This is a genomic window from Altererythrobacter sp. CAU 1778 (genome assembly GCF_054482795.1).
The window spans coordinates 1,047,048-1,158,385 of the sequence record NZ_JBTLRP010000001.1 but is presented as its reverse complement, the minus strand read 5'-3'; the positions used below and the strand labels follow the sequence as shown (position 1 = coordinate 1,158,385).

Annotated in this window: 111 protein-coding genes, 3 tRNA genes and 2 riboswitches (2 of these 116 cut by a window edge); of the genes, 57 read left to right on the top strand and 57 right to left on the bottom strand. The window is 64.5% G+C overall.

The genetic code is table 11. From position 1 onward, the window contains the following. On the top strand, positions 1-358 hold the final stretch of the coding sequence (locus ACXYN8_RS05430) for a class I SAM-dependent methyltransferase (protein ID WP_458888296.1). It extends 950 nt beyond the left edge of the window; the window shows 358 of its 1,308 coding nt (coding positions 951-1,308); its start codon lies beyond the left edge, outside the window; it ends in the stop codon at positions 356-358. Positions 359-371: 13 nt separating this feature from the next. Here the strand turns inward: ACXYN8_RS05430 and ACXYN8_RS05425 are convergent, their stop codons facing one another. Then, a complete protein-coding gene (locus ACXYN8_RS05425) occupies positions 372-1,688 on the bottom strand; it encodes an acyltransferase family protein (protein WP_458888295.1) in 1,317 nt (438 codons plus the stop codon). Between the two features lie 182 nt (positions 1,689-1,870). Between ACXYN8_RS05425 and ACXYN8_RS05420 the strand changes: the two genes are divergently transcribed. Both ACXYN8_RS05420 and ACXYN8_RS05415 read left to right on the top strand, forming a co-directional pair. Then, on the top strand, positions 1,871-3,106 hold the full coding sequence (locus ACXYN8_RS05420; protein WP_458888294.1) for an argininosuccinate synthase: 1,236 nt from the start codon (positions 1,871-1,873) through the stop codon (positions 3,104-3,106). Between the two features lie 871 nt (positions 3,107-3,977). Next, a complete protein-coding gene (locus ACXYN8_RS05415) occupies positions 3,978-4,541 on the top strand; it encodes a septal ring lytic transglycosylase RlpA family protein (protein WP_458888293.1) in 564 nt (187 codons plus the stop codon). Here the strand turns inward: ACXYN8_RS05415 and ACXYN8_RS05410 are convergent. The 4 genes from ACXYN8_RS05410 to ACXYN8_RS05395 form a co-directional block, all read right to left on the bottom strand. Continuing rightward, positions 4,538-5,980, bottom strand: coding sequence for a sensor histidine kinase (locus ACXYN8_RS05410; protein WP_458888292.1), 1,443 nt, complete (start codon positions 5,978-5,980; stop codon positions 4,538-4,540). The genes ACXYN8_RS05415 and ACXYN8_RS05410 overlap by 4 nt on opposite strands. Positions 5,981-5,987: 7 nt before the next feature. Continuing rightward, positions 5,988-6,665, bottom strand: coding sequence for a response regulator transcription factor (locus ACXYN8_RS05405; protein ID WP_458888291.1), 678 nt, complete (start codon positions 6,663-6,665; stop codon positions 5,988-5,990). A gap of 92 nt (positions 6,666-6,757) precedes the next feature. Further along, positions 6,758-7,060 carry a PepSY domain-containing protein gene (locus ACXYN8_RS05400; protein WP_458888290.1) on the bottom strand — a complete coding sequence of 101 codons (303 nt, stop codon included), beginning with the start codon at positions 7,058-7,060 and terminating at the stop codon, positions 6,758-6,760. An 85-nt stretch (positions 7,061-7,145) separates the two neighbouring features. Then, positions 7,146-7,865, bottom strand: a complete 720-nt coding sequence (locus ACXYN8_RS05395) for an SIMPL domain-containing protein (protein ID WP_458888289.1) — start codon at positions 7,863-7,865, stop codon at positions 7,146-7,148. Between the two features lie 102 nt (positions 7,866-7,967). Between ACXYN8_RS05395 and ACXYN8_RS05390 the strand changes: the two genes are divergently transcribed. Next, entirely contained in the window at positions 7,968-9,773 is a 1,806-nt protein-coding gene (locus ACXYN8_RS05390) for an ABC-F family ATP-binding cassette domain-containing protein (protein WP_458888288.1), read from the top strand. Next, positions 9,770-10,339 carry a uracil-DNA glycosylase family protein gene (locus tag ACXYN8_RS05385; protein ID WP_458888287.1) on the top strand — a complete coding sequence of 190 codons (570 nt, stop codon included), beginning with the start codon at positions 9,770-9,772 and terminating at the stop codon, positions 10,337-10,339. Before ACXYN8_RS05390 ends, ACXYN8_RS05385 begins: the two co-directional genes overlap by 4 nt. Here ACXYN8_RS05385 and ACXYN8_RS05380 read toward each other — a convergent pair. Next, the gene (locus ACXYN8_RS05380; protein WP_458888286.1) at positions 10,324-10,797 is read right to left on the bottom strand and encodes a DUF6456 domain-containing protein; all 474 of its coding nucleotides are present in this window, start codon (positions 10,795-10,797) and stop codon (positions 10,324-10,326) included. The genes ACXYN8_RS05385 and ACXYN8_RS05380 overlap by 16 nt on opposite strands. 98 nt (positions 10,798-10,895) lie before the next feature. Between ACXYN8_RS05380 and ACXYN8_RS05375 the strand changes: the two genes are divergently transcribed. Next, entirely contained in the window at positions 10,896-11,468 is a 573-nt protein-coding gene (locus ACXYN8_RS05375) for a helix-turn-helix domain-containing protein (RefSeq protein WP_458888285.1), read from the top strand. Further along, positions 11,465-12,646, top strand: coding sequence for a glycosyltransferase (locus ACXYN8_RS05370; protein ID WP_458888284.1), 1,182 nt, complete (start codon positions 11,465-11,467; stop codon positions 12,644-12,646). The genes ACXYN8_RS05375 and ACXYN8_RS05370 overlap by 4 nt, the downstream gene beginning before the upstream one ends. 1 nt (position 12,647) lies before the next feature. Here ACXYN8_RS05370 and secF read toward each other — a convergent pair whose 3' ends face one another. The 3 genes from secF to yajC are packed head-to-tail and all read right to left on the bottom strand — an operon-like array spanning position 12,648 to position 15,583. Further along, positions 12,648-13,625, bottom strand: coding sequence for a protein translocase subunit SecF (secF, locus tag ACXYN8_RS05365; RefSeq protein WP_458888283.1), 978 nt, complete (start codon positions 13,623-13,625; stop codon positions 12,648-12,650). A 14-nt stretch (positions 13,626-13,639) separates the two neighbouring features. Continuing rightward, positions 13,640-15,244, bottom strand: a complete 1,605-nt coding sequence (gene secD / locus ACXYN8_RS05360) for a protein translocase subunit SecD (protein WP_458888281.1) — start codon at positions 15,242-15,244, stop codon at positions 13,640-13,642. Positions 15,245-15,259: 15 nt separating this feature from the next. Further along, entirely contained in the window at positions 15,260-15,583 is a 324-nt protein-coding gene (gene yajC, locus ACXYN8_RS05355) for a preprotein translocase subunit YajC (protein WP_458888280.1), read from the bottom strand. Positions 15,584-15,770: 187 nt separating this feature from the next. Between yajC and ACXYN8_RS05350 the strand changes: the two genes are divergently transcribed. The 6 genes from ACXYN8_RS05350 to accC all read left to right on the top strand — a co-directional run bounded on the left by ACXYN8_RS05350 (position 15,771) and on the right by accC (position 19,628). Beyond that, positions 15,771-15,847 (top strand) — tRNA-Pro (locus tag ACXYN8_RS05350). A 78-nt stretch (positions 15,848-15,925) separates the two neighbouring features. Continuing rightward, the gene (locus ACXYN8_RS05345) at positions 15,926-16,339 is read left to right on the top strand and encodes a holin family protein (protein ID WP_458888279.1); all 414 of its coding nucleotides are present in this window, start codon (positions 15,926-15,928) and stop codon (positions 16,337-16,339) included. 151 nt (positions 16,340-16,490) lie between these two features. After that, positions 16,491-17,201, top strand: a complete 711-nt coding sequence (locus ACXYN8_RS05340) for an SMI1/KNR4 family protein (RefSeq protein ID WP_458888278.1) — start codon at positions 16,491-16,493, stop codon at positions 17,199-17,201. Between the two features lie 42 nt (positions 17,202-17,243). Further along, complete coding sequence (locus ACXYN8_RS05335; RefSeq protein WP_458888277.1) at positions 17,244-17,678, top strand: type II 3-dehydroquinate dehydratase; 435 nt, start codon at positions 17,244-17,246, stop codon at positions 17,676-17,678. Between the two features lie 92 nt (positions 17,679-17,770). Then, a complete protein-coding gene (gene accB, locus ACXYN8_RS05330) occupies positions 17,771-18,262 on the top strand; it encodes an acetyl-CoA carboxylase biotin carboxyl carrier protein (protein ID WP_458888276.1) in 492 nt (163 codons plus the stop codon). A 10-nt stretch (positions 18,263-18,272) separates the two neighbouring features. Continuing rightward, complete coding sequence (gene accC, locus ACXYN8_RS05325; protein WP_458888275.1) at positions 18,273-19,628, top strand: acetyl-CoA carboxylase biotin carboxylase subunit; 1,356 nt, start codon at positions 18,273-18,275, stop codon at positions 19,626-19,628. Between the two features lie 333 nt (positions 19,629-19,961). Here the strand turns inward: accC and ACXYN8_RS05320 are convergent, their stop codons facing one another. Next, positions 19,962-20,426 (bottom strand): Lrp/AsnC family transcriptional regulator, encoded by a 465-nt coding sequence (locus ACXYN8_RS05320; protein ID WP_458888274.1) that lies wholly within the window; start codon positions 20,424-20,426, stop codon positions 19,962-19,964. A gap of 233 nt (positions 20,427-20,659) precedes the next feature. On the opposite strand from ACXYN8_RS05320, the gene ACXYN8_RS05315 reads away from it, so the two are divergent. The 5 genes from ACXYN8_RS05315 (at position 20,660) to ACXYN8_RS05295 (ending at position 25,082) form a co-directional block, all read left to right on the top strand. Continuing rightward, positions 20,660-22,363 carry a sensor histidine kinase gene (locus ACXYN8_RS05315; protein ID WP_458888273.1) on the top strand — a complete coding sequence of 568 codons (1,704 nt, stop codon included), beginning with the start codon at positions 20,660-20,662 and terminating at the stop codon, positions 22,361-22,363. 43 nt (positions 22,364-22,406) lie between these two features. Beyond that, positions 22,407-23,408, top strand: a complete 1,002-nt coding sequence (locus tag ACXYN8_RS05310; RefSeq protein ID WP_458888912.1) for a polysaccharide deacetylase family protein — start codon at positions 22,407-22,409, stop codon at positions 23,406-23,408. Positions 23,409-23,507: 99 nt separating this feature from the next. Continuing rightward, positions 23,508-23,584 (top strand) — tRNA-Ile (locus ACXYN8_RS05305). A gap of 23 nt (positions 23,585-23,607) precedes the next feature. Continuing rightward, positions 23,608-23,684 (top strand) — tRNA-Pro (locus ACXYN8_RS05300). Between the two features lie 78 nt (positions 23,685-23,762). Continuing rightward, positions 23,763-25,082 carry an MATE family efflux transporter gene (locus ACXYN8_RS05295; RefSeq protein WP_458888272.1) on the top strand — a complete coding sequence of 440 codons (1,320 nt, stop codon included), beginning with the start codon at positions 23,763-23,765 and terminating at the stop codon, positions 25,080-25,082. Here the strand turns inward: ACXYN8_RS05295 and ACXYN8_RS05290 are convergent. The 3 genes from ACXYN8_RS05290 to ACXYN8_RS05280 form a co-directional block, all read right to left on the bottom strand. Beyond that, complete coding sequence (locus ACXYN8_RS05290) at positions 25,079-25,531, bottom strand: DUF421 domain-containing protein (RefSeq protein WP_458888271.1); 453 nt, start codon at positions 25,529-25,531, stop codon at positions 25,079-25,081. The two genes, ACXYN8_RS05295 and ACXYN8_RS05290, sit on opposite strands and share 4 nt — an antisense overlap. A 104-nt stretch (positions 25,532-25,635) precedes the next feature. Then, entirely contained in the window at positions 25,636-27,024 is a 1,389-nt protein-coding gene (locus tag ACXYN8_RS05285) for a M20/M25/M40 family metallo-hydrolase (protein WP_458888270.1), read from the bottom strand. Between the two features lie 58 nt (positions 27,025-27,082). Further along, positions 27,083-29,335, bottom strand: a complete 2,253-nt coding sequence (locus ACXYN8_RS05280; RefSeq protein WP_458888269.1) for a TonB-dependent receptor — start codon at positions 29,333-29,335, stop codon at positions 27,083-27,085. 200 nt (positions 29,336-29,535) lie between these two features. On the opposite strand from ACXYN8_RS05280, the gene ettA reads away from it, so the two are divergent. After that, positions 29,536-31,209 carry an energy-dependent translational throttle protein EttA gene (gene ettA, locus ACXYN8_RS05275; RefSeq protein ID WP_458888268.1) on the top strand — a complete coding sequence of 558 codons (1,674 nt, stop codon included), beginning with the start codon at positions 29,536-29,538 and terminating at the stop codon, positions 31,207-31,209. A 496-nt stretch (positions 31,210-31,705) separates the two neighbouring features. On the opposite strand, the gene ACXYN8_RS05270 is transcribed toward ettA, so the two are convergent. Next, on the bottom strand, positions 31,706-32,095 hold the full coding sequence (locus ACXYN8_RS05270) for a winged helix-turn-helix transcriptional regulator (protein WP_458888267.1): 390 nt from the start codon (positions 32,093-32,095) through the stop codon (positions 31,706-31,708). Between the two features lie 94 nt (positions 32,096-32,189). Between ACXYN8_RS05270 and ACXYN8_RS05265 the strand changes: the two genes are divergently transcribed. The 4 genes from ACXYN8_RS05265 (at position 32,190) to ACXYN8_RS05250 (ending at position 35,888) form a co-directional block, all read left to right on the top strand. Continuing rightward, positions 32,190-32,741 (top strand): FMN-dependent NADH-azoreductase, encoded by a 552-nt coding sequence (locus ACXYN8_RS05265; protein WP_458888265.1) that lies wholly within the window; start codon positions 32,190-32,192, stop codon positions 32,739-32,741. A gap of 58 nt (positions 32,742-32,799) precedes the next feature. Next, entirely contained in the window at positions 32,800-34,611 is a 1,812-nt protein-coding gene (locus tag ACXYN8_RS05260; RefSeq protein WP_458888264.1) for a sensor domain-containing diguanylate cyclase, read from the top strand. Positions 34,612-34,761: 150 nt separating this feature from the next. Then, on the top strand, positions 34,762-35,199 hold the full coding sequence (locus ACXYN8_RS05255; protein ID WP_458888263.1) for an FKBP-type peptidyl-prolyl cis-trans isomerase: 438 nt from the start codon (positions 34,762-34,764) through the stop codon (positions 35,197-35,199). A 104-nt stretch (positions 35,200-35,303) separates the two neighbouring features. Next, entirely contained in the window at positions 35,304-35,888 is a 585-nt protein-coding gene (locus ACXYN8_RS05250) for a hypothetical protein (RefSeq protein WP_458888262.1), read from the top strand. On the opposite strand, the gene ACXYN8_RS05245 is transcribed toward ACXYN8_RS05250, so the two are convergent. Continuing rightward, on the bottom strand, positions 35,889-36,473 hold the full coding sequence (locus tag ACXYN8_RS05245; protein WP_458888261.1) for a flavin-binding protein: 585 nt from the start codon (positions 36,471-36,473) through the stop codon (positions 35,889-35,891). A 248-nt stretch (positions 36,474-36,721) separates the two neighbouring features. On the opposite strand from ACXYN8_RS05245, the gene ACXYN8_RS05240 reads away from it, so the two are divergent. Then, positions 36,722-37,621: an RcnB family protein gene (locus ACXYN8_RS05240; protein ID WP_458888260.1), complete on the top strand. Its 900-nt coding sequence runs from the start codon at positions 36,722-36,724 to the stop codon at positions 37,619-37,621. Positions 37,622-37,705: 84 nt separating this feature from the next. Here ACXYN8_RS05240 and ACXYN8_RS05235 read toward each other — a convergent pair whose 3' ends face one another. Next, positions 37,706-38,269, bottom strand: coding sequence for a cytochrome b (locus ACXYN8_RS05235; protein ID WP_458888259.1), 564 nt, complete (start codon positions 38,267-38,269; stop codon positions 37,706-37,708). Positions 38,270-38,345: 76 nt separating this feature from the next. Between ACXYN8_RS05235 and ACXYN8_RS05230 the strand changes: the two genes are divergently transcribed. Further along, on the top strand, positions 38,346-39,038 hold the full coding sequence (locus ACXYN8_RS05230; protein WP_458888257.1) for a prolyl hydroxylase family protein: 693 nt from the start codon (positions 38,346-38,348) through the stop codon (positions 39,036-39,038). Between the two features lie 18 nt (positions 39,039-39,056). On the opposite strand, the gene ACXYN8_RS05225 is transcribed toward ACXYN8_RS05230, so the two are convergent. Then, positions 39,057-40,691: a lysine--tRNA ligase gene (locus ACXYN8_RS05225; RefSeq protein WP_458888256.1), complete on the bottom strand. Its 1,635-nt coding sequence runs from the start codon at positions 40,689-40,691 to the stop codon at positions 39,057-39,059. Between the two features lie 107 nt (positions 40,692-40,798). Next, positions 40,799-41,626 (bottom strand): hypothetical protein, encoded by an 828-nt coding sequence (locus tag ACXYN8_RS05220; RefSeq protein ID WP_458888255.1) that lies wholly within the window; start codon positions 41,624-41,626, stop codon positions 40,799-40,801. A gap of 1,616 nt (positions 41,627-43,242) precedes the next feature. On the opposite strand from ACXYN8_RS05220, the gene ACXYN8_RS05215 reads away from it, so the two are divergent. The 3 genes from ACXYN8_RS05215 (at position 43,243) to ACXYN8_RS05205 (ending at position 47,505) form a co-directional block, all read left to right on the top strand. Then, positions 43,243-44,109: a mechanosensitive ion channel family protein gene (locus ACXYN8_RS05215; protein WP_458888254.1), complete on the top strand. Its 867-nt coding sequence runs from the start codon at positions 43,243-43,245 to the stop codon at positions 44,107-44,109. A gap of 133 nt (positions 44,110-44,242) precedes the next feature. Further along, complete coding sequence (locus tag ACXYN8_RS05210) at positions 44,243-46,981, top strand: ATP-dependent DNA helicase (RefSeq protein ID WP_458888253.1); 2,739 nt, start codon at positions 44,243-44,245, stop codon at positions 46,979-46,981. Next, on the top strand, positions 46,978-47,505 hold the full coding sequence (locus ACXYN8_RS05205) for a SixA phosphatase family protein (protein ID WP_458888252.1): 528 nt from the start codon (positions 46,978-46,980) through the stop codon (positions 47,503-47,505). Before ACXYN8_RS05210 ends, ACXYN8_RS05205 begins: the two co-directional genes overlap by 4 nt. Positions 47,506-47,528: 23 nt before the next feature. On the opposite strand, the gene ACXYN8_RS05200 is transcribed toward ACXYN8_RS05205, so the two are convergent. From ACXYN8_RS05200 to ACXYN8_RS05170, 7 genes are all read right to left on the bottom strand, one after another. After that, positions 47,529-47,933 (bottom strand): MerR family transcriptional regulator, encoded by a 405-nt coding sequence (locus ACXYN8_RS05200; protein ID WP_458888251.1) that lies wholly within the window; start codon positions 47,931-47,933, stop codon positions 47,529-47,531. Continuing rightward, the gene (locus tag ACXYN8_RS05195) at positions 47,933-48,235 is read right to left on the bottom strand and encodes an integration host factor subunit alpha (protein ID WP_458888250.1); all 303 of its coding nucleotides are present in this window, start codon (positions 48,233-48,235) and stop codon (positions 47,933-47,935) included. Before ACXYN8_RS05195 ends, ACXYN8_RS05200 begins: the two co-directional genes overlap by 1 nt. A 105-nt stretch (positions 48,236-48,340) precedes the next feature. Continuing rightward, positions 48,341-49,309: a beta-ketoacyl-ACP synthase III gene (locus ACXYN8_RS05190; protein WP_458888249.1), complete on the bottom strand. Its 969-nt coding sequence runs from the start codon at positions 49,307-49,309 to the stop codon at positions 48,341-48,343. Beyond that, a complete protein-coding gene (gene plsX, locus ACXYN8_RS05185) occupies positions 49,306-50,385 on the bottom strand; it encodes a phosphate acyltransferase PlsX (protein WP_458888248.1) in 1,080 nt (359 codons plus the stop codon). Before plsX ends, ACXYN8_RS05190 begins: the two co-directional genes overlap by 4 nt. Positions 50,386-50,413: 28 nt before the next feature. Continuing rightward, the gene (rpmF, locus tag ACXYN8_RS05180) at positions 50,414-50,596 is read right to left on the bottom strand and encodes a 50S ribosomal protein L32 (RefSeq protein WP_458888247.1); all 183 of its coding nucleotides are present in this window, start codon (positions 50,594-50,596) and stop codon (positions 50,414-50,416) included. A gap of 166 nt (positions 50,597-50,762) precedes the next feature. After that, entirely contained in the window at positions 50,763-51,431 is a 669-nt protein-coding gene (locus tag ACXYN8_RS05175) for an MBL fold metallo-hydrolase (protein WP_458888246.1), read from the bottom strand. A 39-nt stretch (positions 51,432-51,470) separates the two neighbouring features. Next, complete coding sequence (locus ACXYN8_RS05170) at positions 51,471-52,085, bottom strand: LexA family transcriptional regulator (RefSeq protein ID WP_458888245.1); 615 nt, start codon at positions 52,083-52,085, stop codon at positions 51,471-51,473. Positions 52,086-52,271: 186 nt separating this feature from the next. Between ACXYN8_RS05170 and ACXYN8_RS05165 the strand changes: the two genes are divergently transcribed. Together ACXYN8_RS05165 and ACXYN8_RS05160 are read left to right on the top strand one after the other, a co-directional pair. Then, positions 52,272-52,463 carry a hypothetical protein gene (locus tag ACXYN8_RS05165; protein WP_458888244.1) on the top strand — a complete coding sequence of 64 codons (192 nt, stop codon included), beginning with the start codon at positions 52,272-52,274 and terminating at the stop codon, positions 52,461-52,463. After that, complete coding sequence (locus ACXYN8_RS05160) at positions 52,453-52,824, top strand: hypothetical protein (protein ID WP_458888243.1); 372 nt, start codon at positions 52,453-52,455, stop codon at positions 52,822-52,824. The genes ACXYN8_RS05165 and ACXYN8_RS05160 overlap by 11 nt, the downstream gene beginning before the upstream one ends. Positions 52,825-52,827: 3 nt before the next feature. Here the strand turns inward: ACXYN8_RS05160 and ACXYN8_RS05155 are convergent, their stop codons facing one another. From ACXYN8_RS05155 to ACXYN8_RS05130, 6 genes are all read right to left on the bottom strand, one after another. Then, entirely contained in the window at positions 52,828-53,781 is a 954-nt protein-coding gene (locus ACXYN8_RS05155) for a D-2-hydroxyacid dehydrogenase (protein ID WP_458888242.1), read from the bottom strand. Beyond that, the gene (cysS, locus tag ACXYN8_RS05150; RefSeq protein ID WP_458888241.1) at positions 53,778-55,235 is read right to left on the bottom strand and encodes a cysteine--tRNA ligase; all 1,458 of its coding nucleotides are present in this window, start codon (positions 55,233-55,235) and stop codon (positions 53,778-53,780) included. Before cysS ends, ACXYN8_RS05155 begins: the two co-directional genes overlap by 4 nt. 33 nt (positions 55,236-55,268) lie before the next feature. After that, a complete protein-coding gene (locus ACXYN8_RS05145) occupies positions 55,269-55,931 on the bottom strand; it encodes a nitroreductase (RefSeq protein ID WP_458888240.1) in 663 nt (220 codons plus the stop codon). Next, complete coding sequence (gene cobT / locus ACXYN8_RS05140) at positions 55,928-57,754, bottom strand: cobaltochelatase subunit CobT (protein ID WP_458888239.1); 1,827 nt, start codon at positions 57,752-57,754, stop codon at positions 55,928-55,930. Before cobT ends, ACXYN8_RS05145 begins: the two co-directional genes overlap by 4 nt. Before the next feature lie 3 nt (positions 57,755-57,757). Beyond that, positions 57,758-58,411, bottom strand: coding sequence for a fructose-6-phosphate aldolase (gene fsa, locus ACXYN8_RS05135; RefSeq protein WP_458888238.1), 654 nt, complete (start codon positions 58,409-58,411; stop codon positions 57,758-57,760). Between the two features lie 92 nt (positions 58,412-58,503). Next, entirely contained in the window at positions 58,504-59,241 is a 738-nt protein-coding gene (locus ACXYN8_RS05130; protein WP_458888237.1) for a DUF4197 domain-containing protein, read from the bottom strand. Positions 59,242-59,298: 57 nt separating this feature from the next. On the opposite strand from ACXYN8_RS05130, the gene ACXYN8_RS05125 reads away from it, so the two are divergent. The 8 genes from ACXYN8_RS05125 (at position 59,299) to ACXYN8_RS05090 (ending at position 71,121) form a co-directional block, all read left to right on the top strand. Further along, on the top strand, positions 59,299-61,464 hold the full coding sequence (locus ACXYN8_RS05125) for a primosomal protein N' (protein ID WP_458888236.1): 2,166 nt from the start codon (positions 59,299-59,301) through the stop codon (positions 61,462-61,464). A 92-nt stretch (positions 61,465-61,556) separates the two neighbouring features. Then, the gene (gene metF, locus ACXYN8_RS05120; protein ID WP_458888235.1) at positions 61,557-62,489 is read left to right on the top strand and encodes a methylenetetrahydrofolate reductase; all 933 of its coding nucleotides are present in this window, start codon (positions 61,557-61,559) and stop codon (positions 62,487-62,489) included. Next, positions 62,486-63,526, top strand: coding sequence for a homocysteine S-methyltransferase family protein (locus ACXYN8_RS05115; protein WP_458888234.1), 1,041 nt, complete (start codon positions 62,486-62,488; stop codon positions 63,524-63,526). The genes metF and ACXYN8_RS05115 overlap by 4 nt, the downstream gene beginning before the upstream one ends. Beyond that, complete coding sequence (metH, locus tag ACXYN8_RS05110) at positions 63,526-66,144, top strand: methionine synthase (RefSeq protein ID WP_458888233.1); 2,619 nt, start codon at positions 63,526-63,528, stop codon at positions 66,142-66,144. Before ACXYN8_RS05115 ends, metH begins: the two co-directional genes overlap by 1 nt. Further along, the gene (locus tag ACXYN8_RS05105) at positions 66,120-67,064 is read left to right on the top strand and encodes a sulfite exporter TauE/SafE family protein (protein ID WP_458888232.1); all 945 of its coding nucleotides are present in this window, start codon (positions 66,120-66,122) and stop codon (positions 67,062-67,064) included. The genes metH and ACXYN8_RS05105 overlap by 25 nt, the downstream gene beginning before the upstream one ends. 31 nt (positions 67,065-67,095) lie before the next feature. Further along, on the top strand, positions 67,096-68,871 hold the full coding sequence (gene recQ, locus ACXYN8_RS05100) for a DNA helicase RecQ (protein ID WP_458888231.1): 1,776 nt from the start codon (positions 67,096-67,098) through the stop codon (positions 68,869-68,871). A gap of 35 nt (positions 68,872-68,906) precedes the next feature. Then, complete coding sequence (locus ACXYN8_RS05095) at positions 68,907-70,469, top strand: cryptochrome/photolyase family protein (protein ID WP_458888911.1); 1,563 nt, start codon at positions 68,907-68,909, stop codon at positions 70,467-70,469. 16 nt (positions 70,470-70,485) lie between these two features. Continuing rightward, positions 70,486-71,121, top strand: a complete 636-nt coding sequence (locus ACXYN8_RS05090) for a glutathione S-transferase family protein (RefSeq protein WP_458888230.1) — start codon at positions 70,486-70,488, stop codon at positions 71,119-71,121. 5 nt (positions 71,122-71,126) lie between these two features. Here the strand turns inward: ACXYN8_RS05090 and ACXYN8_RS05085 are convergent, their stop codons facing one another. Further along, complete coding sequence (locus ACXYN8_RS05085) at positions 71,127-71,831, bottom strand: CDP-alcohol phosphatidyltransferase family protein (RefSeq protein ID WP_458888229.1); 705 nt, start codon at positions 71,829-71,831, stop codon at positions 71,127-71,129. A gap of 110 nt (positions 71,832-71,941) precedes the next feature. After that, complete coding sequence (ada, locus tag ACXYN8_RS05080) at positions 71,942-72,979, bottom strand: bifunctional DNA-binding transcriptional regulator/O6-methylguanine-DNA methyltransferase Ada (protein ID WP_458888228.1); 1,038 nt, start codon at positions 72,977-72,979, stop codon at positions 71,942-71,944. An 80-nt stretch (positions 72,980-73,059) separates the two neighbouring features. On the opposite strand from ada, the gene ACXYN8_RS05075 reads away from it, so the two are divergent. The 7 genes from ACXYN8_RS05075 (at position 73,060) to ACXYN8_RS05045 (ending at position 80,166) form a co-directional block, all read left to right on the top strand. Then, a complete protein-coding gene (locus ACXYN8_RS05075; RefSeq protein WP_458888227.1) occupies positions 73,060-74,613 on the top strand; it encodes a S1 family peptidase in 1,554 nt (517 codons plus the stop codon). A 196-nt stretch (positions 74,614-74,809) separates the two neighbouring features. Further along, the gene (locus ACXYN8_RS05070; protein ID WP_458888226.1) at positions 74,810-75,364 is read left to right on the top strand and encodes a F0F1 ATP synthase subunit delta; all 555 of its coding nucleotides are present in this window, start codon (positions 74,810-74,812) and stop codon (positions 75,362-75,364) included. Positions 75,365-75,367: 3 nt separating this feature from the next. Beyond that, entirely contained in the window at positions 75,368-76,897 is a 1,530-nt protein-coding gene (gene atpA / locus ACXYN8_RS05065; protein WP_458888225.1) for a F0F1 ATP synthase subunit alpha, read from the top strand. Positions 76,898-76,927: 30 nt separating this feature from the next. Next, positions 76,928-77,797, top strand: a complete 870-nt coding sequence (locus tag ACXYN8_RS05060; protein ID WP_458888224.1) for a F0F1 ATP synthase subunit gamma — start codon at positions 76,928-76,930, stop codon at positions 77,795-77,797. Between the two features lie 21 nt (positions 77,798-77,818). After that, positions 77,819-79,291, top strand: coding sequence for a F0F1 ATP synthase subunit beta (atpD, locus tag ACXYN8_RS05055; RefSeq protein ID WP_458888223.1), 1,473 nt, complete (start codon positions 77,819-77,821; stop codon positions 79,289-79,291). A gap of 70 nt (positions 79,292-79,361) precedes the next feature. After that, positions 79,362-79,907: a hypothetical protein gene (locus ACXYN8_RS05050; RefSeq protein WP_458888222.1), complete on the top strand. Its 546-nt coding sequence runs from the start codon at positions 79,362-79,364 to the stop codon at positions 79,905-79,907. Between the two features lies 1 nt (position 79,908). After that, a complete protein-coding gene (locus ACXYN8_RS05045; RefSeq protein ID WP_458888221.1) occupies positions 79,909-80,166 on the top strand; it encodes an ATP synthase F1 subunit epsilon in 258 nt (85 codons plus the stop codon). A 54-nt stretch (positions 80,167-80,220) separates the two neighbouring features. On the opposite strand, the gene ACXYN8_RS05040 is transcribed toward ACXYN8_RS05045, so the two are convergent. Beyond that, positions 80,221-80,502 (bottom strand): HNH endonuclease, encoded by a 282-nt coding sequence (locus tag ACXYN8_RS05040; RefSeq protein ID WP_458888220.1) that lies wholly within the window; start codon positions 80,500-80,502, stop codon positions 80,221-80,223. Beyond that, positions 80,499-81,404: a DMT family transporter gene (locus ACXYN8_RS05035; protein WP_458888219.1), complete on the bottom strand. Its 906-nt coding sequence runs from the start codon at positions 81,402-81,404 to the stop codon at positions 80,499-80,501. The genes ACXYN8_RS05040 and ACXYN8_RS05035 overlap by 4 nt, the downstream gene beginning before the upstream one ends. A gap of 178 nt (positions 81,405-81,582) precedes the next feature. Between ACXYN8_RS05035 and ACXYN8_RS05030 the strand changes: the two genes are divergently transcribed. Both ACXYN8_RS05030 and ACXYN8_RS05025 read left to right on the top strand, forming a co-directional pair. Beyond that, on the top strand, positions 81,583-82,818 hold the full coding sequence (locus ACXYN8_RS05030) for an O-antigen ligase family protein (protein WP_458888218.1): 1,236 nt from the start codon (positions 81,583-81,585) through the stop codon (positions 82,816-82,818). A 127-nt stretch (positions 82,819-82,945) separates the two neighbouring features. After that, positions 82,946-84,478: a CpaF family protein gene (locus ACXYN8_RS05025; protein ID WP_458888217.1), complete on the top strand. Its 1,533-nt coding sequence runs from the start codon at positions 82,946-82,948 to the stop codon at positions 84,476-84,478. Between the two features lie 75 nt (positions 84,479-84,553). On the opposite strand, the gene ACXYN8_RS05020 is transcribed toward ACXYN8_RS05025, so the two are convergent. Further along, entirely contained in the window at positions 84,554-84,829 is a 276-nt protein-coding gene (locus tag ACXYN8_RS05020) for a hypothetical protein (RefSeq protein WP_458888216.1), read from the bottom strand. A 69-nt stretch (positions 84,830-84,898) separates the two neighbouring features. Between ACXYN8_RS05020 and ACXYN8_RS05015 the strand changes: the two genes are divergently transcribed. From ACXYN8_RS05015 to ACXYN8_RS05005, 3 genes are all read left to right on the top strand, one after another. Next, entirely contained in the window at positions 84,899-85,813 is a 915-nt protein-coding gene (locus tag ACXYN8_RS05015; RefSeq protein WP_458888215.1) for a DMT family transporter, read from the top strand. 78 nt (positions 85,814-85,891) lie between these two features. Continuing rightward, complete coding sequence (locus ACXYN8_RS05010) at positions 85,892-86,023, top strand: entericidin A/B family lipoprotein (RefSeq protein WP_458888214.1); 132 nt, start codon at positions 85,892-85,894, stop codon at positions 86,021-86,023. 67 nt (positions 86,024-86,090) lie between these two features. Further along, the gene (locus tag ACXYN8_RS05005) at positions 86,091-86,216 is read left to right on the top strand and encodes an entericidin A/B family lipoprotein (RefSeq protein WP_458888213.1); all 126 of its coding nucleotides are present in this window, start codon (positions 86,091-86,093) and stop codon (positions 86,214-86,216) included. A gap of 41 nt (positions 86,217-86,257) precedes the next feature. Here the strand turns inward: ACXYN8_RS05005 and ACXYN8_RS05000 are convergent, their stop codons facing one another. The 14 genes from ACXYN8_RS05000 to ACXYN8_RS04935 form a co-directional block, all read right to left on the bottom strand. Then, on the bottom strand, positions 86,258-86,869 hold the full coding sequence (locus tag ACXYN8_RS05000) for a DUF938 domain-containing protein (protein ID WP_458888212.1): 612 nt from the start codon (positions 86,867-86,869) through the stop codon (positions 86,258-86,260). Then, a complete protein-coding gene (locus tag ACXYN8_RS04995; RefSeq protein WP_458888211.1) occupies positions 86,866-87,324 on the bottom strand; it encodes an ABA4-like family protein in 459 nt (152 codons plus the stop codon). Before ACXYN8_RS04995 ends, ACXYN8_RS05000 begins: the two co-directional genes overlap by 4 nt. Positions 87,325-87,334: 10 nt before the next feature. Further along, the gene (gene gcvPB, locus ACXYN8_RS04990) at positions 87,335-88,939 is read right to left on the bottom strand and encodes an aminomethyl-transferring glycine dehydrogenase subunit GcvPB (RefSeq protein ID WP_458888210.1); all 1,605 of its coding nucleotides are present in this window, start codon (positions 88,937-88,939) and stop codon (positions 87,335-87,337) included. After that, positions 88,936-90,306: an aminomethyl-transferring glycine dehydrogenase subunit GcvPA gene (gcvPA, locus tag ACXYN8_RS04985; protein ID WP_458888209.1), complete on the bottom strand. Its 1,371-nt coding sequence runs from the start codon at positions 90,304-90,306 to the stop codon at positions 88,936-88,938. Before gcvPA ends, gcvPB begins: the two co-directional genes overlap by 4 nt. Before the next feature lie 17 nt (positions 90,307-90,323). Beyond that, positions 90,324-90,695 (bottom strand): glycine cleavage system protein GcvH, encoded by a 372-nt coding sequence (gene gcvH / locus ACXYN8_RS04980; RefSeq protein ID WP_458888208.1) that lies wholly within the window; start codon positions 90,693-90,695, stop codon positions 90,324-90,326. Continuing rightward, positions 90,695-91,828, bottom strand: a complete 1,134-nt coding sequence (gcvT, locus tag ACXYN8_RS04975; protein ID WP_458888909.1) for a glycine cleavage system aminomethyltransferase GcvT — start codon at positions 91,826-91,828, stop codon at positions 90,695-90,697. The genes gcvH and gcvT overlap by 1 nt, the downstream gene beginning before the upstream one ends. 49 nt (positions 91,829-91,877) lie before the next feature. Next, positions 91,878-91,987, bottom strand: a riboswitch (glycine riboswitch). A gap of 1 nt (position 91,988) precedes the next feature. Next, a riboswitch (glycine riboswitch) is annotated at positions 91,989-92,089 on the bottom strand. A gap of 36 nt (positions 92,090-92,125) precedes the next feature. Next, on the bottom strand, positions 92,126-92,830 hold the full coding sequence (locus tag ACXYN8_RS04970) for an NAD(P)H-binding protein (protein WP_458888207.1): 705 nt from the start codon (positions 92,828-92,830) through the stop codon (positions 92,126-92,128). Continuing rightward, the gene (locus tag ACXYN8_RS04965; RefSeq protein WP_458888206.1) at positions 92,823-93,983 is read right to left on the bottom strand and encodes a deoxyguanosinetriphosphate triphosphohydrolase; all 1,161 of its coding nucleotides are present in this window, start codon (positions 93,981-93,983) and stop codon (positions 92,823-92,825) included. The genes ACXYN8_RS04970 and ACXYN8_RS04965 overlap by 8 nt, the downstream gene beginning before the upstream one ends. Before the next feature lie 80 nt (positions 93,984-94,063). Next, the gene (locus ACXYN8_RS04960) at positions 94,064-94,759 is read right to left on the bottom strand and encodes an aspartate/glutamate racemase family protein (protein WP_458888205.1); all 696 of its coding nucleotides are present in this window, start codon (positions 94,757-94,759) and stop codon (positions 94,064-94,066) included. Positions 94,760-94,816: 57 nt separating this feature from the next. Continuing rightward, positions 94,817-96,292 (bottom strand): NAD(P)(+) transhydrogenase (Re/Si-specific) subunit beta, encoded by a 1,476-nt coding sequence (locus ACXYN8_RS04955; RefSeq protein WP_458888908.1) that lies wholly within the window; start codon positions 96,290-96,292, stop codon positions 94,817-94,819. 17 nt (positions 96,293-96,309) lie between these two features. Next, entirely contained in the window at positions 96,310-96,465 is a 156-nt protein-coding gene (locus tag ACXYN8_RS04950) for a hypothetical protein (protein ID WP_458888204.1), read from the bottom strand. Further along, positions 96,465-96,749, bottom strand: a complete 285-nt coding sequence (locus ACXYN8_RS04945; RefSeq protein WP_006833497.1) for an NAD(P) transhydrogenase subunit alpha part 2 — start codon at positions 96,747-96,749, stop codon at positions 96,465-96,467. The genes ACXYN8_RS04950 and ACXYN8_RS04945 overlap by 1 nt, the downstream gene beginning before the upstream one ends. A gap of 28 nt (positions 96,750-96,777) precedes the next feature. Continuing rightward, entirely contained in the window at positions 96,778-97,902 is a 1,125-nt protein-coding gene (locus ACXYN8_RS04940; protein ID WP_458888203.1) for a Re/Si-specific NAD(P)(+) transhydrogenase subunit alpha, read from the bottom strand. A 7-nt stretch (positions 97,903-97,909) separates the two neighbouring features. Next, complete coding sequence (locus ACXYN8_RS04935; protein ID WP_458888202.1) at positions 97,910-98,032, bottom strand: hypothetical protein; 123 nt, start codon at positions 98,030-98,032, stop codon at positions 97,910-97,912. A gap of 167 nt (positions 98,033-98,199) precedes the next feature. Between ACXYN8_RS04935 and ACXYN8_RS04930 the strand changes: the two genes are divergently transcribed. Then, the gene (locus tag ACXYN8_RS04930; protein ID WP_458888201.1) at positions 98,200-99,624 is read left to right on the top strand and encodes a sigma-54-dependent transcriptional regulator; all 1,425 of its coding nucleotides are present in this window, start codon (positions 98,200-98,202) and stop codon (positions 99,622-99,624) included. A gap of 27 nt (positions 99,625-99,651) precedes the next feature. Here the strand turns inward: ACXYN8_RS04930 and folP are convergent, their stop codons facing one another. The 7 genes from folP to ACXYN8_RS04895 all read right to left on the bottom strand — a co-directional run bounded on the left by folP (position 99,652) and on the right by ACXYN8_RS04895 (position 106,893). Then, the gene (gene folP, locus ACXYN8_RS04925; RefSeq protein ID WP_458888200.1) at positions 99,652-100,764 is read right to left on the bottom strand and encodes a dihydropteroate synthase; all 1,113 of its coding nucleotides are present in this window, start codon (positions 100,762-100,764) and stop codon (positions 99,652-99,654) included. A gap of 173 nt (positions 100,765-100,937) precedes the next feature. Further along, complete coding sequence (locus tag ACXYN8_RS04920) at positions 100,938-102,524, bottom strand: amino acid permease (RefSeq protein ID WP_458888199.1); 1,587 nt, start codon at positions 102,522-102,524, stop codon at positions 100,938-100,940. 42 nt (positions 102,525-102,566) lie between these two features. Beyond that, positions 102,567-103,745 (bottom strand): glycosyltransferase family 4 protein, encoded by a 1,179-nt coding sequence (locus ACXYN8_RS04915; RefSeq protein ID WP_458888198.1) that lies wholly within the window; start codon positions 103,743-103,745, stop codon positions 102,567-102,569. Between the two features lie 4 nt (positions 103,746-103,749). Next, positions 103,750-104,154 (bottom strand): GtrA family protein, encoded by a 405-nt coding sequence (locus ACXYN8_RS04910; RefSeq protein WP_458888197.1) that lies wholly within the window; start codon positions 104,152-104,154, stop codon positions 103,750-103,752. 21 nt (positions 104,155-104,175) lie between these two features. Continuing rightward, entirely contained in the window at positions 104,176-104,850 is a 675-nt protein-coding gene (locus tag ACXYN8_RS04905; protein ID WP_458888196.1) for a ferritin-like domain-containing protein, read from the bottom strand. A gap of 68 nt (positions 104,851-104,918) precedes the next feature. Next, positions 104,919-106,055 (bottom strand): DNA methyltransferase, encoded by a 1,137-nt coding sequence (locus tag ACXYN8_RS04900; protein ID WP_458888195.1) that lies wholly within the window; start codon positions 106,053-106,055, stop codon positions 104,919-104,921. Positions 106,056-106,263: 208 nt separating this feature from the next. Next, positions 106,264-106,893 (bottom strand): ribonuclease HII, encoded by a 630-nt coding sequence (locus ACXYN8_RS04895; protein WP_458888194.1) that lies wholly within the window; start codon positions 106,891-106,893, stop codon positions 106,264-106,266. 43 nt (positions 106,894-106,936) lie between these two features. Between ACXYN8_RS04895 and ACXYN8_RS04890 the strand changes: the two genes are divergently transcribed. The 6 genes from ACXYN8_RS04890 to ACXYN8_RS04865 form a co-directional block, all read left to right on the top strand. After that, positions 106,937-108,043, top strand: coding sequence for a PQQ-dependent sugar dehydrogenase (locus ACXYN8_RS04890; RefSeq protein WP_458888193.1), 1,107 nt, complete (start codon positions 106,937-106,939; stop codon positions 108,041-108,043). A gap of 66 nt (positions 108,044-108,109) precedes the next feature. Continuing rightward, positions 108,110-108,622 (top strand): GNAT family N-acetyltransferase, encoded by a 513-nt coding sequence (locus ACXYN8_RS04885; protein ID WP_458888192.1) that lies wholly within the window; start codon positions 108,110-108,112, stop codon positions 108,620-108,622. A 28-nt stretch (positions 108,623-108,650) separates the two neighbouring features. Beyond that, positions 108,651-109,196 (top strand): DUF1285 domain-containing protein, encoded by a 546-nt coding sequence (locus ACXYN8_RS04880; RefSeq protein ID WP_458888191.1) that lies wholly within the window; start codon positions 108,651-108,653, stop codon positions 109,194-109,196. Next, positions 109,196-109,801, top strand: a complete 606-nt coding sequence (locus ACXYN8_RS04875; RefSeq protein ID WP_458888190.1) for a CoA pyrophosphatase — start codon at positions 109,196-109,198, stop codon at positions 109,799-109,801. The genes ACXYN8_RS04880 and ACXYN8_RS04875 overlap by 1 nt, the downstream gene beginning before the upstream one ends. Further along, positions 109,794-110,969, top strand: a complete 1,176-nt coding sequence (locus ACXYN8_RS04870) for a CCA tRNA nucleotidyltransferase (RefSeq protein WP_458888189.1) — start codon at positions 109,794-109,796, stop codon at positions 110,967-110,969. Before ACXYN8_RS04875 ends, ACXYN8_RS04870 begins: the two co-directional genes overlap by 8 nt. A 159-nt stretch (positions 110,970-111,128) precedes the next feature. Next, a protein-coding gene (locus ACXYN8_RS04865) for a hypothetical protein (RefSeq protein WP_458888188.1) crosses the window boundary here: on the top strand, positions 111,129-111,338 show its start. It continues 327 nt past the right edge of the window; only the first 210 of its 537 coding nucleotides appear in the window; it begins with the start codon at positions 111,129-111,131; its stop codon lies off the right edge, out of view.

Below are 111,338 nucleotides of genomic sequence, written 5' to 3'. Positions count from 1 at the left end.
GTCCGAACTCGTTACCGAGAGCGAAAAGGCCGGCTGGCAGGTGATGGACGTGGAGGCGATGCGCTTCCACTATTCCTACACGCTGGAGGAATGGTACAATCGCACGGTCATGCACCGCGACGAGATCGTGGCGATGTATGACGAGGTCTTCTACCGGATGTGGCTCTACTATTTGTGCGGCGCGGAGCAGAGCTTCCGCCATGGCACGATGGTCAACTGGCAGCTGGTCTATGTGAAGGACCGCGCCGCCATCCCGATGACGCGCGATTACATGGCGGAAGAAAGCGCAAGGCTGCGCGCCGCCGACACCGCGCCGCGGTGGCACCTCGACCCGGCGCTGCGGGAAGCGGCGGAGTGAGCCTTCGCTCGGCCTAGCTTTTAACCCAACGGTAGACCGGGCCGAACCCCACCAGCGCCGCTCCGACGAAGGGCAGCGCCACCACCCATAACCGCACGCCGGTCAGCCCCTCCGGGCTGGCAATGCTGATCGCGGCGGTCATGGCGAGCCCCAGAGAGATAAGCACGAGGCCAACCACCAGCCGCCATTCCGGCGAAGGCTTGTCGAGCGGGGCGATGGGGGAGCCGCGCTCGTATTTCGCGAACACCGCGATCAGCGGCAGCAGGGCGAGGATGTAAAGCGCGAACCACACCGGGCGCGCAATCCACCACTCTGCTGAGCCGGGAAAGGCATCGAGGCCGATGCCGCCCAGAAGCCACGCAGCGATCAGCACGGCGACGAAGCTGGTCAGGTGCCACAGGTAGATCGTCATGATCATGCCGTTCATCAGCACAACGCCGGTCCAGATCGAGATGTTTTCCAGCATCCGCCGCCCGACTTTCTCCAGCCCCAGCACAAGCCCGGTCTGCGTTATCCCAAGGCTGAGCAGCGCGAGCGTCGGCGGCATGGAGTTCGACAGGTCCGATCCCGGCACCCCGATCATCGCGATGGGATAGGGGTAGCGCATTAACAGAATGACCAGCGCTATCAGCCCGCCCGCGAACAGCAGCCAGGGCCGCACGCCCTTCGCCAGCCTCCCCTCGCCCCAAGCGAACCCAAGCTGATGGATCGCCAGCCAGACGAAGGCGAAGTTGGCCCATCCGATCAGCGGTACGCCGTAGCTCAACCGCAGGAAGTCGACCTCGATCGCAGCCAGCACCAGGACGACGATGCTCCACCAGCCGAACTTGAGCCATGCGGCGTAGGTCAGCGGGGTGACGGCAGTGATACCGAGATAGACGGCGAGGAACCACACCGGCACCAGCGCCAGGTGCGCGGCCATCGCGACGACCCCACGCTCCAGCCCCGCCTGCGTGCCGAGGAAAGTCACCGCCGCCCAGAGTAGCAGGACCGGGAAGACCGGATTGATCAGACGCTGGATGCGGCTCGCGAACCAGTCGGCATAGCGCTTCTGGTCACGCTGCTGAGCGGCCCAGCTGACGCCATTGGAATAGCCACCGACAAGAAAGAAAATCGGCATCACCTGGAAGCCCCAGGTCAGCCACTGGCTCCACGGCAGAATGCCGAGCAGATGCCCGCCTACGACCTCCCCCGCGCCGTCGATATAGGGCGCCGCTACGAGCCAGTGGCCGATAACCACCGCGAGGATGGAGAAAGCGCGGAGGAAGTCGACGTAGCGATTGCGGCTGGGCGGAGCCTGTTCCGCCAGCGTACGCGCCCTGTTCCACATTGATGACATCAAGTATTCCCCCCCAGCGACCCCCAAGCGTCCGGCAAGAACCTTATCACGCGGAAGCGCAATTCCCAGCCGCTGAAAACACCCGCTTTTGCGCGGCAAATCCTTTCGCAATTGCTACGCGCCCCTGCGCCTGTTACCCGCGCCGCCGATTGCCTCACTCACGGGAAATGCCGATGTCCGACGTCAAGAAAGTGGTGCTCGCCTATTCGGGCGGCCTCGATACCAGCGTGATCGCCAAGTGGCTGAAGGTCGAACGCGGGCTGGACGTCGTCACCTTCACCGCCGACCTCGGCCAGGGTGAGGAAATCGAACCCGCCCGCGACAAGGCCCGCGCCATGGGCATCCCCGACGAACACATCTTCATCGAGGACCTGCGCGAGGAATTCGTGCGGGATTTCGTCTTCCCGATGATGCGCGCCAATGCCCGCTACGAAGGCGACTACTTGCTCGGCACAAGCATAGCCCGCCCGCTGATCTCCAAGCGCCTGGTCGAAATCGCGCGCGAGACGGGGGCCGATGCCATCGCCCACGGCGCGACCGGCAAGGGCAACGACCAGGTGCGCTTCGAACTGTCGGCCTATGCGCTCAACCCCGACATCAAGGTCATCGCTCCGTGGCGCGAATGGGACCTCACGAGCCGCACGTCGCTCATCGCGTGGGCGGAAAAGCACCAGATCCAGGTGCCAACGGACAAGCGCGGCGAAAGCCCGTTCTCGACCGACGCGAACCTGCTCCACACCTCTTCCGAGGGCAAGGTGCTGGAAGACCCGTGGGAAGAGACGCCCGACTACGTCTATTCGCGCACCGACCACCCGGAAAACGCACCCGATGCGCCGGAATACATCACCGTCTCCTTCGACAAGGGCGACGGCGTGGCGGTGAATGGCGAAGCGATGAGCCCGGCGACCCTGCTCGCCAAGCTCAACGAATACGGACGTCGTCATGGCATCGGGCGGCTCGACCTGGTCGAGAACCGCTTCGTCGGCATGAAGTCGCGCGGGATGTACGAGACGCCGGGCGGCGAGATCTACGCGCGGGCGCACCGCGGGATCGAACAGCTTACGTTGGACGGTGGCTCCGCTCACCTCAAGGACGAGCTGATGCCCAAGTATGCGGAACTGATCTACAACGGCTTCTGGTTCGCGCCCGAACGCGAGATGCTGCAGGCCGCGATCGATCACAGCCAGCGCTTCGTCACCGGCGACGTGCGATTGAAGCTCTACAAGGGCAGCGTGCAGGTCGTCGGTCGCCGCGCCGATGTCAGCTACAACCTATATTCGCAGGACGTCGTTACGTTCGAAGACGATGCCGGAGCGTATGATCAGAAGGACGCACAGGGCTTCATCAAGCTGAACGCGCTGCGCCTCAAACTGCTCGCCAAGCGCGGCGGATGGACGGCTGAGCAATAATATTTCGCCAAATGCGGTGAAGTGTTGAGTTATCCACCCTTGTCCACTGGCATTTCGCAACAAAGTGGATAAGTCGCAGGCTGCGCCCTTGCCCGAATCGGCTATTGGCAGCATTCTCAAATCATCGAAACGGGGATTGTCCCTCCGACAAGCGAAAGCCGAAAGGCTGGAGCGGAAAGAGGGAATTCGGAACCGTAGCGACGCGACGGCGAAGAGCTGCGCGGTCGAGGATCGGACAGGACATCATCTTCGGATGGAAGAATGACCGGGCCGTTGAAACCGCGAAGGCGCAAAGTCGGATAGACCGAGAATGTCGGTCGGTCTTCGATGGGAATGCAGGGTTTCAAACCGCAAGGTGCGAAACTGGCAGAACCGCTCGAGAAGACAGGCCAAACGATATTCACGGTTTCGGAACCGCCGGGTGGGAAGGAAATGATCCTCGGATCAAATCCGAACCGCCCGACGGAACCGGATACCGACGCGAGCGCCGGGCATATGGCCCTTCCCCCGGAAGGAGCCGGAACCCAGGCGCAAAGTGTTTCTTCGTGAAGCCCACACGCCGGTGAGAGTGGGATCGGTAGCAATACCGATCCCATTTTTCGTATGCGCCATGGAATAGCGCCGGATTCCAGCAGCTTCGTGGGTCATCAGCAAGTTCCCGACCGAACAGCCTACGGCATAAACACCTGATTTCCCTGCAGTTTCTCAATCGCGAATCGAGTCGGACCCGACTTTCGCGGGAATCGGGGGCTTGGTCCCAACCAAAACATGGTTAACCCCGAATCAATCGCGGTGAGCCGTTTTCCGGGGGCGGCAGGCCCCCGCCAGCGTATGGAACCCTAAATCGCCCGCCTGTAAAAGCGCAGGCCTTATGACGGGACACCGCACATACAGCCGAACACTGCGCCGCCAGGCGAAAGTCGGTCTCTTCGCCGCCGCGGGCATGCTCGCGGGAATGCTGCCGACCTCCTCGGTCGGTGCGCAGCAATCCAACGCAGCCGTCGTTCAGAACGACGCCGATTTCGCGGAATTGTTCCAGAAGTTCGAAGAACTGCCCGAAGTCGAAGTGCCGGCGCGCGCCGTGGACATCAGCGAGATCGAACCGCCGATCGAGGCCGAGGCTGAAGAAGTAGCCGCCACCGGTCGTCCGCTCGGCAGCGGCATGGCAAGCTATTACGGGCGCAAGTTCCATGGCCGGCCGACGGCCAGCGGGGAACGCTTCGACATGAACGGCCTCACCGCCGCGCACAAGACGCTTCCCTTTGGCACCAAGCTGAAGGTCACGAATGCCTCTACGGGTCGCTCGGTTGTCGTTCGGGTCAACGACCGCGGCCCGTTCGTTCGCGGGCGGACCATCGACCTGTCACGCGCTGCGGCTGAGAAGATCGGGCTGATTGCCCGCGGCCACGCTCTGGTAAACCTCGAACAGCTTTAATTCCGGCTCGCGGTTTCTGCCTCGCTTTCGGCGCGCGGCAGGCTCAACCGGACAAGCAATCCGCCGAGATCCTCGCTCTCGGCCAGTTCGACCCTGCCGCCGTAGATCTCCGCTACGTCGCGCACGATGGCCAGGCCGAGACCCGTGCCTGGCTTCCCCGTGTCGAGACGCGCGCCACGTGCGAAAATGCGCTGGCGTTCGGTTTCCGGGATGCCGGTGCCGTCGTCTTCGATCCAGACCTCGCAAAGCTCGCTGTCCCTATCGACATCGATGGTCACGAAGACCGAACCCGCGCCGTATTTCGCGGCATTCTCGATCAGATTGCCGAGGATCTCGTCGAGATCCTGCCGCTCTATCGCGACCTGGGCGCCGCGATTGCCCGCGATGTCGAACCGCCCGTCGGGGTAAAGCCGCGATACCGCCCGCTCCACCGCAGAGGCGCTGGCATAGACATTGGCTACCGCGCCCACCGCGCGCCGCCCCACCGCCCGCGCACGCGCGAGGTGATGATCGACCTGTCGCCGCATCACCGATGCCTCGCGCAACACGGTCTTGCACAGGTCCGGCGCATCGGCGGTCGCGGCATTGGTTACCACCGTTAGTGGGGTCTTCAGCGCGTGGGCGAGATTGCCCGCATGGGTCCGCGCTTCCTCTGCCTGCCGTTCGGAATGGGCGAGCAGCGCGTTCAGTTCCTGCACCAGCGGCTGAACCTCGCTCGGCAGGGGGTCGGTCAGGCGGTTGGTCCCGGCGGTTCGCATTCGCTGGATCGCCGCGCGGATGCGGCGCAGCGGTCCGAGCCCGTACCAGGTCTGCATAACGGCCAGCAGGAACAGTCCAAGCCCCAGTACGGCAAAGCTCGCCACCAGAATCGAGCGGATCTGCGCGATCTGCGCCTCGACGTCCTGCCGCGCGCCCGCGACCACGAAGTTCCAGCGTACGTCGCTGTCCGGCAGTTCGATGGTGCGCTCGACCACTCGCAGCGGCTCGCCCGGAAACTGGTCGCTGTCGTAGAAGTGTGGTTCGGCATCGATGTGCCCGCCCGTATCGTCAAGCGTGCGGTCCCATAGAGAGCGCGACGGCAGGCTTTCCGCGCCCTCCCCCGTAATTTGCCAGTAAAGGCCACTATTGGGTTCGAGGAAACGCTGATCGCCTAGAGGACGGTTGAAATAGACGAAGTTTTCGTCACCATCGGTGCCGACCTCTGCGGAGGCGACGATTGCCGTGAGCAGATATTCGAGCTGGTCGTCGAAATTCTGCGAGACGAGGCCGGTCAGCGTGCGGTCCAGCGCGAAACCGCCGAGCAGCAACAGTGCCGAGATCCAGCCCGCCGCGATCAGCATGAACCGCCGCGACAGGCTGCCGGTGCTGGGCGAAACCGCTCCTTCGTCCGGCCGCGCGGCTACCGCCTCGCCATCCCCCGCAGTTACGGGGTCGGACATGGCAAGATCACTCGCGGGGGGCGTCGGCGGGGTCGTCGAGGCTGTAACCGAGGCCACGGATGGTGGTAATCACGTCTGCGCCGAGCTTCTTGCGAATGCGCGTAACGAAGACTTCGATCGTGTTGGAATCGCGGTCGAAATCCTGGTCGTAGATATGCTCGATCAATTCGGTGCGGCTGACGACCTTGCCCTTGTGGTGCATCAGGTAGCTCAGCAGCTTGTATTCCTGCGCGGTCAGTTTCACCGGCTCGCCCGCTAACGTCACGCGGCCGGAGCGGGTATCGAGCCGCACATCGCCTGCGGTCAGTTCGCTGCTCGCATTGCCGGTGGAACGGCGGATCAGGGCCCGCAGGCGCGCAATCAGTTCCTCGGTCTGGAACGGCTTGGCGAGATAATCGTCCGCGCCCGCATCCAGCCCTGCGACCTTGTCGCTCCAGCTGTCGCGCGCGGTAAGGACGAGTACGGGGAACTTGCGGCCTTCCTTGCGCCACATGCCCAGCACGGTCAGCCCGTCGATCTCCGGCAGGCCGAGGTCGAGGATGACCGCATCGTATTCCTCGGTCGAGCCGAGGAAATGCCCGTCCTCCCCATCGGTGGAAAGGTCGACGGCATAGCCGTTCTGTTCGAGCGTCGATTTGAGTTGCTGGCCGAGGGTCGGTTCGTCCTCGACAATCAGAATGCGCATGGATTTCCCCTGCAAGTGCCGCTTCGGGCGATGTGGTCGCTCAACATGAACGCGTCAAGCGGCCCGAAGTGCCTGAGGATTCCCAAGTGGGGTCAGCGCGAGCGCCGCAGCACCTTGCCGGAGCGCGCATCGACGTCGACGAAGACGACCTTGCCCTTCTCGATGAACTTGAGACGGTAGGCGCGCGCGGCGCTGTCGTATTCGGGGCCGAGATATTCCATGCCGCGCATCCGGGGCAGCACCTGCCGCTCGATCTGGCGGAGCGACAGCGTATTGCCCGCCTTCATCTCCTTTCGCGCTTCGTCCTGGTCGCTGCGCGACTGGGCGGCAGCAGGAGCGGCAAAGGTGCCTGCAAGCATTGCGGCACCGGCGAGAGAGGCGAGAATGCGTTTCATAATGACTGTGTGCCTAGGGCCAAGCCATTGAACAAGGGTTGAATGATGCGCACCCGCTGGTGTTCAGGTGCGCATCATCGCCATATCAACGCGTCATTTCGTAAGTCACGCTGACGGTCACGCTGGTGCCGACGAGCCCCGGTTCGACCGGCGGCGGAGCGGGCGGTGGCGCTGCGGAATCCGCCACCATGCGCGCCGCCATCGGCATCGGGCGACCGGGATAGGACGTCTCGCTTATTTCCAGCAATCGCACGCCGCTGTAGCCTGCCCAGCGCGCATAATCGCTCGCCTGCGCCTGCGCGGTCTTCAGCGCTGCCTGCCGCGCCTGGCTGCGGGCGGCGGTATCGTCATCGATGGAGAAGCTTGGTCCGCTGATATCGTTGGCTCCGGCTTCGACCAGCGCATCGAGCACCTCGCCGGTTTCGGCCACGTCGCGAAGCGTCACGCTGACGCGGTTGGAGGCGACGTAGCCGCGGAAGACCTGATCCTGCGTGCGCTGATCGTAATCGTAGCGCGGGCTGAGGTTGATGCCGGTGGTCTGGATGTCGCGCGCCGCAATGCCGAGCGATTTGATCCGCGCGACCACTGCCGCCATCTTCTGAGAGTTGGCGCGCATCGCCTCGACCGCAGTGGCCTCCGTCGTGCTTACGCCCGCGCCGATCTCCACGATATCGGGCGCCGCCTCCACGCTTTCGGTCACCGTTAGCGCGACGACCGGCCCCTGCGACTGGACTTGCACTTCGGATGCGATGGCTGGACTGGCCACGGCGGCAAGCACGGCAAAGGCGGAAATTGGGCGGATCATAGGCAAACTCCTGTGGTTTCGAACAGCTGCGCTGCTCGCAAGCTGCTTACGCGCCACTGAACCGCCTTGTTCCCCGGCCCAATCGCGCCTAGCTGGCCCCGCATGGCAGCACCTCCGATCTTGAGCTGGGTAGGCATGGGACTGCGCCAGGGCGGCGGCTGGCTGTTCGGCGACCCTGCGAATGGCGAGGGTATCGATCTGCACATCGGCCCGCGCGACCGGCTGGCGTTGATCGGGCGAAACGGCGCGGGCAAGACGACGCTGCTGAAGATGATCGACAACCGGATCGAGGCCGATCGCGGCGTTCGCAAGATCAAGCCCGGCACGCGCATCGTGCTGCTGGAGCAGGACCCGGACTTTTCGGGCCACGCCACCTTGATGGACTGGGCACTGACGGGCGAACACCCCCCTGCCCCGCACGAGATCGAGGCCATTGCCGGTCAGCTGGGCATCGACTTGTCGAAGGATGCGGAAGGGGCGAGCGGCGGTGAGCGACGCCGCGCAGCGCTGTCCCGCGCACTGGCGCAGGACCCCGACATCCTGCTGCTGGACGAGCCGACCAACCATCTCGACCTGTCCGCCATCGAGTGGCTGGAAGACTGGCTCAATCGCTTCAAGGGCGCCTTCGTGGTTATCAGCCACGACCGTACCTTCCTGAAGCGCCTGACCCGCGCGACCATCTGGCTCGACCGCGGATCGCTGCGCCGCAAGGATGTCGGCTTTGGCGGCTACGAGGCGTGGGAGGAGCAGGTCTATGCCGAGGAAGCGCGCGCGGCGGAAAAGCTCGATGCCAAGCTGAAGCTGGAAGCGCACTGGCTACAACGCGGCGTCACCGCCCGGCGCAAGCGCAATCAGGGCCGGCTGGAGAAGCTGTGGGAAATGCGCGCCCAGCGTGCCGCCATGCTGACGCCGGGCGGGACTGCAAAGCTGAAGCTCGCCAGCGACGACAACAAGACCAAGTCGGTGATTGTGGCGGAGGGCATCTCCAAGATCTACGGCGATCGCACGATCATCCGCAATTTCGACCTGCGCATCCAGCGCGGCGACCGTATCGGCCTGGTCGGCGGAAACGGTGCGGGCAAGACGACGCTGCTCAAGATGCTCACCGGCGAACTGGAACCGGACACCGGCTCCATCACCCACGCAAAGACGCTCAGCGGGGTGATGATCGACCAGCAACGCAGCCTGCTTTCGGCCGACAAGACGGTTCGGCAGGTGCTGGCCGAGGGCGGCGACTGGATCGACGTGCGCGGCGCGCGAAAGCACGTTCAGGGCTACCTCAAGGAATTCCTGTTCGATCCCGCCATCGTCGACATGAAGGTGGGCGTGCTGTCGGGCGGCGAACGCTCCCGCCTGCTGCTGGCGCGCGAGTTTGCCCGCACCTCCAACCTGCTGGTGCTTGATGAGCCGACCAACGATCTCGATCTCGAAACGCTCGACCTGCTTCAGGAAGTGATTGCCGATTACGACGGCACCGTGCTGATCGTCAGCCACGACCGCGACTTCCTCGACAAGACGGTGACCGTCACGCTCGGCCTTGATGGCAGCGGCGCGGTGGACGTGGTCGCGGGCGGGTACGAGGACTGGGAAGCGAAGCGCAAGGAACGCCGACAGCCCAAGAAGCGGGTCGAAAAGGTCGCGACAGACACGGCTGGGGCTGCCCCGCCTCCCCCCAGATCGGAAAAGATCAGCTACAAGGACCAGCGCGACTACGAACTGCTGCCGGCGCGGATTGAGGAACTGGAAGGCGCGATCGCGAAAGGGGAAACGATCCTTTCGGACCCCGACCTGTTCACCCGCGACCCGCAGAAATTCGCGACCATCTCCAAGGGGATCGAGAACGCCCGTGCCGAAAAGGACGCGGCGGAGGAACGCTGGCTCGAACTGGCGGAGATGATCGAGGGGTGAGCCTGGCGGATGAGATCGCGGGCTGCTCCGCCTGCGCCGCGCATTTGCCGCACGGTGTACGACCGGTGGTTTCCTTCTCCAGCACGGCGCGCCTGCTGATCATCGGGCAGGCGCCGGGATCGAAAGTGCACGAAAGCGGCATTCCATGGGACGATGCGAGCGGCGACCGCCTGCGCGAATGGACCGGCCTGTCAAAGACGCAGATGTACGATCCCGCCCAAGTCGCGCTGGTGCCGATGGGATTCTGCTATCCTGGAAAGGCGGAAGGCGGAGACAAGCCACCGCGCCGCGAATGCGCCCCGCTGTGGCATGACCGGGTGCTTGCGGAACTGCCCGCGGAACGCCTTACGCTGCTGGTCGGCGCCTACGCCCAGGCGCAATACCTGCCCGAAACAAAGCGCCTCTCGATGACGGAGCGGGTTCGCAGCTTCCGCGACTATCTGCCCTGCGTGATCCCCTTGCCCCACCCGGCATGGCGCTCCACACTCTGGATGCGGCGCAATCCGTGGTTTGCGGATGAAGTGCTGCCTGTCTTGCGCGCTGCCGTCGCTCAACTGATGCGATAGAACTGCGCGACCCGCTCCAGCGCCAGCTTCAGCACCAGCTTGCCGCTGCGCGTGGGCCAGCCCAGAGCCTTCTCTGCCGTTGGGAGAGATTCGCCTGCACACACCACGCGCCAGAGGATATCCTCCAGCCCCTTACCCGCTTCGGCCAATGCGGCATCGAACCGCTGTTTCGCAGCGATCTGCCGCTCGCCGGGGGTCAGTCCGGCTTCGCCGCTGCCTTTGATCCGCACCGGATCCCATCGCATCGTAACCGTGGGCGCAAGCTGCGCGCGTTCGTAATCTGCGCGCAGCCGCTCGCCCGCGGCGTGGAGCCGGTCGTCGACATGACCGCGCGCGTGCAGCCAGCTGAGCGGCGATTCGGCGAGGTTGACCGTCGCGCTCCTCGCCTGTTTCCGCACGCCCTTGCGCCGCAGCGGCCCCTCGCTCGTCAGTTCGCGTTCGACCAGGTGTCGGTTCATGGCGGGTCTCCTGTGGATGACTGGGCAGCGCGCCTTGAACCTGAGAAACCGCTGTAGGAAAGACCTAATGAACCGAAACGGTTAGAGGAGCGGCGCCAGTGATCAACCGCATACGCGATATCCGCAAGCAGAAGGGCCTCACTCTCGCCGAAGTCGCCGAGCGGTGCGAACCCGCCACTACCGCGCAGACAATCGGCCGACTCGAGACCGGAATGCGCAGCCTGTCCCTGTCGTGGATGAACCGCATCGCGGCGGCTCTGAACGTCGAAGCGGAAATGCTCGTGACGAACGAGGGTGAAGATGCCATCGCCGTTGTCGCGCGGCTGACGGTGAATGGCCCCGAAGCGCTCGACACCCCCCGTGATGCCGTTCTTCCCACCGACCTCGCCGCGGGCGGTCCACTGGTGGTCATGACGGTAGAAGCCAGCGCTGGCGAATACCGTCCGGGGGACCAGTTGTGGTTGCGCCAGCACGATCCTGACGAAGCCGGTCGGATGGTCAATCGCGACGTTCTCGTGCCCAAGAAAGGCGGCCGCTTCGCTTTCGGACGGCTGATCGACCGGCGCGGGACGATGGTCGGCATCCTCCCGCCCGTCCTTGGAGAGAAGCAGGTCGTTGTCGACAGCCCGCCGTGGATCGCTTTGGCCGAAATGCTGGTGAGGAAGCTGTGAAGCGCCTGCTTTCCATCGCGACTCTCTATCCCAATGCGCACACGCCCCGTTTCGGTACGTTCGTCGCTCGCAGTTTGGAGGCGCTGGCGGCCCGCGAGGATTGGGAGGTGACGGTCATCAATCCCATCGGCATCCCGCCCATCCCCTTCGGTCATTATCGCCCGCTGGCCGATGCCGCACGCGACGGGCGCGCGGGCGGCGTGGATGTGCGCCGTCCCATCTTCACGCTGGTCCCGCGTCTGTCGGGGCGTTTCAATCCAGGTTCCATCGCGCGCACGATCATGCCGCTGGCAAAGCAGTTGCACGCCGAACAGCCCTTCGATCTGGTCGACGCACAGTTCTTCTACCCCGATGGGCCGGTAGCGGCGTGGGTCGCGCGGGTGCTTGACCTTCCCTTCGCGGTAAAGGCCCGCGGAGCGGACATCTCCTATTGGGGCGCAAAAGCCTATGGCCGGAAGGCAATCTGCGACACGGCGACGCGCGCCGCGCAGGTCATCGCGGTCAGCGAAGCACTTGCAGACGACGTTGCAGCGCTCGGAGTAGCGCGGGACAACATTGCCGTGCATTACACCGGCCTCGATCATGGACTGTTCCACCCCCGTCCGCGGGATGAGGCGCGGCGGGTCTTGGCAGAAACGCACGCCATTCCGGCGGACGCTTCGCTTATCGCGAGCGTGGGCGCGCTGATCGACCGCAAGGGCCAGTCGCTGGTGCTTCAGGCGCTCGCCGAGGTGCCCGATACACGGCTGGTCCTGGTCGGCGAAGGCGAAGACCGTGCGAAGCTCGAAGCGCAGGCCAGGGAGCTTGGACTAGGTGCTCGGGTTCACCTGCTAGGCAATCTGCCGCAGCAGGATATTGCGAGCGTCCTCTCGGCCGCGTCGGCGATGGTGCTGCCCTCAGCCAGCGAAGGGCTAGCCAATGCCTGGGTCGAAGCGCTCGCTTGCGGGTGTCCGCTGGTGATCAGCGACGTAGGCGGGGCAAGGGAACTGGTCCGCTCGGACTCGGCGGGGCGGCTGGTAGCACGCGATCCCGCCGCGATTGCCCAAGGCATACGCGCAACGCTCGACGCGGCGCCTCTACAGGAGGAGGTCGCCGCGACGGTATCGGAATTCAGCTGGCAGGCACACGCCGAGAATCTCGACGCGCTTTACTCGGGGATCATCGGCACGAAAGCCTGAATCACGCCTGCGTGCGGGCAGCCTTGTCCTGCAGCTCCACGGCACTTTCCTGCGGCACGAAGCTGTCGGAATTGACGCCCAACCAGATCAGGATCGGCGCGGCCATGTAGACCGAGCTGTAAGTCCCGACGAAGATACCGAGCGTGATTGCAGCGGTGAAGCCGAACAGGCTTTCCGGTCCGAGCAGCAGCAGCGCGACCAGCACGACCAGCAGCGTCAGCGAGGTCATCACCGTGCGCGCGAGCGTCTCGTTGACCGACAGGTCGAGCAATTGCGCCAGGGGCATCTTGCGGCGTTTCTTCAGGTTTTCGCGGATGCGGTCGTAGATCACGATCGTATCGTTCAACGAATAGCCGATGATGGTCAGGAAGGCGGCGATGATCTTGAGGTCGAATTCGAGCTGGAACAGCGCGAACAATCCGGCGGTCAACGACACGTCGTGGAACAGCGCGAAAAGCGCACCGACGCCGAACTGCCATTCGAACCGTACCCAGATGTAGAGCGCGATGGCGATCATGGCAGCGACGAGTGCGAACAGCGCAGTTTCGCGGAACTCACCCGCGACCTTGCCGGACACGGTGTCGTTGCCGTCCTGCCTGACATTGGGATAATTCGCCTGAATGTCGGAGATCACCCGGTCGCCGATGGCCGTCGCCGCGCCCGGCGTGCTTTCCGCGTCCGCGGGGAGGCGTACGCGGATCGAGACCTGGTTGTCCTCGCCGAAGCGCTGGATGGTCGGCTCGCCGTAACCGAGCGCGCCGATCTGCTCGCGCAGCTGCGGAATCGGGGCCTCGGCGCGGCCTTCGAAGGTCACGCGCACTTCCTGCCCGCCTTCGAAATCCACGCCGTAGTTGAGGCCGTTGATGGCAACCAACGCCCAGCTTGCGATGATCAGCAGGATGCTGACCACGTAGAAGGGCACGCGCCAGCGCAGGAACTGGATGTTCGTATCGTCGGGGACGAGTTTAAGAAGTTTCATGTCTCGCTATCCCTTTAAACCTGCAGGTCGCTGGGCCGCGCCTTGCGCAGCCAGCCGGCGACCCACATGCGGGTCAGCACGACCGCGGTGAAGACCGAGGTGACGATACCGATCACCAGCACGATGGCGAAGCCGCGCACCGGGCCGGAACCGAAGTAGAAGAGCAGCGCCGCCGCGATCACGTTAGTGATGTTGGCGTCGTAAATGGCGCGGCTGGCTTCCTTGTACCCGTTCTCCACGGCCTGGAACACGCGCCGCCCGCGCTTTCGCTCCTCGCGAATACGCTCGTTAATGAGGACGTTGGCGTCGACCGCGGAACCGATCGTCAGGACGAAACCGGCGATGCCCGGCAGCGTCAGCGTGGTGTTGATCACCGCCATGATGCCGAGGATGATGAGCACGTTCAGCACCAGCGCGGCATTGGCATACATGCCGAAGCGGCCGTAGGTCAGCCCCATCAGCAACAGCACGGCGATCGCGCCGACGCCGAGGGCAATGATGCCCTTCCTGATCGAATCCGCACCGAGGTCCGGACCAACGGTCCGCTCCTCGATCACGGTCAGGTCGACCGGCAGCGCACCCGACTGCAGCGAGACGGCAAGCTGCTGCGCCTCTTCCTGCGTGAAGCCACCGGAAATCTGCGCCTGTCCGCCCAGGATCGGATCGTTGATGCGCGGCGCGGAGATCACCTCGCCGTCGAGGATGATCGCGAAAGGCTTGCCGACATTCTGCTGCGTCAGCGTGGCAAAGCGGCGTCCGCCCTCGCTGTCGAAGGTGATGTCGACGACCGGCTCGTTGCTCTGCTGATCGCGCGAGGCGACGGCATTGGTCAGGTTGTCGCCCTTCACCCCGCCAAGACGCTTAACCGCGATGGAGTTCGCACCGAAGCTCTGCGGATCGGCGACGGGAAGCACCTGGCTGCCGACCGGAGCAATGCCCTGCGCGACGTCTGCCGGGAGCGCTTCCAGATCGACCAGCTTGAATTCGAGTTTCGCGGTCTGGCCAAGCAGTTCCTTCAGCGCGCGCGGATCTTCGAGGCCCGGCACCTGCACGACGATGCGCGTGTCGCCTTGGCGAATGATCGTCGGCTCACGCGTGCCCAGCGAGTCGATGCGTTTGCGCACCACTTCGGTGGCGCTGTCCATGGCGGAGGTGACCGCTTGAGAGATACCCGCTTCGGTCGGAGCGATGACGAAGCGGCTGCCGTCGACGACTTCGATGGTCCAGTCGCGCTGCCCGGTCAGCCCGGCGCCGTTGGTCAGCGGCAGGATTTCCTCGCGCGCGGCGTCGACCTGGCTCGCATCGTCGAGCATGAAGGTCAGCCGCCCGTCGCTGGTCGAAACCTCGCCGTGGCGGATGCGCGGCTCGGCAGCGCGAAGGGCGCTGCGAACCGATTCTTCCATGTTCTCAAGCCGCGCGCGCGCAACCTGGCTCGGTTCTGCTTCGAGCAGGATGTGGCTGCCGCCCGCAAGATCGAGGCCGAGATTTACAGTCGGGCTCGGCAGGCTGGAAGGCCATGCCATATTGCTTACCGAGAAGATCGAGGGGATCGCCGCGAGCACGCCCAGCAGCGTCAGGCCCCACAGCCAGACCTTCTTCCAGCGGGGAAATTCCAGCATTTCGCGCGCTGCCTCTTAGTCGTTCGCGGCGGCGGCGCCGCCCGGGGGGATGATGTCACCGATGGTCGACTTGACAGCTTTCACCCGCACGCCCTGTGCAAGTTCAAGATCGACGTAATCGTCGTCCACCTTCACGACCTTGCCGAGCAGGCCGCCAGCTGTGACGACCTTGTCGCCTTTCTTGATGCTCCCGATCTTTTCGCGATGCTGCTTCTGCTGGCGCATTTGCGGGCGAATGATCAGGAACCAGAAAATCGCGATCATGCCCGCGATCGGCACCCACTGGACCCATCCCGGAGGGGCATCCGCCCCGGCGGCAGCGGCTAGAATATTCAGCATTGCGGTGGCTCTTTTTGTCGTTCTGAAATTGCGCGGGAAACTGGGCGCACCCTGCCCCCGCTTCAAGTGCGGCGCGCCTAGCAGCAATGCAGGGGCTAGGCAACGCGCCTTCGGTGGGGCGGCAAAGCATGATTTGCAGCGCTTGCCATGCGTCCAGCCAGCGCATATAGGCGCGCCTCCACTGGATCGGGATGTAGCGCAGCCTGGTAGCGCACCATACTGGGGGTGTGGGGGTCGCTGGTTCGAATCCAGTCATCCCGACCAGTGGAAAATCATTTTCCTACATCGATGCATATGGTTACCCGGCGCGACTCCCCAGCAGTTGCAGCAGCGGAGTATCCCATGGCGCTCATCGAATCCATGATCGGCCCGATCGCTTCCCTCATCGACAAGATCATACCGGACAAGGACGCGCGGGCCCGCGCAAAGCTCGAACTTCTCGCGCTGGAAGGCACGCATGAGCTGAAAGCGATCGAAGCGCGCCTGTCCGCCATCGTGACGGAGGCCAGGTCCGCCGATCCATGGACCAGTCGCGCGCGTCCGAGCTTCCTCTACGTCATGTACGCGATCATCCTGTTCGCCATCCCCATGGGCGTGCTTTCCGCTTTCGATCCGGCAGCGGCCGGCAATATCGGCAAAGGCATGACCGGCTACCTGCGCGGCTTGCCGGACGAACTCTACGCCCTCTTCGGGACCGGCTATCTCGGCTACACCGCCGCTCGGCAATGGGGCAAGGCGAAGGGCATCAAAGGCTGAGTCGGCTTGCAGCGGGCGGTGCTTTGATGCAGCATCGCCCGTCATGGACACCTCCCGCCGTGCGCTGATTCTTGGCAGCATCCTGGCAGGCGGTGTGTTCGCCCTCGGGGTCGGTCCGCCGATGTGCTCGATGGCAACGCGGAGAGGTTCGATGGATAGCAAAAGCCCACCACCGAAGCGCCCCGCAGGAACGCCCGCCCCGCTTGTCGAGGAAGACATCGCGCCAGTGCTCAAACGACTGGAGTCTTGGTACGAGGTCCACCTCGACCCGGCGCTCTACCAGTTCAATCCGCCAGCCACCGAAGCGGCACTGGACAAACTCGAACAGGTGGTCGGCATCACCCTGCCCCGCGCCTATCGCCAGCTCTATCTGTGGCACGATGGCGAGACCGACGACCGCCACGGTCATATCTACGGCCTGCCGATCATCCCGCTCGAATGGGTGGAGGCGGAATGGAAGATGTGGCGCCGGGTGGAGGCGGATTTCGGCAATCGCTACGAAATCCCTGGCGGAAGCTGGCCGGAAGGCGCGGTCGATCCGGCCTATGTCAACGCAAAGTGGTTGCCCCTGACAATCGACTTCTCCGGCAATTCGATCGGCCTGGACTTCGATCCATGGCCCAAGGGCACAGTCGGGCAGGTCATCCTGTTCGGTCGTGACGAGGATGTGAAAGCCGTGCTCGCGCCATCGCTGGGCCAATTCCTCGAATGGATCGCGGACCTGCTGGAATCGGGCAATTTCCGCTTCGACGCCAGCACTGGGGAGCCGATTCTCCGCCTCTTCCGTCTGAAAGACCCTGCGGTGGATCACTTCCACGAAGGCGCGCGCAAATTGCTTGGCGCGCCCGGCCCCTACCTTTGATCGCCATTTGCGCCGCCAAGCCGCTCGGCTAAGGGCACCGGCATGAGCAATCTCGTTTACGTCCTCAACGGCCCCAATCTCAACCTGCTCGGCCTGCGCGAGCCGGAGATCTACGGCTCCGACACGCTCGACGACATTGCCGGAATGCTGGAAGACCGTGCGCGCGAACTCGGGCTCGAAATCGATATGCGCCAGACCAATCACGAAGGGATGCTGGTCGACTGGCTGCACGAGGCGAACGCGATGAATGCGCGCGCCGTGTTGCTGAACGCGGCGGCCTACACCCACACCTCCATCGCCCTGCTCGACGCGATAAAGGCCATTGGCGTGCCGGTGATCGAAGTTCATCTCTCCGATCCCTCCACGCGGGAGGAATTTCGCCACCATTCGTGGGTTGGAATGGGCGCGGTGGACGAGGTGAAGGGCATGGGCGCGCGCGGCTATGTCGTCGCGCTGGAAAAGGCCGCGGCTCTCTAAAACTGCTGCTGACGGGCTTGCCACGCGGGGCCGAGCCGCGCATAGCGACCGCATTTCGCATCCGCGACACGATAACGATACCAAGGGTTCTTATGGCCGAACGCAAAGGCAACGCCGGTGGCAGCACCGGCATGAATATCGACAGCGCGCTGGTGCGCGAACTGGCGGAACTGCTCGGGGAAACCGGGCTCACCGAAATCGAGGTCGAGGACGGCGATCGCAAGATCAAGGTCTCGCGCGGGGGAACCGTGATGGCCGCCGCGCCGATGGCCGCGCCCGTCGCTCACGCCGCTCCCGCAGCCGCGGCGCCGGCACAGGCCGCGCCCCAGGCGGAAGCGCCGGCAGCGCCGCTGGACGCGATCAAGTCGCCCATGGTCGGCACGGTCTATCTCGCGCCCGAACCGGGCGCGAAGGACTTCGTTTCGATCGGCGACAGCGTGAAGGAAGGCGACACGCTGGTCATCATCGAGGCAATGAAGGTGATGAACCCTATTTCCGCGCCCAAGTCCGGCACGGTGAAGTCCATCCTCGTCGACAATGCCCAGCCGGTCGAATTCGACCAGCCGCTCGTCGTCATCGACTGAGGAAAGTACCATGGGCATCAGACGGATACTGATCGCCAATCGCGGCGAAATCGCTCTGCGCATCCATCGCGCGGCACATGAAATGGGTATCGAGACGGTAGCGGTGCACTCCACTGCCGACGCCGATGCCATGCACGTACGGCTGGCGGACCACGCGGTCTGCATCGGCCCGCCCGCGGCGAGCGAGAGCTACCTCAACCAGGCCGCGATCATCTCCGCCGCCGAGGTTGCCGATTGCGACGCGATCCACCCCGGCTACGGCTTCCTCTCCGAAAACGCGCGCTTTGCGGAAATTGTCGAGGCGCACGGCATCAAGTGGATCGGCCCCAAGCCCGAACACATCCGCACCATGGGCGATAAGGTTGCTGCCAAGCAGACTGCCGGCGAGCTTGGCTTGCCGCTGGTGCCGGGCAGCGACGGCGCAGTGTCCGAAGTGACCGAAGCGCAGAAGATCGCTGCCGAAATCGGCTACCCCGTCATCATCAAGGCGGCTTCGGGCGGCGGCGGTCGCGGCATGAAAGTGTGCGAGAGCGAGGACAAGCTCGAAACGCTGATGCAGCAGGCCGGCAGCGAAGCGAAGGCTGCCTTCGGCGACGCCACCGTCTATATCGAGAAATACCTCGGCAATCCGCGCCACATCGAATTCCAGGTGTTCGGCGATGGCGAAGGCAATGCGATCCACCTCGGCGAGCGCGACTGCTCGCTCCAGCGCCGCCACCAGAAGGTGCTGGAAGAGGCCCCCTCCCCCGTCATCACGCCAGAAGAGCGCGATCGCATGGGCGGCGTGGTTGCCGATGCCATGGCCAAGATGGCCTATCGCGGCGCAGGCACGATCGAGTTCCTGTGGGAAAACGGCGAGTTCTACTTCATCGAGATGAACACCCGCCTGCAGGTGGAACACCCGGTGACGGAGGCAATCACCGGCGTCGATCTTGTGCGTGAGCAGATCCGCATCGCCGATGGCAAGCCGCTGTCGGTCACCCAGGAAGACCTGCGCTTCACCGGACACGCGATCGAGTGCCGCATCAATGCCGAAGACGCATGGAACTTCGCACCCAGCCCCGGCAAGGTGACGCACTACCATGCCGCCGGCGGCATGCACGTGCGCGTCGATAGTGGCCTTTACGCCGGATACAGCATCCCGCCGTATTACGATTCCATGATCGCCAAGCTCATCGTCTATGGGCGCAACCGCGAAGGCTGCATCATGCGCCTGCGCCGTGCGCTGGGCGAAATGGTGGTCGAAGGCGTGAATACGAACATCCCGCTGCACCAGGCGCTGCTGGAAGACCCCGACATCCTGTCTGGTGACTACACCATCAAGTGGCTGGAAGAATGGCTGGCAGAGCGGGCGAAGGGCGACTGATCGCCGCCGTCACATCCGCTCGGCGATGAAATTCGCGCCGTCGTGCCATTGCAGCACCATTTTGCCGTCGAGATTGCCTCGACCATGATGCGGTTCGATCGGCATGATACCGGTCTGTTGATGTCGGAAAACTGGTAGCGTGCATTGACCACTTCGGACAAGCTGTTGACCCAGCAACCCGACGCCACGCGGTTCAGAAGCGTATCGACGATGCCATTTGCTTGCGCGTCGCCCGCTGACTGAACCCACTTGGCCTGTAAGGACTATTTTGCGGTAGAGAATGTCGGTGAGCGTCAGCGGGAGCGTGTCGCCAGGCGACCCGTTGCGCGCGGATTAACCCAGCGGCACGCCCGGTTCGTGCTTGTTTGTGCGGATCGTCAGGCTTGTCTTCACGCTCGCAACGTTCGGCGCGGGGGTCAGCTTGCTGGTCAGAAATTCCTGAAAGCTTTGCAGATCACGGCTGACGACTTTCAGGATGAAATCGATCTCGCCATTCAGCATATGGCACTCGCGCACTTCGGGCAGCGTCTGCACGTGTTCCTCGAACGCGCGCAAGTCGCCTTCCGCCTGGCTCTTCAGGCTGACCATCGCATAGACGGTAATCGCGAAGCCTAGCTGAGACGCGTCCAGATCGGCGTGGTAGCCCCGGATCACGCCGCTTTCCTCCAGCGCGCGAACACGGCGCAGGCATGGCGGCGCCGTCAGCCCGACGCGATGCGCCAGCTCGACATTGGTTATCCGACCGTTTTTCTGCAGCTCGGCCAGCAGCTTGCGGTCGATCGAATCGAGATTGGCCATCTGTACTCCCCTGCATCCGCGCAACTGCCGGTCATCTTGCCGACAGAATCACACCATTATGTTCACGCGCAAGCAATTTAATAATATATGCAGGCAATTGTCCCGCTTTGCAACGGCGGGGCCCGCGCAGTTTCCCACGACGAAATCGGTGGTAGCGATTGCGGCTTGCCGCCAGTTCGGTGACCATCGCCGCTTCGCGGCGCCGAACGGGCGGCGCGAGAGTTAGGAACCGGATGCATTTCGACGACCGCCTTGGAACAGTGCTGCGCGCTTCGCCTGATGGCGAGCGGGCCATGCGCACGCAGTTCCTGCAGCTGCTCGATCTGCTGGGCACCGGGCCGTTCGAAGCGGCTTCGCCCACGGTGGCGAGCGCCTTCGCGCGACTGGACGAGCTTTCGCAGGACTTGCCCGCCCCCGCGCGCGAGGCGGTTGTGCGACAGGTCGGCGGGCGCATTCGCAATCCGGCCTTGCTGCTGATGCTCGCCCGTGCGGAACCGCCGGTTGCCGCCGCGGCGGTCGCTGGCGCGCAGCTCGATGAGGACAGCTGGCTGGCGCTGATCCCCAGACTGCCAATCACCTCACGCGGTTTTCTGCGTCATCGCAGCCACACTCCGCGCATCATGCAGATGCTCAGCCAGCTGGGCGTCCATGACTTCGTGCTGACGGGACCGCCACCGGAACCGCTCGAGACCAGTCCCGAAATGGAGGCACCCGAGGCCGAGTCCTCCTCGCCAGAGCCGATCCCGTTCGAGCCTGCGCCGGAAGAGCGGCCCGACGATATCGCAGCCATCGTTCGCCGCATCGAAGCCTTCCAGAAGAAACGCGACAGCCAGCCCGCAGAGGTGGAGCCTCAGGATCCGCGCCTGCCGCTGGACGAGGCGGACCAGTTGCAGGGCCGCTACGTCACCTCCGCGATGGATTTCGCGACCGATGCGGGCGGTACGGTCATCTGGGCGGACCCGAATGTGGCGCCGATGCTCTTCGGAATGTCGCTGCTCGCCCCGCGCTCCGCTAGCACGAGCCATGCCGATCCGCGCACGATGGAGCGTGTGCGCCGTCGCCAGCCGATCGAGGGCGCGGCCGTGCAGATCACCGGATCGGCGGCAATTGCGGGGCATTGGCAGATCGACGCCGCACCGGTCTTCGCGCCCCTGTCGGGCGCGTTCGACGGTTATCGCGGGCGGCTGCGCCGACTGTCCGTGGTGGAGGAACCGGATCCGCAGGAAGAGGCTGCGCGCAGCCAGGCCGACAGGATGCGACAGACGCTCCACGAACTGCGCACGCCGGCGAATGCGATCCAGGGCTTTGCCGAGGTGATCCAGCAGCAGATCGTCGGTCCCGTGCCGCACGAATACCGCGCGCTCGCCGCCGAAGTCGCGGGCGATGCGGCGCGGATGCTTGCCGGTTTCGAAGAGATCGACCGCTACGCGCGGCTCCAGACCGGCGCGCTGGAACTGGAACCAGGCCGGTGCGACGTCTACGCCATTGCCAGCTCCAGCCTGCGCCAGATCGAGCCGGTGCTGGCTGCGCGCGGCGCCAGCTTTACTCTGGACGCGGCGGATGCCGACTTCGCACTGGAACGCGACGCGCGCGAAACCGAACGGATGGTCTGGCGCGTTGCCGCTTCGCTCGCCAGCGCGCTCGACGCCGGGGAGAAAGGACGCTGTTTTCTGGATCGTCGCGAAGGACAGGCCCAGCTGGTCTGGCTGTTGCCCGCCAGCATGGCGCGGCAGGACGACGTCTTCACCGCGACCGTCAGCGGGGGTTCCCGCTCGCTAAGTGCCAGCATGTTCGGCAATGCCTTCGCACTGCGCCTTGCGCGGGCGGAAGCGCGGGCCTGCGGCGGGCGGCTCTATCGCGACGGCGACACGCTGGTTCTGCAACTGCCGCTCTTGACCAAGGTGAACGTGGACCATAGCGAACGGGCCGAGGCCTGAGGCATTTTGCCCTCCGCCTCCTGCGCGACCAAGGGGGGCCAAAATCGCCAGTCTCGACATCACCAGGGCACCGCAGCCAGCCCAACGCGCCAGCTTCGGCGCGGACCCGGTGCCGCGTTTCCTGCTGACGGTCGATGCAGAAGAGGAATTTGACTGGAACGCCGATTTCAGCCGCGATCAGCACGGCATCAAGCACGTTCCCCAACTCCGCAAGTTCCAGCAATTCTGCGAGGGCGAAGGCGTCGTCCCGATCTATCTGGTCGACTGGCCCATCGCTACCTCGCAGCGGGCGGGCGACATCCTGCGCGACGCGGTGGCCGACGGCCGTGCCGAGATCGGCGTGCAGCTGCACCCGTGGGTCAATCCCCCGCACGAGGAGGAGGTCAACCTCCACAACAGCTTTGCCGGGAACTTACCGCGCGCGCTGGAACGCGAGAAACTGCTGCGCCTGCGCGATGCGATCGAGGAGAACTTCGGGGTCAGCCCGCGTCTCTACCGCGCCGGCCGTTACGGTGTGGGCCCGAATACTGCCGAACTGCTGATGGAAGCGGGCATCGCGATCGATACCTCCGTCCGCCCGCACTGGGACTACAGCCACGCGGGCGGAGCGAATTTTCGCGGCCATCCGCTGGAACCCTATTGGGTCGACGGAGAAAGGCAGCTGCTCGAACTTCCGCTCACCACGACGTTCTGGGGAATGCTGCGGCGCCAGGGTCCAGCCATCTATCCCCGCCTGTGGCGAATGCCGCAGATGCGCGGCGTGCTGGCGCGGCTTGGCCTGCTGGAACGGATACCTCTGACGCCGGAGGGGATTTCTGTGGAAGAGGCATTTCGCGGGATCGACATGGCACTGGACGACAACCTTCCGGTGCTGGTGCTGTCCTTCCACAGTCCGTCGATCCTGCCCGGCTACACGCCCTACGTCCGCACCGAAGGCGATCTGGATCGCTTCTATAACTGGTGGCGGCGCGTGTTCGCCTATCTCGAACAGCGCGGCGTCAGGCCGAGCACCGGGGCCGAAATCATGCAGGTGGTGAAGCGCTAGGCGCATCTTGGCTTGTGTTGCCGCGCCGCCCCCACTAGGCGTCACACCGCGCGCACGTATGGGCCGATTCCGCAGGGCTTGCGGTCTGGCCGATACCGGGGGCCTGTAGCTCAGTTGGTTAGAGCTGGCCGCTCATAACGGCTAGGTCGCGGGTTCGAGTCCTGCCGGGCCCACCAGCGTGTCGCGCGCGAAGACCGGTCGGGGAGTGGCGCAGCCTGGTAGCGCATCTGTTTTGGGAACAGAGGGTCGCAGGTTCGAATCCTGTCTCCCCGACCAATTTCGTAAGGGCGAACTCCGTCGGGCGGCGGTTTTGCGTTGAGCCGCGGGAGCGATAGCGAAGGGCCAGCCACGCCGATGACCGCTTCGCCCCTCGATACCCGCGTGATCTGGGCAATTGCCCTTCCTGCCATGGTCACCAATGTCGCCACAGCGCTTATCGGGCTTGGCGATATGTGGATCGTCGGGCGGCTGGATGACGCCGCGACACAGGGTGCTGTCGATGTCGGCGCGCGGTTGTTCGCGGTGCTGTTCACCGTGATGAACTTCCTCAAGACCGGCACCACCGGCCTCATCGCGCAGGCCGGGACGCGAAACGGGGTGCGGGCCCAGGGCGAGCTGCTGCTGCGCGGGATCGCAGTGGCGCTGTGCATCGCCCTCGTCCTTTTGCTGCTGAAGCCGGTGTTGATGCCGCTTCTGCTTTCAGCATTGGGGGCGAAGGGCGAGGTGCTGGCCGCCGCGCGGACCTACGCCGATATTCGTTACTGGACGGCGCCGGGCGTGCTGACCAATCTCGCGCTGGTCGGATACCTCGTCGGGCGGCGGCGGATGAAAGCCGTGCTGTTGTTCGAAGTCGCCTACAACGGGCTCAACGTTGCGCTGGGGCTGTGGTTCGTGCTCGGCCTCGACTGGGGCATAGCCGGGGTCGGCTGGTCCAGTTTCATCGCCGAATATGCGAAGGTCGCTGCGGTCGGGCTGTTCGTCGCGCGCACGCTGCCGGACGGGCTGCTGCAAGGCGCATCGCTGCGCGGCGTGCTTGGCTGGGGTAATCTGCGACCGTTCCTCTCGGTCAATCGCGACCTCTTTCTCCGCACGCTGGTCCTGATGCTCGCGCTGGCTGCCCTCACCCGCCTCAGCGCGGAACGTGGTGCCGTGGTGCTGGCGGCGAACGGCATCCTCTACCAGATGTTCGTGCTTACGGCCCTGCTTCTCGACGGGTTCGAGAATGCAGCGCAGGTCCTGAACGGGGAGCGTGCCGGAGCGGCCGATCGCGACGGTTTTCGCCGTTATGTCGGTGCGATCCTGCTGCGCGGCGCGGGCGTCGCGGTGCTGGTTGCACTGGGGTTCGCCCTGCTGGCCGACCCGATCCTCGCCAGCTTTGCCGCCACGCCGCAGGTTGCAGCCGAAGCGCAGGCGATGGCGATCTGGCTGGTGCTGATCCCATTTGCCGGCGTCGCGGGTTTCGTGTTTGACGGCGTATATGTCGGGGCAAGCTGGACGCGCGCACTGCTGATCACGATGGCGATCAGCGCCGCGGTCTTCGCGCTGGCGCTGTGGCTGAGTTGGCCGCTCGGCAATCACGGCCTGTGGGCGAGCTTCGTCCTGTTTCTCGCAGTGCGCGCTGGCTTGCAGGCGCTGTGGCTGCCGCGCGCGATCAGGCAAGCCTTTCCAATCTAGTTATTCTCGACGCCGCGCACGTTGGCGATCAGCCGATCTTCCAGCACATCGCCATGCAACACGGAGACATCGCCCGTAGTCTCTAGCACCACGGCCCGAACCTTTTCGAACTCCAGCACGTTTGCCTCCCGCAACTTGGCGATGAGGTCGCTTTCGGCAACGCGCGACCGGGACAGTGCATCGTGATTGATCACGCCGTTTCGCATCAGCAGCACCGGCTCGTTCTGCATGATCTGTTCGACCGTGTCGGAACTCTTGCGAAGCCGCGCCGCGACCCATTGCGTCAGGAACAGCCCCACGAGCGCCGCCAGTGCTTGTCCGAAGCCGCTCCACTCCGTCGCCTGCGCCGCACCCGCCGTCACGCTGCCCATCGCGATGGTCATTACGAAGTCGAAGTTCGTCATTTTCGACAGCGACCGCAAACCGTTGATCCGGATCAGCAGGATCACCCACAGCAAGGCGGCGGCGGACAGGATTATCCCCCGCAGGACAATGTCGAGCGTGGTCTGGTCGGTGAAAATGACATGTCTCCCCTGGTGTCAGGGGATCAACGTCACTCGCCCTTGATCGGTCCCGGTTCGTTGGCGAGGATGCCCGTAACCTGCGTCCAGACGGCGACGTTCTGGCGCAATTGCGCCGGGTCGATCTTGTCGAGCGTATCGTCGGGCGTATGGTGCAGGTCGAAATACCGGGTGCCGTCCTGCTGCAAATCGATGATCGCTGCGCCCTGTTCGCGGGCGATGTTGATGTCCGCGCCCCCGGTCGCGACTTCGCTGCCGTTGCTGACGCCGAAGCGCGCGACGGCGCGGGCTAGCCGAGCGTGGAGGCCCGGGTTGCTCGCCTTGAAATTGCTGTCGAAGCGCCAGATGCGGTCCGCGCCGAAATCGCTTTCCAGCGCCACGGCAACAGGTTCGTCGGCATGGGCGGCGGCGTAGGCCTTGCTGCCCCAGAGGCCGGTTTCCTCGGCGCCTGCCAGCAGCACGCGCACTGTCCGGAGACGCTGGTCGCCCTCCCCCGCATGGCGCGCGGCGGCAATCACGATGCCGCAGCCCGCCGCATCGTCGACCGCGCCCGTGCCGAGATCCCAGCTGTCGAGATGGCAAGCGAGCAGCACGGGCGGCAGGCTGAGGTCACGACCAGGAATTTCACCCACGACATTGCCGCTCTGCGTCTGGCCGAGGTTCTTCGGCGTCAGCACGAGCTTCATGCGGATGGGCGTGCCGCCGGCGCGGGCGAACATGCGCTCAAGATTGTCGGCGTCGGGATTGCTCAGCGCGCCTGCCGGTGTCGGAGAGACGCCTTCGGCAAAAGTCGTGCCGCCGGTGTGCGGGGTGCGGTGGTCCTCCGTTCCGATGGAGCGGATGACCGTGGCCAGCGCGCCCTTGCTCGCGGCAAGGCTCGGTCCGGTCCAGCGCGCAGGGCCAGCGAAGCCGTAGCCAGAGCCGTCCTGCGTTGGCGCCATGTCGTGGCTGATGAAGGCGATCTTGCCCTTCAGGCTTCCGGGCGCAGCGTCGACTAGATCCGCGTAGCTGGCGAAATAGGCGACCTCCGCCTCGATGCCCTTCTCGCCGGTCGAGGCGCTGTTGCCGAGCGCGGTGATGTGCATCGGCTGCGGATAGGGAGAAGCGACCCACGCCTTTTCCTCGCCGCGCACCCAGGTGTCCATCGTGAACGGCTCGATAGCGACATTGGCAAAGCCCGCATCGCGCAGCCATTGTGCGGCCCACTGCTGCCCGCGCCGCTCGGCCTGCGTGCCGGCCTGACGCGGGCCGATTTCCGTCGTGATGCCTTCCACGAAGGCGTAAGCGCTCTCATCAGATTGCAGGGCGAGGTCGGCGCGCTTTTCCAGCTCAGGCGGCGGGCCGGTGTCGGCCCATGCGGCGGCAGGGATGGAGAATGCGGCGAGAGCGGCGACGGACGCCAGCAAGGTCTTGCGAGTCATGCGCCCGCTATAGAGGCTGGCAGGCCGGGCGCAACGGCCCGGCCCGCCAGCAAAGAGCTTACCAGTTGATCCCGGCAGAAACGCCGAAGATGCGCGGTTCGTTGACCATTGCAGTCAGATTGTTGAAGTCGATCCCGCTCACTGCCGAAACGTCGTCGGTGATATTGCGCGCGAAGGCTGCGATATCGAACCGGTCGGTGCGGTAACCGATCTTCAGGCCGCCTTCGAGCATCGAATCGTCGCTGAATTCGACCGAGCGGTAGAGGAAGAACTGCACCTTGCTGCGATAGGCCCAGTCGGTGAAGGCATAGACCTCGCCATTGCCGACTGGCTGCGCGTAACCGAGCGTCCAGTTGGCAATCCACTTCGGGCTCTGCGGCAGCTGGTTGCCGTCGATCGAGTAGATGCCGGGGCTGCCGGGGCGCTGCGGGTCGAGCACGGTGCATGGCGCGCCGCAGCCTGCCACGAAGGCGTTGGAATCCTTGATCTCGTTTTCGTTGTAGGAGAGGCCCGCCCCCATCTCGAACCCGCCGGAACGCAGGTTAAGCTCCGCCTCGAAGCCGTAGCCATCGACCTTGTCGGCATTGAGCAGCGTGGTGAAGTTGTTCGCCCCGCCCACGGCGGTCAGCTGCAAATCCTTGGTCGCGAAGTAATATCCGGTCAGGTTGAATCGCGCGATCCCGCCGAGCGTGGTCTTGACGCCCGCCTCGTAGCTCATCGTGGTCTCGCTGTCGGCGACCGAAAGATCGCGCCCGAAGACGAGGCGGCCCTGGATCGACGGAGCGCGATAGCCGCGCGCGATGCGGGCAAAGACGTTGACGTCCTCGCTGACCGGATGGGTCACGGCGGCGTCCCATGTCACCACGCTGTCTTCCACGCTGGTGCTGAGCGGCGCAACCGGTCCGCCAAAGCCGAGGAAGCCGGGACGGGTGTCCACCGGGCGCGAAGCGGTGAAGTCGCGCTGGTCGTCATTGTAGCGCAGGCCCGCCTGGAAGCGGGTGCCGCTGTCGAGTTCGTAGACCAGCGATCCGAACACGCCCCATGCATCGCTGTCCTGCCGCTGCAAGGCGACGGCGGCGGGCGTGGTGTCCTGCGGGTTGGAGAAGTCGAAGCTTTCGATGTCGAGCTTCTCGTTGAAGTAGAAAACGCCGAATTGGTAGCCGAACGGCCCGTCGCCGTTCGACGCCAGCCGCACTTCCTGCGTGAACTGGTCGAGGCTGGGGACATTGTCCTGCGACTGGGCGGAGAACGGGATGACGCCCGGCCCCATTTCGGGCGCAAAGGCATTACCGAAGCCGCCGTCGATGTCGCCGCGGCTGTTCAATTCCGCATTCCAGTAGCTGGTGACCGAGGTGATGGTGACCGGACCCGCATCGTGATCCACGGTAAGCGCGCCGTTGTAGCTCTTCAGGTTCTGGAAGTTGATCGCGTCGGCGCGGACTTCGTCACGTTCGAACTCGGTGCCCGGCCCGCCCAGCCCGATCAGCTTGTTGCTGCCGGTGGCGAAGGCGTTGGCGCGGAAAACGCGCGCGGTGCCGTCGAGATCGCGGTACTGGCCGGTAAGGCGGACGGTAGTGTCCGGTGTCGGTTCCAGCTGGATCTGCAAACGCGCGGCAATCTCGTCGAACCCTTCGAGATCGTCACCACCCGGCTCGTCGATATTGTCGACCCAGTTGTCGCGGTGCTGATAAAGGCCGGACAGGCGCACGGCCGCCCCCTCGCCCAGCGCGACATCGCCTGCGCCTTCGACGTTGATCGTGTTGAAGCTGCCCCAGCTGCCGCGCAGGTAGCCGCCGCCGCTGCCCGGCTTCACGCTGTCGAACTTGACGATGCCGGCGGGCGTATTGCGACCGAACAGCGTGCCTTGCGGTCCGCGCAGGACTTCCACGCGGTCGAGGTCGAAGACCGGGAAGCCCTTCAGCACCGGGTTCTCCAGCACGACGTCGTCATAGACGAGGCTGACGGGCTGCGAGGCATTGAGATCGAAATCCGTATTGCCGAGGCCGCGGATGTAGAAACGCGGGAAGGTGCGGCCGAAAGAGCTTTCGATGTTCAGGCTGGGGACGCGGCCCGACAGCGCGCGAATGTCCGCGCCAGCGCCGGTCGCCACTTCCAGCGCCTCGCCGGACAGCGTCGCGACCGAAATCGGCACGTCCTGCAGATTTTCCTCGCGCCGCTGCGCGGTGACGATGATCTCGCCGATGCCATCGTCGGCCCCCGCCTGCTGGGCAGCGGCGGGCGTGGCGAAGGCCAGTGAAGCGATCAGCGCGGACGCGCCGGACGAAGCGAAACAGACGGATTTGAACGACATGAAACGGGCCCCCCGCTTGGTGGAGTTGCGAAAGCGGCCTGATTCACCCGTTTCGCGCGGTGGTCAAACGCTTCACGCGCCGCCTGCACCGAACGCCCCGCCCGCGTGGCGCAATTGCCACGCGCGCTTGCCCCGGCGGCAGCTTCTGCCTATCTGCGCGGGGATTCCCAATCGCATTTTCATTCCCGAAGGACGACCCGATGGCCGCGCAATACGCCTATGTCATGAAGAACATGACCAAGACCTTCCCCGGTGCCCAGAAGCCGGTGTTGAGCAACATCAACCTGCAATTCTACCAGGGCGCGAAGATCGGCATCGTCGGGCCGAACGGCGCGGGTAAGTCCACCCTGATCAAGATCATGGCGGGCATCGACACCGACTTCACCGGCGAGGCCTGGGCGGGCGAGAACATCACCGTCGGCTATCTGGAGCAGGAGCCGGAACTCGACCCGACCAAGACCGTGCTGGAAAACGTGCGGCAAGGGGCGAAGGAAACCGCCGAGCTGGTCGAACGCTACAACGCGATCGCCGCCGAAATGGCCGAACCGGACGCCGATTTCGAAAAGCTGGGCGAAGAAATGGCCGACCTCCAGACGAAGATCGACGCGGTCGATGGCTGGACGCTCGACAACCAGCTCGAAATCGCGATGGAGGCCCTGCGCTGCCCGCCGGGCGACGCATCGGTCGAGAACCTGTCGGGCGGTGAAAAGCGCCGCGTCGCCCTCACCCGCCTGCTGATCCAGAAGCCTTCGATCCTGCTGCTGGACGAACCGACCAACCACCTCGATGCCGAAAGCGTCGAATGGCTCGAAAACCATCTCAAGGAATATGCGGGCGCGGTGCTGATGATCACCCACGATCGCTACTTCCTCGACAATGTCGTCGGCTGGATTCTCGAACTCGACCGCGGTTCGTACTATCCTTACGAAGGCAATTACTCGACCTATCTGGAAAAGAAGGCCAAGCGCCTCGAGCAGGAAAACCGCGAGGAATCGGGTCGGCAGAAGTCGCTCAGCCGCGAGCTGGAATGGATCCGGCAGACCCCCGCCGCGCGCCAGACCAAGTCGAAGGCCCGTATCCGCAAGTTCGAGGAACTGCAGGACGCGCAGTCCGACCGCAAGCCGGGCAAGGCGCAGATCGTCATCCAGGTGCCCGAACGCCTCGGCGGCAAGGTGATCGAGGCCAAGGGCATCACCAAGGCCTATGGCGACAAGCTGCTGTTCGAAAACCTCGACTTCATGCTGCCGCCGGGCGGCATCGTGGGCGTCATCGGGCCGAACGGCGCGGGCAAGTCCACCCTGTTCAAGATCATCACGGGCCAGGAAACGCCCGACGACGGCAAGATCGAGATCGGCGAGACCGTGCGCCTCGGCTATGTCGACCAGAGCCGCGACGACCTGACGCCGGGCAACAACGTGTGGGAGGAAATCTCCGACGGGCTCGATTACATGAAGGTCAATGGCCACGACACCAGCACGCGGGCCTATGTCGGCGCGTTCAACTTCAAGGGCGCGGACCAGCAGAAGAGCGTCGGCAAGCTGTCGGGCGGTGAGCGTAACCGCGTGCACATGGCCAAGATGCTGAAGCAGGGCGGCAACGTGCTGCTGCTGGACGAACCGACCAACGATCTCGACGTGGAAACGCTCGGCGCACTGGAAGAGGCGATCGAGAACTTCGCCGGTTGCGCCGTGGTCATCTCGCACGACCGCTTCTTCCTCGACCGCCTCGCCACCCACATCCTCGCCTTCGAAGGCGACAGCCACGTGGAATGGTTCGAGGGCAACTTCGAAGCTTACGAGGAAGACAAGCGACGCCGTCTGGGCGATGCGGCAGATCGGCCTACGAGGTTGGCGTACAAGAAGCTGACGCGGTGAGGTTTGGGGTCGTTAGCGGACCGTCCGGTGACGACCCCGTTGCGGACGGTGACGTTTCTGGCAGAATGCCCTGTTATGAAGGTAAGCGTACTGACGGCAGCACCACTATTTCTTCTCATCAGTTCGGGAGCGATTGCTGCCGACCTTTTGCCACTCCGAAGGGGCATATACGTGGAGACTGGAACTCCCTGTAAAGATGCCTCGAACGCCGACACCCTATCTTACTGGGGCGGCCGAAACGGCATAAACGACCAGCAGACCAGATGCGAAGTTGCGAGTTTGAAACAGGATAATTCGACTTATACGCTCAAGCGAGAATGCACATCAGTTCGCTTTGGCGATTCATATCAAGACGACGTGAAGGTCACGATATTGTTCAGAACATCATTCGTGTTTCAGCCATCGGAGGCTCATCGCCTTCCAAGGCGCACCTTTCGTTATTGCGGTTCCAAAGTTCAGTTTTAGCTGCGCCAGCAATGGCTGCTTCCCAGCCGATTCAAGCCACCCGCCGTTCCTCCTCCAGCACCCCGTCGAACGCCTCCCTATTCGCATGAATCGCGGGCAGGTTCTCGAACGTCCAGTCCACCAGGGCCATGACCGGCACCGCCAGTGAGCGGCCGAAATCGGTCAGCGCGTATTCGACGCGGGGCGGGATTGTGGGGTGGACGGTGCGCTCTACCATGCCGTCGCGTTCGAGGGCGCGCAGGGTGCGGGTAAGCATTTGTTGCGAGATACCGCCGACTTCGCGCTTCAGCTCGTTGAAGCGCAGGCTCTCCTGCTCCAGAGCGCGCACGACCAGCACGGTCCACTTGTCGCCGACGCGGCTCAGCAGCTCGCTGACGGAGCGGCAGGCGGGGTTGTTATGCGGATGTTCGTTGGCAGTCATATCGGTGTGACCTGGTCATGAAAATTTGCGTTCTTGAACACTCTATGTGGTCGCATACATGGCCCTGGTCAAGATTTGTGACCGGAGACATGACATGAAGATACTGCACATCGATTCCTCCATCAGCGGCGAAGATTCCGTCAGCCGCGATCTGTCCGCCGCCATCGTCGGCGCGCTCGGCGCAGGCGAAGTGACCTACCGCGATCTCGCCGCAGAACCGCTCGACCACCTGACCTTCCCCGCTTTCGGAGAGGCGGACTCGCAGGAAGCGCTGCGGCAGTTCAAGGAAGCCGACACGGTGGTGATTGGCGCGCCGATGTACAATTTCACCATTCCCAGCCAGCTGAAGGCGTGGATCGACCGCATCCTCGTGGCGGGCGAGACCTTCCGCTATACCGAAACAGGCGCCGAAGGCCTTGCGGGCGACAAGCGCGTCATCGTCGCCATCGCGCGCGGTGGCCTTTATGGCGAAGACAGCGGCCAGCGCAGCGTCGAGCACGCCGAACGCTACCTCACCAGCGTGTTCGGCTTCATCGGCATCACCGCGCCGCAATTCATCATCGCCGAAGGGCTCAAGGTCAGCGACGAGATGAAGGCGCAGGCCATCGCATCTGCGCGGGGCGAAATCGGCAAGCTCGCCTTATAGGGCGATTGCCGGTCCAAAGCTTACGTTTCATTTACCATGTTGAGCCTAAGCCGGAGAAATGCTCTCCGGCTTAGACTTCAAGCCCCTCCGGCCCGCGTGGGCGCTGGTATTTGCGCTGCTCTATGGCGCCCTTGCCTTTGCGTCGCTGGAATACACGCAGAACCAGGCCGGGATCGCTCACGTCTGGCCTTCCAGCGGGATTGCCGTGGCGGGCCTGCTGCTGCTGCAGGGTCGCGGGCGGTTGCTGCTGATCGCCGGAATTGCGCTGGCGAGCGCGCTTTCCAACTACACTTACGGCGCGAGCCCGGCCAAGGCGCTGGGCTTCACGCTCGCCAATATCATCGAGGCATTGGTGGTCGCACGGGTCGCCTGCTCGGGCGATCTGCGCTGCCTGTCGTTCGACCGGCCCGCATGGGTCGCGCGCTTCTGTCTTGGGGCGCTCGCCGGTTCGCTCTCCAGCGGACTGGTCGCGCTGGTTTTTGCAGGGTCGGACGCGGGGGTCGGCTTCTTCGTCTCGTGGGTCGTCACCGTGCTGCTGGGCATTCTGCTGGTCGGACCGGCGATGATCTACTCGGTGCGCGGATTGCGTCGCTGGATGATGCAGACCCGCCGTCGGAATGGCCGCCGGCTCGCACAGGGTGTGGTGGTGGTGCTGTGCGCCGCGGTGGCAGGCTACGCCACTTTCGCGCAGAGCGACTATCCGCTGCTTTTCCTGCCGTTCGCGGTGGTGTCGGTCACCGTCTTCCTGCTCGGTTTCGAGGGCGCGCTTCTGTCTGTTGCCGTGATCGGGGTCATCGGGTCTTATTACTCGGTGCAGGGCGAAGGCCCGGTCGCCTATGTCGAGCAGCCAGTCGACCGCGCGCTGTTCTTCCAGTTCTACCTGATGACGCTGTTGATTTCCTCCTTCCCCGGAGCGGCAATCCTCGCCGACCGCAATCGCCGCGCGGCAGAGCTGCGCAACAGCCGCGACCTGCTCCAGACCGCGGCGGAGATCTCCAACATGGGTCACTGGCGCTATGTCATCGCGACAGAGACGATCGAATGGTCGCGCCAGACCTACACGATCTGCGGCTACCTGCCCGGCCGCGCCGTGACCCTGCACAACGCGATAGAAGCCTATCATCCTGAGGATCGGACACGGGTCAGCGCCATCGTATCGGAAGCGATCCAGAACCAGACCGGCTTCGAATTCGAGGCGCGCGTGGTTCACCCGGACGGCACCGTGCGGGTGGTCGCCAGCCGCGGCGAAGTCGAGATGGAGGATGACCGCGTCGCCGCGATTTTCGGGGTATTGATCGACATAACCGAACGCGCCGAACTGCTCGACAACCTGCAACACGCCCGCAAGGAGGCCGAGGCACGCGCGCACTCCGCAGCCGTCGCCGCCGATACCGATGCCCTGACCGGGGCCGCCAACCGCCGCAAGGCCATGCGCTTCCTCGATGCGACGATTGCCGATGCCGAGGCGGGGGCCGACCGGTTCGCAGTCATCCTGCTCGATGCGGACCATTTCAAGGCGATCAACGACACCTGCGGCCACGTTGTCGGCGATCTGGTGCTAAAGGAAATCGCGATAGCCTGCGACCGCTGCCTGCGCCCGACCGATCTGTTCGCGCGGATCGGGGGCGAGGAATTCCTCGCCGTGCTGCCGGGCGCCGACCGCCACTACGCCACCATGATCGCCGAGCGTCTGCGACAGGCGGTGACGCAAATCTCCCTGACGGAATGCGGGGTCGACGAAATCTCCATCAGCCTTGGCGTGACGGTGTACCAGCCGGGGGCAGACGCCACCTATTTGCTCCAATCCGCCGACACCGCATTGTACGATGCGAAGAATTCGGGCCGCAATCGCTATGCCGTCGCCGCCTGAGGCGTGTCCGCTGCAAGGCAGGATGCCGGGCGCGATTTGACCTGACCGCGATGGTTTGAGACAATGGCCGGGAAGCGACCGCATACGGCGGCGCTGTACCGACGCGCGCATTTTCGCGCGCCGCGAACACGAAATCCCAAGAGGACCACTATGACCACTCCCAAGAGCGGCGACACCGTGACCATCGACTACATCCTGCGCCGCAGCGACGGCGCCGAGGTCGGCAATACGCAGGAACAGGGCCCGCAGGACATCCAGCTGGGGGCCGGACAGATTTTCACACAGATCGAGGAGGCGCTGACCTCCATGAGCGTGGGTGACGAGCAGAAGATCGCGATACCTTCCGACAAGGCCTTCGGCCCGCGTCGCGACGATCTGGTGATCGACATCCCCCGCTCCAACCTGCCGCCCGAGCCCGCACCGCAACCGGGCATGGCGATGCAGGCGCAGCAGCCCGACGGCCAGCCGATGACGCTCTATATCGTCGAAGTGGGCGACGAGAGTGTGAAAGCGGACGGCAATCACCCGCTGGCGGGCGAGGACCTGACCTTCGACATCACCTTGCGCGAGATCAAGCAGGCCGCCTGACGGCCCGCCTTGCGTTTTCCTATTAGAGGGCGGCGGCGCTAGCACCTGACCAGCGCCGCCGCTTACCAAGCCACTGTTCCATGTGTTGCAGGAGCGGCCTGCCAGTGACGAGCCGCGTTGCCTACGATCGCGGTCTCATCGGATACATCGCGGGTTCGGTCCGTTACCCGACCATGCGAATGCCGATCCCCGATACCGTCCGGAACCACTACTGGTCCGCCGCCGTCTTCCTGATGGTCTGCGTCATCGGTTTCGCCGCGCGATGGGCGATAGGCGATGTCTATTCCAGCGCGAAGGCCACCCAGTTGATCGAGGCCCTGAGCCGCGCCGGCCTCTATCTCGGATCAGCCATCGTCACTGCATCGGGCACCATCCTTGCGCTGATGCTGACGCTGATCGGGATGATCCGGCGAATGGACAAGGAATTCGACGCCGATACCTATCGCAGCGTCGACCTGATCGCGCGGCTCGCCACGGCGACGCTGATGATCAGCCTGTTCGTGTTGCTCGCCTTTACCCTGCCGGTGGGCGAGTTCGAGGAGCTGCCCGACGGCTGGTACGTCAGCCTCTACGACGGGTTGTTCGTTGCCAGCGTGGTAATGGTCGGCATGAACGCGGCAACCGTGACCGTGCTTTATCGCACCGTACGCGCGGTCATCGAAAAGGTGACGCCCGGCGAGGACGTCTGATCAGGGCGCTACCCAGCGCCCGTCCCATTCGCCGTCGATGCCACGATCGAACTGCGCGCGCCGGTGCCCGTCGTTGGAGAGGTGGAACCAGTCGGCATGAGCGATTTCGACCAGCAGCACCGCGAAATTCGCGCGCGCCTGCATCAGTTGCGAATCGTTTGGCTCGATCCCCTCGACCCAATCCGGCAGACCGGAGGTGGGTGTATCGGACACGGCGCCCGGCCCTTCTCCCAGGTAACACCGCCGCGCGAAATTCGTGCTTTCGGTCCAGGCCGCATCTGCGATGGGGCCCTCCCGCGCGATCCGCCCGGTGCCGCGCAGCCGTATCTGCACTTTCTCCGGTGGATCGTAGAAGAGAAGTCCGATGGGCGCGCGATCGCCTACGACTGCGCATTTGGGGGAGCGCGCATCGGTGTGGAAGCGCAAGGTCCAGCTGTTCGCATCGAAATCTCGCAATACCATGACCCGCGCATCGGCATCAGCCGTCGCCACCACCGGAACGTGCATGGGGGAGCGCCTGTTGTTCGAACCTTCCGCCAGCCGCCCGGCGAGATCGGCGTGGATCACCTTGAGAACGCTCTGCATTCGCGTTGTCTGCCCTCACCCGACCGCGCCGTCCAGTATGTCTTGGCCGTTCACACTCACCCCCTCCAACATGAACGTAAGGCTTTACGCCTTGTTCAGACTTATGTCAGCGCCTTCCCTCTAATCACCGCATGTACTGGCCGCCCTGTCGTGGCGCCAATCTAGGGAAAGGGGTCGCAATGACTATCCATACTTTGTTCAGATCGAGCGGATTGGCAGCGCTTGCGGCCGCACTTACCTTAACCGCCATGCCTGCCCAGGCGGAGGCAGCCACCGCTGCCGCATCGGCATCGGCCGAGATGCGCCCCGACCGGGTCGACCGGCGCGGCGGCGATCGTGGCAAGCGGGGCGAGGCGCGCAGCCAGCGCGGGTCGGAACGCAGCCAGCGTACGCAGGAACAGCGCACCGAACGCGCACAGCGCCCTACGCGAGTCGCACCGCCACAGGCCGCCCCGGTCCGCCAGCAGCGCAGCGAAAGATCGCAGCAGCAGGCGGAACGCGGTCAGACCCGTGGTCGCAACTATTCGGATCGCCTGCGTGAAAACAACGCGGCATACGCGGCCTCTTTGCGAGAGCGCGAGGCTCAGCAGCGCAGCCAGCGCGCCGACAATCGCGGCGACCGCCGGTCCGAATGGCGCAGCGGCGACCGCAACCGGAGCTATTCCGACCGCAACCGTAATTCGACCTACCGCGATGGCTATCGTGACGGACGGCACGCAGACGATCGCAGCGACCGTCGCGAAAACTGGCAGAACTATCGCGACGGGCGGCGTGACGGCTATCGCGATGGCCGCCGCGGCGAATATCGGAGCGGGGACTATCGCCGGGGCGATCACCAACGGTGGGACCGTCGCTGGCGCGACTCGAGCCGCTACGACTGGCAGCGCTATCGCTACTCGAACCGCAGCCTTTACCGGGTCGGGCGCTATTATTCGCCCTACCGCAGCCATCGCTACAGCCGCCTGAGCATCGGTTTCCACATCGGCAACCCGTTCTATTCGAACCGTTACTGGATCAACGACCCGTGGCAGTACCGCCTGCCCGAAGTGTACGGTCCGTATCGCTGGGTGCGCTATTACGACGATGTGCTGCTGGTCGATATGTACAGCGGCGAAGTGGTCGACGTGATCTACGACTTCTTCTGGTAAGCCGGATGATAATCGACGGACCGGCTTCGTGCCGGTCCGGCAGAGGAACCCCCGCCCGTGCAGCCGGCGGGGGTTTTTCGTTGTCTATACCCTGCCGAAGGGCAGCATCCGGAAAATGCCGCCGTTCTTGTCGAAGAACGTGTGCTTCAGCGCGCCGAGGATATGCAGGCCGATCAGCCAGATCATGATCGAACCGCCCGTGGCGTGAATCTCGTAAATCGTACTGGCGGTGTCACCGCTCCGACCGACGGGCAGCGCCGGCAGGCTGAACAGGCCGAAGACGTCGATCGGGCGGCCTGCGTAGCTCGAAGCGAGCCAGCCACCCAGCGGGAGGGCGATCAGCAGCACGTAGAAGATCACGTGAACGGCCCGCGCCAGCGTCTTCTCCCAAACTGCCATATCGCGCGGCAGCGGCGGCACCGGGTGGGTCAGGCGCCAGATGATGCGGCCGATCGTGAGGATCAGGATCGTGATGCCCAGCGCCTTGTGGTTGCCCATCAATGCAGCCCCGGCCTCCCCCCTTATCTCCTGCCCCGATTCTGCAAGCCGCCAGTTGACGATCACGGCGATGGCGATCAGCCAGTGAAAGATCATCGCACCGAGCGAGTATCGGCGAGACGGGGCGGCGGTGTTGGCGAGTGCGTTCATCTGCGTGGTGTAAGTCAATGCGGTCAGGGTGCAAGAGCCCTTGATAGCGCGCCTCTCCATCGCCACTGTCGGCTGCATGACGACGACGACGACACTCGATCAACGCCGCGCCCTGCTGGAAAAGGAGCGTCCCAGGCTGAGGGACATCGGCGAAACCGTGCGCAGGCGGCTGTCTGCACATCCTTCCGCGTATCAGCTGCCGAACGACGAGGCCGAGATTTGGGCCATCGGCGATTTCATGAGTGCCGAGGAATGCGCGCGCCTGCGCGAAATGATCGACGATTGCGCAAGGCCATCCGCGATCTACGACAGCAATTACACTGACGCCTTCCGCACATCGTATTCCGGCAATGTCGACCGGGAGGATCCGTTCGTGCGCCAGATCAAGCGTCGCACGGACGATTTGCTCGGCATCATGCCCGAGTACGGCGAGGCGATGCAGGGCCAGCGCTACCTGCCGGGCCAGCAATTCAAGCCGCATTGCGACTGGTTTCATCCGGAGGGCAATTACTTCGACATGGAGATGAGCCGCGGCGGCCAGCGCAGCTACACCGCGATGATCTTTCTCAACGATGTCGAAGCGGGCGGAACGACCGATTTCACCGAACTCGGCCTCTCGATCGAGCCGCGCGAGGGCGTTCTGCTGGCGTGGAACAACGCCACGCCCGACGGTGCGATGAATTTGCAGACCGCCCACGCCGGGATGCCGGTGGAAGCGGGTGTCAAATATGTCGTAACGCAGTGGTATCGCACCGGCGAGTGGAACTGACCCCGCCCGCCTGCGCCTTCACTTCCTCGCCAGCGCCTCGGCAATAAGCTTGCGGGTGTTGGCAATTCCGTAAAGCGCGATGAAGCTGCCCATGCGCGGTCCCTGATCGCTGCCGAGCAGCGTCTGGTAAAGCGCCTGGAACCAGTCACGTAGGTTTTCGAAGCCGAATTGCTCCGACTTGCCGACCTCGTAGACCACTGTCTGCAAATCCTCCGCCGAGGTGTCGTCCGCCATGATGTCGAGCGCGAGATCCAGCGCCTTGAGCGCCTCGGTCTCATTCGCGCCCGGTGCGCGCTTGACCAGCGTGGGCGCGACGAAATCGCGGTTGTAGGCAAGCGCGGTTCCGACCAGCACGTCCAGTTCCGGATGCTTCGCCGGATCGGGATCGTCGATGTAATTGCCGAGGTAGGACCACACCTGTTCGCGGTCGGCTTCTGCCCCAAGCACGGCGACGAGGTTGAGCAGAAGGCCGTAGGTCACCGGCAGGCTCTCCCCGGCTCCCGGTGCCTCGCTCCCCGCAAAGCCGCCATTGGCGCGCAGCAGGTGCCACGCCGGGTTGCCGAGCTGCTTGTCGAGCGGTTGCTCGTCCAGACGGTCGCGGAACTGCCAGTAATCGTCGACCGCGCGCGGGATAACGCCGACGTGCAGCTGCTTGGCCGACTTGGGATTGGGGAAGATATAGAAGCCGAGGCTCTCCTCGCTGCCGTATTCAAGCCATTCCTCGATGGACAGACCGTTGCCCTTGGACTTGGAGATCTTCTCGCCATTCTGATCGAGGAACATCTCGTAGATCAGCCCCTCCGGCTTGCGCCCGCCGAGCGCCTGAACGATCTTGCCCGACTGCACGCCGCTGTCGGTCAGATCCTTGCCATACATCTCGTAATCGACGCCCAGCGCATACCAGCGCATTGCCCAGTCGACCTTCCACTGCAGCTTGGACATTCCACCCAGCGCCGACTGTTCCACGATGGTGCCGTCTTCATCGGTGAACCGGATCAGACCCGCTTCCGCATCGACGACTTCGACCGGCACCTGGAGCACGTGGCCCGAAACCGGGCTGATCGGCAGTACGGGCGAATAGGTCTTGCGCCGTTCCTCGCGCAGGGTCGGCAGCATTATGTCGAGGATTTCGCCATTCCTGCGCAGCACCTGCCGCAGGGCATCGTCGAATGCGCCGCTGTTGTAACGCTCGCTCGCCGCGACGAACTCATAGTCGAAACCGAAACGGTCGAGGAAAGCGCGCAGCATCGCGTTGTTGTGCGCGGCGTAGCTTTCGTGCTCGTCACCGAACGGGCTCGGAATGCGCGACAGGGGCTTGTGCAGATTGGCCGCCAGCAGGTCCTTGTTGGCGACGTTGTCGGGCACCTTGCGCAGCCCGTCCATGTCGTCGCTGAAGGCGACAAGCCGCGTTCGGCCGTCTTCCGGTTTGGCACCGATAATCGCTTCGAAGGCGCGTCGGACCAGCGTGGTGCGCAGCACTTCCTGAAAGGTGCCGATGTGCGGCAGGCCGCTGGGGCCGTACCCGGTTTCGAACAAGACAGGCGAGCCATCCGGCTTGGTCCCGTCCGGATAGCGCTTGAGCAGCTTCTGGGCCTCCTGAAATGGCCAGGTCTTGTTGACGCGCGCGGCTTCGCTCAGTTCACTCATGCTCATGGGCGCAGCCTTTGCGGGAGGTGCCGCGCTGTTGCAAGTGCGAAGGCAGATGCAAGAAGGGCGGCCCGTCATGGACCGCCCTTCCTCCTGGAACCTCGTTAAGCCATTCAGGCCATCGCCGGAACGCGCGGGGTCTGGGTGACCTCACCGTCATTCCAGTGGCGAGTGTAGGCGCTGAGGTCGAACTGCGGGTCGCGGCTTTCGCGAGCGGGACTATCCATCCACTGCATGATGAGGCGGGCGCGGCGGGCGCGAGCCTTGTGCGACCGGAACGGGTTGGCTTCATCCGGTTGAGCCGCGATCATGCGATCGAGCAGCAACTGGCGCTCGGCCTGGAACTGGGGCATCTCGCGGGGAAGCCGAATGGCGCCGACAGCGGCTGGCGCAGCGGACGCATACCGGGTGGTCACCAGCGTGTCGCCTTCTCGGGCCAGTGGCGACGGCGGGACCGGCGAAGCAGCAACCTCGCCCGTCCGGGCAGCGAGAATATTGGGTCGCATATCATCGTCGGGAACGCGCGGGTTCTCTTCGATCATCGTCGCGACACCCGGCGCCGGAGAGGTTGCATCGAGAACGACCTCGCGCTGCGTCGAACGCCTTGTCATCACCGTCTCACGGCGACGGCGGGCGAACATCAATGCAGCAAAGACTGCCGCTGCGCTTCCGCCAAGCAACAGGGCCAGCAGCGTCAGGCTGTTTGCCGAAGGATCGCGAAGCTCGCCTGCGGGTGCGGAGGTGTCGGCACCAGCAGTTACGACTGGGGGAGCGATGGCACCGTCATCGAAAACGCGCTCGCCATCGGTGGCTTGTCGGGTTTCGACGCCTGTATCTGTCGGTAGCGGCGAAGCGTTGCTCGGAGGGGATACCGCCGCAACCGGAGCGGCAGTGGTGGTGCGGACAGGCGTTTGGCTACGCTCCGCAGGTGGGTTCGTCACTGGCGCTGTGTTGCTGCTTTCTGCGACTTGCGCAGGTGTGGCGGTCACCCTCGGCGTAGCAGTTTGCGTTGTTGGCTGGACCGATGATGCAGCCGGAATAGTCGTTTCCACATCGGGAATAACGATCGTGGGCGCAGTGGACGGTTGCGCCGTCGGAGCGACAGGCGAACTCATCACAGGCGTGCCGGTTTGCATCTCCTGTGCAGCCGCCGCAATCGGCGCCGTGGTGGTACCAAGCGCCAGCATCGCGGCAATCGCGACGGGGGCACAACGAGCGTTGAGATGGGGTTTCGTCATAGCCACAAAGAAACGGACGATTTTCTCAGTCGGTTCCGTTTATCGACCGTTCAGATAACAGGAAACACCGTGTTTTCAGAGATATAGAAGGTCACAGCAGCGATGAGCGGCAGGCGGTTTGCGCCCAACCGAAAGGCCGGATGGGCTACTCTAGGGTATTGCTAACGCTTGCGAGGATCGCTGATTCGGGGCGCTGTCAGCGAATATCCTGTGGCTGGCGACTGCGGCCGACGGATCGGAATGGACACGTTGTTTCCTGCTGCCTGCGCTGGCGGCTGGCCGACAGGCTTTCGGGCCGGAACCGAGACGAAATTGCCTTGCGTCGCTGGTTTGGGTTGCGGGTTTTGCTGCGATGGCGGCGGCACGACGGGGCGCTGAACGGGCCTGCCCGAGGGAACCGATACAAAGCCATTGGCATTCACGGGACCGGCTGCGCGCGGCGGCGTGGGCGGTGTGCCCGACCCAGCTCCGAGCCTTGCGGGTGGGCTGGGTTGCACACGCGGCTGCTGCGGTTGCGCGACCGGTTGGCTTTGGGGGGCGCCGACTACGCCAGTGGCTGCTCGTCCTGCGAGAAACCGCCGCGAGGCGAGAAAAGCACCGCCGACAACGACCAGTAGAACCAGCACGACAGGCCAGAACGGACTGGAATCGTCCGCGCGTTCCACCGCTCCGGCGGTGACCGAAGCACCTGCCGCAGGCGTCTTGCCGGAGACGGCAGGTAGGCTTCCCGCTGCTTCCGAGGCGCTTTCCCGCTCGGCAGGAACACTGTCCGCAGGCGGAGGAGCCGCTTCGGTCGGCGCAGTGCGTGCCTCGCTCGATGCGACAGGCGCCCTGACAGTCTCGGCCGGAGCACTCTGCGCGGGACTTCTTTGCGCGGGAGCACGCTGGACGGGCTGCGGCTGCGGTTCGGCCGGCTGTTCTTCACGCGCATCGTTACCCAGACCCCGCACCGTAAACGGGCCACCGGGAGCCGATGTGTCGGGCAAGCGAAACTCGGGCGGCAACTGCGTCGAGCCGGGACGGACCGTTGGTGAGGTCGCGCCTTCCGGCGGCGGGTCCTCGACCCGCTGGACTTCGCCTTGCTGCGCATGGGCAGGCGCAATCGCGCCCATACCGGCCACGGCCAGGCAGCCACAAACGGCCAACCGCATGATCCTCCCTGCGCGCATCAACTCCCCTCGCCCGATACCACCTGTCACCACGCTGAATAACGCATATCGGCGGCGCAAATCATAGCCGGAACGATGGTCTGGAACGACAAATCGGAACCGTGGGCCTCGCCTCAGGTTAGTTCAGAAAGGACCACAGGGGAAATTTCTTTGAATTACATCGCTACGTTGCAGCAGCAGGTCGAAAGCATGATCGTGGGCGCTGTTGCCATTCTGCCCAACCTCGCCATCGCTTTCGTCATACTGATCCTGACATGGTTCATCGCCAAGTCCGCCGTACGGATCGCCGCCATGCTGACCGGCAAGTCGAACATCCGCGAGGACCTGCGCCAGCTGATCGCGACCGTCATCCGGCTCGCCATCTGGTTGCTCGGCATCATGCTGGCGCTGATCGTCGCCATTCCCGGCTTCACCCCCGCGGGGCTGATTGCCGGTCTCGGGATCGGTGCCCTGGCCATCGGCTTCGCCTTTCAGGACATCTTCGAGAATTTCCTCGCCGGCGTGCTCATCATGTTGCGCGAGAAAATGCGAATCGGCGATCTGATCGAAGTCGAGAGCGTCCTCGGCAAGGTTGAACTGATCACCCTTCGCGAAACGCATATCCGCCAGCTTTCCAACGAGTTGACCATCATGCCCAACTCCATGCTGTTCAAAAACGCCGTGAAAATCCTGACGGACGACACCGTGCGCCGGAACGAGGTCGTGGTGGGCGTGTCCTACGATACCGATCTGGAGCAGGCGCAGAAGGTCATTTACGACGCGATGGCGACGGTCGACGCGGTTGTCGAAGATCGTCCGGTCATCGTTTATGCGCAGGAGTTCAATTCCAGCTCGGTCGACTTCCTCGTGCAGTGGTACGCACAATCAGCCGCGCGCGATCTTCGCCAGACCAAGAGCGAGGCGATCAAGGCAATCAAGAAGGCGCTCGACCAGGCAGGGATCGAGATCCCGTTCCCCTATGTCACGCATACCTTCAAGGAAACGGTGCCACTGCCCGGAAGCGATGCTGCAAAGTAAACCACGCCCGCTCGCGCTGGCTCCGGGCTTCCTAATCTGACTGACGGCCACGCCGGGACCTTTCTGCTGCGTTTTGTGGCTAGTCCCGGCGGGCGATGTTTACATTTCGTTCCGGCCTTCGCATAGCGGCGACGTGCCGGAAGCCCTCCCCCTCCCTGCGCTGCACGCCAGCCATGCGGGCACGTGGTTGCGTAGCCGCGATGGGGAGACGCGCGGACTTGGCAAGGGCGAGGCCATCATGGCCGCGTCCGACACGCCGGTGCTGCTTTGCAACGCGCCGCTCGTGGCGACGAGACTGGGATACCCCGACCTCTCCGGCCTGGATTTGCTGGAGCTGTTCGCCTTCGTACGCCCTGCCCGGTTCTGCGTGCCGACGCCCAAGGGGCTGGCCCATGCGCTCGACCTGCCTGCCCCGGATGATGGCGCAGACGTTCCCGCCTTCCTCCAACGCGCCGCTGGCGAACTGATCGCGATTTGCGAGAGCGCCGACTGGGCCGAACGCGAGGGTGCATGGTCGATCCTGCAATCGCTTGCCCGCCTGCGGTGGCCCTGGGCGCAAGTCCTGACGCCGCATGTCGCGCGACCGGAGAAAGCGGAGAAATGGCTGTTCTCCCGCTTGCCGGAGTGGGAGGAGGCGCCCGAACGTCCACAACCTGCGCAGGTCATGCTCGACGAAAGCGACGTCGATGCGCGCCTTGCGCGACTAACCGGCGCCGGTGCGGAGCGGCGCGAGGGTCAGCGCGACTATGCACGCGCCACCGCCAGCGCCTTTGCCCCCCGCAAGTCGGACCGCCTGCCGCACATGTTGCTGGCGCAGGCCGGCACCGGGGTCGGCAAGACCTTGGGTTACCTGACCCCCGCCTCGCTCTGGGCGGAGCAGTCGCAGGGCACCGTGTGGGTCTCCACCTTCACCAAGAACCTGCAGCGCCAGCTGCGCGCCGAGGCGCGGCGGGCTTGGCCCGAAACCCGCACGGACGGTTCCCCGCCCGTGGTGGTGCGCAAAGGCCGGGAGAACTACCTGTGCCTGCTCAACCTCGAAGATGCGTTGCAGGGCGGCTTCGGCGGGCGCGCAGCCATCCTCGCGCAGCTGGTAGCGCGCTGGGCCGCCTACACGCGCGACGGCGACATGATCGGCGGCGACCTGCCCGGCTGGCTCGGCACGTTGTTTCGCCGGCGTGGCATCGCCTCGCTGACCGACCAGCGCGGCGAATGTGTCTATGCGGGTTGTCCGCACTACCGCAAATGCTTCATCGAACGCTCCGCCCGCGCAAGCGCGCAGGCGGACCTGGTTATCGCCAACCATGCGCTGGTCATGGTCAATGCCGCGCGCGGCCGCGATCACGCGCTGCGACCGACGCGGATCGTCTTCGACGAAGGTCATCACGTCTTCCAGGCGGCGGATTCGATCTTCGCGGCGTCCCTGACCGGGCAGGAGGCGATCGAACTGAAGCGCTGGGTGCTCGGGCCGGAGCGCGGATCGAAGGGCCGCCGCCGTGGCCTTGCAGCGCGGTTGGCGGACGTTTCGAGCTATGACGAAGCCGGCGGTGAGGCCATCGCGGCTGCCTGCGATGCAGCAGAGGCGCTGCCTTCCGACGGATGGATAGGCCGGCTTCAGGAAAACGCGCCATCCGGTCCGATCGAGGCGCTGCTCGGCGCGGTCCGCAGCCTCACCTACGCCCGCGACGAGAGCGGCGGGCAGGAAGCGGGCTACGGCATCGAGACGGAAGCGGCGCAGCTGGAAGGCAACTTCGTCGAACTGGCCCAAGCTGCGGCAGAGGCGCTCGCACGGATGCGCCAGCCGCTGGTGAAGCTCGGCGTGCGGCTGGAAGCACTGGTCGAGGATGCACCCGACTGGCTCGATGCGCAGGGCCGTGCGCGTATCGACGGAGCGCGCCACGCTCTCGCATGGCGGATCGACCTGATCGCGGCCTGGGAAGCACTACTAAACCGTCTGGGTGGCCCGGCGGACCCGGATTTCGTCGACTGGCTGGCAGTCGACCGCTCCGACTCGCGCGAGTTCGACATCGGGATTCACCGCCGCTGGCTCGATCCGATGAAGCCGTTTGCAAAGGTCGTGCTGGAACAGGCACACGGCGTCGTGATGACCAGCGCGACCCTGTGCGATCGCGACGCGGAGGGGGCGGACTGGCAGTCCGCCGTCGCGCATTCCGGCGCGCCGCACATCGATCTTTCCCCGAAGCTGATCGCCGCCGAAAGCCCGTTCGATTATGCGAACCAGGCCGAAGTGCTGATCGTCACGGACGTCCGCCGCGGCGACATACCGGCGCTTGCCGGTGCCTACGCCCGCCTGATCGAGGCGAGTGGCGGCGGCGTGCTCGGCCTGTTCACCGCGATCCGCCGCCTGCGCGCGGTGCATGGCCGCATTGCCGATCGTTTGGCGCGCGAAGGTCTGCCGCTCTACGCGCAGCACGTCGACCCGATCGACACCGGCACGCTGGTCGACATCTTCCGCGACGATCCGCTGGCGTCGTTGCTCGGCACCGATGCCCTGCGAGACGGGGTCGACGTGCCCGGAGAATCGCTGCGCTGCGTCGTGATGGAGCAGGTTCCATGGCCGCGCCCCGACATTCTCCACCGCGCGCGCCGGCTGGCTGGCGGTGGCAGCATCCACGATGACCGGATCATCCGCGCGCGGTTGGCACAGGCCTTCGGTCGCCTGATCCGCACGCGCGGCGACCGCGGCCATTTCGTCATGCTGAGCTCTGCATTCCCCAGCCGCTTCCATAGCGCGTTTCCCGAAGGAACGCCTGTCATGCGCATGACACTCGATGAGGCTTTACAACGCGTGCGCGAGCGTGTTTCGCCGCAATCAGACACCGCACCAAGCGATGCAACGAAGGAGAGCCTGTGAAGCGCCTCGGCCTGTTCCGTCATGCCAAGTCCGAGTGGGACGACATGAACCTGCGTGATTTCGACCGCGGACTGAACGAACGCGGGCGTCGTGGGGCGGCGTTGATGGGCAGGCACATGCGCGAATACGGCGCAAAGTGGGACCTTGTGATCGCCAGCGCGGCCGAACGTGTGCGCCAGACCATCGCTGCCGCCGATTTATCGTGGCCGGTCGAATTCACCGAGCGCGCCTATCTTGCGGACACCTCGACCCTGTTCGACCTGCTGCGCGAACGCGGCGCCGACAACGACGCCGTATTGCTGGCGGGCCACAATCCAGGCCTGCATGACATGGTCTTCGAAATCGCCAGCGACAGTCGTCCGCCCGATCTGCTGGAGGAAGCAGGCCTGAAGCTTCCGACCGCAAGCTTCCTCGTATTCGAGCTTGCGATCGACGACTGGAATGACATCGACCGCGGCTGCGGCACCTTGGTGCACTTCGCACGTCCGCGCGACCTCGACTCCGAACTCGGGCCTGAGCACTAGGCCCCGAACACTAGGAGCCGAACCTAGCCCTCTAGCGCGGCGGCAAGCCGTGTGCGGATGGCGCGAAGCTGAGGCAGAATATCGGCATTTGTCGGAGCACGCTGCTCCGGCGGTTCTGGTTCCGGTGTCGGTTGGGATACCGACGCATCGCCATCTCCCGCCTGCCCCTTCGCAATCGCAGCCTTTGCGCCCTTCAGCGTGTAGCCTTCGCGATTCACGAGTCGATCGATGGTCTGCACCATCGCGACATCTTCGCTGCGGTAAAGCCGCCGCCCGCCGCTACGCTTCAGCGGCGTAAGCATCGGGAACTGCTGTTCCCAATAACGCAGGACGTGCTGCTTGATACCGAGCGCTTTCGAGACTTCCCCGATGGTGCGCATGGCGCCATCGTCCTTGCCATCGTCGAACAGCGGTCCGGCGCCGCCCATCAATCGGCCTGCACGATCTTGTCTTTGAGCTTCTGGCTGGCGCGGAAAGTGACCACGCGGCGCGGGGTAATCGGCACTTCAACCCCGGTCTTGGGATTGCGGCCCACCCGTTCGCGCTTGTCGCGCAGGATGAAACTGCCGAACCCGGAGATCTTCACGTTCTCGCCCTTGTCCAGCGCGCCGCACATCTTGGCGAGAATGCTTTCGACCATATCGAGCGATTCTGAGCGCGAAAAGCCAAGCTTCCGATTGAGCGCTTCTGCCAGATCGGCACGCGTCAGTGTTCCAATCGAACGCATCATGATGGGTGTGTCTCCTCCCAGCGCGACCCAGGGAACTTACAACGTTATAAGTAATAGCGAAAAAGCAGCAACGGCAAAAGGTTGAACCGCTTGCCTGTGCAGAAATCAGGTTCGCAGCAGGCTGGCGCCCCACGTGAAGCCGCCGCCCATCGCTTCCAGCATCACGAGTTGTCCCGGCTTGATACGCCCGTCGCGCCATGCCTGGTCGAACGCCAGCGGCACCGAAGCAGCCGAAGTGTTGGCGTGCTGATCCACGGTCACGACGATCCGCTCCATCGGCAAGTCGAGCTTTTTCGCCGTGGCCTCGAGGATGCGGCGGTTGGCCTGATGCGGAACGACCCAGTCGATCGCGCTCGCCTCCATTCCCGCCTGCTCGAGCACTTCGCCAAGGACGTCGGAAAGGTTGCGAACCGCGTGGCGGAAGACTTCGCGACCGCTCATGCGAAGGTGGCCGACGGTCTGCGTGGTCGAAGGGCCGCCGTCGACAAACAGCAAGTCGCAGTGATTTCCGTCTGCATGAAGGCGGCTGGCGAGAATGCCCTCGCCCGTCGCGTCATCCGTTTCGCGCGCTTCGAGCACGAAGGCGCCGGCTCCGTCGCCGAACAAGACGCAGGTGGCGCGGTCCTCCCAATCGAGGATGCGGCTGAAGGTCTCTGCCCCGATCACGAGCGCGCGGGTTGCCTTGCCGGTCCGCAGCAGCGAATCGGCAACGTCCAGCGCGTAGAGGAAGCCGGAGCATACCGCCTGCACGTCGAACGCGATCCCGCCGTTGCAGCCAAGCTCCGCCTGAACCTTCGTGGCCGTGGCCGGAAAGGTCTGATTGGGCGTCGCCGTCGCGAGGACGATGAGATCGATCGACGAGGCTGCGATTCCGGCAGCCTCGATAGCTGCGCGGGCAGCGTCGGTCGCGAGCGAACCCGTCGTTTCATCCGGACCGGCGATATAGCGCTGCCGAATACCGGTACGCTCGACGATCCAGTCGTCGCTGGTGTCCACCTGCTCCGCCAGTTCGGCGTTGGTGACAACACGCTTGGGCAGCGCAGAGCCGCTGCCGAGCAGGACGGAACGGATCATGCGCTTTCCCGCGCCGTCGTGCTGTCGTTGCCGGCGGCAGCGCTGCCGCCGCCGAGGCTCTTGTGCAGTTCGGAAAGATCCGCGCTGATCCGCTGTGTCAGGTCATCCTCCAGCAGGCGGGCTGCGACATGGACGGCGTTGGCGACACCGGCTGCGCTGGCGCTGCCATGGCTCTTCACCACCACGCCGTTCAGGCCGAGAAAGACCGCGCCATTGTGATTGTTGGGGTCGAGATGGTGCTTGAGCAATTCGGTCGCCGGTCGCGAGACCAGGAAGCCGATCTTGGAGCGTAGCGAACTCGTAAAGGCTTCCCGCAACAGGTCCGTGACGAAGCGCGCCGCGCCCTCAATCGCCTTGAGCGCGATGTTTCCGGAGAAGCCATCTGTCACGACGACGTCGACTTCGCCGCGATTGATCTTGTCGGCCTCGACATAGCCTTCGAAGCTGAGGGCAAGGCCAGTGGCGTCCTTCAACCGACCCGCCGCTTCCTGAAGTCGCTCGGTGCCCTTGGTTTCCTCGGTGCCGATGTTGAGCAAACGCACGCGGGGCGTAGCGACGCCCAGAGCGATCCGCGAATAGGCCGCGCCCATCACCGCGAACTGCACCAGGTTGCGCGCGTCGCATTCCGTGTTGGCGCCGAGGTCGAGCATGACGACGTCATTGTCGCCCAGCGTCGGCATCAATGCAGCGAGCGCAGGTCGGTCGATCCCCGGCATGGTCCGCAGGGCAAGCTTGCTCATCGCCATCAGCGCGCCGGTGTTGCCGCCGCTCACCGCAGCGCCCGCGTGCCCGGCTTTGACGGCGTTGATCGCCATGCCCATCGAGGTTGTCTTGGAACGACGAAGCGCCGCCGTGGGCTTTTCGTCACCCGCGACGACGTCTTCCGCATGGAGGATCTCCGACGCGTCGCGCATTCCGGGATGCTCGGCCAGCGCCGCTTCGATCCGCGTCTGGTCACCGACCAGCAGGAACTTGAAGCCCTCGTGCCGACGGCGGGCGAGAGCTGCGCCCTCGACCATTACGCGCACGCCTTCATCGCCGCCCATCGCATCGACAGCGATACGCGGCAGGCTCATGCGCGACTCCTTCCGGCAGTTAGTTTGATCAGAAGCCCTTGGGCTCGATGATCATGCGGCCGTTATAGTGGCCGCACGCCGTGCACATGTTGTGCGGGCGCTTCAGCTCGCCGCAGTTGGAGCATTCGTGGAATGCTTCGGGCTTGAGCGAATCATGCGCCCGGCGGTTGCCCCGACGGTGGGGCGAAACTTTTCTCTTGGGGACAGCCATTGCGGCACCTGTTCTACAATAAAAACTGCTTGCTAGCCGCCTTAGGCGAAGCGCCGACATCGCACAACCCGCCGGGGCGGTGCGTCGATGCTGGTCTCCGGCTTGCGGCGAAGGCGCGGCCTATAGCGGGTTTTCGCGCGCGTGCAAGGCTTGAGCGGCGATGATGTCAGGCCAGCACGTGATCGCTGACGAAGGCATTGGTCTGCCGTTCGCGCCCGAAAGTGCTGGTCGGGCCGTGGCCGGGGATGAACGTCACGTCGTTGCCAAGGGGCCAGAGTTTCTTCGTGATCGCGTCGATCAGGTCTTGGTGATTGCCCATCGGAAAGTCGGTTCGCCCGATGCTGCCTTGGAACAGGACGTCGCCGACGACGGCGAAATTGCTGGGCCGGTGGAAGAAGACGACATGACCGGGGGTATGGCCGGGGCAATGAATGACCTCTAGCTCAAGTTCGCCCACGGTGACGGTATCTCCGTCGTCCAGCCAGCGGTCGGGTTCGAACACCTGTCCGTTGACGCCGTATTTCGCACCATCTTCATTGAGGCGGCTGATCCAGAAGCGGTCGGCTTCATGCGGCCCTTCGATCGGCACGCCGAGTTCCTTCGCAAGGATGCCCGCCTCTCCGCAGTGGTCGATGTGGCCGTGGGTGATGAGGATCTTCTCCAGCGTCACGCCGGTCTTGGTCAGCGCATCCCTGACCCGTGGCAAATCGCCGCCGGGATCGGTCAGCGCGCCCCTCATCGTCCTGGTGCACCAGATTAGCGAGCAGTTCTGCTGCAGGGGCGTGACGGGAATGATCGCCGCGCGCATGGGCGGCTGGGAAGTAGCTTCGGTCATGGGCGCGAACATGGCCGCGCGTATGGGCGAGAACAAGGGCTAGATGCGCCCACCCTTCCACACGACCCGGCCGATGACATCCACTTGCGACCGGTCGAGTTCGATCGGGGCGTATGCATCGTTCGCACTGATCAGCGCGATCCTGCCGTTCCCCAGCGGTTGCACCTGCTTGACATGCAGGACGTCGTCGACCCGCACGACGTGGACCCCCTCACTGGACCGGCGATTGCGGTCAACCAGTATCTCGTCACCGGAACGCAGGATCGGCTCCATGCTGTCACCCTCGACGCGGATCGCGGACAGATCGGCCCCATCCAGCCCCATTTCGCGTATCCATCTGGAAGAGAATCGAATCGCATCGTAGGAAATTTCCTGCGCTCCGAAAGCGCCGGGACCGGCCGACGCGTCGATTGCCAGGCGGGGAACCATAAGCCAATTTTCCCGCTCAAGTTCCTGCATCGCGGCGCGACGCTGCGTCGGCGCATCGAAACGTGTATCCTCGAACCGCCGCGTCTCGATAACCCGCGGAGAAACTCCCAAAAATTCTGCAATTTTTCGAAGGTCCGGCTCATCCAGATGACGTGGACTGCCGCGCACCATGTACTGCTGCATATAGGCCGGATTGCGCCCGATAAGGCGCGACAGGGCAGCCATGCTCGCACCTGCACCCCGTGCAACCTGCTGCAATCGCCCACGCGCCGCGCGCTCGTCTTCAGAAAGACCTTCCATGAAATTTCCTATAGCATAGGATTTTTCCTAGACAAGTAGGATTTCGATTGGAACAAAACGGGAACAGCGATTCGGGCCGATGGCCGCACCGACCAAGCAACAGGACACCCCATGCTTATCCGAAAGATCGAAACCTTCCTCCGCCGACACGATATGCCCGCGACGAAATTCGGCCGCCTCGCCGCGCATGATCCGCGCTTCGTGCTCGACCTGCGCATGGGTCGCGAGCCGCGGGAGCATACCCGGCGCCGGATCGAGGCCTTCATGACCGGATTCGAAGCGGAGGACCTCCATGTCCGTTGAAAACCCCATTCGCCCCCCCGTGTCGGTCCCGCGCGTGCGCCGTCAACGTCGGACCGTCGGCGATCGCGTGCGGCTCGCGCTGGCAGAATTCGCCGGCCCGAAAGCGCGGTTTGAAAATCATACGGAGAGCAACTGGGCCAGCATTACCTTCGCCGGGACGCGACATCGGGTCACGCTTTCCTTCGCAGGTTCGGAAGCCATCGCGGCCGGAGAGGCAATGATCGATGCTCTGCCAGATCACGAATTCGCGATCCCCGGTCAGCTAGTCGCGGAAGCCGAAGTCATCGAGGTCGACCACCGCATTGCGCCCGAACCCTTCATGCGGGTGACTTGCGAGCTTCTCCTGCTCGAGGACGCCTGACGACTAGTAGCCGCGCTCGGGGTAGAAGCGCGGTTCCACCGCCTCGCCCGCGTTCCAGCGGTGGAGGTTCTCGATGAAGCGGTCGGCCGCGCGCTGAAACATCCGGCTCTGCGCGCGGCCCGACAGATGCATCGTGATTTGAGCGTTTTCGAAGCCCCACAGGGGGTGGTCGGCAGGCAGAGGTTCCGGCGTGGTCACGTCCAGCATCGCCGCGCCGATCGTTTCATGGGTGAGCGCTTCGACAAGAGCCGGTTGGTCGATCACCGTCCCGCGCGCGATGTTCACCAGCACGGCGCTGTCCTTCATCGCCGCAAGTTCGGATGCGCCGATCATGGCGTCGGTTTCGTCCGTGGCAGGAACGGCGAGGATCACCCAGTCGAATTCGCCGAGCCGCCCGCGCCATTCGTCCGGGCCGAGCACGCCCTCGCCCTTGGCAGAACGGCGCACCACCGTCACATCGACGTCGAAGGCCGCCAATCGGGTCTGCACCAGCTGCCCGATCGCACCGTAGCCGAGCAACAGCGCGCTGGATCCGGCCAGCTCCATCTTGCCCGGCGAATCGCGCAGCCACTCCTTGCGTTCCTGCGCGCGCACGACGTCGCGATAGCCCTTGGTGTGGACCAGCATCAGCATGACGACATATTCGGCGATGGTGATTGCGTTGATCCCCGCGCCGTTGGTCACCACCACGTCGCGCTCTGTCAGCACATCCATCGGCAGGAAATCGAGACCGGCGTATATCGAGTTGAGCCACTTCAACTGCGTCGCCGCGCGGACCGCCTGCGCCATCGGCTCTTTCTCATTGAAGTCGAACCAGCCTATCTCCGCTTTTGGCGCCAGCGCCAGCGCCTCGTCGACGCTGGAGAACCATAGCGGATCGACCCAGTCGGGCAGCCGCGCCTCGACCAGCGGGCGGACCATGGCGGACAGAGCGGCGGTGGTGGTCTTTTCGGTCATAGCTTCCATTCCCAGCCGAGTGGATCGCCGTCCATCACTTCGACGCCCCTTGCGGTAAGCTCTTCGCGGAGGGCGTCAGAGCGGGCGAAGTCCTTGTCCGCGCGGGCGGCCTTTCGTTGGGTGAGAGCAGCCTCGATTTCAGGCTCGGTAATCTGGGCTTCCGCAGGACGGATGCGAAGATCGGCGCGGGTCAGGTCGAGCAGGTTCAAGCCGAGAACGGCATCCATTTCCGCGATCAGCGCGCGTTTCGCTCCAGCATCGATCTTCTTCACCGCCAGCGCTTCTTCAAAGGCCGTCAAAGCGACGGAAGTGTTGAGGTCGTCGGACATGGCGGCGGCAAATTTTTCCCGCAGCGGCGCGAGCTTGGGGTGAAGGGGCTGGTGAGCCCCGCCTTCGCTCGGGCTGGAAGCAGGCAGGCGCTCTGCGGCCATTACCATGCGCTTCAGCCGCGTGAGCGCTGCGCCCAGCCCGTCCCAGCTGAACTCCAGCTCGCTGCGATAATGTGCCTGCAGGCACATCATGCGGTAGGCGAGCGGGTGGTAACCCTTGTCGATCAACAGTTGCAGCCGCAGGAATTCGCCCGAGGACTTGCTCATCTTGCCAGATCGCTCGACCAGAAAGTTGTTGTGCATCCAGATCTTCGCGCCGGAATGGGTCGCATCGTTGAGCGATCCGCAGCCGCAATACGCCTGGTTCTGGGCAATTTCGTTCGGGTGATGGATTTCGCGGTGGTCTATCCCGCCGGTGTGGATGTCGAAAGGGAAGCCGAGCAGTGCCTCCCCCATGACCGAGCATTCGAGATGCCATCCGGGCGCGCCTCTGCCCCAGGGACTGTCCCATTCCATCTGCCGCGTCTCGCCCGCCGGAGTCTTGCGCCAGATGGCGAAATCGGCGGCGTTGCGTTTGCCTTCGACGGCGTCGATCCGGCCCTCCCCCTCGTCGGTCACCGCGCGGGCGAGGCGGCCATAATCGGCGACGGTCGCGACATCGAAATAGAGGCCTGATTCCAGTTCATAGCAATGCTTCGGCGCGATCTTCTCGGCCCAGGCGATCATCGCTTCGACATATTCGGTGGCGCGCGGGTGCTGCTTGGGCTGAACGTTCAGCCGCGCCAAATCCCGCTCGAAATCTTCCTGATAGAAGCGCGCGATGTCCCAGGCCGACTTGCCCTCCTTCGCCGCCATCCGCTCCATCTTGTCCTCGCCCGCATCCGCGTCGGAGGTAAGGTGGCCGACATCGGTGATATTGATGACGTGGGTGAGCTTGTAGCCCTTCCATTGCAGCGTGCGGCCGAGCGTGTCGGCGAAGACATAGGCGCGCATATTGCCGATGTGCTGGTAATTGTAGACGGTCGGCCCGCAGGAATAGACCCGCGCCTCGCCCGGATGAACGGGCTTAAAATCTTCTGTCTGGCGGGTGAGCGAATTGAACAGCTTGAGCGGCGTGTCGGTCATGGCGCGTAGCCCTTGCCGCAATCGGCCATCGAATCAATCGAAACCGAGAAAGCGGACGTGCTCCTCCAGCGGGACACGGCTGCGCTCAAAATCGTTCACCGGGTCGCTTTCATCGCGGTAGCCGATGGCCAAACCGCAGAAAAACCGGTGCGTTTCCTGGCTGACCCCGATGTGCTCCATGATCGGATCGGCGAAATAGGCCATGTATTCCTGCGGGCAGCTATCCAGCCCTGCCTCGCGCAGCAGCAGCATGATCGTCTGCAGCCACATGCCGGTGTCGGACCACTGCGCCTCTTTCATGAAGCGCGGGAAATAGCACAGCAGCAGCGCCGGTGCGCCGAAGCTCTCGCGGTTGGCGGTGATGATGGAGGCCCGGCCTGCCTTGTCTTCGCGCGTGATGCCCAGCGCTTCGAACATCGCCATCGACACATCGACCAGCCGTGACTTGTATTCGGGACGCTTGCCCGGCTCATCCCAGTCGTAATCCGGCTGCTTCATCTCGGCAGTGGCGAGTTTCTCGCGCAAGGCGGCCAACGGCTCGCCGGTCAAGATGGTCGCCTCCCACGGCTGGTAGTTACATCCCGAAGGCGTCCAGCGCGCCGTGTCGAGGACCTTGCGGATGGTGTCGAATTCGACCGGACGGTCACTGAACGCCCGCACGGACCGGCGGGAGGTGACGGCTTCGGTGACGTTCACGTTCGACCCTCCACCTCGAACAAATCCGCGAGCTGCTCGATAATCGTGCCACCCAGCTGCTCGACGTCCATGATCGTGACCGAGCGCTTGTAATAGCGTGTCACGTCGTGGCCGATGCCGATGGCGGCCAGTTGCACGGGCGAGCGGGTTTCAATCCAGTCGATCACCTTGCGAAGATGCGTTTCGAGATAGCCTGCGCTGTTGACGCTCAGCGTGCTGTCGTCGACCGGCGCGCCGTCGGAGATGACCATCAGTATGCGGCGATCCTCGCTGCGCGCGAGCAGGCGGTCGTGCGCCCAGAGCAGCGCTTCGCCGTCGATATTTTCCTTCAGCAGCCCTTCGCGCATCATCAGGCCGAGGTTTTTCTTCGCCCGCCGCCAAGGCTCGTCCGCCTTCTTGTAGACGATGTGGCGCAGATCGTTGAGGCGTCCCGGCTGCGCAGGCTTGTTGCGTTGCAGCCATGCCTCGCGGCTCTGCCCGCCCTTCCAGGCGCGCGTAGTGAAGCCCAGCACCTCCGTCTTCACCCCGCACCGCTCCAGCGTGCGCGCGAGAATATCCGCGCTGATCGCGGCGATGGAAATGGGGCGCCCCCGCATGGAGCCGGAATTGTCGATCAGCAGGGTAACGATCGTGTCCTTGAACTCGATGTCCTGCTCGACCTTGTAGCTGAGCGAGTGGCCGGGGCTGATCACGACACGCGCCAGCCGCGCGGCGTCGAGCAAGCCTTCTTCCTGATCGAAGTCCCAGCTGCGGTTCTGCTGCGCCATCAGCTTGCGCTGCAGCCGGTTGGCCAAGCGCGTGACCACGCCTTGCAAGCCGGTCAGCTGGCTGTCGAGATAGGCGCGCAGGCGACCGAGCTCTTCCTCGTCGCACAGTTCCGTCGCTTCGACGACCTCGTCAAACTCTGTCGTGAAGACGGTGTAGTCGAAGCTCTCTGGCAGGTCCGTCCATGGGCGATTGGGGCGCACCGGCTGCATGCCCTCCTCACCCTCGTCGCCCGCCTCGGCGTCGGAGAGGTCTTCGTCGGAAGGTTGCTGTTCGGTCTCGCCCTCCGCATCGCCTTCGACCGATTCGCCTGCGACGTCGGTCTGCTGATCGTCGCCGCCGTCCTGATCCTCCTCGTCGCCCTCGTCCTCTTCCTGCTCGCCTTCGCTGTCGTCATCATTGTCGTCGCCGTCACCACCGTCGTCGGCGGGTTCGTCGGTGAGTTCGAGATGCCGCAGCATATCGAGCGACAGGTTCTGGAACGCGCGCTGGTCGTCGAGCGAATCCGCTAGCCGCTCGAAATCGTCGCCGACGCGCGATTCGACGAATTCACGGACCATATCCACGCCCGCGCGGGCACGTTCCGGTATCGGCTGCCCGGTCAGCGATTCGCGCAGCATCAACGACAGGGCAGTGGCGAGCGGTACGTCTTCCATCGCCTGCGCGCGCGCGATCGGATTGCTCGCGACGCTGACCTCCAGCGAAGCGGCAAGATTGCGCTTTATCCCGCTGAAAGAATTGGCTCCGACGGCCTCGTATCGGACCTGTTCGACCGCGTCATAGGCTGCGCGGGCAAGCGGCTCCGAGGGCCGCGAGGCGGAATGGACCGCTTCGTTGTGGTGCTTCATCCGCAACGAGAAGCTGTCGGCGAAGCCGCGCGCCTCAGCCGCCTGCGCTGCCGGCAGCGAGCGCCCCGGCATCGGCACGCGCATGGCCTTGCCGGCTTGGCTCGGCGCATCCTGGCTCCAGCCGAGTTCCAGTTCGGCCTCCTCCGCCACGGCGCGGCTGGCGCCGGTCAGCGCGGATTTGAACCGGTCGAGAAGCGTTTCTTCGGCCAAGGGTCAGACGATCGACTGCCCCGTCTTCGCCCAGTCGGCGAGGAAGCCTTCGATCCCCTTGTCTGTCAGTACGTGATTGAACAGCGACTTGATGACCTTGGGCGGCGCCGTCATCACGTCGGCCCCGATCTTCGCGCTTTCCAGCACGTGCGTGACGTGGCGAACGCTGGCGACGAGGATTTCGGTTTCGTAGAGATAGTTATCGTAAATCAGCCGGATATCACTGATAAGTTCCATCCCGTCGAAACCGTTGTCGTCGTGCCGACCGACGAAGGGCGAGACGAAAGTCGCGCCCGCCTTCGCTGCCAGAAGCGCCTGATTGGCGGAGAAGCAGAGCGTCACATTGACCATCGTGCCGTCGCTGGTCAGCGCCTTGCAGGTCTTCAGCCCGTCGATGGTCAGCGGCACCTTGATGCATACATTGTCGGCGAGCTTCCGAAGAACCTCGGCCTCTTTCATCATCGTCTCGTGATCGAGTGCGACGACTTCGGCGCTCACCGGCCCGTCGACCAGCGCGCAGATTTCCCTGGTCACTTCCATGAAGTCCCGCCCCGATTTGGCGATCAGGCTGGGATTGGTCGTGACGCCATCGAGCAGGCCGGTGGCGGCCAGATCCTTGATCTCGTCGATTTCGGCGGTGTCCGCGAAGAATTTCATGTGCGTGCCGTCTCCGGTAGGGTTGCGATTCCCCACCGCCTTAGCGGCGCACCGCCGCCATCGCTAGGCTTGTGGGCAAAGGCTTGCCCGGCTCACAGCGCGCCCGCCGCTCCGAACACGCCGATGAGCAGCGGATCGCGGGTTTCGCGGGGATTGGCGCGAATGGCGGCTTCCTCGATACCCATCTCGCGCCAGATCGCATTGTCGATATTGGCAGAGAAGTTCCGCGAAACGCCGGCAAGATCGATCCCGACGAGGCCGGAGATAAGCTGCCCGACCAGCGGGTCCTGCGCCAGTCGCATGGCCTGGCCGATTTCCGGCACCATCGCGGAAATCAGCGTCTCGCCCATGTTGCCGCGAAGGAATTCGGTTGCAGCGGTGGGACCGCCGCGCACAAGTGCGACGGCATTTGCGAACCCGATGGTGCGAACCGTGTCCGCGACGATCGGCGCGGCGCGGTAAGCGCCTTCCTCCGCGATGTCGACGAAGGCATCCTCAAGCCGCGACTTGAACAGCGCGGAGGTGAGGATGTTGGAAAGCACGTTGCCGCGCGTTCCCAGCAGGCTGGAGAGGCCGATATTGGCAACCGCGTCGTCCCAGTAACCACCGTCGCTAGTCAGCCGGGCAAAGGCACGCTCGCTCGAAAGCAGCAGCATCCTGCGGATCGCATCGGTAAAGCTGAAACCGCCCAGGCCGCTGGTGCAGCCAGGCAGGACCAGCAGGCCACCAAGCGCACCGGCACCGGCCATGAAGGCACGGCGAGATGTCGGCCGTTCGACTTGCGAGGAAATATCGTGCGAAAGCGTCGCGGGCGCAAAGTTGTCGGTCATGCCCAGTCTCCTGTTCTTGCCCTGAAGGCGTGTTCGCCCCACTATAGGAACCGCCTGATGAACCGCGCACGACTTCTCGTATTCAATGCCGCACTCGGCCCGCTCGACTACCGCATTCCTGACGGGATGACGGTCGGTCCGGGCCATGTCGTGGTCGCTCCGCTCGGGCCCCGCCAGATCGTGGGGATTGTCTGGGAGAAAGAGCGCCTGCCGACCGATCCGGTTCCCGACAGCAAGCTTCGCCCGTTGGCAGAAGTGTTGCCGGTGCCGCCCCTGCGCGCGGAACTGCGGCGGCTGATCGAATGGACGGCGGACTATTACTGCGCGCCGCTTTCCGCTGTCGCGCGCATGGTTCTGGCAAGCGGCGGCGCGATGCGCGGCCCGGCCACGATGACCGAATACCGGCTGACCGGCGGAATGCCTGAGCGCATGACCCCGCAGCGTCTGCTCGCGATGGAAGCGCTGGAAGGCGAACAGGCGACCATTCGTGAGCTGGCCGGGCTGGCCGGCGTCTCGGAAGGCGTTTTGCGCGGGCTGGTCAATCAGGGGGTGCTGGAACCGGTCGAGGTCGATTGCGACCGCCCCTATCCCCGCGCCAATGCCGGCCACGCCGCCGTCGAACTGAACCCGCATCAGCAAGAGGTCGCCGAACGGCTGGTCGAGGCCGTGGAGGCCCGCGAATTCCAGCCATTCCTGCTCGACGGCGTGACCGGCTCGGGCAAGACGGAGGTCTATTTCGAAGCCATCGCCGCTGCGCTGGAGGCAGACCGGCAGGTGCTGGTCCTGCTGCCCGAAATCGCACTGACCGAGGCGTTCCTGCGCCGCTTTGCCGACCGCTTCGGCGCGCCGCCGGTCACTTGGCACAGTTCGCTCAAGTCGACCGAGCGTCGACGGGCGTGGCGCGCCATTGCGAGCGGCGAGGCGCAGGTGGTCGTCGGTGCCCGCTCGGCGCTGTTCCTGCCCTACGCCAACCTCGGCCTTGTCGTGGTGGACGAAGCGCACGAGGTGAGCTTCAAGCAGGACGACGGTGTGCGATACAACGCCCGCGACGTGGCGGTAATGCGCGCGCATTTCGAGCGTTTTCCCATCGTCCTCGCCAGCGCCACGCCCGCGCTTGAAAGCCTGCAAATGGCGGCCAGCGGCATCTACGAGCGGCTCGAGTTGCCCAGCCGCTTCGGTGGGGCGCAGATGCCGGATATCCAGATCGTCGACCTTCGCACGGAAGCTCCGGCGCGCCAGCACTGGCTCTCCCCGCCACTTCTCGCTGCGATCGAGGAGCGGATCGACCGTGGCGAACAGTCGCTGCTGTTCCTGAACCGTCGCGGCTACGCCCCGCTGACCCTGTGCCGCAATTGCGGCTTCCGGTTCCAGTGCCCCAATTGCAGCGCATGGCTGGTCGAGCACCGTTTCTCCCGCCGCCTTGCCTGCCATCATTGCGGGCACGAAACGCCCACGCCCGAAGCCTGCCCCGAGTGCGGCGAGCCGGATTGCCTCGTCGCCTGCGGGCCGGGTGTGGAGCGGATTGCGGATGAAGTCGCGGAGCTTTTCCCGGACGCCCGGCTCGCCATCGCCACGTCCGATACGCTCGGCACGCCGGAGCGCGCGGCCGAATTCGTGGCGCAGGCGGAAGCAGGCGCCGTGGACGTGATCGTCGGCACGCAGCTCGTCACCAAGGGGTTCCATTTTCCGGAACTCACGCTGGTCGGCGTCGTCGATGCCGACCTCGGCCTCGAAGGCGGAGATCTGCGCGCTGCGGAGCGCACCTACCAGCAGATCGCCCAGGTGGCAGGCCGCGCGGGCCGCGGAGCCAAGCCGGGGGAAGTCCTCATCCAGACCCGTCACCCCGATGCGCCAGTCATCGCCGCGCTCGCGGCTGGCGACCGCGACGCATTCTACGATGCCGAGACGGACGCCCGCCGCTTTGCCGGTGCGCCGCCCTTCGGGCGCTGGGCGGCGATCATCGTGTCCAGCGAGGAAGATGACGAGGCGCGCGACGCAGCGCGGCAACTGGGCGCAACGCGGCCGGACTTGGAGGACATGGCCGTCTACGGTCCGGCCCCTGCCCCGCTTTCGCTGCTCCGCGGCCGGTATCGCTACCGCCTGCTCGTCAATGCGAAGCGCAGTGCGGGCCTGCAGGACGCGATCCGCCAATGGGTCTACGCCCACCGCTTCCCCGCCGGGGTGCGCGTGGCAATCGATATCGACCCCTACAGCTTCGTTTAAGCCTTTCGACCCGAAGCCAAAGACAAGCTTTGCCCCGACGGGGACCTTATGGCTTGGCAGCGGGCGTGCATTTGCTATGCGCCCATCCGATTATGACCGCTCCCCTCGATCCCCGTCACGAAGCGCGTACCGCGCATGACGACCCGCTGTTCGCCGGCCTGCCCGGCGATCTCGGCGTCAGTTTTGAATTCTTTCCGCCCAAGACGGAAAAGATGGCAGAAACGCTGTGGAACAGCGTCGAAACGCTGGCACCGATGCAGCCGCGCTTTGTCTCCGTGACCTACGGGGCGGGCGGCTCGACCCGCGAACGCACGCATGATCTCGTCGTGCGGATCAATCGCGAAACCAACTTCCCGGCCGCCGCGCACCTAACCTGCGTGCAGGCGACGCGCGAGGAGATCGATTCGGTTGCGCGGCATTACTGGGAAAGCGGCATCCGCCATATCGTCGCTCTGCGCGGCGACGCGCCCGACGGCAGCGGCACCTACGCGCCCCATCCCGGTGGATACGCGAACGCGGCGGAGTTGATCGAAGGGCTGAAGAAGATCGCCGATTTCGAGATTTCGGTCGCTGCCTACCCGGAAGTCCACCCGGACTCGCCGGACGCACAGGCTGATATCGACAATCTGAAGCGCAAGTTCGACGCCGGGGCCACGCGCGCGATCACCCAGTTCTTCTTCGAACCCGACTGCTTCTTCCGCTTCCGCGACAATGCGGCGGCGGCAGGCATCGATGCGGAAATCACGCCGGGTATCATGCCCGTGATGAGCTTCGCTGCCGTCCAGCGTATGGCCGGTCTCTGCGGAACGGCGATCCCGGCCTGGATGGAAGGCGTGTTCGAAGGTCTCGACGAACGCCCCGAAGCCCGCCAGCTGGTTAGCGCGACCATCGCTGCGGAACTTTGCCGCCGCCTTTACGCCGGCGGGGTTCGCAACTTCCATTTCTACACGCTCAATCGCGCCGAATTGAGCTACGCGATCTGCCATCTGCTTGGCCGTCGCCCGGTGGAAGGAGCGGTCACGTGAGCGCTGCCGACACACTTCGCGCCGCTGCCGCCAAAGCGGTTCTGATCAAGGACGGGCCGTACGGCACGCAGGTGCAGGCCCGCAAGCTGAGCGAGGAGCAGTTCCGCGGCGATACCGGGCTGACGATGGATCAGAAGGGCAATAACGACCTCGTCAATCTGACCCAGCCGCAGGTCATTCGCGAAATCTGCGACGAATATATCGACGCTGGCGCGCACATCCTCGCCACCAACACCTTCAACGCCAACCGCATCAGCCAGGCCGATTATGGCGCCGAACACCTGGTGCACGAGATCAACGTGTCTGCCGCCCGCATCATTCGTGAGGCGATCGATGCGCGAACCGATGGCGTGCAGCGCTTTGTCGCGGGCGCGGTCGGGCCGACCAACAAGACGCTCTCGCTTTCGCCCGATGTCGACGACCCCGGCTTCCGAGAAGTGACGTTCGACGACATCGTCGCCGTCTATCGCGAACAATGCGCCGCGCTGGTCGAAGGCGGCGCCGACTTTATCCTGATCGAAACGGTGTTCGACACGCTGAACTGCAAGGCCGCGATCATGGCTGTGAAGCAGCTGGAGCGGGAGCTTGGCCGAGAAGTTCCGCTGATGATCTCGCTTACTCTCACCGATCTGTCGGGCCGCAATCTTTCCGGTCACACGGTGGAGGCGTTCTGGCACACGGTGCGCCACGCGAAACCAGCCACGATCGGGCTCAATTGCAGCTTCGGCGCGGACCAGCTTCGCCCGCACGTTCAGTTACTCTCCGACATCGCGGACACGCTGATCATGGCCTATCCCAATGCCGGACTGCCCAATGAACTCGGCGAATACGACGAGTTGCCGGACACCACTGCCTCCCTTGTCAAGCAATGGGCGGAAAACGGGCGCGCCAATATCCTTGGCGGGTGCTGCGGGTCGACGCCGGCGCATATTGCCGCGATCGCCAGATCCGTAAAAGGGGTAACGCCGCGCGCGATCCCTTCGCGCGAAGCCCAGACCCGCCTCGCTGGCCTCGAACCCTTCATCATTGCCGCCTGATGCCCGATCTCAGCACAGCCCGCTTCGTCAATATCGGCGAACGCACCAATGTGACCGGCTCTGCCCGGTTCAAGAAGCTCATCCTCGCGGGTGATTACCCCACCGCAGTCGAGGTCGCGCGCGAACAGGTCGAAAACGGCGCGCAGGTGATCGACGTCAACATGGACGAAGGCCTGCTCGACGCGGTCGAGGCCATGACGACGTTCCTTAAGCTAATCGCTGCGGAGCCGGACATTGCGCGCGTTCCGGTGATGGTCGACAGTTCCAAGTGGGACGTGATCGAAGCCGGTCTCAAATGCGTTTCCGGCAAGCCGATCGTCAATTCGATCAGCATGAAGGAAGGCGAGGAGCAGTTCCTCGATCACGCGCGCAAATGCATGGACTATGGCGCCGCCGTGGTCGTGATGGCCTTCGACGAAACCGGGCAGGCCGACACGAAAGCGCGCAAGGTCGACATCTGCACCCGTGCCTACAATCTGCTGACCGGCATCGGCTTCCCGGCGGAAGACATCATCTTCGATCCCAATATCTTCGCCGTCGCGACGGGGATGGAAGAGCATGACCGCTATGCACTCGACTTCATCGAGGCGGTGAGCGAGATCAAGGCCGCCTGCCCCCATGCGCTGACCAGCGGCGGGCTTTCCAACCTGTCCTTCAGCTTCCGCGGCAACGAGACCGTGCGCCGCGCGATGCACTCGGTCTTTCTTTACCACGCCATTCCGGCGGGCCTCGACATGGCGATCGTCAATGCCGGGCAGCTCGACGTCTACGACCAGATCGACCCGACCTTGCGCGAAGCCTGCGAGGATGTGATCCTCGCCCGCCGCCCCGATGCGACCGAGCGGCTGATCGCGCTTGCCGAAAGCTATCGAGGCAAGGATGCCAAGGCGGAACGCGAGGCCGAAGAATGGCGCGGCTGGGACGTCGTCAAGCGGCTCGAACACGCGCTGGTCAAGGGAATCGACGCCTATGTCGTCGCCGATACGGAAGAGGCGCGCGAACTCGTAGCCAGCACTGGCGGACGCCCGATCGAGGTGATCGAAGGCCCGCTGATGGACGGCATGAACGTTGTTGGCGACCTGTTCGGCAGCGGCAAGATGTTCCTGCCGCAGGTGGTCAAGTCGGCGCGCGTGATGAAAAAGGCGGTGGCGCATCTTATCCCGTTCATCGAGGCGGAGAAGGAAGCCAGCGGCCTCGCCGACCAGTCCAAGGGCCGGATCGTCATGGCGACGGTCAAGGGCGACGTCCACGACATCGGCAAGAACATCGTCGGCGTCGTATTGCAGTGCAACGGTTACGACGTGATCGACCTCGGCGTGATGGTCCCGTGGAGCAAGATCCTCGAAACCGCGCGCGAGGAGAAGGCACACATCATCGGGCTGTCCGGCCTCATCACCCCTTCACTCGACGAAATGGTGACCGTGGCGGAAGAAATGCAGACCGCGGGCATGAACCTGCCGCTGCTGATCGGCGGCGCGACCACCAGCAAGTTGCACACCGCGCTGCGGATCGACCCGGCCTATGACGGGCCTGTCATCCACGTTCTCGACGCCAGCCGCGCTGTCGGCGTGGCGAGCCGCCTGCTGTCCGACACGCAGTGCGTGCCCTTCGTCAATGAGACGGCAGCCGAATACCAGACGATGCGCGATGTGCGCGAAGGTAAGTCGCGCAACGTCCTCCTCAGCATCGAGGAAGCGCGGGCGAACTTCTACGACGCCTTCCTGTCGGACAAGCCCGCTCCGCCGCTGAAGCCCGGCGTCCATACCTTCGAAGACTGGGACCTGACCGACCTTCGCGAATATATTGACTGGACGCCTTTCTTCCGTGCCTGGGAACTGCACGGCAACTACCCCGCGATCCTGACGGACGAAGTGGTGGGCGAGACGGCGAGCCAGCTGTTCGACGATGCGAATGCCATGCTCGACCAGATCATCGGCGAAAAATGGCTGACGGCGAAAGGCGTCGCGGGCTTCTGGCCCTGCGCGCGGGATGGCGACGACGTGACGTTGCACCTCGACACCGGACACGTCACTCTGCCCTTCCTGCGCCAGCAGGTGAAGAAGAGCCGCGACCGCGCCAATATGTGTCTGGCCGACTTCATCGATCCGGCTGGCGACTGGCTGGGCGGCTTTGCCGTCGGCATCCACGGGATCGAACCCCATTCGGAGCGTTTCCTGGCCGACAAGGACGATTATTCGGACATTCTGCTGAAGGCACTGGCCGATCGTTTCGCGGAAGCCCTTGCCGAGCGTCTGCATCTGCACGTCCGCACCGACCTGTGGGGCTATGCTCCGGGCGAGCAGCTGACCAATGACGCGCTGATCAAGGAAGAGTATCGCGGCATTCGCCCCGCTCCGGGCTACCCTGCCTGCCCCGATCACAGCCTCAAGCCCATCCTGTTCGACCTGCTCGATGCCGAGGCGGCGATCGGCATCACCCTGACCGAGAATTTCGCCATGCTGCCGACTTCGGCGGTAAGCGGTTTCTACTTCGGTCACCCGGAGGCGGAGTACTTCGGCGTGGCGCGCATTGGCCGCGATCAGCTGGAAGATTACGCCGCACGACGTGGGGTGAGCGTTGAGCAGGCTGAGCGGTGGCTGCGCCCCAATCTGGACTGACCGTGCCGCGCAACCGGCTCGTATGGTTCGGGGCGGGGATGCTGTGCCTGGTCTATGCTGCAATCTGGCTGCTCGCGCCGATCGATACAGGGCTGGTTTCGCGCCTGTGGTTCCTCCCGCCTATCGGAACGCTAGGTGCAACCATCGCCAACACCTCCGGAACGGGGGGCGGTGTGGTGTTCGTGCCGGTATTCAACGCCTTGCGAGAGCACGGGATCATGGCGCTCGATCCGCTGCAAGTGGTGGCCGCGTCGATGGGCATCCAGTGCTTCGGAATGACGATGGGTTCGGTGCGCTGGACCGATCGCCTGCTTCATCAGCCCCTCCCCGCACCCGGTTCGATCGAGGCGCCGGTGGCCGTGCGCAGTTTCGCATTGGTTGTCGGCGCCGTGCTGGCGCTATCGCTCCCGGCGATGCTGGCGACGCAGCGACTGGCCCCGTTCGAACCGCAATCGGTCCTGCTGGGATACAAGGCCTTCTCCATCCTGCTCGGCATTGCGCTGATTGCCACCACTTGGACCGTCAACCGCCATCGTCCCGAGCGAACCGAGCTGGCGCGCGGCGACATTGCCGTGCTGATGCTGCTGGCCATACCGGGCGGCTTCATCACCGCACTGTTTTCCGTCGGTATCGGAGAGCTTGTCGCGCTGTATCTTTTCATACGGCATTATCCGGTGTTGCTATGCACGGGTGCGGCCTGCGTGATCTCTGCGGTCAGCGTTGCTGCGGGCAGCGTGTGGCACGTGAATGCGGGCACCATGCCGTGGGAAGTCGTCGTCCTCGCCGGACCGGGCGCGATGCTCGGCGGGTTCCTCGCGCGGCCCATCGCGCTATGGCTGGGCGCACGCCGGTTGAAGACGCTGGACGGCGGATGGATAGTTTTCTCGGCGATCTACCTGATCATCCTGATGCGGCGCTGACACGCGCGGGAAGCGGTGCCATAGGGCCCCGATGGTCGCGCTCGCACAAGCACTCGAAACCCTGCATGCAACCTTCGGCTTCGCGGATTTCCGCGGACGCCAGCAGGAGGTTGTCACGCGGGTGCTGGAGGGTTGCTCCACTCTTGCCGTAATGCCGACCGGCGCAGGCAAGTCGCTGTGTTACCAGCTGCCCGCAATCATGCTCGAAGGAACCTGCGTCGTGGTCAGCCCGCTGATCGCGCTGATGCATGACCAGCTGCGTTCTGCCACGGCCAACGGAATACGCGCCGCCACGCTCACCAGCGCGGACGACGACCGCGCCCAGACGGTGGAGCGTTTCCGCGCGGGCGAACTGGACCTGCTCTACGTCGCGCCCGAGCGAGCCAGCCAGCCGCATTTCCGCGCCTTGCTGGAGGCCGGAAACGTCGCCTTGTTCGCCATCGACGAGGCGCATTGCGTGTCCGAATGGGGCCATGACTTTCGCCCCGACTACCGCCTGCTGCGCCCGTTGCTGGATCACTTCGCAGACGTCCCGCGACTTGCACTGACGGCAACGGCGGACCGCCACACGCGCGAGGACATTCTCGCCCAGCTGGGCATACCTGAGAGCGGGCTGATCGTTGCCGGCTTCGACCGGCCCAACATCTCCTACGCAATCCGCCCGCGCGATTCGCTGGTCGGCCAGCTGCGCAACGTCCTGAAGGAGAACCCCGGCCCCGGCATCGTTTACGCCCCTACCCGCGCCAAGGTGGAGCAATTGGCCGAAACTCTCAACTCGCCGGACCGCGAGGTGCGGCCCTACCACGCCGGGCTGGACCCGGCGGTGCGGGCCGGGAACCAGGCCGCATTCGTCGCAAGCGAGGACATGGTAATGGTTGCCACCGTCGCTTTCGGCATGGGCATCGACAAGCCCGACGTGCGCTTCGTCGCTCATGCGGGTTTGCCGAAATCGATCGAGTCCTACTACCAGGAAACCGGGCGCGCAGGTCGCGACGGCGACCCGTCCTCCGCACTCATGCTGTGGGGAGCCGAAGATTTCGCCCGCGCCCGGATGCGGGTGAGCGAACTGGAACCGCATCGCCAGCCGTCGGAGCGCGCGCGGCTCGACTCGCTCGCTGCGCTGGTCGAGACTGCCGGATGCCGGCGCGCCGTGCTGCTGCGACATTTCGGTGAGGATCCCCCTGCCAGTTGCGGCAATTGCGACAATTGCCTGTCGCCGCCCAAGGTCGTCGATGCGACAGAAACCGCGCGCAAGCTGCTGTCAGCCGTCTATCGAACCGGCCAATCCTTCGGCTTCGGTCATATCGAGAAGGTCCTTTTGGGCCGCGCCGACGAGCGGGTAACCCAACGCGGCCACGACCGCCTGACCGTGTTCGGTATCGTCGAGGGCGAGGAAGCCGCATTGCTCAAGCCGCTCAGCCGTGCGCTGCTGGCGCGCGGCGCTCTCGGCCAGACCGACCATGGCGGACTGGAACTCGCCGGAGACGCCCGCGCGATCCTGACCGGCGAGGCGGCAGTGATGATGGTCCTGCCCCCAAGGCGCGAGCGCGGTCGGCGCGGACGCGGAACGAGCGCGCAACTCAATCCCGTGGGCGATCCCCTGTTCGATGCGCTGCGCGCGTTGCGGCGCGACCTGGCGGAGGAGAACGGCGTGCCGCCCTACGTCATCTTCCACGACGCCACCTTGCGCGACATCGCTGCTGCCCGCCCTGCCTCCCTGGCAGAGATGGGGGCGATCAGCGGGATCGGTGCGCGCAAGCTGGAAGCCTACGGCGAAGCGTTCCTCAAGACAGTGCGCCAGAACTGACCGGCACCAAGCGCAGGCCCGTGCGTTCAGCGCTCATGCCGCAACCGATCCTCGTTCCCATCCTCGGCGACCAGCTGAGCCGCAATCTCGCGAGCCTGCGCGGCCGCACCAAGGACGACACCATCGTGCTGATGATGGAGGTGGTCGAGGAAGCCACCTACGTAAAGCATCACAAGCAGAAGATCGCGCTGATTTTCTCCGCCATGCGCCACTTCGCCGCCGAGCTTGAAGATGCGGGTTGGTCGGTCGAATACACGAAGCTGACCGACGGCGACAACGCGGGCAGCTTCACCGGGGAAGTCGCCCGCGCCGTAGAGCGGCACGATCCGCGCGCCATCCACATCGTCGAAGCGGGCGAATGGCGTGTCCAGCAGGCAATCGAGGAATGGCCGGACAAGTTCGGCTGCGAGGTCGCCATCCTGCCCGACGACCGCTTCCTCTGCTCCCATGCCGAATTCCGCGACTGGGCCGAGGATCGCCAGCACCTGACGATGGAGCATTTCTACCGCGAGATGCGCCGCAAGACCGGCTTGCTGATGGATGACGGCAAACCCGTTGGCGGGGAATGGAATTACGACAAGGAAAACCGCCAGCCACCCAAGTCCGACATGGACGCACCCGAGCGCGCGAAATTCGTGCCCGACGACATCACGCAGGAATGCATCGACCTGGTCGAGGAATGTTTTGGCGACCATTTCGGTAGCCTCGACAGCTTCGAATGGCCCGTCACCCGCGACGAGGCCGAAGAGGCTGCCGACGCCTTCTTCGCGGAACGCATTTCCAATTTCGGCCCCTATCAGGACGCTATGGTCCACGGGGAAGACGACCTCTACCACTCCATGCTTTCGACCAGCGTCAATCTCGGCCTTCTCGACCCGCTGGAGCTCTGCCGGCGCGCGGCAAAGGCCTATGCAGACGGCGACGCCCCGCTCAACAGCGTGGAAGGGTTCATTCGCCAGATCATCGGCTGGCGCGAGTATATCCGCGGTTTCTACTGGTACACCATGCCCGAACTCGAAAGCCGCAATGCGCTCAACGCCCAGCGCGCTCTGCCGGAGTTCTTCTGGACCGGCGAAACCCGGATGCGGTGTCTTGCAGCCTGCATCCGTTCCACCCGTGACAACGCCCATGCCCATCATATCCAGCGGCTGATGGTTCTAGGCAATTTCTGCCTGCTCGCCGGGATCAATCCGCGCGAGGTGCAGGACTGGTATCTGGTCGTTTATGCCGATGCCTACGAATGGGTCGAGTTGCCCAATGTCAGCGCCATGATCCTCTACGCCGACGGCGGGCGGCTGGCGACCAAGCCCTACGCGGCGAGCGGCAACTACATCAACAAGATGTCCGACTACTGCAAGGAATGCAGCTACTCGGTCTCGAAGAAAACCGGCGAAGGGGCTTGCCCGTTCAACCCGATGTACTGGCACTTCATGCACCGCCATCGCGACCGGCTGGAAAGCAACCACCGCATCGGCCGCATCTACGCCAACTGGGACCGGATGGGCGCGGACAAGCAGCGCGACTACCTCGACAGCGCCGACGCCTTTCTCGATAGCCTGAAGCCAGCGGATAGCGGCTGGGCCCGCAACGAGGATTAATGGGGAGGAAAACAGAATGCTGACCGTCCACCACCTGCGCCTGTCGCAGTCGGAGCGCATCGTGTGGCTGTGCGAGGAACTTGGGATCGATTACGATCTGAAACTCTACACCCGCCGCACCGACAACAATCTCGCGCCCGACGAATACAAGGCGCTGCACCCCATGGGTATCGCGCCGGTCATCACCGATGGCGATCTGGTTCTGGGTGAAAGCGGCGCGATCATCGACTGGATCATCGCCAGACACGCGCCGGATACCAAGCTGGTCCCTGCCGCCGATCACCCGGACTTCGCGGACCACCTGTTCTACTACCACTGGGCCAACGCGACCTTCATGACCAATGGCATGATGGCGCTGGTGGCCTCGCGCATGGTGCAAGGCCCGCTGCCCGAATTCGTCGCCGGGCGAATGCAACGGGCATGGGCCATCATAGAGAACCGGCTGGGAGAAGCGGACTATTTCGGCGGCGCGCAGCTGACCACGGCCGACATCATGATGGGGTTCCAGCTGACGACCAGCCGCGCGATGAGCGGACAGTCGATCGCGGGGATGCCCAATTTGCAGGCTTATCTGAAACGCATCGGGGAGCGTCCCGCCTACCAGCGCGCCATGGAAAACGCCGAACCGGGGATGCCACCCAAGCTCGACTGATTCCCTCAGTTGCGTTCTCGCCATTCTCCGTTTCGGGCAGGCTCTTGAACGGCGAGCCGCCTCGCCGTGACGAAGGTCTGGATTACGAACAGTGTGATCAGGATCGCACCGATCGCGCCTACGAATATATCGAAGCCTGAAATTGCGCCGAACATTCCAGGTCCGCTGCCGAAATACATCATCGCCAGCGTCAGGGCGATCAGCATGAAGCGGAGTTCCGTCGGACCGGCATTGAGATAGGAGAGCTTCAGTTCGCCAAGCACCCGCACCGACAGGAAGGCGTGGATCGACAGGAGCAGATATCCAGCCAGTGCCACAAGCGCGATTTCGAGCGTGACATAGGGACTGAGGCCGATACCAACCACGACCATCGTGGTCGCCAGCCCATCGCAGCTATGGTCGAGGAAATAGCCGTAGCGCGGTCGCTCTATCTTGCGGAAGCGCGCAAGGCTGCCATCGGTGCTGTCGCCGAACCACTGGATAACGTACCCGGCAATGGCGAGCCACAACCAGTCCTCGTCCAGGTTGCTGCCAAGGTAACCGAGAAATACGCCAAGGGCGCCGACCATACCGATACCGGTCAGCAGGTCGGGCGTGACCCATCCCGGAAAACGCGCGCAAATCGCCGTAAGCAAGCGCCGCTCGACGCGGGCCAGCAGATTTTCCTGGATCCGGTCGATGGGCTGAAGAGTGGCGGATTTATCGGACACTGACACCTCTCGTCTGCGGTCGGTGCGGCCGCTTCGGGAGCTGTCACTTACAGGACACAGGCGCGCTTGGCGACCATTACCTCCGCACGCGATCGTGGGCCGGAGGCACGTCAGCTTACACCTTCGCGCCTCAACAATTCGCGTTTTATATCGGTACCATAGGCGTACCCGCCCAGCGAACCGTCGCCCTGCACCACCCGGTGGCACGGGATCAGAACGGCGATATTGTTCGCCCCGTTCGCGCCGCCGACCGCGCGGCTGGCCTTGGGGTTGCCCAGCGCGGCGGCGAGTTCGCCGTAGCTGCGCGTCTCACCTGCCGGAATCTCGCGAAGGGCCTGCCAGACGCGCTGCTGAAACGCGGTCCCCTTCACATCCAGCGGAATGCTGGCCGCCGTCGCGGGATCCTCGACCGCGCGCACGACGTCGGCCAGCAGCGTCTGGAACTCTGCCCCGCCCTCCACCAGTTCGGCCTTGGGAAATCGCGCGCGCAAATCCTCCTCGCCCTCGTCGAAGCTGAGGCAACACACGCCCTTGTCGGTTGCTGCGACCAACATGGCGCCAAGGGTGGTGTCTACCGCTGCCCAATGGATCGTGCGGCCCGCGCCGCCCCTGCTCCAGTCGCTCGCGCTCATGCCCAGTCTTCCTTCCATGCTGTCGTAAAAGCGCGACGGGCTTTCGAAACCCGCCGCGTAGATGGCATCGGTCACGCGGCTTTCGCCACCCAGGGCGATTCTGGCACGGCTGTCCCGAAGGGCGCGAGCGTAGGCGGCTGGCGACAGCGAGGTCGCCCGCTTGAAAACGCGCTGGAAATGGGTTGGCGAATAGCCGGTGACGCCCGCCAGCCATTCGAGCGTCGGGATGCCCTCGCCTTGCTTGATCGCCGCAATAGCCGCCGCCACGGCCTTCTCATCGCGCGCGACATCATCGGGCAGGCAGCGTTTGCAGGCGCGCAGCCCCGCGGCGCGCGCGCCCGCACCGTCGGCAAAAAAACGCACGTTTGCCCGCGCCGGATGCCGCGCGGCGCAGCTCGGGCGGCAGTAGATACCGGTGGAGAGCACGCCAGTGACGAAGCGACCGTCGAACGCGCGGTCGCGTCTCATCACGGCCGCCCATGCCGTATCGTCGTCGATGTCGTGTGCTTGTGCCATGACCCTCTTTCTACGCGTGCAGACGCCGGTTCGCATCCCGCATCTTGCGGTCAAACATTCGGCGCGGCAAAGACCGGCCAATGATACGCCGGCTGCTCACCTTGTTTCTCGCCTGTTTTGCCCTGCTTGCTCCGGCGAGCCTCGCGGCCGATCCGGCGGACGTGTCTGCGGCGGCGCGCGGGGTGGTACGCGTTGTCGTTCTGGCAGAGGAGGATGGTACGCGCTATCCGATCAGCCACGGCTCCGGCTTCGCCGTCTCGCGCGACAGTATCGTCACCAACGCGCACGTGGTGGAGGAAGTCCGCAACGATCCGAACCTGCGCCTCGCGGTCATTCCGCCAGAGGGCGGCGATCCGGTATTCGGCGCCATCGTGGCCTTTTCCCCGCGCAACGACCTGGCCCTCGTCAAGCTCAGCCCCAATCCGGGCCTTCCCCCACTCACGATCGCCGGAACGCCGTCCGGCGACAATGCGGAGGTGTCCGCGGTCGGTTATCCGATGAGCGTCGATATGGCGCAGGGGCTGGAGATGGGCGACATCTTCCGTCCGCAACCGCCGGTCAAGGCGCGTGGCTTCCTGTCCGGCCAGCGGCCCAGCCGCGAATTCGATACGATCCTCCACACAGCGCCCATCGCGCGCGGCAATTCCGGCGGGCCGCTGCTCGACAGCTGCGGGAGGGTCGTCGGGGTCAACAGTTTCGGCACCGATACATCGGGCGGCGACGCGGAGTTCTTCTTCGCCATCTCGAATCGCGAACTGCTGCCGTTCCTGCGCGAAAGCGGCATAGCCCCGCGCGTGATCGGCCAGCCCTGCCGCAGCCTTGCCGAACTCGACGCGAACGAACGGGCGGAAGCCACCCGGCAGGAAATGCTGGCGCGGCAGGAGCAGGCGGCGGAACAGGTCCGGCTCAACGAAGCGAGAGAAACGGCGGAGCGCACTGCCCTGCTGCAAATCATCTCGGAACGCGAGAACGGCATGGCGCTCGCGCTGCTGTGCCTGATCGGCGGTCTGGCAGCGAGTGGCGCAGCCTGGATGGGGCGCAAAGCGGGGGACGAGCGGCAGATGATGGTCGCGGGCACGATTGCCGGTGCGGGCCTTATCATTGCTGCGGTGGCGTGGTTTTCGCGCCCTCCCCTCGACAGTATCGACGCCCGTGCACAGCAAATCGTGGCTGACGCTCGCGGAGAGGCGGCGCAGGTCAATCAGGGTCCGGGCAATGCTGGCGTCGGCAAACTCGTCTGCACGATCCAGCAGGATCGCAGCCGCATCACCAGCGCCGATATCGACGACCTGCCATTGGATTGGAAAGCCGATGGCTGCGTCAACAACCGTACCCAATACGGTCTTGCGGACAATCGCTGGTCGCGTGTCTTCGTTCCGAATGACGAGCAGGTGGTGTCGGTGAACAGCTACGACCCGAACCGCTCCGAATACCGCATCGAGCGCTATCTGCTTTCCCGCCAACGCATAACCGCCGCGCGGACAGAACGCGGGAAATACCGCGCACCCAATTGCGGCGGCGGGGACAGCTCGGCGCTCAAGCTGGGGCAGGACCAGGCCGCCGTCCTGGCCCAGTTGCCGCCGCAGCCGAACGAGCGGCTGGTCTATCGCTGCACGCCCGCGAACGACGGCTGACGCGGAGCGGTTGCCTACCGTGCAACTGGCTGAGCGCAAATAGCCACAAACTCCTGCGTTTGTCGCGACCCCGGCGACTTGCATCGCCGGACTGCCGGTGATAGGGGCGCGCCAGCCATGCCGGGGGCGAGATTTTCGCCCCTTTTCGCATGACATCGACATCGTATCCTTCCGGACCCGAAGAGGACCCGTTCGCGTGGAGAATTCCGCCGGTATTCAGGCAAGCCTGGCAGGGCGTTACGCATCTGCCCTGTTCGATCTCGCGTCCGAAGCGGGCACCGTCAGCGCGGTCGAATCGGATCTCGACAAGCTCGACGCAGCGCTCGTGCAATCGCCCGAACTGCGCGATCTCGCTAGCAACCCGCAGATCAGCCGCGGCCAGGCCGGCAGCGCGATCGCCGGGGTGGCACAGCATCTCGGCGTTTCGCCGCTGACGCAGAAGTTCCTCGGCACGCTGGCGGCCAATCGCCGTCTCGGCAAGCTGACCGACATCATCCGCGCCTTTCGCCAGATCGCTGCCGCGCAGCGCGGCGAAGTGACCGCGGAAATCGCCAGCGCGCATCCGCTCACCGACGCACAGCTTGCCGCGCTCAAGGACAAGCTGACTGCCCGCCAGGGCCGCACCGTGTCGCTCGAAACCCGCGTGGACCCCGACCTGCTCGGCGGTCTCGTCGTCACCATCGGATCGCAGCGCATCGACAGCTCGATCCGTACCCGTTTGAATTCCCTCGCGCAGGCGATGAAAGGCTAAGCAATGGAAATCCGCGCCGCAGAAATCTCCAAGGTCATCAAGGACCAGATTGCCAATTTCGGCACCGAAGCGCAAGTCAGCGAAGTCGGCACCGTTCTCTCGGTCGGTGACGGCATCGCCCGCATCCACGGCCTCGACAAGGTGCAGGCCGGTGAGATGGTCGAGTTCGCCAATGGCGTTCAGGGCATGGCGCTGAACCTCGAAGCCGACAACGTCGGCGTCGTGATCTTCGGTTCGGACGCGGAAATCCGCGAAGGCGACAGCGTGAAGCGGACCGAGACGATCGTGGACGTTCCCGTCGGCAAGGGCCTGCTCGGCCGTGTGGTCGACGCACTCGGCAATCCGATCGACGGCAAGGGCCCGATCACCGACGTCAAGCGTATGCGCGTGGAACAGAAGGCCCCCGGCATCATCCCGCGCCAGTCTGTGAGCGAGCCGGTGCAGTCGGGCCTCAAGGCCATCGACGCCCTCGTCCCCGTCGGCCGCGGTCAGCGCGAGCTGATCATCGGTGACCGCCAGACCGGCAAGTCCGCCGTCGCTATCGACACCTTCATCAACCAGAAGGAAGCGAACGCAGGCGACGACGAAAGCCAGAAGCTGTATTGCATCTACGTCGCCGTGGGCCAGAAGCGCTCCACCGTCGCGCAGATCGTCAAGAGCCTCGAAGAAAACGGCGCGATGGAATACTCCATCGTGGTCGCCGCCACCGCGTCGGAACCTGCCCCGCTGCAGTATCTCGCCCCCTACACGGGCGCCGCGATGGGCGAATTCTTCCGCGACAACGGCATGCACGCCGTCATCGTCTACGACGACCTTTCCAAGCAGGCCGTGGCCTATCGCCAGATGTCGCTGCTGCTGCGCCGCCCGCCGGGCCGCGAAGCCTATCCGGGTGACGTGTTCTATCTCCACAGCCGCCTGCTGGAGCGTGCGGCAAAGATGTCGGACGCCAATGGCGGTGGTTCGCTGACCGCCCTGCCGATCATCGAAACGCAGGCTGGCGACGTGTCGGCCTATATTCCGACCAACGTGATCTCGATCACCGACGGCCAGATCTTCCTCGAAACCGACCTGTTCTACCAGGGCATCCGTCCGGCGATTAACGTCGGCCTCTCGGTCAGCCGCGTGGGCGGTGCCGCCCAGACCAAGGCGATGAAGACCGTCTCGGGTTCGATGAAGCTGGACCTCGCGCAGTATCGCGAAATGGCTGCCTTCGCGCAGTTCGGCTCGGACCTCGACGCCGCGACGCAGAAGCTGCTCAACCGCGGTGCGCGCCTGACGGAGCTGCTCAAGCAGCCGCAGTTCTCGCCGATGCCGTTCGAAGAGCAGACCGTGTCGATCTTCGCGGGCACCAACGGCTATCTCGACGCCGTGCCGACCAACCGCGTGACCGAATACGAAGCAGCCATGCTCAGCTTCATGCGTGCCGAACATGCGGATGTTCTCAACGACATTCGTGAAACCAAGAAGTTCGACGACGGTATCAAGGGCCGCACGGTCAAGGCGCTCGACGCCTTCGCCAAGCAGTTCGCCTGAGCCCGAAGAGAGACTGACTAGGGAGCCGAAATGGCCTCGCTGAAAGAACTCAAGGGCCGGATCAACTCGGTCAAATCGACCCAGAAGATCACAAAGGCCAAGCAGATGGTCGCGGCCGCAAAGCTGCGCCGTGCGCAGGCGGCTGCCGAAGCGGCACGTCCCTACGCGCTGCGTCTCGGTGACGTAATGGCATCGCTTGCTGGCAAGGTCAGCGGCGATGGTGCGCCCAAGCTGCTCGCCGGAACCGGCAGCAAGCAGCGTCACCTGCTGGTCGTGGTCAACACCGACAAGGGCCTGTGCGGCGGTCTCAACGCCAACATCGTCAAGGAAGCCAAGGCGCAGGCCCGCAAGCTTCTGGCGGAAGGCAAGGACGTACAGTTCTACCTCGTCGGCAAGAAAGGCCGCGCGCCGATCAAGCGTGACTATGCCAACCGGATCGAACAGGAATTCGACACCAGCGCGGTGAAGAACGTCGGCTTCGAAGAGGCCGCGGCGATCGCCGCCGAGCTGATCGAGATGTTCGACAAGGGCGCCTTCGACGTCGCGCACCTCGTCTACCCGACCTTCAAGTCGGCGCTGGCGCAGGACCCGACGACGGTGCAGCTGATCCCCGTTCCCGCCCCTGAAGACGCCGTCGGCACCGACGCCGTGGTGGAATACGAGCCAGGTGAGGAGGAAATCCTCGAGGAATTGCTGCCGCGCTACGTCAAGACGCAGATCTTCGGCGCGCTGCTCGAACGCGAAGCTTCCGAACAGGGCGCTTCGATGACGGCGATGGACAACGCGACCCGCAATGCGGGCGACCTGATCCAGAAGCTGACGATCCAGTACAACCGCAGCCGCCAGGCCGCGATCACCACCGAACTCATCGAAATTATTGCTGGCGCGGAAGCGCTCTAAGGAAGGCTGAAGGAAACGAACATGGCCACCGCACCTGTCATCAACGAGACCACCTCCAACGTCTCCGGTACCGGCACCATCAGCCAGGTCATCGGCGCCGTCGTCGACGTGCAGTTCGAAGGCGAACTGCCGTCGATCCTGACCGCGCTCGAAACCATGAACGGCGAGAACACGCTGGTTCTCGAAGTCGCACAGCACCTCGGCGAGAACACCGTCCGTACCATCGCCATGGACGGCACCGACGGCCTGACCCGCGGACAGAGCGTGACCAGCACCGGCGCGCAGATCTCTGTCCCGGTCGGCCCCAAGACGCTGGGTCGCATCATGAACGTGGTCGGCGCGCCGATCGACGAACGCGGCCCCATCGGCGCGGAACAGACCGCCCCGATCCACGCCGAGGCTCCGGAATTCATCGACCAGTCGACCGAAGCTGCCATCCTCGTCACCGGCATCAAGGTCATCGATCTTCTCGCGCCCTACGCCAAGGGCGGCAAGATCGGCCTGTTCGGCGGCGCGGGCGTCGGCAAGACCGTGCTGATCCAGGAACTGATCAACAACATCGCGAAGGGCCACGGCGGCGTGTCCGTCTTCGCAGGTGTTGGTGAGCGTACCCGCGAAGGCAACGACCTCTATCACGAGTTCCTCGACGCCGGCGTTATCGCCAAGGACGCTGACGGCAACGCCACCAGCGAAGGCTCCAAGGTGGCGCTCGTGTTCGGCCAGATGAACGAACCGCCGGGCGCACGTGCCCGCGTCGCTCTGTCCGGTCTGACCATGGCCGAATACTTCCGCGACCAGGAAGGGCAGGACGTGCTGTTCTTCGTCGACAACATCTTCCGCTTCACGCAGGCGGGTTCGGAAGTGTCGGCACTGCTCGGCCGTATTCCGTCGGCAGTGGGCTACCAGCCGACCCTGTCGACCGACATGGGTAACCTGCAGGAACGCATCACCTCGACCACAAAGGGTTCGATCACCTCGGTGCAGGCGATCTACGTCCCCGCCGACGACCTTACCGACCCGGCGCCTGCAACCTCGTTCGCCCACCTCGATGCAACGACCACGCTGAGCCGCGCGATTTCGGAACTCGGCATCTACCCGGCCGTCGACCCGCTCGACTCCACCAGCCGCGTTCTCGAGCCGCGCGTCGTGGGTCAGGAGCACTACGAGACCGCACGTAAGGTCCAGGAAACGCTGCAGAAGTACAAGTCGCTCCAGGACATCATCGCCATTCTCGGCATGGACGAACTGTCGGAAGAAGATAAGCTGACCGTGGCCCGCGCCCGCAAGATCCAGCGCTTCCTGTCGCAGCCGTTCCACGTCGCCGAAGTCTTCACCAACATTCCGGGCGAATTCGTCCAGATCGAAGACACGATCGCCTCGTTCAAGGCAGTCGTCGAAGGCGAATACGACCACCTGCCGGAAAGCGCCTTCTACATGGTCGGCGGCATCGATCAGGCCATCGCCAAGGCCAAGAAGATGGCGGACGAGGCGTAAAGCTGTGCTGAGGGGCCTCGCTCTTGGTGCCCTTCTTCTGACTTCCTCGCTTCAAGCGCAGGAGGCGGTGGTGGACCGCGGCGATAGCGTGGCCTCGCAATTTGCTGAGGCTATCGTCGATGGCTGCTTGCCGATGGCTCGGGGTGAGGCTGATTTTGCAACCTCGTCTCTAACGCAGGATCAGGAGCTCATCGAAGCACAAGATTTCCAGTATGGCATAGGCTCAGAAGTCCACGATCGCTTTGGTCTGCAAGGCAGCGGTATCTTGAATCGTGCGGTAATGGGAAATCGCGTCGCGGAAGAGAGTGTCTTTGTTCTGGCGATTGGAGGAGCATTACCCGGCTGCAAGGTCATACTCCTTTCGCCAGAGGAACGGGACTTCGCTGACGAAACAAGTGCGGCGCTAAGCGCTCTTCATCCAGTATGGCGTGAATTGCCGTTTGCGCAGACGCGGCCTGGGTCAGACGTGAAGATGCGCCGTTTCATCATGCGTCACGACGACAACAAGCCATATCTAATAAATCTTATCGCAACACCCATTCCGGACTCGCAGGTCAGGTTACTAGCCACGCTTTCACCAATACCGGCGCAGGTCCAAATTCCAGAAGGCTACTGACATGGCACTCCACTTCGAACTCGTAACCCCGGCCAAGCAGGTCCGCTCCGAGGAGGTCCACATGGTGGTCGTCCCCGGTGCGGAAGGCGATTTCGGCGTGCTTGAAGGCCACGCGCCCTTCATGTCGACCATCCGCGACGGTGCAGTCCAGGTCTACAGGACCGAAGGCTCCGCTCCGGAAGAGATCCAGGTCCGTGGCGGCTTTGCCGAAGTTGGAGACAAGGGCCTGACCGTCCTTGCGGAGCACGTCGAAGCCTGACGGTTCTTAAAAAGCGGAAACAAGAGGGGCGGCCTGCGGGTCGCCCTTTTCGTATCACTTGCCGCTGCGCGTCTTGGCGTGAAAGTCCGGCGGCTTGTCCGCCACCCAGCGCACGAATTTCGCCACGTCCTCATTCGCCAGAACCGCCTGACGGTCATCGCCCATGCGTTTCAGCTGGGCATTGGTGAAGTTCGCATGGATCGTGCGATGACAGATGGGGTGGACCGGCACGGTCGCCCTGCCCTTCTTCGACTTGGGAACGGGGTGATGCCATTGCAGCCGCGTGGCGATGGGGCGCCCGCACAGCCAGCACGAAAGAGGCCCATCATCGCTCACCGGTTGCGGCTTGAGGTCAGTTCCCGCCCGTCGCGCCACAGGTAGAGGCCCGCTGCCACGATGATGGCGGCGCCCAGCCAGGTCAGCGCGTCCGGCACCTCGTCGAACAGCAACCAGCCCATGATAGAGGCGACCAGCAGCTGGATATACGTCATCGGAGCGATGGTCGCCGCGCCAGCGCGCGTGGTGCCGAGATACACCAGCCAGTGTGCTGTGCTGGCAGTCACCGCAACCATCGCGCAGCGCGCGACGACGTGCCACGCGGGCATCCCGGCTTCGAGCGCCTCTATCCCGGAAACCTGTGCGATCAGCGCAGCCAGCAGGAGCATGGCCGCCGCGCCGAGCGCGATATAGGCCTGCATCGCCAGCGGCGTTCCGGTTCCTGCACTCGCCCGGTTGCCAATCATCACCAGGCTCATGAACAGCGCCGATGCGAGCGGCAGCAGAGCGTACCACCCCACTTCCGCCAGATTGGGCCGCAGCACGATCGCGACGCCGACCATGGCGATGGCCGACGCAATCCATACGGCGGGACGAACCGTTTCGCCCAGCAGCGGACGGCTCAGCAGGCTGGTGAAGATGGGCGCAACGAAGATCAGCGCGGTGGTCTCCGCCAATGGCATCACGAAGATGGCGGAAAAGAACAGAAGCGATGCCGCCCCGAGGCAGATCCCCCGCCCGGCCTGCAGCCAGGGATTGGCAGGTCGCAGGGCCCGCGGCCCTTGCCGAACCACGAGCAGCGCGCTGAGAGCCGTGGCTCCGATCACGAACCGCAGGGCCGCCACCGCGACGGGCGGCCACGCCCCAGACATCGTCTTGATGATCGCATCCCCGGTGGAGAGCAGCGCGAACCCGGCCAGTGCGAAGAGCAGGCCTGCCCGATGATCGGATGTGCTTTGCATCGCGGCGCTCTAGGGAGCGGAAGTCCAATTATCAATTCCGGCCGCAGATCGCCTGACGCAGAAGCGCGGCTTGTCGCGGAAGATGCGATCTGCAAAGTGGCGGGCGCGCAGTCGGGCATCGGGGGCACCGAGGATGGCAGGGAATTCGGTAAGCGAAGCTGGGGGGCAAGGCGCGCCCTTGCCCGACTCGTCGAGCGCGCGTGTAGCGGCGCTGGCCATCATGCTGGCGGCCCCGGTTTTCGCTCTCCTCACGCTCCAAATTCCTGAGGGGTTCAGCCGATTGCTGTTCTTCTCTCTTCCCGTCCTCGCCGCGGCAGGGGTCGTGTCTGTTTCCGGGATTCTCTCCGGTTTCAACATTCGCAAGGCGTGGACGAAAATGTCGCGCATCTCGCGCATCGGACTGGCCGCGTTTCTTGCTTCGACGATCTTCGCGAATCTGACGGCAGTCGCAGCGCCGCAGTTCGCCCGACTTTATCTTTTCAGCACCTTGCTGGTCGCGCTCACCGGATGGATCGTCTGGTTCATGAGCACGGACAGATGGCGCGCTGCGCGGGGGCCGCTGCTTCATGCGATGTGGCTCGGCGCGCTGCTCTACATCTGCGTTCTCGTCCCCTATGCCTGGGTTCGCGCGGCCGATCCCGCGTTCGACTGGATCGCGTTCGGTCTGGCTGTCACCAATCTTCGGCAGACCGCGTTCTACGCCATTCCGCTGGTTACGATCGCCGGGGGGTTCGCCCATTTCGCGGCTACCGGTCGCGGTCGTGGCACGCTCTATGTAGCGCAGGCCGCGGGCTTTGGCCTTGCCGCGTTCTCCGGCGGGCGCGCAGCCTTTGCCGCGTGCCTGATCGCTGCCGGAGCAGGCGCGGTTCTCGCGGGCGGCAGGAGGTTGAGGAACCTGCTGCTTACCACCCTCGCCGCAACGGCTGGCGCGGCCGCCACCATCGTTCTTAGCCCGGATGGTTCCACTGGCTGGGGCCGAATCTTCGCAAAGGGTATGACGGAGTCCAAAACGCAGTCGGTGATGTCCGGGCGGGAAGCATTCTGGGCGGAAACCGCGACGCGCATCGCCGATCACCCGTGGTTCGGGCACGGCGAAGGGCAGTTCCGCCACGTCGTCGCCGTGGCGGAGCAAAGCTACAACCACCCGCACAATTCGGTCCTTCAGTTTCTCTTCCAGTGGGGCGTCGTCGGCACCTTGGCCGTGGCGCTGATGCTCCTCCCGACCCTCCTCGCCCTACCTGCCAAGCTGAAGGCGGAGCGCCGGTTGGCGGTGCCGTGCATCTCGCTCGTGCTGGCCATGGCGATGATGTCGATGTTCGAAGGCAGCTTCTTTCATGTCTACCCGTCGCTGCTGACTGTCATCTGCCTCGCGATCCTGGCATCGTGTGCCGCGAAATCCACTCTCCGCCAGTGATTGTCGCGGCTCACGAGCCCAATCTCCTTTCCGAAATGTTTACCATTTTCCGCCACTAACGCCTCCGACTAGCAATGCGACCGGCCCTCATCGGGACGAGGTCGGTTCGACGCGGGGGAAAGACACGATGAGCGCATTCGGACGCAAGGGCGGACCAGCCGGCATGGGCGCAGGCGCACGGCCGAACTTCGGCGTCGCGCGCCCGATGAAGGGCGGCGGTGTTCCTGCGCGAAACGACGACATGGGCGCATCCCTGCCCCCTCCCGGTGGCGAGCAATTCCCGCCGCTTCCCGGTGGCGAGGCAGGCGCGCCGTCTGCTGCCCCGGAAAAAGCGGATGCGATGACCCGGCTGGCCGATCGCGCCAACCAGATCCACGAAAACAACGAGCCCACGGGGTTCGAAGCCAGCGTTCACAAGATCAAGGAACAGGTGCTTCCGCGCCTGCTCGAACGTGTCGATGCCGAAGCCGCCGCGACGCTGAGCAAGGAAGAACTCTCCGAAGAGTTCCGCCCGATCATCATGGAGGTCCTGGCCGAGCTCAAGATCACGCTGAACCGCCGCGAACAGTTCGCGCTGGAAAAGGTGCTGATCGACGAACTGCTCGGTTTCGGGCCGCTCGAAGAGCTGCTGAACGATCCCGACGTGTCGGACATCATGGTCAACGGACCGGACCAGACCTACATCGAAAAAGGCGGCAAGCTGATCATCGCGCCGATCAAGTTTCGCGACGAGAGCCACCTGTTCCAGATCGCCCAGCGCATCGTGAACCAGGTCGGCCGCCGTGTCGACCAGACCACGCCGCTGGCCGACGCCCGTCTCAAGGACGGCTCCCGCGTGAACGTCATCGTCCCCCCGCTGTCGCTGCGCGGTACCGCGATCTCCATTCGTAAGTTCTCCGAAAAGCCGATCACGCTCGACATGCTCCGCGACTTCGGTTCGATGAGCGACAAGATGTGTACGGCGCTCAAGATCGCCGGCGCGTGCCGGATGAACATCGTCATTTCGGGCGGTACGGGTTCGGGTAAGACGACGATGCTCAACGCCCTGTCGAAGATGATCGACCCGGGCGAGCGCGTGCTGACCATCGAAGACGCCGCCGAACTCCGCTTGCAGCAGCCGCACTGGCTGCCCCTGGAAACGCGTCCGCCGAACCTCGAAGGTCAGGGCGCCATCACCATCGGCGATCTCGTCAAGAACGCCCTGCGTATGCGACCCGACCGCATCATTCTGGGCGAAATTCGTGGCGCGGAATGTTTCGACCTTCTCGCCGCCATGAACACCGGCCACGATGGTTCGATGTGTACGCTTCACGCCAACAGCCCGCGCGAATGCCTCGGCCGTATGGAAAACATGATCCTGATGGGCGACATCAAGATCCCGAAGCAGGCCATCTCCACGCAGATCGCGGAATCGGTCGATCTCATCGTGCAGGTGAAGCGCCTTCGCGACGGTAGCCGCCGCACGACCAACATCACCGAGGTTATCGGGATGGAAGGCGACGTGATCGTGACGCAGGAACTGTTCAAGTTCGAATATCTCGACGAAAGCGAAGACGGCAAGATCATCGGCGAGTTCCGCTCGTCCGGTCTGCGTCCGTACACGCTGGAAAAAGCGCGTCAGTTCGGGTTCGATCAGGCCTATCTGGAAGCGTGCCTCTAGGAACGCGCGTCTGCGAAAGCAGTCGATCCTATACAGGTGTGAGGTAGGCGGTTTACGCCAAAGCGCCGACGCGCGTCATCCGCTCGCCCAGCCCTTTATGGCGAGGAGCAGCAGAGCGGCGGCGATGAACAAGGCGAGCATGGAAATCCCGGTCCAGGGCATGAAACCGACGCGGTCGATATGCCTGCGCTTCATGCGACGCCGATCGGCGTAAATCGCGCCGAGTGCGACGAGCGCGAATGCTCCTGCCCAGATCGCGGCCAGCGTCGCCTCGCTGGCAAATTCGTACAGGGACCATATCCGGTGCAGCATGACGGAGGGCCATATGGGCGCAGCCGCGCGCTCGTTCAACGCAGGCCCTTCCCAGCGGCCAAGTCGCTATTGTTTGCCAGCCAGAACGCCGCGCCCTAGCGCCTCGGCATGGCCGCCGATCATCCCACACAAAGACCGCTCGCCGCCCTGGCGATGCGGTTGTGCGCGGCGCTCATCCTCTCGGCCATGTTCGCACTGGCAAAGCTGCTGAGCGAGAGCGGCGTGCCGCTGGTCGATATACTGTTCTGGCGGCAGGTTCCCACCATCGTGCTCGTGCTCTGCTGGCTGGCGATGCGTGGCCAGTTGGGACGGCTGCGAACCGAGCGACCTGGCTCGCATGGTCGGCGCGCCGTCTACGGCGTCATCGGCATGGTGCTGAACTTCGGCGCTGTCACCTTGCTGCCTCTGGCCGAAGCGACGACGCTGAACTTCACCTCGGCAATCTGGGCGGTGATATTGTCGTCGCTGCTGCTGAAAGAAGCGGTCGGACGATACCGGTGGGCCGCCGTGCTGCTCGGTTTTATCGGCGTGGTCGTCATCACCCAGCCCGGCCATAGCCCCATCCCGCTGTTCGGCGCCGCCGTTGGCCTGGGCGCGGCGTTCATGATCGCCCTTATCTCGATCCAGATCCGTGACCTTGGCCGCACGGAAGAGCCGCTGACCGTCGTGTTCTACTTCGCGCTCTTCAGCGTTCCCATGCTGCTGCCCGTGCTGCTGTGGCAGGGTGCGCCGGCACACTCGCCCTATCAATGGGCGCTGCTCGCGGCGCTCGGGCTGACGGGGTTGCTCGGACAGCTCCTGCTCACCGCATCCTTGCGCTACGGCAGTGTCGCCAGCGTCATCGTCATGGACTATTCCGCCCTGATCTGGGCGACGCTGTTCGGCTTTCTGCTGTTCGACCGCCTGCCCAGTTCGACGACATGGCTGGGCGCACCTATGGTCGTTCTGGCAGGGCTGATAATCGCCTGGCGCGAGCACCACCTTTCGCGTCGCACCGCACCCCCGACGCCGCCGGTTGCCTGAGGTCGTGACGGAACCCGGCTGGGCGAAGGACGTTGTCGGACGAGGGCTATGGTGCCCGGCATCGAAAGGTAAACCGCAATGGTCCGCAAAATCATGATCGCGCTGGGCGTCACCGCACTCTCGCTGAGCGCCGGCGCCTGCAACACCGTCAAGGGTTTCGGCCAGGACGTGGAATCCGTCGGAGAAGCTGGCGAAGACGTCGTAAACTGATTTCCCTTTGCGTTCACGGCGCGGAAAGGCAGTCTACGCTTGGGTTAAGCGATAGACAGGAGAAACAATGCGAAAGATCGTTCTGATGCTGGCCTTGACCGGCTTTGCTCTGACCACCGCAGGCTGCAACGCCGTCAAGGGTCTGGGTCGAGACATCGAATCCGTGGGCGAGGCAGGCGACCGCGCTATCTGACCGCCCTATTGAACACGCTATCGAGTCGGCGGCCCGGTCCCTCAGGCGTTCGGGCCGTCGCCGCGTTTGCGGTACACCAGAATGAGGTTGTTCGCCGGCATCTCGTAGCGCGCCGTGCGGGATAAGCCGTGGCCGACCGCCAGCGCGTCCACCGCCGTCCGTTCCCGCAGACCCCAGGCGGGATTGCGATCCTTCAATGACTGGTCGAAGGCGATGTTGGACGGCGCGGTGGCAACTTCCGGCTCTACATAAGGGCCATACAGGATAAGCGCTTGGCCGGGATCGAGCAGGCTGGCGGCGGCAGCGAAGAGCCCTTCCGTCGCGGACCAGTGGCTGATGTGGACCATGTTGATGCACACGATGGCATCGGCGCGCTGGACCGGCCAGTCTGGCGCACTCGCATCCAGAAGGATGGGCGGGAGGACATTGGCCGCTCCTGCTTCCGACCTGTAGGCGTCGATCGACGCGATCGCGGTTTCGTCCGGGTCGCTGGGTTGCCAGGTCAGCTTCGAGAGCCGCTCGGCGAAATGCATGACGTGCTCGCCGGAACCGCTCGCCACTTCGAGGACGATGCCGCTGTCAGGCAGTTCCATCGCAAGCACATTCGCGATGGGCTCGCGATTGCGCAGCGCTGCGGGGGCGTGCTGCTTCACCGGCGAATGCGCGACGGGCGGCCGTGCAACCTTCGGGCCGCAGGCTCTCGGATCACCATCCACAGGAAAAGCCCAAGTGGCCCGGCTATGAAGGTCGCAGCCAGCACCGGCGCCTGAAGCCAGCGGGACAGGCCCTTCGCATCACCATCGCGGGCGATCCACAGGCCAACGAACAGATCGAAGGCGAGGTAATGGATCCAGCCAACGGTAACGCCGACGTCCGAGGCGAAGATGGAGCGAACGCCCTCGATCGTGGTGAAATCCGCGCCCGCATTTCCGGTAACGACGACGCCCGTCAGGACGAGCACCAGCACCGTCGCATAGATCATGCACAGCAGACCGATGCCGAGATAGAGCACCGCCGTAAGCAACGCCTCCCAGCGCGGCAGCAGGATCAGCGCAGCCCACGCCACCAGCGCCAGCGTGTTGGCGGCACCGAACAGCGTGTCCCACATCACCGCGAGCTTACTGGCCGCCGATTTCGCTCGGCACCGGCGCGCTGCCCGGCAGGGTATCGCCCTGCCACACCAGCACCGGCTTGCGCGCGGCGCGCGTTTCGTCGAGGCGGCGGCGCGGGGCGTAATGCGGTGCCGACTTCAGCGTCTCGTCGCCGCCCTTGGCCCGTTCGGCCACGCTGCGCAGCGAGCCGATGAACCGGTCCAGCCCGGACTTGGCCTCTGTCTCGGTCGGTTCGACCAGCATCGCGCCGTGAACGACCAGCGGGAAATAAACCGTCATCGGGTGGAAGCCTTCGTCGATCAGCCCCTTGGCGATGTCCAGCGTCGAGAAGCCATCGGCCATGCCGTCATCGCTGAACAGCGCTTCGTGCATGCAAGGGCCCGCGTCGCCATAAGGCGCGTCGAGCACGTCTTCGAGGCTGCGAAGCACGTAGTTGGCGTTGAGGACCGCATCCTCCGCGACCTGCTTCAGGCCGTCGGCCCCGTGGCTGAGGATGTAGGCGAGTGCGCGGGTGAACATCCCCATCTGGCCGTGGAAGGCGGTCATGCGGCCGAACGTCTCGGTATGTCCGAACTCTGCCGCGTTCTCTTCCTCGACGAGGTGGATGATCCCGTCCTCGGTCCGCGCGGTGAAGGGCAGCGGTCCGTAAGGGCATAGCGCCTTCGACAGGACCACCGGGCCGGAGCCCGGCCCGCCGCCGCCGTGCGGGGTGGAAAAGGTCTTGTGCAGGTTGATGTGCATCGCATCGACGCCGAGATCGCCGGGGCGCACCTTCCCGACAATCGCGTTGAAGTTCGCTCCGTCGCAGTAAACATACCCGCCCGCCGCGTGCACGGCGTCGGAGATTTCGCGCAGGTCGCGCTCGAACAGACCGCAGGTGTTGGGATTGGTGATCATCACCCCTGCGACGTCCGGACCGAGCCGTGCCTTCAGCGCTTCCAGATCGACGCGGCCATCGGCGGATGCGGGAATAGCCTCGACCTTGTAGCCCGCGAAGGCTGCGGTCGCCGGATTGGTGCCATGCGCGCTTTCCGGCACGAGGATCACCTCGCGCGCATCGCCTTGCGCTTCCAGAGCGGCGCGGATGCAAAGGATGCCGCACAGCTCGCCGTGCGCTCCGGCCTTGGGCGACATGGCGACGCCCTCCATGCCGGTCAGCGTAATCAGCCAGTGCGCCAGTTCGTTGATGACCTGCAAGGCGCCCTGCACTGTCGCCTGCGGCTGAAGCGGGTGAATGTCTGCAAAGCCCGGCATCCGCGCGACCTTTTCGTTGAGGCGCGGATTGTGCTTCATCGTGCAGCTGCCGAGTGGAAACGGCCCGAGATCGATGCCATAATTCTGGCGACTGAGGCGAGTGTAATGACGGATCGTTTCAGGCTCCGACAGGCCCGGCAGCGCAGGCTTGGCCTTACGTTGGAACTTGCCAAGTGCCGGCAGAACCTCGCCCGGAGCCTCGTCGAAATCGACGCCGGTCGTGCTGTCGCCAGCCAGTTCGAAGATCAACGCTTCTTCCAGCGCCAGCGCGTGATCGCCGCTGTTGGTATCGGGGCGCTCGGCGGAGCCTGCTTCGCCCATTTCCGGCTTCCAGCCCGATGCGTTCGGCGCGTTCATGCGTCGTCTCCTGCAAGGATTTCCTCAAGCGCGACGGCCAGCGATTCCACGTCGTCCTCGCTCGTCGTTTCGGTCGCGGTGACCAGCAGGCGCTTCGCGAATTCCGGATGGTCGGGATACAGCCGCCCGAGGGAGACGCCGCCAAGGATGAAGCGGTCGGCCAGCTCACGCACGACCTCGCGCGCATCGCGCGGCAGTTCGAGACAGAACTCGTTGAAATAGGTTTCGTTGACCAGCGACACGCCCGCTAGCTGGCTCAGGCGCTCGGCAGCAAAGCGCGCGCGCGAATGGTTGATGCGCGCCAACCGCTCCAGCCCTTCCCCGCCCAGCAGGCTGAGGTGAATGCTGAACGCCAGGGCGCAAAGACCGGAGTTCGTGCAGATGTTGCTCGTCGCCTTTTCGCGGCGAATATGCTGCTCACGCGTCGACAGCGTGAGCACGAAAGAGCGTTTGCCCTCGGCATCCACAGTCTCTCCGCAAAGGCGCCCCGGCATCTGGCGAACGAATTTTTCGCGGCAGCCGAACAGGCCAAGGTAAGGCCCGCCGAACTGCAGCCCGACGCCGAGCGACTGCCCCTCGCCCACCACGATGTCGGCGTCCAGGGCACCCGGCGCTTCGAGCAGGCCGAGCGCAACCGGTTCCGTCACCACGACCACCAGCAGCGCGCCTTTCGCATGAGCGGCATCGGCCACCTCAGCCAGATCCGGCACACGCCCGAGAATATCGGGATATTGCACCACGACGCACGAGGTGTCGTCGTCGATCCGCGCGATGAGTCCGGCGTTGTCCGGTTCCGGCTGGATGGTCGGAAGCGAGCCAGCGATCCGGTCCTTTGTGAACTTCGCCATGGTCTCGATCACGCCGATGTAGTGCGGATGCAGCGCGCCGGACAGGACCACGCGGTCGCGCCGGGTGATGCGGCCCGCCATCGCCACCGCTTCCCAGCAGGCGGTCGATCCGTCGTAGAGAGATGCGTTGGCGAGATCGGTGCCGAACAGCCGCGCGACCTGCGTCTGGAACTCGAACAGGACCTGCAGCGTACCCTGCGCGATTTCCGGCTGGTACGGCGTGTAAGCGGTCAGGAATTCGCCGCGCTGGATCAGGTGATCGACGCTTGCGGGAACATGGTGGCGATATGCGCCCGCGCCCAGGAAGAACGGCACCTGCCCTGCCGCCACGTTGCGCGCCGCCAGTCGGCCCATGTGCCGTTCCACCGCCATCTCGCTGGCATGGGCGGGAAGCCCATCGATCGGTTGCCTGAGCAACAGATCGGCGGGCACATCGCTGAACAGATCATCGATCGCGCCTGCGCCGATCGTGTTCAGCATAGCGGTGCGGTCGGTATCGGTAAGCGGCAGGTAACGCATGGGCTGTGGTATTCCCTTTAAAGGCCGTCGACGTAGGTCTGGTACTTGCCTTCGTCCATCAGGGTATCGAGTTCGGCTGGTTCGGACAGTTGCAGCTTGAAAAGCCACCCGTCGCCATCGGCGTCTTCGTTAATCAGTTCCGGCCGTTCTTCCAGGTCGCCGTTCACTTCGGTCACCGTGCCGGAAACCGGGGTATAGACGTCGGATGCGGCCTTCACGCTGTCGACCACGCAGGGCGCATCGCCCTTGGTCAGGTCATCGCCCTTGCCCGGCAGTTCCACGAAGGTGATGTCGCCCAGCTGGCTCTGCGCGTAATCGGTGATCCCCACCGTTCCGATGTCACCTTCGACATCGATCCACTCGTGGTCCTTGGTGTAATAACGGGCCATCACTTTGCTCCTTTGCGGTGATAACGATGCGGCACGAAGGGCATCGAAACGACCTTCGCGGGAATGCGCTTGTTGCGGACGGCGATTTCCAGGGCGGTGCCGATCCCGGCGTGGGCCGCTGCGACGTAGCCCATCGCAATCGGCGCGCCGACGCTGGGAGCGAACCCGCCGGAAGTCACTGCTCCGACCACTTCGTCCCCGACGAGAATCTCCGCCCCCTCGCGCGCGGCCATCCGCCCTTCGAGCGCCAGTCCGACGCGCGTGCGTTCTGCCCCGCCGGTCAGCCTGGCAAGGATGCCATCCGAACCGGGGAAGCCGCCCAGTTCGCGGCGAGCCTTGCTGATAGCGAAGCTCAGGTCCGCGCTGACAGGATCGGTTTGTGTCGTGATGTCGTGACCGTAGAGCGGCAAGCCTGCCTCCAGCCGCAGCGAATCGCGCGCGCCGAGCCCGATGGGCTTCACTATGTCGAGCGCACAGAGCGCTTCAGCCAGATCGCGCGCCTTTGCGGCGGGGACCGACAGCTCGAACCCGTCCTCGCCCGTATAACCGGAGCGGGCAATCCCGAGCGGCGCTCCCTGCCATTCGCGGCTGGTGCCTTGCATGAACACCAGTTCGTCCGCCACGCCGGGCAGTATCGCGTCGAGCGCCTCTGCCGCGCGCGGTCCCTGCAGGGCCAGCAAGGCACGATCGTCGAGATGCGTCAGCGTGATTTCGTCAGGCAGGTATTCCCGCAGGTGTCCGATATCGTCCCACTTGGTCGCGCCGTTGACGACGAGGTAGTACTCCGCCTCTTCAGCGTCGGCAGGGGTGACGTTCGTGACCATGAGGTCGTCGAGGATCCCGCCGTTCTCGTCCAGCAGCATCGAATAGCGAATACGCCCCGGCTTCAGGGCGGAGAAATCGCCTGGCATCAGCGCTTCCAGTGCCTCGGCAGCGCCCGGTCCGGTCACCATCAGCTGGCCCATGTGGCTGACGTCGAACAGTCCGGCCGCGGTGCGCGTCCATTCGTGTTCGGCGATGATCCCTTCGTACTGCACGGGCATGACATAGCCCGCGAAAGGCACCATTCGCGCGCCTTGTTCGCGGTGCCAGCCGTCAAGCGGTAGAGTGGCGCAATCCTGCAAGTCCGACATTTCAATCCCCGGCAACGGCACACGCCCTGCGGGTTTCGCAAGGCCTTCGACCGCCCCCTCTGTCGGTTGACCTGAGAGCATCGCCAGCCGCTGTGCGCGCGCGGGCTTCCCCCTTCGGTGGTCCAGGCGCGAACCGGGACGCTTTCCAGAGTATCGCTGTCGAGCCGGCGCGGTCCGTTGGCCTGAGAGATTCCGGGGCGGTTGCTCCTTCGGCGCCGGTGTTTCCCCGTGGGGATTGCCGGACTCTCCCGCGCTGCTCAGCGACGCAGCGGGGGATGGCGCGCGCCCTGCCGCGAGTCAATCGCTCACAGTGGGCGTCGCGGCGGAAAAGTGACGTGCGGCGCGCAGGATCGCGTCATTATCGTGGACAACGCGCCCCGGCGTGCGGGTCAGCGCGCAATCGAGCGCCGCTTCGGCCACCCGCCGCGCGTCGATCGAGCGATATTTGCGAAACCCGCCGTGCATGAAATGGTCCGAGATCGGAGAGAGTATCTTGCCGATTCGCTCCACTGGCCGCGCATCCCCCTCGCGCGCACCGCGCAGCAGGCCGGGTCGCAAGATGTCGAGCCGCCGAAACTTGAGGCGGTAGAGCGCGTCTTCCACCTTGCCCTTCGTCGACAGGTAGAGGTTCTTCGACGGGCCGTAAGCTCCGGTCGAGGACACGGTGACCATGCGCGTCACGCCCAGTGCCTTGGCGATCTCCGCGCAGGACAGCACAAGGTCGTGATCCACGGCCTGAAATGCCTCTGCATCGCGTCCTGCCTTGCGGAAGGTCGTACCGAGCGCACTGACAAGCACGTCGGGTGCGGCAAGCGAAAGGGAGGTTTTCCATTCGGACGGATCGGCAATCAGCATTTCCATCCGCGCGCCTTTCGGCAGCTTCATCTCCCGCCGGGCGATGGCGACGAGATGGATGTCGCTTCGCCCCACCGCCGCTTCCACGATACGCCGTCCGACGAGACCGGTCGCGCCTACCAATGCGATGCGGACCGGATCAGACATTGGACAACCCTTCGACCCGCTGGCCGGTCAGCTTCGTATACTGTTCCATTGCGAACCGATCGGTCATCCCTGCGATGTAGTCTGCAATCCGCCGGGGGAGAGCCTCCGCTGCATCCTCCAGGTCTTCGTGCCACCCCTCCGCCATAAGTGCGGGGCGCTGCGCGTATGCCGCATATAGCGCGGCCACGACGTCGCGCGCACGGCGCGCCGTCTCGACCTGCTCGGGATGGTAATAAAGCCGCTCGTACATGAAACGCTTGAGGCCGCGTTCCTCCTCGGCAAATGCGGGGGAGAATGCGGCGAGCGCCCCGCCCGCTTCGCGCACCTCGTCCATCGACGCGATGCCAGTGGTGCGCCGCCTCGTCTCCTCGATCAGGTCGTTGACCATCAGCCCGATCTGGCCGCGCACGAGTTCGCGCAGCTTGCGGTCCTGGGGTGCGTTGGGAAAGCGCCGTTCCACGGCCCGCCACTGGTCCGCCAGCAGAGGCAGCTCGAGCAGGTCGTCGAGGGTCAGGAAACCGGCGCGCAGGCCGTCGTCGATATCGTGATTGTCATAGGCGATGTCGTCCGCGATCGCCGCTACCTGCGCCTCGAGCGAGGGCCAACTGGCAAGTTCTAGCGGAAAAGCGCGGTCCAGCGCCGCCAGCGCGACATTCGGATCGGCCACGGGGCCGTTGTGCTTGGCCAGCCCCTCCAGCGTTTCCCACGTCAGGTTCAACCCATCGTGATCCGGATAGGGGCTCTCGAGGCGCATCAGCGTGCGCAGGGTCTGGGCGTTATGGTCGAACCCGCCCGCGCCCTGCATGGCCTCGTGCAGCGCATCCTCGCCCGCATGGCCGAAGGGCGGATGCCCGATATCGTGCGCGAGGCACAATGCCTCGGTCAGATCCTCGTTCAGCCCCAGCGTTCGCGCGACCACGCGGCCGATCTGTGCCACTTCCAGGCTGTGCGTCAGGCGGACGCGATAATGGTCGCCGTCGGGCGCGACGAACACCTGCGTCTTGTGACGCAGGCGACGAAAGGCGATCGAATGAATGATGCGATCCCGGTCGCGCTGGAATTCGCTGCGCGGACCGCGGCTGCCGCTTCGATCCTCGGCAAACTCGCGCCCGCGCGAGCGGTCGGGATCGGCGGCAAAGGGGGCGCGGTTCATCGCCCGGCTGCTATGGGTTAGCGCCGCGCGAAACAACGTGAACAGTTAGCGAACCTGCGCGGTTATCCCGCGAAACGGGTTCAATCCGCGCCCAGCAGCCAGTCGACGCCGCTCTCGGCGTGGATATGAGCGCTGTCGAAGATCGGCAGGACATTGGCGTCGACATCCACGATCAGTTCCAGTTCGGTGCAGGCCAGCACCACCGCCTGGGCGCCATCCTGCTCCAGCATGGTGATAATGGTCTTGAGCGCGCGTTCCGAATTGCGCGTCACCTTGCCGAGCATCAGCTCCTCGTAGATCACGCGGTCGAGTTCCTCCACGAACTCCGGTTCGGGCGCCATCAGGTCGACGCCGTGCGCAATCAGTCGCTCACGGTAGAAATCTTCCGTCATGACATTGCGCGTGCCCAGAAGGGCGGCAGAGCCAAGCTGCGCTTGCGCCATCTTGGCGCCGACGCAATCTGCGATGTGCAGAATGGGTATATCGACCGCCTCTGCCACCTTGTCGTAGACGCGGTGCATGGAATTGGCGGCGATCATCAGCGCGCCTGCGCCTGCGTCTTCCAGCCGTTTCGCACTGTCGGAAAGCACGCCTGCCGCCCGGTCCCAGTCGCTTGCTTCGCGCAGGCCGTAGAGCTCAGCGAAGTTGAGGCTTTCGATCAGCAACGGCGCAGAGGCGATCTTGCCCTCGCGTCGCTGCACCATGCGGTTGATATCCTCGTAATACATGCGGGTCGAAACCCAGCTCATGCCGCCGATCAGACCCAGTCTGCGCACGTCCCATCCCTTACCGAAAATTGCTGAGTGCCGACCTTACGGCACTTGCCGAGCGCGTCAATCGAGCGCCTTGACGATTTCCTCGACCATCTTCTTCGCATCGGACAACAGCATCATGGTCTGGTCCATGTAGAAGACGTCGTTGTCGACGCCCGCATAGCCTACGCCGCCCATGCTGCGCTTGATGAAGAAGACCTGTTTCGCCTTGTCCACATCGAACACGGGCATGCCGTAGATGGGCGATGACTTGTCGGTCTTCGCTGCAGGGTTCACGACATCGTTCGCGCCGATGATGAAGGCGACGTCGGCCTGCGCGAATTCGGAGTTGATGTCCTCCAGCTCGAAGACGTTCTCGTAAGGCACCTGCGCTTCGGCCAGCAGCACGTTCATATGCCCCGGCATGCGTCCGGCGACGGGGTGGATGGCATATTTCACCTCCACGCCCTTTTCTTCTAGGACGTCCGCCATCTCACGAAGCGCGTGCTGCGCCTGCGCGACCGCCATGCCGTAGCCGGGGATGATGATGACCTTCTCCGCCTGCTCCAGCATGAAGGCCGCATCGGCCGCGCTGCCCTGCTTGTAGGGGCGCTGCTCCTTCGCCTCGCCTCCGCCGCCGGATCCGGCATCCGCGCCGAAGCCGCCCGCGATCACGCTGATGAAGCTGCGGTTCATCGCGCGGCACATGATGTAGCTGAGGATCGCGCCGGAGGAGCCGACCAGCGCGCCGGTGATGATCATCGCCGTATTGCCCAGCGTGAAGCCCATCGCCGCTGCCGCCCAGCCGGAATAGCTGTTCAGCATCGACACCACGACCGGCATGTCCGCCCCGCCGATGGGGATGATGAGCAGGAAGCCGATCACGAATGCGAGCACCGTCAGCGCGACGATCAGCGGCATGGTCTCGGCAGGTCCGGTCATGGCGAAAAGCGCAGTCAGCACAATGATCGCCGCCAGCGTGCCGAGATTGATAAGATGCCGCGCGGGCAGCAGGATCGGCGAGCCGCTCATCCGCCCCGAAAGCTTGGCAAAGGCGATGACCGAGCCGGAGAAGGTGATCGCCCCGATGGCGATCCCGAGGCCCATCTCGACCTTGCTGACTGCGCCGATGCCGCCATCGACCAGCAGGCCAAACGCGCCCGGATTCAGATAGGCCGCCCAGCCCACCAGCACCGCCGCAAGACCGACGAGACTGTGGAACGCCGCGACCAATTCCGGCATCGCGGTCATCGCAATGCGACGAGCTATGACGAGGCCAATAACTCCACCCACCGCAATGGCGATCAGAATTTCGACAATATTGGCGATATCGTGCGTCACCAGCGTCGTCACCACCGCGATCAGCATCCCGATCATGCCGAAGCGGTTGCCCGTCCGGCTCGTCGCAGGCGAGGACAGGCCGCGCAATGCGAGGATGAAGAACACGCCCGACACGAGATAGGCGAGCGCCACCCACGGGTTCACCGCCTCGCCGGTGGATGCATAAGCGGGGGTGGGCAGCACGGCAAAAGGCACCGCAAGGGGGAGGCAACGCATCGCAGTCGGAGAGAAAGTCATTCCGTCTCTCCTAATTCCTGTCGCTCAGCCAAATTGTCCCGCAAGGCCATGTCCTTGCCCAACACATATCCGCACCCGATCACGAGAATTATTGCAACGAGCCACTGGTGGTCATTCGCCCAAGCCGCGATGTTCTGAGGAGTGAAGTTCATCACTTCTTCTCCTTCTTCTTGTACATGGCCAGCATTCTCGCCGTCACCGCGAAACCGCCGAAGATATTGACACTGGCGAGCACGATGCCGAGCAGCCCCAGCCACTTCGCCCCCGGCACATCCGCCGCCGCCGCCGCAATCAGCGCGCCGACGATGATGACGCTGGAGATCGCATTGGTCACCGCCATCAGCGGCGTATGCAGCGCGGGCGTGACCGACCAGACCACGTAATAACCGACGAAACACGCCAGCACGAAGATCGAAAGGATCGAAATAAAGTCCATTTACGTGGCCCCTCCCCGGGTCCGGTAATTACTGCGCCGCCAGCCTCTCGTTCACGACCTTGCCGCCCTGCGTCAGGCGCACGGCGTTGCCTATTTCCTCGTCGAGCACGGGCCGCTGCGCTTCCTTGTCCCAGAAAGCGGAGAGGAAGTTGAAGTGGTTGCGGGCGAACAGCGCACTGGCATCGGCCGCCAGGTGGCCCGCGGTGTTGGTATAGCCGACGATCTTCACACCGTGCTTCACCACCGTCTCGTCCGGGACCGATCCTTCGACATTGCCGCCTGCCGAAACGGCGAGATCGAATATCACGCTGCCCGGTTTCATGCTGGCGATCTGCGCGTCGCTGATCAGGCGCGGCGCGGGTTTGCCGGGGATCAGCGCGGTGGTGATGACGATATCCTGCTTCGCGATATGGCCGGACACCAGCGCCGCCTGCGCTTTCTGATATTCCTCGCTCATTTCGGTGGCATAGCCGCCCGAACCCTCTCCCTCGATCCCTTCGACGCTTTCGACGAAGATCGGCTTCGCGCCGAGCGACTGGATCTGTTCCCTGGTCGCAGAGCGGACATCGGTGGCTGAGACTTGCGCGCCGAGCCGCTTGGCGGTCGCGATGGCCTGCAATCCGGCAACGCCCACGCCCATTACGAAGACCTTTGCCGCCTGCACCGTACCGGCAGCGGTCATCATCATCGGAAAGGCGCGGCCATATTCGTTCGCCGCCGTCAGCACTGCCTTGTAACCGGCAAGGTTGGACTGGCTGGATAGCACGTCCATGCTCTGCGCGCGGGTGATGCGCGGCATGAATTCCATCGCCAGCGCTTCCAGGCCGGCCTTGGCATAGGCATCGACGCGCTCACGTTCGCGGAAAGGATCGAATGTCGCCGCGACCCACGCGCCCGGCTGCGCCGTCGCCAGCAGTGTCGGATCGGGTGCGACAATGCCGAGAACGATGTCCGCGGCATTGGCGACTTCCGCCGCGGTCCCGACTGTCGCGCCTGCCTCGCGGTAGGCTTCGTCGCTGAACGAAGCGCCTTCCCCCGCGCCGCTTTCGACCGCGACTTCCGCCCCCAGCCCGATGAATTTCTTCACCGTTTCGGGCGTGGCGGCGACCCGCCGCTCGCCCGCTGCGCGCTCTTTGAGAACCGCGATCCGCATCAAGCAGTCAAGGCGCGATGACGAGGACGACGATCGCAGCGATGACCGCGATCAGCGGCACTGACCACTTGAGCGTTCCGATGAAGGAACCGTACATCTTGTTGGCCGAATTGATGTCGTTGGTCGACATGGGACTTCCTCTTAAAGTGTCACGAATGCGGGGTGCTTATCGCGTGGGGCAGGCGCGCTCAAGTGCCGTCCCGCCTTTGCACAGCCAAAAACCGCCGCCGCAGGCTTAATCGCGTCTTTACTCTCCTTCGCTATCTCCGTGGCCCGAAGGGTGGACGCGAAAGACCTATGGCCGAGCAAGAACAACGCCTGTTGATGCTGATCGACGACGAGCCGGCGCAAAGCCGGTTGATCAGCGCGCTTGCCGCGCGCGAGGGCTGGAGAACGCTCGTGATCGCCGACAGTGAAGCCGCGATTGCCACGCTCGGCACGCGCGAGGGGATGCAGCTGTCCGCCATCATTCTCGATCAGTGGGTGCCGGGCGACGACGCCTGCCAGCTAATCGCGGAACTCAAGGCCCGCCGCCCCGGTCTGCCGATCCTGATGCTTACGACCAGCGCGAGTCCGCTGCTGGCAGTCGAGGCAATGCGCGCAGGCGCCACCGATTACCTTATCAAACCGGTTGCGCCCGACCGGCTGATGAATGCGCTGCGCAGCGCGACGAGGCAGGAGGCTCCGCGAGACGAGCTTCAGCCGCTGACCGAGAAATTCTCCGCCACGCTCGACTTCGATTCGATGATCGGGACCGCCCCGACCTTCCGCGCGGCGCTTGCGCGTGCCGCCAAGGCAGCGCGTGGGCACGGACCCGTGCTGATCGACGGCGAGACCGGCACCGGCAAGGAGATGCTGTTGCGCGCCATGCACGCCGCATCGCCGCGATCGAAACAAGTGCTGCGGATGATCAACCTCGGCGGCGTTGCCGCAAATTCGGTCGAATCGCTGCTCTTCGGGCATGAGAAGGGTGCCTTCCCGGGCGCGTTCGATCGCCAAATAGGGGCGCTGGAACATTGCGACGGCGGCACTCTGGTGATCGACGAGATCGACCGATTGAGCCCCGACCTTCAGGTGCGCCTCGCCGAAATGATGGCGAGCGGGCAGGTCCGGCCGACCGGCGCGCGGCACAGCTTCCGTGTGGAGACGCGCATCCTTTCCGCCAGCAACCGCCCTCTGGCGCAGATGGTGGCGGAAGGTCAGTTCGATGCAGGACTGCTTGATTCGCTGTCCGCCACGAATATAACCCTTCCTCCGCTGCGCGAGCGGACCGGGGATATCACTGCCCTGTCGCGCCATTTCCTGGGTGCGATTGGAGAGCAGCCGGGCCTTCGCCCCCTGGGCATCACCGACGCCGCGCTGGCCTTGCTTGCCGCCTACGACTGGCCGGGCAATGTGCGCCAGTTGCAGGCCGTGCTGTTCCGCGCCGCCGTGTTCTGCGACGGCGATGCGCTGACGGCGCAGGACTTCCCGCAATTGTCGGAACTGCTGGGTGAGATCACGCCCGATGCGCAGCTTTCGAGCGGGCACGACGGGATCGGCGTCATGCTCTATACGCCCGACGGCAATCTGCGCCCGCTGGAAGAAATCGAGGCGGACATCATCCGTCTCGCCATCGGCCACTATCGCGGTCGCATGACCGAGGTCGCGCGGCGGCTGGGGATCGGGCGCTCGACCCTTTACCGCAAGCTCGGCGACCTGGGAATCGGCGACGCTGCGTAGGTTACGCGCGCGGCTCGCCCCGGCGCGTTAACCCGGCAAGTCCGCAAAATCGGTCAGCGCCGCATCGCGCAGGCCGCGCCACACGTTCCTTGCCTGCACCGTTTCGGCAACGTCGTGAACGCGCAGCAGCTGGACGCCAGCGTCCATGCCCGCAACGGCCAGCGCGATCGAGCCGCCGAGACGTTCATGCGCGCCCGCCTCGTTCGAGAGCGCGCCGATCATCCGCTTGCGGCTGACGCCCAGCATCAGCGGCGCGCCGAGCGCGTGGAACATCGGCAGTGCATTGATCAATGCGAGATTCTCCGCCAGCGACTTGCCGAAGCCGACGCCGGGATCGAGGACGATACGTTCCCGCCCGATCCCACCGGCAATCGCGCGGTCGCGTACCTCGGCCAAGTGGTCGAACACGTCGAACACCACGCTGTCGTAATCGCCGCCTTCGTGAAGATCGTCCCCGGCGCCGGGCGCGTGCATCAGCACGACCGGCGCGCTCGCAGCTGCCAGCACCTCCACCGAACGCTGATCGTATCGAAGGCCGGAAACGTCGTTGATCAGATGCGCGCCCGCTTCCAGCGCAGCTTCCATGACCGCGGCCTTGCGGGTGTCGACACTGACCGCCGCGCCCATCGCGACGCAATGTTCGATCGCGGGGCGGACACGCTCGATCTCGTCGCCTTCCCACACTGCCTTGGCGCCGGGACGGGTGCTTTCGCCGCCGATGTCGATAATCGCCGCGCCTGCCTGCATCATCGCGCCCGCCTGCGTACGCTGCGCCTCGGCATCGTCCATGAACGCCCCGCCATCGGAGAAGCTGTCGGGCGTGACGTTGAGGATGCCCATCACCTGCGGCTGGTCGAGCCGCACGGTCCGTTCCCCCAGTTGCAGCGGCGGATGCGCGAGCGTGAGATTGCTCCACTGCGCCTCTGCCTCCGCGCCAAGGGCATCGGGCAACTGGCCCAGCACCTGCGCCATAGTGTCCGGCGAGGCGAGCAGCCGTTCCGTCACTTCACCATCGCGGCGCAGGATGACTGCGAACCGGCTGGCATAGACCATCCCCCCGCCCAGCCTGATGGCATTGCCATGCTCGCTCTGCGGACCGGGGACGAAGGCGATGGGGCGGATATAGACGCGCTGGCTCATAGTGTCCCAGCCCTAGCGCAAAGGTGGCACGATGGAACACATGGAACTCGGTCCTTGGGGACAAATTCCACGAGGCGGGCGTTCGCAAATCTCGGCAAATGTCCGGGATTTGAAACGGCACCGCCCATGTGCGCGGCGATACCGTCCTGCCCGCAGTTGGGAAAGGCGCCCCCCTAATCCTTCCTGGCTCTGTCGACGCTCGGAATGGCGGGCTCTATCGCGGCATATTCGGGTTCGTGAACCTCCACTTTGCCGAGCGCCAGATGGCTGTGGCTGCGGCTGTAGCCGAAATAGATCACCAGGCCGATTATGCTCCACACAGGCAGGAACAGCATTGCCTGGATCGGCAGGTTGAAGAACAGCAGCAGGCAGCCGATGACCGTCAACGGGGCGACGACCCACACGAAGGGAACGCGAAAGCTGCGCGGCCGTGCCGGGTCGCGGCGGCGCAGCACCATCACGGCAATGGCGACCATGGTGAAAGCGTACAGCGTGCCAGCGTTCGAGATATCGGCCAGCTGTCCCACCGGGAAGAACGCGGCCGCAATCGCCACGGCCACGCCCGTGATGCCCGTGACCACGTGCGGCGTCTTGAAGCGTGGATGCACGCTTGCAAGGGCCGGAGGCAGCAAGCCGTCCCGGCTCATCACGAAGAAGATGCGCGTCTGTCCGAACAGCAGCACGAGGATGACCGAAGGCAGCGCGAGAAAGGCGGCGACACCCAGCATATTCCCAATGCCGGAGAAACCGATCTGCCGCAGCACGTGCGCCAGCGCCTCGTCCGAACAGACCAGCGACGCGGAATATTGCGCCATCGCGCACTGTCGGGCGAGTTCCGGCGAACCGGCCTCCAGCGGGAAATTGCCCGGCCCCATGATGGGCTGGCCGCCGATCGTGCCGATGGCTCCGCCAGCGACGAGGATGTAGAAAACGGTGCAGAACAGCAGCGACCCGATCAGGCCGATGGGCACATTGCGTTGCGGGTTCTTGGTTTCCTCAGCCGCGGTGCTGACCGCGTCGAAGCCGACATAAGCGAAGAACATTGTCGCCGCCGCGCCCACCGCGCCCACACCCGTGCCCCATCCGCCGAACAGACCGGCGGGCAGGAAGGGATTGAACCGCTCCATATCGAATTCGGGGCTGGTCAGGGTCAGCGCGATGAATGCGGTAAGCGCGGTGACCTTGATGGCTACGAGCACGGCGTTGACCTTGGCGCTTTCGCTCGTGCCGACGATAAGCAATCCGGTCACGATCAGCGCGATCAGCATGGCAGGCAGATTGACGAAGCCGCCCGCTTGCCCGCCGAAGGCCAGCGGCCCTGCGGTCAGCGCCTGCGGCAAGTGAATGCCGAGAAATTCCTGGAGGATGGTCCCGTTGAAATAGCCGGACCACCCGACCGACACCGCGCTAGCTGCGATCGCATATTCCATGACCAGCGCCCAGCCCACGGTCCAGGCGAGCAATTCGCCGATGGTGGCATAGCTGTAGGTGTAGGCGCTGCCCGCCACCGGTACCATCGCGGCAATTTCGGCATAGCAGAGCGCGGCGACGATGCAGACCGCCCCCGCGATGGCGAAGGCAATCATCAGCCCCGGCCCCGCTTTCTGGGCGCCCACGGAAGTCAGCACGAAGATGCCGGTTCCAATGATGCAACCGATGCCTAACAGCATCAATTGTATCGGCCCCAGCGAGCGCTTGAGGGACTTCGCTTCTGCCGCCGCGATAATCGCGTTGAGCGGCTTAACCCTGCCGAGGATCATATATGTTGAAAATCCACCAGGCCCGCCGCGAGACCGCCTCGCTCAACCAGCCGGATGGTGGCGATCTACGATGATTCGCGGCGCTCGGCAATCGGGATTGCGACGGGAAACGACGTCCCGGTAAACATTTGCCACAGCGGCGGATGCAGCGTCCCACGAATAGGCAGCGCTTGCCGCCCGTGCCGCCTGTCCCATTGCAAGGCGACGCGAGGTATCGTGCGCCAGCCCGCCGATGGCCGCAACGTAATCGGATACGGCGCGCGGCGACACCAGTTCGCCGGTGATGCCGGGCTCGATCAGCGCGCGGGCGTTGGGCGCATCGGCGCTGATCACCGGCAATTCGCTGGCCATCGCTTCGAGAATGACCTGGCCGAAGGTTTCCGTCGTGCTCGGCGTGACCATGAGGTCGGCGCTGGCGACCGCGCGGGACAGCGCTTCGCCCTCGCAATGACCGAGCAGCACGGCGTCGGCCATCGAAGCGAAGCGATCGCGAGCCGGACCTTCCCCTACGACCAGCGCACGAACGGGAGCCTGCAGGCGGGCGAGCCTCATCGCGTCGACGAAAACGTCGATGCCCTTTTCCAGCACCAGCCGCCCGAAGAACAGGACCGCGACTTCATCGTCTGCAATGCCGAGCGAACGGCGCCACGCCATGTCGCGGTGTCGCGGGTGGAAGAATTCGCGGTCGATCCCGCGGCTCCATACGCTCGCCCGCTCGTCTGCGCGCATGGTCTTGAGATCGCGCACCAGATCGGGCGTGGGCGCGACGACGTGATCGGCGCGGCGGTAGAAACGACGAAGGTGAGCTTCAGCCAGGGGGACCAGCCAGCTGAGGCCGTAATATTCGAGATAGGTCTCGAACAGCGTGTGCATGCTCGCGACGACAGGGATGCCGCGCGCGATCGCCCAGCTTTGCGCGCGCGTGCCGAGAATGTCGGGGGTCGAGACGTGGACGATCTGCGGCTCGAACCGCTCCAGATCGGCGCGCGCGTCGCGCGGCAGGCCAAGCGCGAGGCGGAACTCGCTGCGCTTCGGCAGCGCGACGGAGCGGACCGGCACCAGCGTCCCCTTGGGTTCGAAGGCTGGCGTATCGGTGACCGGGGAATAGACGCGCACCTCGCACCCCTCCTCGCGCTCCAGATAGTCGACCAGGTGGTTCAGCGCGCGATTCGCACCTTCGCGGAGGTAGTTGTAGTTGCCGGAAAAAAGCGCGACCCGCATTGGCTCACACCCGCCGGAAGTTGAGCGTGGCGTTGGCGACGAACATCGCGAGGCCTGCGAAGACCGACACCAGAACCCGCGCGACGAGGTAGTTCATCGATGTCCATTCGAGCAGCGCGGCATAGAGGCCGACCGTGATCGCCATGCCCAGTCCTGCGTTGGCGAGAAAGATGACGAAGCCCGTGGCAACGGTCCGATCCGATCCGGGGAAAATCCAGCCGCGCGCGAGGACGTAATGCACCGATTGCGCGCCGACGAAGCCGATCGCGGCGGCCAGCACTTCATCCATCGCGGCGAAGTTCACCAGCAGCCACAGGACGCCGATGCTGACGCCGAAGGACAGCGTGCTGGACACCGTGTTGCGCACCAGCATTCCGCCGACCCGGCGGTTGAAGAAACGGGACGTCATATCGGCGCCGGCAGGCCGTGCTCAGATCGCGGGCTGCAACCGGCCTGCGGGATCCTCGCCGCTGTCCGCCCAGTCCTTGCGCCTCCCGATGAAGGGATTGAGAAACAGGAAGGGAAGCTTCAGGAACAGCAGTTCGGAATGGATGAAAGTGTCCACGCGCCGCTCCCACCACTTGTAATCCCGCTTGCCGTGTTCGCGCAGCCAGCCCTCGTAAGGGGCCCAGTGGCTCGGCTCGTCCTTCTTGATGATGGCGAAGATCTTCATCAGCACCGGGTCGCTCTTGACCATCGGGTGGCCGAGCAGGATCTCGACCTGCTTGTAACCGCGCTGTTCGGTAAGCGCGATGACGCGACACAGCTTCTCGAACAGCCGGTCGTCATCGATCACCGCCTGCGTGTCGAGATCGTCGATCTGCTTGCGGAACATGATCTCGATGAAGCGGTCGATATGGCCGAAGGTCCGGTCGACGGACAGAGGCATCTTTCCCTGCAGTTCGAACCAGCGCCGGAACATGACGTAGTGCTTGCGTTCGTCGACGCGGTGCTGCGCGATGGCGGCGATCAGCGCCTTGTCATCGGGCGAGCGCTGCTTGACCGCGTCCAGCACGCGGTCAATCGCGGTATACCCGCGATGTTCGTTGTAGATGTAGATCGAGCCGAGGACATCGAGATAGCGGCGGCGGAACCAGTCGAACATTGGGGGGAGACTCCTATCGGAATCCACCCTACCAGCCCTAACCTTCGGAAGCGAATTGGTTTTCCTGATCAGTCCTCGATGCCAAGCAGATACAATTGCCGCGCGGCGTCGATCGGCTTGGCATCCCCACCGTCGTCGTAGTGCCAGAAGGTCCAGCCATTGCAACTGGGCGCGCCCTGCAATTCCTTGCCGAGGCCATGAATGCTTCCCGATTGCTTGCCGCAGAGCAGCGACCCGTCGGCGCGTACCGTGGCGCTCCAGCGGCGCTTCTTATCGAACACCTGCGTGCCGGGCTTGACGAAGCCACCTTCCACCAGCGCGCCGAAGGCGACCTTGGGCGCGCTGCGGCCTGCCTGCATGGTGGTGAGCGCGCTTTCGTCGAGCGGCAGTTCCTTCGCGATGCGCTTCAGCGCGGCGTCGCGATAGACGCTCTCGCGCTCGCATCCGATCCACTGGCGGCCAAGGCGCTTTGCCACTGCGCCCGTGGTACCGGTACCGAAGAACGGGTCCAGCACGACGTCGCCCTTCTCAGTGGTCGAGAGCAGCACGCGATAGAGCAGGCTTTCGGGCTTCTGCGTCGGGTGGACCTTGTGCCCGCCTTCCTTCAACCGCTCCGCCCCGTTGCAGATCGGCAGGACCCAGTCGCTGCGCATCTGCAGTTCGTCGTTGAGCGTTTTCATCGCGCGATAGTTGAAGTGGTACTTCGCCTTCTCGCCTTGCGAACACCACAGCAGCGTTTCGTGCGCATTGGTGAAGCGGGTGCCGCGGAAATTGGGCATGGGATTGGTCTTGCGCCAGACGATGTCGTTGAGGATCCAGAAGCCCAGATCCTGAAGGATCGCGCCGACGCGGTAGATGTTGTGATAGCTGCCGATCACCCACAGGGCGCCATCGGGCTTCAGCACGCGCTTCGCCTCGATCAGCCAATCGCGTGTGAAATCGTCATAGGCACGGAAGCTGGCGAACTGGTCCCAGTGGTCGGTCACGGCGTCGACATGGCTGCCGTCCGGCCGGTTGAGATCGCCGCCGAGCTGGAGATTGTAGGGCGGATCGGCAAAGACGAGATCGACGCTGCCACTGGGGATCGCGCGCATCGCATCGATGCAATCACCGTCGAGGATCTGCCCGACAGGCAGCTCGACCGACAATTGCGCCCGTTTATCAATACGCTCCGCGCGCAACTTCGTGGTCTGTATTACCCCCATGTAACCGCCCCTTCCTGACTTATCCACAGGGTGAGTCCATTGGGCCGTGGCGTCAAGCGCGAAGAGGTTAACGGAGCGGCGATGCGCTCAAGCGTTGGCGGAGAACAGAAAGAGTCCCCCACAAGATATTGAGTCCGCAAACGAATGCCGGACTCGACATGATGGGGGTGTTGCCCGCAGGACTCGGCTGCGCGGCTATCGCGCTTTTCTAGAGCAGCGCCAGTTGCGACACCGGCGAAAAACTCTGCCGGTGAAGCGGTGTCGGCCCGTGTTCGCGCAGCGCGGCGAGGTGTTCGGCGGTGCCATATCCCTTGTTGCGGTCCCAGCCGTATTGCGGATGGCGCGCGGCGGCTTCGCGCATCAACCGGTCCCGCCATTCCTTCGCAACGATGCTGGCGGCGGAAATGCACGGTTCCTTGGCGTCGCCTTTAACGATGGCGCGCGCGGGCCAGCACCAACCCGCGGTCCGACCGGCAGGGGTCATGTTGCCGTCGACCAGCACCTCCGCCGGTGCACAGCGAGACGCCCCGGCGAGGGCGAAGACCGCGCGCGTCATCGCCAGCATGGTCGCTTGGAAAATATTGATGGAGTCGATTTCCTCGACCTCCACGATGCCGACACCCCAGGCACAATGCCGCCGGATCTCGACGTCGATCCTCTCGCGCCTTTTCGCGGTTAACACCTTGGAATCGCCCAGCCCTTCGGGCGGCTTGGAACACAACAGCACCGCTGCGGCGACCACCGGACCGGCCAGCGGACCACGGCCCGCTTCGTCCACGCCAAACACCGGGCGCGCGAACCCGGCACCAAATCGTTCGTCGGGCGTTCCGCACAACATGATAAACCGCAAACTCCTTCCCGCCCTATCTGCCCCGCTCGCCATGGCTCTCGCAAGTTGCGGTACTGCTGCGACTGGGGAAAGCGTCCAGTCCGCGAGCGATGGCGACTTCGCGATCACCGAACACGGCTCTCTCGAAGAGCCGTGGGCGATCAAGTTCGTGCCCGGGACCTCGGTCGCCGTCGTAACGCTCAAGGCCGGTGAAATTCGCGGCATCGATACGCAGAGCAGCGACCGTGCCATTGCCTTCACCGGGGCGCCGGACGTCGATTATGGCGGACAGGGCGGGCTTGGCGACGTGGCCTTCCTGGAAAGCGAAGCCGCTGGCACGCTGACCCCGCGGACCATCTTCCTCAGCTGGGTCGAGGCTGGTGAAAACGATACGCGCGGCGCAGTCGTCGGCAAGGGACAGATGGTTTGCGAAGAACAGCAGAGCTGCGAAATTCGCGGGCTCAACGTCATCTGGCGGCAGGACCCCAAAGTCACAGGCAGGGGCCACTTCTCGCATCGCCTCGCCGTTTCTCCGGACGAGCAATATCTGTTTGTTGCTTCGGGTGAGCGGCAGAAAATGCAACCCGCGCAGGACACGTCGAACAATCTGGGCAGCATTGTCCGCCTGACGCTGGACGGAACGCCTGCCGCTGACGGTGCGGTATCAGGCAACGAAGAAATCTGGTCCTACGGCCATCGCAACATCCTCGGCCTGCGGTTCGATCCGCAAGGTCGCCTGTGGGATCTCGAACACGGCCCGGCGGGCGGTGACGAGCTGAACCTGGTGAAACCCGGCGCGAATTACGGCTGGCCAGTGGTTTCGGATGGCGATCATTACGATGGCGCAAAGATCCCCAACCATGACACGCGGCCGGAATTCGAGAAGTACAAGGTCAACTGGACGCCGGTAATCGCGCCGGGTGACATGATCTTCTATACCGGTGGCCTGTTCGGCGGATGGCAGGGCGACCTGCTGATTCCGGGCCTCAAGACAGAGGCGCTCATCCGCGTCGAGATGAACGGCGACACTGCGCGCGAGGCAGCGCGTTACCCGATGAAGGCGCGCCTGCGCTCGATCGCGCAGGCACCAGACGGTGCGGTTTGGGTCGTGGAGGATGGCGAAAGCGCCCTTCTGCTGCGCCTCGCCCCGCAAGAATAAGCTGGCGGCGCCCCAAGCGGAATTTCATCGACAGGCGCGCGGGCCGAAACTATCGACCCGCCGCCCATGGCTGACGCACATATCCTCATCCCGCTCGAGCAGGTCGAAGCCGCGCTTATCGAGCAATTGCTCGACCGAGCCTTCGGGCCGGACCGGCACGGCCGCACCGCCTATGCGATCCGCGAGGGCACCGACTGGCTGCCCGCATTGAGCTTTGCCGCGCTCGACGAGGACGAGATGCTGGTCGGCACCATCCAGTGCTGGCCGGTGGCCTTGACCGACGATGGCGGACGCCCGCACCCTATGGTCATGGTCGGCCCCGTCGCCGTGCTGCCCGATCATCAGGGTGGCGGCGTCGGACAGTTGCTGATGCTCGCCGCTCTCGGCGCGCTGGGCGAAGATGGTCTGCCCCAAGTCATGATCGGAGATGCGGACTATTACGGCCGCTTCTTCGGCTTTTCCGCTGACAGCACGCGCGGGTGGCAGTGTCCCGGCCCGTTCGATCCGGCCCGGCTGCTCGCGCGCAGCAGCAATCCGGCGATACTTCCCACGACCGGCACGCTCGGCCCTTGGCGCTAGGGCGCTTTCCTGCCATCGCCATTCAGCGATGCCATACGAACCGCCCCCCGAACTTGCCGGACTGAACCTTACGCAGATTGCGGAGCAGGTTGCCGCGCGCAAGCTCCCCCCGGTGGAGCAATGGGCGCCGGAGCGCGTGGGCGACAGCCGGATGCGGATTGCCGCAGACGGTACCTGGTTTCACGATGGCAGCTCGATCACGCGCCAAGGCATGGTCCGCGCGTTCTCCAGCCTGCTCACCCGCGACGATGACGGCCAGCACTGGCTGGTGACGCCGTTCGAGAAGCTCTCCATCGCGGTCGAGGACGCGGCCTTCATCGCGACGGATGTGAAACGCGATGGCGGCGCCCTCGCCTTTCGGCTCGCCACTGACGAGCTGGTCATCGCAGGTCCGGGCCACGCCTTGCACGCGGCGGGCGATGCGGAGACGCCCGCAATCTACCTCCATGTTCGGCGCGGGTGCGAAGCACGGCTCAACCGCAGCACCTATCAGCAGCTGGCCGACATCGCCCTTGCCGAAAGTGACGACTGGACGGTTTCGAGCCAGGGCGAGACCTTCCGGCTGGTGCCCTGATGAGCGCGCTCTTCGACCGCCTCTCCGCCGTGTTCGAGGCGGGGCATCGCGAAGAACTCGACGACCTGCTAAGTGACGAACGCTTTGCCGTGGCCGATCGCACCGCCGATGCGGCGGTGCTGATCGCGGTGACCGAGCGGGACCGACCCGGCGTCATCCTGACCCAGCGCCCGCAGGATATGCGCGACCATCCGGGGCAGGTTGCCTTCCCCGGCGGCAAGCTCGAACCCGGCGAGGATGCAATCGCCGCGGCGTTGCGCGAAGCGGAGGAGGAACTGGCGATGGCCCCCTCCGCCGTGCGCGTCATCGGCACGACCGACCGCTATCGCACCGGAACCGGCTTCGATGTTACGCCAGTTCTCGGCGTGGTGCCGCCCGACCTGCCGCTGGTCGCCAATCCGGGCGAGGTGGAAAGCTGGTTCGAAGCGCCGCTGGCCGTGCTGCTCGACCGGGAAAGCTGGACGGAGCAGGAAATCTTCTGGCGCGGGGCGACAAGGCGCTATCTCGAATACCATCACGAAGGCTATCGCATCTGGGGCGTGACGGCTGCGATCATCGCCAACCTCTCCCGCCGTCTCGCCTACGAGGATTTGTTCGGTGCCTGATTCCCTGCCCGCCGCTGACTGGACCCGCCGCGAAGATCTCGCCGCGTTGGTGCGCGCGCTGGGCGAAGGCAATGCACGCTGGGTCGGCGGCGCGGTGCGCGATACGCTGCTCGGCGACAAGGTGCACGATATCGACTGCGCGACACCGCTGTTGCCCGATGCCGTCATGCGGCGCTGCAAGGCGGCGGGCATTCGCACCGTCCCGACGGGCATCGACCACGGCACGGTCACTGCCCTGCTCGATGGCGGGCCGGTGGAAATCACGACGCTGCGACGCGATGTTTCGACCGACGGCCGCCGCGCGACGGTCGCCTTCGCGGACGACTGGCGCGAGGATGCGGCACGGCGGGACTTCACGATCAACGCGCTTTACGCCGACCCGGTCACGCTGGAGCTTTTCGATTTCTTCGGCGGGCTGGACGATCTCGATGCCCGACGCGTGCGCTTCATTGGCGATGCACGCGATCGCATCCGCGAGGATCACCTGCGGATCCTGCGCTACTACCGCTTTCAGGCCCGCTTCGGATCGGAACTGGATGACGAGGCGGAGGAGGCCTGTGCGGAACTGGCGCACACGATCAAGGGCCTTAGTCGCGAGCGCGTGGCGATGGAACTGCTCAAGCTGCTGGGCTTGCCAGACCCGGCGGATACCGTGGCGCGCATGGCGTCCGACGGCGTGCTTGCCGTCGTACTGCCCGAAGCGGTCGAGGACGCGGCGGCGCTGCTGGCGGCTTTGGTGGCGCAGGAGCGTACGGAGGAGATCGCACCCCACCCGCTCCGCCGTCTGGCGGCTTTGCTGCCCGCAGACCACGACGTCGCCGGTTCGGTCGCCTCGCGGCTGCGCTTCTCGCGCGACCAGCGCAAACGGCTCGGTTGCATCGCACGCCGTGCGGCCAGCGACGCGGAAGGCCCGCGCGCTCTTGCCTATGGCGTCGGCATCGAATGCGCGCAGGATCGGCTTCTGCTGCTTGGCCAAGGCGTCGGCGCACTGAAGGACTGGGACGTTCCGCAATTCCCGCTGAAGGGCGGCGCGCTCGTTCAGCGCGGGGTCGCCGCCGGCCCCGAAGTGGCGCGGCTGCTGCAGGCGATCGAGCGCCGCTGGGTGGCGGAAGGTTTCCCCAACCAGGCGCGCGTCGACGCCATCATGGCCGAAGAACTCGCCGCCTGAATTATGCCTTCAGGCGGGCTTCAGGCGCGACCGTTATCCTCAGGCCCGGTTGCACGATGGCGGATTGCCCCGCTACGAAGCCACCGCCCCGGCCTTTCGCGCCGGGGTTTCTGCGAGGCGCCTTTCGTGCGTCGGACACACGAGATTACGGAGTACCACATGAAATTCACCAAGCTGGTCGCAGCCTTCACCCTTGGCGCAGCAGCCCTTCCGGCGGCTGCCGCAGCGCAGCACGCTGCCGCCGATCATTCCGCCGCCATTGCCGTTGGCGCGACTGTTACCGGGCCTGAAGGCAACCCTGTCGGGACGATCGACGCCGTCGAAGGCGAAGCCGTGTTGCTGAACACCGGCACTCACACCGCCACCCTG

What these genes read in the sequence shown, in the direction of transcription:
- ACXYN8_RS05425 (WP_458888295.1), bottom strand. Translation starts at nt 1,688, where the DNA reads ATGTGGAACAGGGCGCGTACGCTGGCGGAACAGGCTCCGCCCAGCCGC.
- ACXYN8_RS05420 (WP_458888294.1), top strand. Translation starts at nt 1,871, where the DNA reads ATGTCCGACGTCAAGAAAGTGGTGCTCGCCTATTCGGGCGGCCTCGAT.
- ACXYN8_RS05415 (WP_458888293.1), top strand. Translation starts at nt 3,978, where the DNA reads ATGACGGGACACCGCACATACAGCCGAACACTGCGCCGCCAGGCGAAA.
- ACXYN8_RS05410 (WP_458888292.1), bottom strand. Translation starts at nt 5,980, where the DNA reads ATGTCCGACCCCGTAACTGCGGGGGATGGCGAGGCGGTAGCCGCGCGG.
- ACXYN8_RS05405 (WP_458888291.1), bottom strand. Translation starts at nt 6,665, where the DNA reads ATGCGCATTCTGATTGTCGAGGACGAACCGACCCTCGGCCAGCAACTC.
- ACXYN8_RS05400 (WP_458888290.1), bottom strand. Translation starts at nt 7,060, where the DNA reads ATGAAACGCATTCTCGCCTCTCTCGCCGGTGCCGCAATGCTTGCAGGC.
- ACXYN8_RS05395 (WP_458888289.1), bottom strand. Translation starts at nt 7,865, where the DNA reads ATGATCCGCCCAATTTCCGCCTTTGCCGTGCTTGCCGCCGTGGCCAGT.
- ACXYN8_RS05390 (WP_458888288.1), top strand. Translation starts at nt 7,968, where the DNA reads ATGGCAGCACCTCCGATCTTGAGCTGGGTAGGCATGGGACTGCGCCAG.
- ACXYN8_RS05380 (WP_458888286.1), bottom strand. Translation starts at nt 10,797, where the DNA reads ATGAACCGACACCTGGTCGAACGCGAACTGACGAGCGAGGGGCCGCTG.
- secF (WP_458888283.1), bottom strand. Translation starts at nt 13,625, where the DNA reads ATGAAACTTCTTAAACTCGTCCCCGACGATACGAACATCCAGTTCCTG.
- secD (WP_458888281.1), bottom strand. Translation starts at nt 15,244, where the DNA reads ATGCTGGAATTTCCCCGCTGGAAGAAGGTCTGGCTGTGGGGCCTGACG.
- yajC (WP_458888280.1), bottom strand. Translation starts at nt 15,583, where the DNA reads ATGCTGAATATTCTAGCCGCTGCCGCCGGGGCGGATGCCCCTCCGGGA.
- ACXYN8_RS05345 (WP_458888279.1), top strand. Translation starts at nt 15,926, where the DNA reads ATGGCGCTCATCGAATCCATGATCGGCCCGATCGCTTCCCTCATCGAC.
- ACXYN8_RS05340 (WP_458888278.1), top strand. Translation starts at nt 16,491, where the DNA reads ATGGATAGCAAAAGCCCACCACCGAAGCGCCCCGCAGGAACGCCCGCC.
- ACXYN8_RS05335 (WP_458888277.1), top strand. Translation starts at nt 17,244, where the DNA reads ATGAGCAATCTCGTTTACGTCCTCAACGGCCCCAATCTCAACCTGCTC.
- accB (WP_458888276.1), top strand. Translation starts at nt 17,771, where the DNA reads ATGGCCGAACGCAAAGGCAACGCCGGTGGCAGCACCGGCATGAATATC.
- accC (WP_458888275.1), top strand. Translation starts at nt 18,273, where the DNA reads ATGGGCATCAGACGGATACTGATCGCCAATCGCGGCGAAATCGCTCTG.
- ACXYN8_RS05320 (WP_458888274.1), bottom strand. Translation starts at nt 20,426, where the DNA reads ATGGCCAATCTCGATTCGATCGACCGCAAGCTGCTGGCCGAGCTGCAG.
- ACXYN8_RS05315 (WP_458888273.1), top strand. Translation starts at nt 20,660, where the DNA reads ATGCATTTCGACGACCGCCTTGGAACAGTGCTGCGCGCTTCGCCTGAT.
- ACXYN8_RS05295 (WP_458888272.1), top strand. Translation starts at nt 23,763, where the DNA reads ATGACCGCTTCGCCCCTCGATACCCGCGTGATCTGGGCAATTGCCCTT.
- ACXYN8_RS05285 (WP_458888270.1), bottom strand. Translation starts at nt 27,024, where the DNA reads ATGACTCGCAAGACCTTGCTGGCGTCCGTCGCCGCTCTCGCCGCATTC.
- ACXYN8_RS05280 (WP_458888269.1), bottom strand. Translation starts at nt 29,335, where the DNA reads ATGTCGTTCAAATCCGTCTGTTTCGCTTCGTCCGGCGCGTCCGCGCTG.
- ettA (WP_458888268.1), top strand. Translation starts at nt 29,536, where the DNA reads ATGGCCGCGCAATACGCCTATGTCATGAAGAACATGACCAAGACCTTC.
- ACXYN8_RS05270 (WP_458888267.1), bottom strand. Translation starts at nt 32,095, where the DNA reads ATGACTGCCAACGAACATCCGCATAACAACCCCGCCTGCCGCTCCGTC.
- ACXYN8_RS05265 (WP_458888265.1), top strand. Translation starts at nt 32,190, where the DNA reads ATGAAGATACTGCACATCGATTCCTCCATCAGCGGCGAAGATTCCGTC.
- ACXYN8_RS05260 (WP_458888264.1), top strand. Translation starts at nt 32,800, where the DNA reads ATGCTCTCCGGCTTAGACTTCAAGCCCCTCCGGCCCGCGTGGGCGCTG.
- ACXYN8_RS05255 (WP_458888263.1), top strand. Translation starts at nt 34,762, where the DNA reads ATGACCACTCCCAAGAGCGGCGACACCGTGACCATCGACTACATCCTG.
- ACXYN8_RS05245 (WP_458888261.1), bottom strand. Translation starts at nt 36,473, where the DNA reads ATGCAGAGCGTTCTCAAGGTGATCCACGCCGATCTCGCCGGGCGGCTG.
- ACXYN8_RS05240 (WP_458888260.1), top strand. Translation starts at nt 36,722, where the DNA reads ATGCCTGCCCAGGCGGAGGCAGCCACCGCTGCCGCATCGGCATCGGCC.
- ACXYN8_RS05235 (WP_458888259.1), bottom strand. Translation starts at nt 38,269, where the DNA reads ATGAACGCACTCGCCAACACCGCCGCCCCGTCTCGCCGATACTCGCTC.
- ACXYN8_RS05230 (WP_458888257.1), top strand. Translation starts at nt 38,346, where the DNA reads ATGACGACGACGACGACACTCGATCAACGCCGCGCCCTGCTGGAAAAG.
- ACXYN8_RS05225 (WP_458888256.1), bottom strand. Translation starts at nt 40,691, where the DNA reads ATGAGCATGAGTGAACTGAGCGAAGCCGCGCGCGTCAACAAGACCTGG.
- ACXYN8_RS05200 (WP_458888251.1), bottom strand. Translation starts at nt 47,933, where the DNA reads ATGGGCGGCGCCGGACCGCTGTTCGACGATGGCAAGGACGATGGCGCC.
- ACXYN8_RS05195 (WP_458888250.1), bottom strand. Translation starts at nt 48,235, where the DNA reads ATGATGCGTTCGATTGGAACACTGACGCGTGCCGATCTGGCAGAAGCG.
- ACXYN8_RS05190 (WP_458888249.1), bottom strand. Translation starts at nt 49,309, where the DNA reads ATGATCCGTTCCGTCCTGCTCGGCAGCGGCTCTGCGCTGCCCAAGCGT.
- plsX (WP_458888248.1), bottom strand. Translation starts at nt 50,385, where the DNA reads ATGAGCCTGCCGCGTATCGCTGTCGATGCGATGGGCGGCGATGAAGGC.
- rpmF (WP_458888247.1), bottom strand. Translation starts at nt 50,596, where the DNA reads ATGGCTGTCCCCAAGAGAAAAGTTTCGCCCCACCGTCGGGGCAACCGC.
- ACXYN8_RS05175 (WP_458888246.1), bottom strand. Translation starts at nt 51,431, where the DNA reads ATGACCGAAGCTACTTCCCAGCCGCCCATGCGCGCGGCGATCATTCCC.
- ACXYN8_RS05170 (WP_458888245.1), bottom strand. Translation starts at nt 52,085, where the DNA reads ATGGCTGCCCTGTCGCGCCTTATCGGGCGCAATCCGGCCTATATGCAG.
- ACXYN8_RS05165 (WP_458888244.1), top strand. Translation starts at nt 52,272, where the DNA reads ATGCTTATCCGAAAGATCGAAACCTTCCTCCGCCGACACGATATGCCC.
- ACXYN8_RS05160 (WP_458888243.1), top strand. Translation starts at nt 52,453, where the DNA reads ATGTCCGTTGAAAACCCCATTCGCCCCCCCGTGTCGGTCCCGCGCGTG.
- ACXYN8_RS05155 (WP_458888242.1), bottom strand. Translation starts at nt 53,781, where the DNA reads ATGACCGAAAAGACCACCACCGCCGCTCTGTCCGCCATGGTCCGCCCG.
- cysS (WP_458888241.1), bottom strand. Translation starts at nt 55,235, where the DNA reads ATGACCGACACGCCGCTCAAGCTGTTCAATTCGCTCACCCGCCAGACA.
- fsa (WP_458888238.1), bottom strand. Translation starts at nt 58,411, where the DNA reads ATGAAATTCTTCGCGGACACCGCCGAAATCGACGAGATCAAGGATCTG.
- ACXYN8_RS05130 (WP_458888237.1), bottom strand. Translation starts at nt 59,241, where the DNA reads ATGACCGACAACTTTGCGCCCGCGACGCTTTCGCACGATATTTCCTCG.
- ACXYN8_RS05125 (WP_458888236.1), top strand. Translation starts at nt 59,299, where the DNA reads ATGAACCGCGCACGACTTCTCGTATTCAATGCCGCACTCGGCCCGCTC.
- metF (WP_458888235.1), top strand. Translation starts at nt 61,557, where the DNA reads ATGACCGCTCCCCTCGATCCCCGTCACGAAGCGCGTACCGCGCATGAC.
- metH (WP_458888233.1), top strand. Translation starts at nt 63,526, where the DNA reads ATGCCCGATCTCAGCACAGCCCGCTTCGTCAATATCGGCGAACGCACC.
- recQ (WP_458888231.1), top strand. Translation starts at nt 67,096, where the DNA reads ATGGTCGCGCTCGCACAAGCACTCGAAACCCTGCATGCAACCTTCGGC.
- ACXYN8_RS05095 (WP_458888911.1), top strand. Translation starts at nt 68,907, where the DNA reads ATGCCGCAACCGATCCTCGTTCCCATCCTCGGCGACCAGCTGAGCCGC.
- ACXYN8_RS05090 (WP_458888230.1), top strand. Translation starts at nt 70,486, where the DNA reads ATGCTGACCGTCCACCACCTGCGCCTGTCGCAGTCGGAGCGCATCGTG.
- ada (WP_458888228.1), bottom strand. Translation starts at nt 72,979, where the DNA reads ATGGCACAAGCACACGACATCGACGACGATACGGCATGGGCGGCCGTG.
- ACXYN8_RS05075 (WP_458888227.1), top strand. Translation starts at nt 73,060, where the DNA reads ATGATACGCCGGCTGCTCACCTTGTTTCTCGCCTGTTTTGCCCTGCTT.
- atpA (WP_458888225.1), top strand. Translation starts at nt 75,368, where the DNA reads ATGGAAATCCGCGCCGCAGAAATCTCCAAGGTCATCAAGGACCAGATT.
- ACXYN8_RS05060 (WP_458888224.1), top strand. Translation starts at nt 76,928, where the DNA reads ATGGCCTCGCTGAAAGAACTCAAGGGCCGGATCAACTCGGTCAAATCG.
- atpD (WP_458888223.1), top strand. Translation starts at nt 77,819, where the DNA reads ATGGCCACCGCACCTGTCATCAACGAGACCACCTCCAACGTCTCCGGT.
- ACXYN8_RS05045 (WP_458888221.1), top strand. Translation starts at nt 79,909, where the DNA reads ATGGCACTCCACTTCGAACTCGTAACCCCGGCCAAGCAGGTCCGCTCC.
- ACXYN8_RS05035 (WP_458888219.1), bottom strand. Translation starts at nt 81,404, where the DNA reads ATGCAAAGCACATCCGATCATCGGGCAGGCCTGCTCTTCGCACTGGCC.
- ACXYN8_RS05025 (WP_458888217.1), top strand. Translation starts at nt 82,946, where the DNA reads ATGAGCGCATTCGGACGCAAGGGCGGACCAGCCGGCATGGGCGCAGGC.
- ACXYN8_RS05015 (WP_458888215.1), top strand. Translation starts at nt 84,899, where the DNA reads ATGGCCGCCGATCATCCCACACAAAGACCGCTCGCCGCCCTGGCGATG.
- ACXYN8_RS05010 (WP_458888214.1), top strand. Translation starts at nt 85,892, where the DNA reads ATGGTCCGCAAAATCATGATCGCGCTGGGCGTCACCGCACTCTCGCTG.
- ACXYN8_RS05005 (WP_458888213.1), top strand. Translation starts at nt 86,091, where the DNA reads ATGCGAAAGATCGTTCTGATGCTGGCCTTGACCGGCTTTGCTCTGACC.
- ACXYN8_RS04995 (WP_458888211.1), bottom strand. Translation starts at nt 87,324, where the DNA reads ATGTGGGACACGCTGTTCGGTGCCGCCAACACGCTGGCGCTGGTGGCG.
- gcvPB (WP_458888210.1), bottom strand. Translation starts at nt 88,939, where the DNA reads ATGAACGCGCCGAACGCATCGGGCTGGAAGCCGGAAATGGGCGAAGCA.
- gcvPA (WP_458888209.1), bottom strand. Translation starts at nt 90,306, where the DNA reads ATGCGTTACCTGCCGCTTACCGATACCGACCGCACCGCTATGCTGAAC.
- gcvH (WP_458888208.1), bottom strand. Translation starts at nt 90,695, where the DNA reads ATGGCCCGTTATTACACCAAGGACCACGAGTGGATCGATGTCGAAGGT.
- gcvT (WP_458888909.1), bottom strand. Translation starts at nt 91,828, where the DNA reads ATGTCGGACTTGCAGGATTGCGCCACTCTACCGCTTGACGGCTGGCAC.
- ACXYN8_RS04970 (WP_458888207.1), bottom strand. Translation starts at nt 92,830, where the DNA reads ATGTCTGATCCGGTCCGCATCGCATTGGTAGGCGCGACCGGTCTCGTC.
- ACXYN8_RS04965 (WP_458888206.1), bottom strand. Translation starts at nt 93,983, where the DNA reads ATGAACCGCGCCCCCTTTGCCGCCGATCCCGACCGCTCGCGCGGGCGC.
- ACXYN8_RS04955 (WP_458888908.1), bottom strand. Translation starts at nt 96,292, where the DNA reads ATGCGTTGCCTCCCCCTTGCGGTGCCTTTTGCCGTGCTGCCCACCCCC.
- ACXYN8_RS04950 (WP_458888204.1), bottom strand. Translation starts at nt 96,465, where the DNA reads ATGAACTTCACTCCTCAGAACATCGCGGCTTGGGCGAATGACCACCAG.
- ACXYN8_RS04945 (WP_006833497.1), bottom strand. Translation starts at nt 96,749, where the DNA reads ATGGACTTTATTTCGATCCTTTCGATCTTCGTGCTGGCGTGTTTCGTC.
- ACXYN8_RS04940 (WP_458888203.1), bottom strand. Translation starts at nt 97,902, where the DNA reads ATGCGGATCGCGGTTCTCAAAGAGCGCGCAGCGGGCGAGCGGCGGGTC.
- ACXYN8_RS04935 (WP_458888202.1), bottom strand. Translation starts at nt 98,032, where the DNA reads ATGTCGACCAACGACATCAATTCGGCCAACAAGATGTACGGTTCCTTC.
- ACXYN8_RS04930 (WP_458888201.1), top strand. Translation starts at nt 98,200, where the DNA reads ATGGCCGAGCAAGAACAACGCCTGTTGATGCTGATCGACGACGAGCCG.
- folP (WP_458888200.1), bottom strand. Translation starts at nt 100,764, where the DNA reads ATGAGCCAGCGCGTCTATATCCGCCCCATCGCCTTCGTCCCCGGTCCG.
- ACXYN8_RS04920 (WP_458888199.1), bottom strand. Translation starts at nt 102,524, where the DNA reads ATGATCCTCGGCAGGGTTAAGCCGCTCAACGCGATTATCGCGGCGGCA.
- ACXYN8_RS04915 (WP_458888198.1), bottom strand. Translation starts at nt 103,745, where the DNA reads ATGCGGGTCGCGCTTTTTTCCGGCAACTACAACTACCTCCGCGAAGGT.
- ACXYN8_RS04910 (WP_458888197.1), bottom strand. Translation starts at nt 104,154, where the DNA reads ATGACGTCCCGTTTCTTCAACCGCCGGGTCGGCGGAATGCTGGTGCGC.
- ACXYN8_RS04905 (WP_458888196.1), bottom strand. Translation starts at nt 104,850, where the DNA reads ATGTTCGACTGGTTCCGCCGCCGCTATCTCGATGTCCTCGGCTCGATC.
- ACXYN8_RS04900 (WP_458888195.1), bottom strand. Translation starts at nt 106,055, where the DNA reads ATGGGGGTAATACAGACCACGAAGTTGCGCGCGGAGCGTATTGATAAA.
- ACXYN8_RS04895 (WP_458888194.1), bottom strand. Translation starts at nt 106,893, where the DNA reads ATGTTGTGCGGAACGCCCGACGAACGATTTGGTGCCGGGTTCGCGCGC.
- ACXYN8_RS04890 (WP_458888193.1), top strand. Translation starts at nt 106,937, where the DNA reads ATGGCTCTCGCAAGTTGCGGTACTGCTGCGACTGGGGAAAGCGTCCAG.
- ACXYN8_RS04885 (WP_458888192.1), top strand. Translation starts at nt 108,110, where the DNA reads ATGGCTGACGCACATATCCTCATCCCGCTCGAGCAGGTCGAAGCCGCG.
- ACXYN8_RS04880 (WP_458888191.1), top strand. Translation starts at nt 108,651, where the DNA reads ATGCCATACGAACCGCCCCCCGAACTTGCCGGACTGAACCTTACGCAG.
- ACXYN8_RS04875 (WP_458888190.1), top strand. Translation starts at nt 109,196, where the DNA reads ATGAGCGCGCTCTTCGACCGCCTCTCCGCCGTGTTCGAGGCGGGGCAT.